The 115,343-nt window shown below is 65.2% G+C and carries 89 protein-coding genes, 2 pseudogenes and 1 riboswitch (1 of these 92 running past the window's edge); of the genes and pseudogenes, 43 read left to right on the forward strand and 48 right to left on the reverse strand.

What is annotated here, in order from left to right:
- Nucleotides 1-358: 358 nt before the first annotated feature.
- Nucleotides 359-910: a cytochrome b gene (locus BM118_RS34350; protein WP_092191640.1), complete on the reverse strand. Its 552-nt coding sequence runs from the start codon at nt 908-910 to the stop codon at nt 359-361.
- A 173-nt stretch (nt 911-1,083) separates the two neighbouring features.
- Here BM118_RS34350 and murI point away from each other — a divergent pair, with 173 nt between their 5' ends.
- The 8 genes and pseudogenes from murI (at nt 1,084) to BM118_RS34390 (ending at nt 6,694) form a co-directional block, all read left to right on the forward strand.
- A complete protein-coding gene (gene murI, locus BM118_RS34355) occupies nt 1,084-1,881 on the forward strand; it encodes a glutamate racemase (RefSeq protein ID WP_092191642.1) in 798 nt (265 codons plus the stop codon).
- A 61-nt stretch (nt 1,882-1,942) separates the two neighbouring features.
- Entirely contained in the window at nt 1,943-2,716 is a 774-nt protein-coding gene (locus BM118_RS34360; RefSeq protein WP_092191644.1) for an HpcH/HpaI aldolase family protein, read from the forward strand.
- A gap of 69 nt (nt 2,717-2,785) precedes the next feature.
- Nucleotides 2,786-3,170: pseudogene (locus BM118_RS34365) on the forward strand (cupin domain-containing protein).
- Between the two features lie 106 nt (nt 3,171-3,276).
- Nucleotides 3,277-4,044, forward strand: coding sequence for an acyltransferase (locus tag BM118_RS34370; RefSeq protein ID WP_092191646.1), 768 nt, complete (start codon nt 3,277-3,279; stop codon nt 4,042-4,044).
- A 303-nt stretch (nt 4,045-4,347) separates the two neighbouring features.
- Nucleotides 4,348-4,965 (forward strand): 30S ribosomal protein S4, encoded by a 618-nt coding sequence (gene rpsD, locus BM118_RS34375; protein WP_092191648.1) that lies wholly within the window; start codon nt 4,348-4,350, stop codon nt 4,963-4,965.
- Between the two features lie 115 nt (nt 4,966-5,080).
- Nucleotides 5,081-5,308, forward strand: coding sequence for a hypothetical protein (locus BM118_RS34380; protein ID WP_028147480.1), 228 nt, complete (start codon nt 5,081-5,083; stop codon nt 5,306-5,308).
- Nucleotides 5,305-5,589, forward strand: a complete 285-nt coding sequence (locus tag BM118_RS34385) for a type II toxin-antitoxin system RelE/ParE family toxin (protein WP_244550304.1) — start codon at nt 5,305-5,307, stop codon at nt 5,587-5,589. The genes BM118_RS34380 and BM118_RS34385 overlap by 4 nt, the downstream gene beginning before the upstream one ends.
- A gap of 37 nt (nt 5,590-5,626) precedes the next feature.
- The gene (locus BM118_RS34390) at nt 5,627-6,694 is read left to right on the forward strand and encodes a threonine aldolase family protein (protein WP_092191652.1); all 1,068 of its coding nucleotides are present in this window, start codon (nt 5,627-5,629) and stop codon (nt 6,692-6,694) included.
- 62 nt (nt 6,695-6,756) lie between these two features.
- On the opposite strand, the gene BM118_RS34395 is transcribed toward BM118_RS34390, so the two are convergent.
- Genes BM118_RS34395 through grxD form a run of 4 tightly spaced genes read right to left on the reverse strand, consistent with a single transcriptional unit; the run spans nt 6,757 to nt 10,217 of the window.
- Nucleotides 6,757-8,022 (reverse strand): serine hydrolase domain-containing protein, encoded by a 1,266-nt coding sequence (locus BM118_RS34395; protein ID WP_092191654.1) that lies wholly within the window; start codon nt 8,020-8,022, stop codon nt 6,757-6,759.
- Complete coding sequence (locus BM118_RS34400; RefSeq protein WP_177234952.1) at nt 8,003-9,289, reverse strand: serine hydrolase domain-containing protein; 1,287 nt, start codon at nt 9,287-9,289, stop codon at nt 8,003-8,005. Before BM118_RS34400 ends, BM118_RS34395 begins: the two co-directional genes overlap by 20 nt.
- Before the next feature lie 46 nt (nt 9,290-9,335).
- Nucleotides 9,336-9,887 carry an O-acetyl-ADP-ribose deacetylase gene (locus BM118_RS34405; RefSeq protein WP_092191656.1) on the reverse strand — a complete coding sequence of 184 codons (552 nt, stop codon included), beginning with the start codon at nt 9,885-9,887 and terminating at the stop codon, nt 9,336-9,338.
- A 3-nt stretch (nt 9,888-9,890) separates the two neighbouring features.
- Complete coding sequence (gene grxD, locus BM118_RS34410) at nt 9,891-10,217, reverse strand: Grx4 family monothiol glutaredoxin (protein WP_027548651.1); 327 nt, start codon at nt 10,215-10,217, stop codon at nt 9,891-9,893.
- Between the two features lie 240 nt (nt 10,218-10,457).
- Here grxD and egtB point away from each other — a divergent pair, with 240 nt between their 5' ends.
- Together egtB and egtD are read left to right on the forward strand one after the other, a co-directional pair.
- Complete coding sequence (egtB, locus tag BM118_RS34415; RefSeq protein ID WP_177234977.1) at nt 10,458-11,756, forward strand: ergothioneine biosynthesis protein EgtB; 1,299 nt, start codon at nt 10,458-10,460, stop codon at nt 11,754-11,756.
- 50 nt (nt 11,757-11,806) lie between these two features.
- On the forward strand, nt 11,807-12,778 hold the full coding sequence (gene egtD, locus BM118_RS34420) for an L-histidine N(alpha)-methyltransferase (RefSeq protein WP_177234953.1): 972 nt from the start codon (nt 11,807-11,809) through the stop codon (nt 12,776-12,778).
- Between the two features lie 11 nt (nt 12,779-12,789).
- On the opposite strand, the gene BM118_RS34425 is transcribed toward egtD, so the two are convergent.
- Nucleotides 12,790-13,983 (reverse strand): low temperature requirement protein A, encoded by a 1,194-nt coding sequence (locus BM118_RS34425; RefSeq protein WP_177234978.1) that lies wholly within the window; start codon nt 13,981-13,983, stop codon nt 12,790-12,792.
- Nucleotides 13,984-14,008: 25 nt separating this feature from the next.
- Nucleotides 14,009-14,245 (reverse strand): BolA family protein, encoded by a 237-nt coding sequence (locus BM118_RS34430; RefSeq protein WP_011088461.1) that lies wholly within the window; start codon nt 14,243-14,245, stop codon nt 14,009-14,011.
- 179 nt (nt 14,246-14,424) lie between these two features.
- On the opposite strand from BM118_RS34430, the gene BM118_RS34435 reads away from it, so the two are divergent.
- Nucleotides 14,425-14,784 (forward strand): DUF427 domain-containing protein, encoded by a 360-nt coding sequence (locus BM118_RS34435; protein WP_092191662.1) that lies wholly within the window; start codon nt 14,425-14,427, stop codon nt 14,782-14,784.
- A gap of 113 nt (nt 14,785-14,897) precedes the next feature.
- On the opposite strand, the gene BM118_RS34440 is transcribed toward BM118_RS34435, so the two are convergent.
- Nucleotides 14,898-15,071, reverse strand: coding sequence for a DUF1328 domain-containing protein (locus BM118_RS34440; protein ID WP_027534540.1), 174 nt, complete (start codon nt 15,069-15,071; stop codon nt 14,898-14,900).
- Nucleotides 15,072-15,250: 179 nt separating this feature from the next.
- Here BM118_RS34440 and BM118_RS34445 point away from each other — a divergent pair, with 179 nt between their 5' ends.
- Nucleotides 15,251-16,441: an acyltransferase family protein gene (locus BM118_RS34445; RefSeq protein WP_092191663.1), complete on the forward strand. Its 1,191-nt coding sequence runs from the start codon at nt 15,251-15,253 to the stop codon at nt 16,439-16,441.
- A 144-nt stretch (nt 16,442-16,585) separates the two neighbouring features.
- On the opposite strand, the gene purL is transcribed toward BM118_RS34445, so the two are convergent.
- A complete protein-coding gene (purL, locus tag BM118_RS34450) occupies nt 16,586-18,796 on the reverse strand; it encodes a phosphoribosylformylglycinamidine synthase subunit PurL (protein WP_092191665.1) in 2,211 nt (736 codons plus the stop codon).
- Between the two features lie 183 nt (nt 18,797-18,979).
- Here purL and BM118_RS34455 point away from each other — a divergent pair, with 183 nt between their 5' ends.
- Both BM118_RS34455 and BM118_RS34460 read left to right on the forward strand, forming a co-directional pair.
- A complete protein-coding gene (locus BM118_RS34455; RefSeq protein WP_177234954.1) occupies nt 18,980-19,459 on the forward strand; it encodes a PaaI family thioesterase in 480 nt (159 codons plus the stop codon).
- 75 nt (nt 19,460-19,534) lie between these two features.
- Nucleotides 19,535-20,500 (forward strand): DMT family transporter, encoded by a 966-nt coding sequence (locus tag BM118_RS34460; RefSeq protein ID WP_092191667.1) that lies wholly within the window; start codon nt 19,535-19,537, stop codon nt 20,498-20,500.
- Between the two features lie 9 nt (nt 20,501-20,509).
- Here BM118_RS34460 and BM118_RS34465 read toward each other — a convergent pair whose 3' ends face one another.
- Together BM118_RS34465 and purQ are read right to left on the reverse strand one after the other, a co-directional pair.
- Entirely contained in the window at nt 20,510-21,499 is a 990-nt protein-coding gene (locus BM118_RS34465) for a tripartite tricarboxylate transporter substrate binding protein BugD (protein ID WP_092191669.1), read from the reverse strand.
- Nucleotides 21,496-22,197 (reverse strand): phosphoribosylformylglycinamidine synthase subunit PurQ, encoded by a 702-nt coding sequence (purQ, locus tag BM118_RS34470; RefSeq protein WP_092191671.1) that lies wholly within the window; start codon nt 22,195-22,197, stop codon nt 21,496-21,498. Before purQ ends, BM118_RS34465 begins: the two co-directional genes overlap by 4 nt.
- A gap of 167 nt (nt 22,198-22,364) precedes the next feature.
- Between purQ and BM118_RS34475 the strand changes: the two genes are divergently transcribed.
- Complete coding sequence (locus BM118_RS34475; RefSeq protein ID WP_092191673.1) at nt 22,365-23,381, forward strand: magnesium and cobalt transport protein CorA; 1,017 nt, start codon at nt 22,365-22,367, stop codon at nt 23,379-23,381.
- Nucleotides 23,382-23,488: 107 nt separating this feature from the next.
- Here the strand turns inward: BM118_RS34475 and purS are convergent, their stop codons facing one another.
- Nucleotides 23,489-23,728 (reverse strand): phosphoribosylformylglycinamidine synthase subunit PurS, encoded by a 240-nt coding sequence (gene purS, locus BM118_RS34480; protein WP_014494125.1) that lies wholly within the window; start codon nt 23,726-23,728, stop codon nt 23,489-23,491.
- A gap of 13 nt (nt 23,729-23,741) precedes the next feature.
- Nucleotides 23,742-24,509: a phosphoribosylaminoimidazolesuccinocarboxamide synthase gene (purC, locus tag BM118_RS34485; RefSeq protein ID WP_008974302.1), complete on the reverse strand. Its 768-nt coding sequence runs from the start codon at nt 24,507-24,509 to the stop codon at nt 23,742-23,744.
- Between the two features lie 309 nt (nt 24,510-24,818).
- Between purC and BM118_RS34490 the strand changes: the two genes are divergently transcribed.
- A complete protein-coding gene (locus BM118_RS34490; protein ID WP_092191675.1) occupies nt 24,819-25,142 on the forward strand; it encodes a DUF1476 domain-containing protein in 324 nt (107 codons plus the stop codon).
- Nucleotides 25,143-25,256: 114 nt separating this feature from the next.
- On the opposite strand, the gene cynS is transcribed toward BM118_RS34490, so the two are convergent.
- The 4 genes from cynS to BM118_RS34510 form a co-directional block, all read right to left on the reverse strand.
- On the reverse strand, nt 25,257-25,745 hold the full coding sequence (gene cynS, locus BM118_RS34495; protein ID WP_008135039.1) for a cyanase: 489 nt from the start codon (nt 25,743-25,745) through the stop codon (nt 25,257-25,259).
- 16 nt (nt 25,746-25,761) lie between these two features.
- Nucleotides 25,762-26,685: an ABC transporter ATP-binding protein gene (locus tag BM118_RS34500; RefSeq protein WP_092191677.1), complete on the reverse strand. Its 924-nt coding sequence runs from the start codon at nt 26,683-26,685 to the stop codon at nt 25,762-25,764.
- A gap of 148 nt (nt 26,686-26,833) precedes the next feature.
- Nucleotides 26,834-27,673 carry a nitrate ABC transporter permease gene (ntrB, locus tag BM118_RS34505; RefSeq protein ID WP_092191679.1) on the reverse strand — a complete coding sequence of 280 codons (840 nt, stop codon included), beginning with the start codon at nt 27,671-27,673 and terminating at the stop codon, nt 26,834-26,836.
- Between the two features lie 157 nt (nt 27,674-27,830).
- Nucleotides 27,831-29,210 (reverse strand): CmpA/NrtA family ABC transporter substrate-binding protein, encoded by a 1,380-nt coding sequence (locus tag BM118_RS34510; RefSeq protein ID WP_092191681.1) that lies wholly within the window; start codon nt 29,208-29,210, stop codon nt 27,831-27,833.
- Nucleotides 29,211-29,369: 159 nt separating this feature from the next.
- Here BM118_RS34510 and BM118_RS34515 point away from each other — a divergent pair, with 159 nt between their 5' ends.
- On the forward strand, nt 29,370-31,298 hold the full coding sequence (locus tag BM118_RS34515; protein ID WP_092191683.1) for a sigma 54-interacting transcriptional regulator: 1,929 nt from the start codon (nt 29,370-29,372) through the stop codon (nt 31,296-31,298).
- 6 nt (nt 31,299-31,304) lie between these two features.
- On the opposite strand, the gene BM118_RS34520 is transcribed toward BM118_RS34515, so the two are convergent.
- The 3 genes from BM118_RS34520 to BM118_RS34530 are packed head-to-tail and all read right to left on the reverse strand — an operon-like array spanning nt 31,305 to nt 33,922.
- Nucleotides 31,305-32,183, reverse strand: coding sequence for a sulfurtransferase (locus tag BM118_RS34520; protein ID WP_092191685.1), 879 nt, complete (start codon nt 32,181-32,183; stop codon nt 31,305-31,307).
- 48 nt (nt 32,184-32,231) lie between these two features.
- Nucleotides 32,232-33,344: an acyl-CoA dehydrogenase family protein gene (locus BM118_RS34525; RefSeq protein WP_177234955.1), complete on the reverse strand. Its 1,113-nt coding sequence runs from the start codon at nt 33,342-33,344 to the stop codon at nt 32,232-32,234.
- 35 nt (nt 33,345-33,379) lie between these two features.
- Nucleotides 33,380-33,922 (reverse strand): OsmC family protein, encoded by a 543-nt coding sequence (locus BM118_RS34530; RefSeq protein ID WP_092191689.1) that lies wholly within the window; start codon nt 33,920-33,922, stop codon nt 33,380-33,382.
- Nucleotides 33,923-34,168: 246 nt separating this feature from the next.
- Here BM118_RS34530 and BM118_RS34535 point away from each other — a divergent pair, with 246 nt between their 5' ends.
- A complete protein-coding gene (locus BM118_RS34535; RefSeq protein ID WP_092191691.1) occupies nt 34,169-34,822 on the forward strand; it encodes a TetR/AcrR family transcriptional regulator in 654 nt (217 codons plus the stop codon).
- An 87-nt stretch (nt 34,823-34,909) separates the two neighbouring features.
- On the opposite strand, the gene BM118_RS34540 is transcribed toward BM118_RS34535, so the two are convergent.
- Nucleotides 34,910-36,469 carry a bifunctional AfsR/SARP family transcriptional regulator/alpha/beta hydrolase gene (locus BM118_RS34540; RefSeq protein WP_092191693.1) on the reverse strand — a complete coding sequence of 520 codons (1,560 nt, stop codon included), beginning with the start codon at nt 36,467-36,469 and terminating at the stop codon, nt 34,910-34,912.
- A gap of 138 nt (nt 36,470-36,607) precedes the next feature.
- Here BM118_RS34540 and mddA point away from each other — a divergent pair, with 138 nt between their 5' ends.
- Genes mddA through BM118_RS34555 form a run of 3 tightly spaced genes read left to right on the forward strand, consistent with a single transcriptional unit; the run spans nt 36,608 to nt 39,161 of the window.
- Nucleotides 36,608-37,399 carry a methanethiol S-methyltransferase gene (mddA, locus tag BM118_RS34545; protein WP_092191695.1) on the forward strand — a complete coding sequence of 264 codons (792 nt, stop codon included), beginning with the start codon at nt 36,608-36,610 and terminating at the stop codon, nt 37,397-37,399.
- On the forward strand, nt 37,396-38,373 hold the full coding sequence (locus BM118_RS34550) for an NADPH:quinone oxidoreductase family protein (RefSeq protein ID WP_092191697.1): 978 nt from the start codon (nt 37,396-37,398) through the stop codon (nt 38,371-38,373). The genes mddA and BM118_RS34550 overlap by 4 nt, the downstream gene beginning before the upstream one ends.
- A gap of 32 nt (nt 38,374-38,405) precedes the next feature.
- Nucleotides 38,406-39,161, forward strand: a complete 756-nt coding sequence (locus BM118_RS34555; RefSeq protein ID WP_092191699.1) for a PaaI family thioesterase — start codon at nt 38,406-38,408, stop codon at nt 39,159-39,161.
- 36 nt (nt 39,162-39,197) lie between these two features.
- Here the strand turns inward: BM118_RS34555 and BM118_RS34560 are convergent, their stop codons facing one another.
- Complete coding sequence (locus BM118_RS34560; RefSeq protein WP_092191701.1) at nt 39,198-40,397, reverse strand: TrmJ/YjtD family RNA methyltransferase; 1,200 nt, start codon at nt 40,395-40,397, stop codon at nt 39,198-39,200.
- Nucleotides 40,398-40,735: 338 nt separating this feature from the next.
- Between BM118_RS34560 and BM118_RS34565 the strand changes: the two genes are divergently transcribed.
- The gene (locus tag BM118_RS34565; protein ID WP_092191703.1) at nt 40,736-41,950 is read left to right on the forward strand and encodes an NADP-dependent isocitrate dehydrogenase; all 1,215 of its coding nucleotides are present in this window, start codon (nt 40,736-40,738) and stop codon (nt 41,948-41,950) included.
- Between the two features lie 96 nt (nt 41,951-42,046).
- Nucleotides 42,047-42,547 carry a DUF3455 domain-containing protein gene (locus BM118_RS34570; RefSeq protein WP_092191705.1) on the forward strand — a complete coding sequence of 167 codons (501 nt, stop codon included), beginning with the start codon at nt 42,047-42,049 and terminating at the stop codon, nt 42,545-42,547.
- A gap of 225 nt (nt 42,548-42,772) precedes the next feature.
- Here the strand turns inward: BM118_RS34570 and BM118_RS34575 are convergent, their stop codons facing one another.
- Nucleotides 42,773-43,999, reverse strand: a complete 1,227-nt coding sequence (locus BM118_RS34575) for a cyclic nucleotide-gated ion channel (protein WP_092191707.1) — start codon at nt 43,997-43,999, stop codon at nt 42,773-42,775.
- 5 nt (nt 44,000-44,004) lie between these two features.
- Nucleotides 44,005-46,683 carry an alanine--tRNA ligase gene (gene alaS / locus BM118_RS34580; RefSeq protein WP_177234956.1) on the reverse strand — a complete coding sequence of 893 codons (2,679 nt, stop codon included), beginning with the start codon at nt 46,681-46,683 and terminating at the stop codon, nt 44,005-44,007.
- A gap of 231 nt (nt 46,684-46,914) precedes the next feature.
- Nucleotides 46,915-47,003: riboswitch (glycine riboswitch) on the forward strand.
- Nucleotides 47,004-47,147: 144 nt separating this feature from the next.
- Here alaS and gcvT point away from each other — a divergent pair.
- From gcvT to gcvP, 3 genes are read left to right on the forward strand one after another with little or no spacing between them, the layout of a single operon-like run.
- Nucleotides 47,148-48,293: a glycine cleavage system aminomethyltransferase GcvT gene (gcvT, locus tag BM118_RS34585; protein WP_177234957.1), complete on the forward strand. Its 1,146-nt coding sequence runs from the start codon at nt 47,148-47,150 to the stop codon at nt 48,291-48,293.
- A 10-nt stretch (nt 48,294-48,303) separates the two neighbouring features.
- Nucleotides 48,304-48,672, forward strand: coding sequence for a glycine cleavage system protein GcvH (gene gcvH, locus BM118_RS34590; RefSeq protein ID WP_092191713.1), 369 nt, complete (start codon nt 48,304-48,306; stop codon nt 48,670-48,672).
- Nucleotides 48,673-48,729: 57 nt separating this feature from the next.
- Nucleotides 48,730-51,594 (forward strand): aminomethyl-transferring glycine dehydrogenase, encoded by a 2,865-nt coding sequence (gene gcvP, locus BM118_RS34595; protein ID WP_177234979.1) that lies wholly within the window; start codon nt 48,730-48,732, stop codon nt 51,592-51,594.
- 273 nt (nt 51,595-51,867) lie between these two features.
- Here gcvP and BM118_RS34600 read toward each other — a convergent pair whose 3' ends face one another.
- From BM118_RS34600 to BM118_RS41910, 3 genes are all read right to left on the reverse strand, one after another.
- Complete coding sequence (locus tag BM118_RS34600) at nt 51,868-52,863, reverse strand: hypothetical protein (protein ID WP_177234958.1); 996 nt, start codon at nt 52,861-52,863, stop codon at nt 51,868-51,870.
- A gap of 104 nt (nt 52,864-52,967) precedes the next feature.
- Nucleotides 52,968-54,056 carry a recombinase RecA gene (recA, locus tag BM118_RS34605; protein ID WP_092191719.1) on the reverse strand — a complete coding sequence of 363 codons (1,089 nt, stop codon included), beginning with the start codon at nt 54,054-54,056 and terminating at the stop codon, nt 52,968-52,970.
- A 433-nt stretch (nt 54,057-54,489) separates the two neighbouring features.
- Entirely contained in the window at nt 54,490-54,663 is a 174-nt protein-coding gene (locus tag BM118_RS41910) for a hypothetical protein (RefSeq protein WP_177234959.1), read from the reverse strand.
- Nucleotides 54,664-54,759: 96 nt separating this feature from the next.
- Here BM118_RS41910 and BM118_RS34610 point away from each other — a divergent pair, with 96 nt between their 5' ends.
- The 4 genes from BM118_RS34610 (at nt 54,760) to BM118_RS34635 (ending at nt 59,370) form a co-directional block, all read left to right on the forward strand.
- Nucleotides 54,760-54,990: a hypothetical protein gene (locus BM118_RS34610; RefSeq protein WP_092191721.1), complete on the forward strand. Its 231-nt coding sequence runs from the start codon at nt 54,760-54,762 to the stop codon at nt 54,988-54,990.
- A 1,460-nt stretch (nt 54,991-56,450) separates the two neighbouring features.
- Nucleotides 56,451-58,298, forward strand: a complete 1,848-nt coding sequence (locus BM118_RS34625) for a caspase family protein (protein ID WP_092191727.1) — start codon at nt 56,451-56,453, stop codon at nt 58,296-58,298.
- A gap of 264 nt (nt 58,299-58,562) precedes the next feature.
- Nucleotides 58,563-58,970: a nuclear transport factor 2 family protein gene (locus BM118_RS34630; protein WP_092191729.1), complete on the forward strand. Its 408-nt coding sequence runs from the start codon at nt 58,563-58,565 to the stop codon at nt 58,968-58,970.
- A gap of 148 nt (nt 58,971-59,118) precedes the next feature.
- Complete coding sequence (locus BM118_RS34635) at nt 59,119-59,370, forward strand: hypothetical protein (protein ID WP_177234951.1); 252 nt, start codon at nt 59,119-59,121, stop codon at nt 59,368-59,370.
- Nucleotides 59,371-60,211: 841 nt separating this feature from the next.
- Here the strand turns inward: BM118_RS34635 and BM118_RS34640 are convergent.
- Nucleotides 60,212-60,451 carry a DUF2798 domain-containing protein gene (locus tag BM118_RS34640; RefSeq protein ID WP_177234960.1) on the reverse strand — a complete coding sequence of 80 codons (240 nt, stop codon included), beginning with the start codon at nt 60,449-60,451 and terminating at the stop codon, nt 60,212-60,214.
- Between the two features lie 388 nt (nt 60,452-60,839).
- On the opposite strand from BM118_RS34640, the gene BM118_RS34645 reads away from it, so the two are divergent.
- Both BM118_RS34645 and BM118_RS34650 read left to right on the forward strand, forming a co-directional pair.
- A complete protein-coding gene (locus BM118_RS34645) occupies nt 60,840-61,028 on the forward strand; it encodes a hypothetical protein (protein ID WP_092191735.1) in 189 nt (62 codons plus the stop codon).
- Nucleotides 61,029-61,216: 188 nt separating this feature from the next.
- A complete protein-coding gene (locus BM118_RS34650; protein WP_092191737.1) occupies nt 61,217-61,450 on the forward strand; it encodes a DUF6894 family protein in 234 nt (77 codons plus the stop codon).
- A 9-nt stretch (nt 61,451-61,459) separates the two neighbouring features.
- Here BM118_RS34650 and BM118_RS34655 read toward each other — a convergent pair whose 3' ends face one another.
- Complete coding sequence (locus BM118_RS34655) at nt 61,460-61,714, reverse strand: hypothetical protein (RefSeq protein ID WP_167771459.1); 255 nt, start codon at nt 61,712-61,714, stop codon at nt 61,460-61,462.
- A 101-nt stretch (nt 61,715-61,815) separates the two neighbouring features.
- On the reverse strand, nt 61,816-62,112 hold the full coding sequence (locus BM118_RS34660; protein WP_092191982.1) for a hypothetical protein: 297 nt from the start codon (nt 62,110-62,112) through the stop codon (nt 61,816-61,818).
- Between the two features lie 386 nt (nt 62,113-62,498).
- On the opposite strand from BM118_RS34660, the gene BM118_RS34670 reads away from it, so the two are divergent.
- Complete coding sequence (locus tag BM118_RS34670) at nt 62,499-62,963, forward strand: PaaI family thioesterase (RefSeq protein WP_092191741.1); 465 nt, start codon at nt 62,499-62,501, stop codon at nt 62,961-62,963.
- A 120-nt stretch (nt 62,964-63,083) separates the two neighbouring features.
- On the opposite strand, the gene BM118_RS34675 is transcribed toward BM118_RS34670, so the two are convergent.
- Entirely contained in the window at nt 63,084-63,377 is a 294-nt protein-coding gene (locus tag BM118_RS34675; RefSeq protein ID WP_177234961.1) for an HdeA family protein, read from the reverse strand.
- A gap of 182 nt (nt 63,378-63,559) precedes the next feature.
- Between BM118_RS34675 and BM118_RS34680 the strand changes: the two genes are divergently transcribed.
- Nucleotides 63,560-63,802, forward strand: coding sequence for a PilZ domain-containing protein (locus BM118_RS34680; protein WP_177234962.1), 243 nt, complete (start codon nt 63,560-63,562; stop codon nt 63,800-63,802).
- Nucleotides 63,803-64,000: 198 nt separating this feature from the next.
- On the opposite strand, the gene BM118_RS34685 is transcribed toward BM118_RS34680, so the two are convergent.
- The gene (locus BM118_RS34685; protein WP_092191749.1) at nt 64,001-64,234 is read right to left on the reverse strand and encodes a hypothetical protein; all 234 of its coding nucleotides are present in this window, start codon (nt 64,232-64,234) and stop codon (nt 64,001-64,003) included.
- 154 nt (nt 64,235-64,388) lie between these two features.
- Between BM118_RS34685 and BM118_RS34690 the strand changes: the two genes are divergently transcribed.
- Together BM118_RS34690 and BM118_RS34695 are read left to right on the forward strand one after the other, a co-directional pair.
- Entirely contained in the window at nt 64,389-64,793 is a 405-nt protein-coding gene (locus tag BM118_RS34690) for a hypothetical protein (protein ID WP_177234963.1), read from the forward strand.
- Between the two features lie 261 nt (nt 64,794-65,054).
- Complete coding sequence (locus BM118_RS34695; RefSeq protein ID WP_177234964.1) at nt 65,055-65,384, forward strand: hypothetical protein; 330 nt, start codon at nt 65,055-65,057, stop codon at nt 65,382-65,384.
- 79 nt (nt 65,385-65,463) lie between these two features.
- Here the strand turns inward: BM118_RS34695 and BM118_RS34700 are convergent, their stop codons facing one another.
- The 3 genes from BM118_RS34700 to BM118_RS34710 are packed head-to-tail and all read right to left on the reverse strand — an operon-like array spanning nt 65,464 to nt 66,744.
- A complete protein-coding gene (locus BM118_RS34700) occupies nt 65,464-65,820 on the reverse strand; it encodes a carboxymuconolactone decarboxylase family protein (protein WP_027548597.1) in 357 nt (118 codons plus the stop codon).
- Between the two features lie 22 nt (nt 65,821-65,842).
- Entirely contained in the window at nt 65,843-66,310 is a 468-nt protein-coding gene (locus BM118_RS34705) for a DUF6691 family protein (RefSeq protein ID WP_092191986.1), read from the reverse strand.
- Between the two features lie 5 nt (nt 66,311-66,315).
- Nucleotides 66,316-66,744: a YeeE/YedE family protein gene (locus tag BM118_RS34710; protein ID WP_092191755.1), complete on the reverse strand. Its 429-nt coding sequence runs from the start codon at nt 66,742-66,744 to the stop codon at nt 66,316-66,318.
- Between the two features lie 91 nt (nt 66,745-66,835).
- On the opposite strand from BM118_RS34710, the gene BM118_RS34715 reads away from it, so the two are divergent.
- The 3 genes from BM118_RS34715 to BM118_RS34725 all read left to right on the forward strand — a co-directional run bounded on the left by BM118_RS34715 (nt 66,836) and on the right by BM118_RS34725 (nt 69,961).
- Nucleotides 66,836-67,156: an ArsR/SmtB family transcription factor gene (locus BM118_RS34715; RefSeq protein WP_027548594.1), complete on the forward strand. Its 321-nt coding sequence runs from the start codon at nt 66,836-66,838 to the stop codon at nt 67,154-67,156.
- 32 nt (nt 67,157-67,188) lie between these two features.
- On the forward strand, nt 67,189-68,628 hold the full coding sequence (gene ccoG / locus BM118_RS34720) for a cytochrome c oxidase accessory protein CcoG (protein ID WP_092191757.1): 1,440 nt from the start codon (nt 67,189-67,191) through the stop codon (nt 68,626-68,628).
- Nucleotides 68,629-68,791: 163 nt separating this feature from the next.
- The gene (locus BM118_RS34725) at nt 68,792-69,961 is read left to right on the forward strand and encodes a GNAT family N-acetyltransferase (RefSeq protein WP_092191759.1); all 1,170 of its coding nucleotides are present in this window, start codon (nt 68,792-68,794) and stop codon (nt 69,959-69,961) included.
- Between the two features lie 7 nt (nt 69,962-69,968).
- Here BM118_RS34725 and BM118_RS34730 read toward each other — a convergent pair whose 3' ends face one another.
- The 3 genes and pseudogenes from BM118_RS34730 to BM118_RS42795 all read right to left on the reverse strand — a co-directional run.
- Nucleotides 69,969-70,634, reverse strand: a complete 666-nt coding sequence (locus BM118_RS34730; protein WP_092191761.1) for a DsbA family oxidoreductase — start codon at nt 70,632-70,634, stop codon at nt 69,969-69,971.
- Nucleotides 70,635-70,705: 71 nt separating this feature from the next.
- Nucleotides 70,706-71,527, reverse strand: a complete 822-nt coding sequence (locus BM118_RS34735; protein ID WP_092191763.1) for a helix-turn-helix domain-containing protein — start codon at nt 71,525-71,527, stop codon at nt 70,706-70,708.
- A gap of 136 nt (nt 71,528-71,663) precedes the next feature.
- Nucleotides 71,664-71,831: pseudogene (locus BM118_RS42795) on the reverse strand (transposase); the annotation flags it as partial.
- A gap of 834 nt (nt 71,832-72,665) precedes the next feature.
- On the opposite strand from BM118_RS42795, the gene BM118_RS34750 reads away from it, so the two are divergent.
- Together BM118_RS34750 and BM118_RS34755 are read left to right on the forward strand one after the other, a co-directional pair.
- Complete coding sequence (locus BM118_RS34750) at nt 72,666-73,001, forward strand: hypothetical protein (protein ID WP_092191765.1); 336 nt, start codon at nt 72,666-72,668, stop codon at nt 72,999-73,001.
- A gap of 140 nt (nt 73,002-73,141) precedes the next feature.
- Nucleotides 73,142-73,963 carry a 4'-phosphopantetheinyl transferase family protein gene (locus tag BM118_RS34755; RefSeq protein WP_092191767.1) on the forward strand — a complete coding sequence of 274 codons (822 nt, stop codon included), beginning with the start codon at nt 73,142-73,144 and terminating at the stop codon, nt 73,961-73,963.
- On the opposite strand, the gene BM118_RS34760 is transcribed toward BM118_RS34755, so the two are convergent.
- The 3 genes from BM118_RS34760 to BM118_RS34770 form a co-directional block, all read right to left on the reverse strand.
- Nucleotides 73,953-75,251: a lysine N(6)-hydroxylase/L-ornithine N(5)-oxygenase family protein gene (locus tag BM118_RS34760; protein ID WP_092191769.1), complete on the reverse strand. Its 1,299-nt coding sequence runs from the start codon at nt 75,249-75,251 to the stop codon at nt 73,953-73,955. The two genes, BM118_RS34755 and BM118_RS34760, sit on opposite strands and share 11 nt — an antisense overlap.
- A gap of 22 nt (nt 75,252-75,273) precedes the next feature.
- Nucleotides 75,274-76,335 carry a GNAT family N-acetyltransferase gene (locus BM118_RS34765; RefSeq protein WP_092191771.1) on the reverse strand — a complete coding sequence of 354 codons (1,062 nt, stop codon included), beginning with the start codon at nt 76,333-76,335 and terminating at the stop codon, nt 75,274-75,276.
- Nucleotides 76,336-76,515: 180 nt separating this feature from the next.
- Nucleotides 76,516-78,492, reverse strand: a complete 1,977-nt coding sequence (locus BM118_RS34770; RefSeq protein WP_349529748.1) for a cyclic peptide export ABC transporter — start codon at nt 78,490-78,492, stop codon at nt 76,516-76,518.
- Between the two features lie 25 nt (nt 78,493-78,517).
- On the opposite strand from BM118_RS34770, the gene BM118_RS34775 reads away from it, so the two are divergent.
- Together BM118_RS34775 and BM118_RS34780 are read left to right on the forward strand one after the other, a co-directional pair.
- Nucleotides 78,518-79,579: a siderophore-interacting protein gene (locus tag BM118_RS34775; protein WP_177234965.1), complete on the forward strand. Its 1,062-nt coding sequence runs from the start codon at nt 78,518-78,520 to the stop codon at nt 79,577-79,579.
- Nucleotides 79,576-80,430, forward strand: a complete 855-nt coding sequence (locus BM118_RS34780) for an ATP-binding cassette domain-containing protein (RefSeq protein WP_092191777.1) — start codon at nt 79,576-79,578, stop codon at nt 80,428-80,430. The genes BM118_RS34775 and BM118_RS34780 overlap by 4 nt, the downstream gene beginning before the upstream one ends.
- 13 nt (nt 80,431-80,443) lie before the next feature.
- On the opposite strand, the gene fhuB is transcribed toward BM118_RS34780, so the two are convergent.
- The 7 genes from fhuB to BM118_RS34810 form a co-directional block, all read right to left on the reverse strand.
- Complete coding sequence (gene fhuB, locus BM118_RS34785; RefSeq protein ID WP_092191779.1) at nt 80,444-82,450, reverse strand: Fe(3+)-hydroxamate ABC transporter permease FhuB; 2,007 nt, start codon at nt 82,448-82,450, stop codon at nt 80,444-80,446.
- A complete protein-coding gene (locus BM118_RS34790) occupies nt 82,437-83,369 on the reverse strand; it encodes an ABC transporter substrate-binding protein (RefSeq protein ID WP_092191781.1) in 933 nt (310 codons plus the stop codon). The genes fhuB and BM118_RS34790 overlap by 14 nt, the downstream gene beginning before the upstream one ends.
- An 83-nt stretch (nt 83,370-83,452) precedes the next feature.
- Complete coding sequence (locus BM118_RS34795) at nt 83,453-84,433, reverse strand: alpha/beta hydrolase (RefSeq protein ID WP_092191783.1); 981 nt, start codon at nt 84,431-84,433, stop codon at nt 83,453-83,455.
- A 4-nt stretch (nt 84,434-84,437) separates the two neighbouring features.
- Nucleotides 84,438-89,021, reverse strand: coding sequence for an amino acid adenylation domain-containing protein (locus BM118_RS42705; protein WP_349529787.1), 4,584 nt, complete (start codon nt 89,019-89,021; stop codon nt 84,438-84,440).
- 173 nt (nt 89,022-89,194) lie between these two features.
- Nucleotides 89,195-100,879, reverse strand: a complete 11,685-nt coding sequence (locus BM118_RS34800) for an amino acid adenylation domain-containing protein (RefSeq protein WP_349529751.1) — start codon at nt 100,877-100,879, stop codon at nt 89,195-89,197.
- Nucleotides 100,872-107,441: a non-ribosomal peptide synthetase gene (locus BM118_RS34805; RefSeq protein ID WP_092191785.1), complete on the reverse strand. Its 6,570-nt coding sequence runs from the start codon at nt 107,439-107,441 to the stop codon at nt 100,872-100,874. The genes BM118_RS34800 and BM118_RS34805 overlap by 8 nt, the downstream gene beginning before the upstream one ends.
- A gap of 2 nt (nt 107,442-107,443) precedes the next feature.
- Nucleotides 107,444-115,343, reverse strand: partial view of a non-ribosomal peptide synthetase gene (locus tag BM118_RS34810; RefSeq protein ID WP_092191786.1) — the 3' portion only. It continues 1,841 nt past the right edge of the window; the window shows 7,900 of its 9,741 coding nt (coding positions 1,842-9,741); the start codon falls outside the window, past its right edge; it ends in the stop codon at nt 107,444-107,446.

Consider the following 115,343-nt stretch of genomic DNA (forward strand, 5'->3'; position numbering starts at 1 on the left):
CTGTTCGAGTACCTCCTCTACTACAACAACCACAGACCCCATCAGGCCTTGGCAGGACAAACTCCCAAGGCCTTCGCCGCTACCAAGACCACCGCGATCCAATCAGCGAATTATTGAACATCGACAATTGCGAGCCAACGGGGCCGCGCTGCGCGCGGACCCGTTGGCTCGCAATGACGATGTGGAGAGTGCATGCCCCGCACTTTCCTCTCGTGCCCCGGACGCAGCGCAGCGTCACTTCGACGGTGCGCTGCAGAGCCGGGGCCCATGCGGCCGAGAGCAAGCCACGCGATGTGGGTCCGGCTCTGCGCAGCAACGCTAAGAGGCGTTGCAGCGCGTCCGGGACATAAGACCGCCCCTACCCCGCCTCGTCCGTCACCATCCGTGCGACCACGCGATCGCGGCGGATGAAGTGGTGCCAGAGGGCGGCGACGACGTGAACCGCGATCAGGGCGAGCAGCACATAGGCAAAGAGGATGTGGCGGTCCTCATAGGCGCGCGCGGCTTCGCGATCGGGAGAGGTGAATTGCGGCACGTGAAACAGGCCGAAGAAGTCCGAATAATCAGGCGCGTGCGCGCCGGAATGCGCCCAGCCGAGCATGATGACGACAATGACGGCAAGATAAAGCGCGCCATGGCTGATGCGGGCGGCGAGCTTCTGCCAGGGCCGGCTGTCGGCCGGCAGCGCCGGCGTCGGGTTGATGACGCGCCAGACCAGGCGCAGCACGGTGAGCAGCAGGATCACGTAACCGATATCGGCATGGATCGAGCGGTAGAAGTAGCGGTCGGGACGCGCAGGGATGTGATTCATCCACCAGCCGAAGCCGATCATGCCGAGGATCGCCAGCGCCAAAATCCAGTGCAGCCACCGGGCAATGCTGCCCCAGCCGTTACCGGTATTTCTGATCATGTCGGCTCCCCGGAATTTTGCGGATATGACCCTGCCCGCAGCGCAGCATGGCTGCTGATAGCGGGAACGTGCGGCAATGGCGAAATTGAATCGTTCCAAATTGGCGCCAGGCGCCCCCGCCGCAAAACCGCCCCAAAAACCGAATGGTAACCATGACGCCTTAAGGTAACGACGTGACAGACTCTCGGACGATCCTGGTGTTCGATTCCGGCCTTGGAGGGCTCACGGTGCTCCGTGAGGTCGTGGCCGCGCGCCCGGACGCGCATTACGTCTATGTCGCCGACGACGCCTTCTTCCCCTACGGCCACCACAGCGAGGACGAGATCATCGCCCGCGTCGTGCCGCTGATGGGCGAACTGATCGGCACGCATGATCCTGACCTCGTCGTCATCGCCTGCAATACGGCGTCCACCCTGGTCCTATCTCACCTGCGCGCCGCTTATTCCCTGCCCTTCGTCGGCACGGTGCCGGCGATCAAGCCGGCCTGTGCGCAGTCGAGGACCCGGCGCGTCTCGGTGCTCGGCACCAAGGGCACGGTGAAGCGCGAATACACCAAGGCCCTCATCCGCGACTTCGCGCAGGGCTGCGAGGTCACGCTGGTCGGCTCGCCCGAGCTCGCCTCGCTCGCCGAAGCCGAACTCGGCGGCACCCCGATCAGCGATGGCGACATCCTCGCCGAGCTTGCCCCCTGCTTCGTCGGCGATGCCCAGGACACGACATCGCGCACCGATACGGTGGTGTTGGCCTGCACACATTATCCGCTGCTGCTCGACCGGATGAAAAAGCTGGCGCCCTGGCCGGTCGAGTGGATCGATCCTGCGCCCGCGATCGCCCGCCGCGTCTCTGACCTGCTCGGCGCGCGGATCGGCGGCATCGCGCAGTCCGGCGCCGAGATGATCTTCACCTCGAACCGCGTGCATGGCCTTTCGGCCACGCTGACGCCGTTCTTCGGCGGCCGCGCGCTGGCCTGACCTTGCGCCGCGACGGCGCGCTGCTAGGCTTCGCCGTCGCCATCTTCGCAGGTTCATCCCCATGCCGGTCCCCGCAACGCCGCTCAATCGCCTCCGCCAATTGTGGAGCGAGGGGCGCCCCGCCTTCGGTGCGATCGCGACGATACCCAGCGTGCAGACCGTGCAGATTATGGCGCGCTCGCTCGACTGGATCATCGTCGATCTCGAGCACGGGCCGATCGGGCTCACCGAAGCGCATGCGATGATCGCCGCCACGACCGGCACGCCATGCACGCCGCTGGTGCGGATCGCGGCGAACGAGCCGTGGCTTGCGAAAGCGCCGATGGACATCGGCGCCTTCGGCATCAATTTTCCGATGATCACGAACCGCGCGGAGGCGGAGAAAGCGGTGCGCAGCGTACGCTATCCGCCGCGCGGCGATCGTCTCTGGGGTCCCTTCCACGCGCCATTCCGCTGGGGCCAGTCGATGCCGGACTACATGGCCGGCGCCGACGACGAGATGATCTGCATGATCACCATCGAGCATGTCGACGCCGTCAACCGCATCGACGAGATCATGGCCACGCCAGGCATCGACGTCGCGGTGATCGGCCCCGGCGATCTCGCCACCTCCATCAACAAGCGCGGCCAGATGGACGATCCGGAGCTGCGCGAGCTGGTCGCCCGCGCCGAGGCCGGCATCCTCAGGAGCGGCGTGCCGATCGGCGGCGTCGCCCGCACCGCCGACCAGGCCAACGCCCTGGTCGACCGCGGCTACCGCGCCATCGCGCTCGGCTTCGACTGGTCGCTATTCCAGCGCGGCATCATGGCCGCGTTCGAGGGCATCAAGCGCTGAACGCGCCGATTGCCACCTTGCCGGGAACTGCCGCGCTGCTAGGGTCGGCCGTTCTAGGGAGGAAAAACCATGCTCAAAAAGACTTTGCTCGTTCTGGCCTTCACCGGCCTCGCCGTCGCTGCTTTCGCCCAGCAGACCGGCATCAAGCGCACTCCGCTCCAGAAGGTCGAATTTCCGGACGGCTACAACACCATCACCGCCATCGCGGAAGTGCCGGCGGGCGGCGCGGCCGGACGCCATACCCCATCCGGGCATCGAGACCGGCTATGTGCTCGAAGGCGAACTCAATCTCCTGATCGACGGGCAGCCGGAAAAAACCCTGAAAGCCGGCGATTCCTATCAGATCCCGGCAGGCGTCGTGCATGACGCCAAAGCCCACGGCGACAAGGCCATGAAAGTGCTTGGAGTTTACGTCGTCGACAAGACCAAGCCGCTGGCCTCGCCAGCCCCCTGATGCGGCGAACCGACCGGCCCCAAGCGGGTTGGTTCGTGCTAGAGCAGGCGGCGAGCGGGAACCCCGCTCGCTGCACATATTTTAATCCTCGGGAACCGAAAGACCCATGCGCGGGACGCCAAAGACCATTTCGCTGCCGCGCCGCCTGATTTGCGACCTCATGCGCGCCTCGATGGGCGTGCCCTTCGTCTCGCTGTCCCGTTCGCTCAATATCCGCCCCCTGCTGGAGGCTCGCTCTGGCGCGATGGCGCCCGCCGGCTGGGCGGCGATCTTCGTCAAGGCCTTCGCCCTGGTGGCCAGGGACGAGCCGGTTCTGCGCACCGTCTACGCCAAATGGCCCTGGCCGATGCTCTACGAGCTGCCGAAGAGCGTGGCGCTGGTGGCCATCGCGCGGGTCGAGGACGGCGAGGAATGCGTGCTGCCGCAGCGAATCGCAGCCCCCGAGGCCCTTCCCCTGGCCGCGGTCGACGCCGAGATCCGGCGCGGCAAGACGGCGCCGATCGACGACGTCCCCATGTTCCGCAAGATCATGCGGGCAACCCGCCTGCCGCTGCCGCTGCGGCGCCTGTCCTGGGCGATCGGGCTCAATTTCGGCCGGCAGCGCGGCAATTGGTTCGGCAGCTTCGCGGTGAGCTCGGTGGCCGCCTATGGCGGCGGCGAGCTGCATCCCGTCACGCCCGGCCCGTTCATCGTCAGCTATGGGGTTGTCGAGCCCGACCAGACCATCCACGTCGTCATCCGCTGGGACCACCGGGTCACCGACGCCGCCCCCATCGCCCGGGTCCTGACCCGGCTGGAACAGGTCCTGAACACTGAAATCGCTGCCGAATTGCGGGCGGCCGGCCCGAAGCCGATTCGGGCGGTGGGCACGTAGAATACCGTCGTTCCGGGGCGGCTCGCAGAGCCGAACCCGGAACCTCGATATTCTCAGGGTGCGCAAATGCGCACCATAGTTCGATGCCAGCGCATCGCCCCGGAATGACCGGTGTAAAGAATTGACAGAACGGCCCAAACTCCCCTAAAAGCCGCCTGCTCGCGGGCCGATTTCGGCCCGCGAAGCGTTTCGCGACCCGTGGTCCTGTCTCCTATGCTTTGGGGATCGGACCTGTCGGTGCCGGGATCATCCCGTCACACAGGAGGGCGCGTTTCCTCAAACCATGTACCTGAAGAGGACGCGATGACTAAGCGCAGTGAGGCGAAATACAAGATCGATCGCCGTATGGGCCAGAACATCTGGGGCCGCCCGAAGAGCCCCGTGAACCGCCGCGAATACGGCCCCGGCCAGCACGGCCAGCGCCGCAAGGGCAAGCTCTCCGACTTCGGCGTGCAGCTCCGCGCCAAGCAGAAGCTGAAGGGCTACTACGCCAACATTTCCGAGCGCCAGTTCCACGGCATCTATGTCGAGGCGAGCCGCCTCAAGGGTGACACCGGCGAGAACCTGATCGGCCTCCTGGAGCGTCGTCTCGACGCGGTCGTGTACCGCGCCAAGTTCGTCTCGACGATCTTCGCCGCGCGCCAGTTCATCAACCACGGCCACATCAAGGTGAACGGCCGCAAGGTCAACATCTCGAGCTACCAGCTCAAGGTCGGCGACGTGATCGAGGTCAAGGAAGCCTCCAAGCAGCTCGCCCACGTCCTCGAAGCCAGCCAGCTCCCCGAGCGCGACACCCCCGACTATCTCGACGTCGACCACGGCAAGATGACCGCCAAGTACATCCGCATCCCCGGCCTCTCCGACGTGCCGTTCCCGGTGCAGATGGAGCCGCATCTGGTCGTCGAATTCTATTCGCGCTGATAGTTTCGGCAGATCGACATTCAAAGGCCCCGGTTCACCGGGGCCTTTTTGTTTGAGCCGGCGATTCCCATGTCTCAAGCCATCTGTGCTATGATTGCACATCGCGGAGTTGAGCATGACTCGTCTTCTGGAAGAGGCCTTCAGCAAGGTTTCCGGCCTGCCCGATTCAGAGCAGGACGAACTGGCGCGGACCCTGCTTGAGCTTGCCGGGGTCGATCAGCCACCAATCCAGCTGACGGCGGCGGAAGAGGCAGATCTCGCCGAGGCCGAAGCCGAAATCGCCCGCGGCGAGCTGGCCAGCGCCGACGAAGTCCGCGCGATGTGGGCCAAGCACGGGCTGTGAAGGTCCGTTACACGAAGCGGGCGCTCGCCCAGATCGACCAAATTCTGACCTACATCGAGGCGCGCTCGCCCCAAGGCGCAGGCCACGTGCGCGACCGTATTGTCGCTCTGATGGCATTGCTCGAGAACCATCCCTACGCAGGGCGAACGACCACGCGTGCATACGTCCGTCGCTTGCCGGTCAACCCTTATCCCTATCTGATCGATTATCGTGTGACCGAGACAGAAATCGTTATTATGCGGTTTCGTCACGCCGCCCGGCGTCCACCCAGAGCTCGCTGACCGCGAGCGAGTGCCATTCCCCTCAGGGAGCAAGTTGATGCTCTACACCCCTCCCCCGATCGATCCCAAGGCGCCGCCGGTGCGCATCAATCTGCTGTCGGACACGCAGACCAGGCCGACGGCTGCGATGCGCGAGGCGATGGCGCGGGCCGAGGTCGGCGACGAGCAGGTCGGTGACGATCCGACCGTGAACGCGCTGTGCGAGCGCGTTGCGGATCTGCTCGGCAAGGAGGCCGCCGTCTACATGCCCTCGGGCACGATGTGCAACGTCACCGCGACGCTGGTGCATTGCCGTCCCGGCGACGAGATCCTCGCGCACGAGACCGCGCACATCATCGCCCGCGAGGGCGGCGCGCATGCCGCGATCGGCGGCTTCCAGGTCACGCAGCTCAAGGGCGCCGACGGCCAGTTCACGCCGGAGACGTTCCGCAAGGCGCTGCATCCGCGCACGCGCTACCAGCCGCCGCAGACCGTCGTCAGCGTCGAGCAGACCGCCAATATCGGCGGCGGCACGATCTGGAAGAAGGCCGCGCTCGATGAGATCGTCGCGATCGCCAGGCAACATGGTCTCGTCACCCACATGGACGGCGCGCGCCTGCTCAACGCCACGGTGGCGAGCGGCATCTCTCCACGCGACATGACCGCAGGCTGGGACTCGGCCTGGATCGACTTCTCCAAGGGCCTGGGTGCGCCGATCGGCGGCGTGCTCGCGGGCTCGCGGGCCTTCATCGACGCGGTCTGGCAGTGGAAGCAGCGCCTCGGCGGCTCGATGCGGCAAGCCGGAATCTGCGCCGCCGCCTGCATCTACGCGCTCGACCACCACGTCGACCGCCTCGCCGACGACCACGCCAATGCGCGTGCGCTCGCCCGCGGATTGTCGCAGATCGCAGGCATCGAGGTGCAGGAGCCCGAGACCAATCTCGTGTTCTTCAAGCCCGACGGCGCCGGCGTCCCTGGTGACAAGATGGTCGCCGCGCTCCGTCAGCGCGGCGTGACGCTTGCGATGATGGACGGCCGTATCCGCGCCTGCACCCATCTCGACGTCAATGCGAGCCAGATCGAGGAGACGATCGGCTACGTGCGCGAGATCGTGCGCGGGGCGTAAGTCCCGTAGCCCGGACGGAGCGAAGAGAAATCCGGGCTACGCAATCCGCGAAGCAATCACGCTCACCGCCCCATCGCCGCATAGACCAGCCGCTTCAGTTCGTCCTGGATCGGGCCGCGCCGCGAGGGCGACTGCATCATGCAGATCACGAACATGTCGTCGGCGGGATCGATGAAGAAGAAGGTGCCGCCTACACCGTCCCAACGATATTCGCCGGCCGGAAGCGGGCCGTTCGCCACGGTGCGCACGGCAAAGCCGAGACCAAAGCTGCTATCGCGACCCGGAAAGTAGAATTCCGGATCCTTCCTCACACCGGTCTCCGCGCCGATCTGGCTCGACGCCATCAGCGTCACCGTCTCACGCCTGAGATAGCGATGGCCGTCGAGCTCGCCGCCACTCAGCAGCATCTGCGCAAAGCGCGCATAGTCTCGAATCGTGCCGACCATACCCGCGCCGCCGGATTCCCAACGATGCGGCGCGGTCGCCTCCGTAATGCCGGCGACGGGACGATCGAACCAGTCGCCGGGCAAAGGCTCGGCGATCAGCGGCCGCTTGGCATCGTCGGCGACGTAGAACGCCGTATCCCGCATTCCCAGGGGATCGAGCAGCCGCTCCTTTTCGAATCGATAGAGCGATAGACCCGTGGCAACCTCGATGACACGCCCGAGCACGTCAGTGGAATGGCCATAGTCCCACAGCGTCGCCGGTTGTTCGGCCAGCGGCAGCCGTGCGAGCCGCGCGACGAATTGGGCATTGTCGGGATCGCCGTCGAACAGAGCGGCTTGCGCATAGAGCTTGCGCACAGGACTGTCGCCATAGAAGCCGTAGGTGATGCCCGAGGTATGGCGGAGCAGGTCGCGCACCGTGATCGGCCGCGCCAGCGGCTGGAGCGCCAGTTCGCCATCGGCCTGCGCAACGCCGACCTTCACATCGGCAAAGGCCGGAATGTATTTCGCGACAGCATCGTCGAGCGCGAGCTTGCCATCGTCCACCAGCATCATCGCCGCTACCGAGGTGATCGGTTTCGACATCGAATAGAGGCGGAAGATGGTGTCATCCGTCATCGGCTGCGCCGTCTTCGTATCGCGCAGACCGAACGTCTCGGAGAGCACGGGCTTGCCGTGCTGCTGGATCAGCAGGACCGCGCCGGGAATCCGGCCGGCGGCGACCTCGCCACGAAGAAAAGCGCTGATGCGCGCGAGCCCCGCAGTCGAGAAGCTGTGGGCAATCGAGGCATCAGCGCGGACCGGACCCGCCGCACCGACCAGCAGGACAAAAGCGATAGCGAGGACGGCGCGGGTGAGCGCCTCACTTCTCCATGGCTTCATAAACCAACTGCTTCAGTGTCCGCTGCACGCGCTGGCGCTCGGTCGGGGTCTGCTCCAGCAGCACGAAGAACATGTCCTGCTTAGGGTCGACCACGAAATAGCAGCCGGAGGCGCCGTCCCACTTCAATTCCCCGAGATCGCCGGGCGGCGGCGGCTTGGCATTGCCGGGGTCGGTGCGGACGGCAAGGCCGAGACCGAAGCCGAAACCGTCGCCGGGGAAGTAGAAATAGTCGCGGTCGACGCCGGAGCCCGGGCCGACCTGATCGGTCGTCATCAGCTTGAACGTCTCGGGCTTGAGAATGGTCTTGCCGTCGAGGCTGCCGCCATTGAGCAGCATCTGCGTAAAGCGCGCATAGTCCGCCATGGTCGTGACCATGCCGCCGCTGGCGAACTGGATTTTCTTGACGACCGTCGGATCGTTGATCCGGCCGACGCGAAAATCGGCATCATTCGGCACCGGCTGCGCCAGCAGCTTCTGCTTCTCGGGGTCGGTGACGAAGAATCCGGTGTCGACCATGCCGAGCGGATCGAGCAGCTTCTCCCGCTCGATCTCGAGAAGCGGCTTGCCGGTCGCGATCTCCATCACGCGCGCGAGGATGTCGGTGGAGTGGCCGTATTGCCATAGCGCGCCCGGCTGGTTGTGCAGCGGCAGCTTGGCGATGCGTTCGGCGAACTCGGCGAGGTCGAAATCGCCGGCATAGATGTTGGCGTCGCGATAGGCCTTGCGGACCAGGCTGTCGCCATAGAAGCCATAGGTGACGCCGGACGTGTGGCGCATCAGGTCGAGCACCGTCATCGGCCGCGTCGGCGGCACCAGCTCGAGCGACTTGGTGCCGTCCTCGGCTTTCTTCTCGACGCCGACCTTCACGTTGGCGAAGGACGGAATGTATTTCGAGACGGGATCGTCGAGCTTGATCTTGCCGTCCTCGATCAGCCGCACCGCGACGACGGACGTGATCGCCTTGCTCATCGAGAACAGGCGGAAAATCGTCTTGTCGGTGATCGGCGCCTTGCTGACCACGTCCTGCACGCCGAAGGCTTCGTGGTAGACCGGCTTGCCGTGCTGCTGGATCAGCACGGTTGCGCCGGCGATCTTGCCGGTTGCGACCTCGTTCTTGAAGAACTCGCTGATCCTCAAGAGCTTGTCCTCATTGAAATGCGCGCCGGCCGAAATCTCGTAGGTGCCCTCTGCCCGTGCGAACGACATCGCCCCGAGCGACACAAGCGCGCCGCAGGCGAGCGCACGCAGTCCAGATTGTGAAATCATATCCCCTCCCCGTAACATGGCCGGGCGGAGTGTACTGACCGCGTCATCAGGCACAAGGGCTGCCGTGTCGCGCAAGCGCGTCGGCATGGAGCCTGGCGCTCGGCCCGGCAAAGCAGCAGAACACCACGCGCACAACGGATGGCGCGACAGCGAGCCCTTCGATCGTGGTGCGCACCGCGATATCCGCCGCCCGGTCCGCGGGAAAGCGGAAAATGCCGGTCGAGATCGCGGGAAATGCCACCGAGGTCAGCTTGTGCTTCCCGCACAGCTCCATCGAACGGCGATAGCAGGCGGCGAGCAGATCGTCTTCGTCCAGCGTGCCGCCATTCCAGACCGGACCGACGGTATGGATCACGTGCGCGGCCTTGAGCCGATAGCCCTTGGTGATCTTGGCGTCGCCGGTCTTGCAGCCGTGGAGCATCCGGCATTCGGCGACCAGATCGGGCCCGGCGGCCCGATGGATCGCCCCATCGACGCCGCCCCCGCCCAGGAGCGACGTGTTGGCGGCGTTGACGATGGCGTCAACGCTCAGTGTCGTGATGTCGGCAACGATGACCTCGAGCTCCGCGCCGCCAATCCGGCGCGACAGCGCGGTCACGCCTCAGGCCGCGACTGCGACGCCCTTCTCGGAGAGGAGCTGCTGCAATTCGCCGGCCTGGAACATCTCGCGGACGATGTCGCAGCCGCCGACGAATTCGCCCTTCACATAGAGCTGCGGAATGGTCGGCCAGTTGGAGAAGGTCTTGATGCCGTTGCGCAGTTCTGCGGATTCGAGGACGTTGAGGCCCTTATAGCCAACGCCGAGGTGGTCGAGGATCTGCACGACCTGGCCGGAGAAACCGCACTGCGGAAATTGCGGCGTGCCCTTCATGAACAGAACCACGTCGTTCGACTTCACTTCGTTGGCGATGAATTCCTCGATGCTCATATCCATGTCCTTCTGGGGCGGAGCCCTCAACAATCACTCCGGGCCGGCTCAGCCGATTTAACCCGATACCTGCCTATATATGTAGCCCAAACCGTTGTGCATCCAAAGTAAAATGGCGGCGAACACCCCCTCGGCGGCCGGTCCAGATGGCACCGGCCCCATTGCATGATGACACGAATATCATCACCGGGGAGGACTTTCATACCGTAACGGAGCCCCTATCTAGGACGAACCTTGGTTTTGGAACCGGGCAACGCCAACAACGTTCTCTTGTCCTGTCTGGAGAAAAACGTGACGAAACAAGCCTCCGCTACGGCCACCGCCCCGCTTTCGTCACCGTCCTCCGCCCCAGGCAAGCTCGCCCTGTGGCTGGAAGACGCCTTTCTCGCCGTCCGCAACGAGACCGAGGGCCGGGCCGCGCCGCTGTCGCCGGAGGACCAGCAGATCCAGTCCATGCCGGATGCAAGCCCCGCGAAATGGCACCGGGCCCACACCACCTGGTTCTGGGAGCAATTTCTGCTCGGCGAGCACTGTCCGGGCTACCGGCCCTTCCACCCCGATTTCGCGTTCCTGTTCAATTCCTATTATGTCAGCGCCGGCCCGCGTCATGCCCGGAATCACCGCGGCGACATCACCCGTCCCAGCGCGAACGAGGTCGGCGCCTATCGCAGATATGTCGATGCGGCGGTCGTGAAATTCTTCCGCGAGGCCGGCGAGGACAAGCTCCGTGCCATCGCGCCACTGGTCGAGGTCGGGCTCAATCACGAGCAGCAGCATCAGGAATTGATGTTCACCGACATCCTGCACGCCTTTGCGCAGAACCCGGTCTATCCGGCCTACGACCCGGACTGGCGCTTTCCGTCCGCGACGCGCACCGGCGATGACTGGCTGCCCCTCAACGAAGGCATCCACACCGTCGGCCACGTCGACGACAGCTTCCATTTCGACAACGAGAAGCCGGCCCATCGCGCCCTCGTCGGCCCGGTCAAGGTCGCGCGCAATCTCGTCACCAATGGCGAATGGCTCGCCTTCATGCGCGACGGTGGCTACGCGAACGCAACGCTGTGGCTGATGGACGGCTTTGCCACTGTCAGCAAGGAAGACTGGCAGGCTCCGGGCCATTGGCGCGAGGTCGAGGGCGCCTGGCAGGTGATGACGCTCGCCGGCCTCAAGCCGGTCGATCCCGACGCCCCCGTCTGCCACGTCAGCTATTACGAGGCCGATGCGTTCGCGCGCTGGGCCGGAAAGCATCTGCCGACAGAGATGGAATGGGAGGTCGCGGCCCGCGCCGGCCAGCTCAACGATGCCTTCGGGATCGTCTGGCAGTGGACGCGATCTTCCTATTCGCCCTACCCGGGTTACCGCGCCATCGAAGGCGCGCTCGGCGAATACAACGGCAAGTTCATGGTCAACCAGCTGGTGCTGCGCGGCTCCTCGCTTGCAACCCCGGAGGGGCACAGCCGTATCACCTATCGTAACTTCTTCTATCCGCACCACCGCTGGCAATTCACGGGATTGCGGCTCGCCGATTACAACTAGTTCTCATCCGACGACAAATGCGCGCCGGACAGCGCGTTCAGGAGAGTATCATGAATGTGCACGCCAGCGCTTTGGCCGAAGCCCATCTTCCCGACGAGCAGACGACCGCCTTTGCCCGCGAGGCCATCGAGGATTTGTCGCAGCAGCCGAAAAAGCTGTCGCCAAAGTATTTCTACGATGCGACCGGATCGGAATTGTTCGAGGCGATCACGCGCCTGCCCGAATATTATCCGACGCGCACCGAGCTTGCGATCCTGAAGGAGCGCGGCAGCGAGATCGCAAAGATCATTCCCGAGCATGCGGCGCTGGTCGAGTTCGGCGCGGGCGCGACCACGAAGGTCCGCCTGCTGCTGAACCACTGCAAGTTCGCGGCCTATGTGCCCGTCGACATCTCCGGCGACTTCCTGAAGGCGCAGGCGAACGGCCTGAAGCGCGACTTCCCGACGCTCGGCATCTATCCGGTGGCGGCCGACTTCACCACGTCGTTCGAGCTGCCCAGGGCGGTCGCGTCAATGCCCAAGGTCGGTTTCTTTCCGGGCTCGACCATCGGCAATTTCGAGCCGCATGAAGCCCAGGCCTTCCTGAAGAGCGCGCGCGCGATTCTCGGCCGGGGCGCGCAGATGATCATCGGCGCCGACCTCGAGAAGGACGAGCGCGTGCTCCACGACGCCTACAACGATGCGGCCGGCGTCACCGCGCGCTTCAACCTCAATGTGCTGGTCCGGATCAACCGCGAGCTCGGCGGCAATTTCGACCTCTCCGCCTTCACCCATCGCGCCATCTACAATCGCGAGCGGCACCGCATCGAAATGCACCTGATCAGCAAGAAGAGCCAGACCGTGCGCCTGCTCGGCACCAGCTTCTCGTTCCGCCCCGGTGAGAGCATTCACACCGAGAACAGCTACAAATACAGCCTCGGGCGTTTTGCTGCGCTGGCGCAAGGCGCGGGCTGGCGCGTGCGCGAGAGCTGGACGGACGCGGCCAGGATGTTCTCGGTGCATGCGCTGGAGGCGGCGGAGTAGACGTCCGGGGATCAATGCTCCTCGGCTTCCTCCGGCGTTGACCCCAGCGACACCGACTCCCACACCGCGACCACGATCATGATCACGGTCGTTGCGACCGAGAGCCAGAGCGGCGAGAGATCGGCGGCGAACCACCACAGCCCCAGCAGCAGGATGATGCCGATGCCGTGCGAGAGCTGGAGGAAGCCGCGGATCGCGTGCTTGAACAGGATGGTGCCGACCAGGAATACCAGCGGCCCGCCGATGGTGCTCACGACGATCCTGACGTCGGAATGTCCGGTCGGATGCTTCAGCACCAGCTCATCCGAAACCGCGGTCAGGATGATGCCGGCGACGATCGGCATGTGCAGATAGGTGTAGGCGAGCCGCGCCAGCCGGCCGGATTCGGCGGACTTCGAGATGCGCTCGGAGCCGGCCTCGGCGCCCTTGTGGAAATAGATCCACCACATCGCGATGGCCCCGACCAGCGCCGAGACGAAGGCGAGGATGTTGTCGGCGGTCCAGTCCAGCTCGGCAAAGGTGGCGCCGTTGACGACGACGGCCTCGCCGAGCGCGATGATGATGAAGCCGGCGCAGCGCTCGGCCATGTGGCCGCCCTCGACGGCCCAGGCCTCGACCGACGAGAATCCCAGCTTGGGGACCCAGAAGCGCACCGCTGGCGAGATGTATTCGATCGTCAGCGCCACGATCCAGAACCACAGCCGCGCCTCGTCATGCGCGAGGCCGCCAAGGATCCAGAAGATCGCGGAGCCGCAGAGCCAGACCAGGATGCGGATCGCATTGTGCCGCACCGCCGTCCGGTGGCGCGGGGTTGCGAACATCCAGAAGGCGGTGCGTCCGACCTGCATGGTCGCATAGGCGATCGCGAACCACAGACCCCGCCCCTCGAAGGCGGTCGGGATCGTCGTCGACAGCACGAGGCCGCCCAGCATCATCGAGAAGAGCAGGATGCGGACCGGCGTCAGATCTGGATTGAGCCAGTTGGTGACCCAGGCGGTGTAGACCCACACCCACCACACCGCGAGAAACAGCACCGTGACGTGCACCGCGCCGAGCGGCGTGAAATGGTGCAGCAGCGTGTGCGAGACCTGCGTGACGGCAAAGACGAAGACGAGGTCGAAGAACAGCTCGGCATTGGTGACGCGGCTGTGCTGGTTCGGCACGATGACGCGAAACATCGCGCCGCGCGGATTGTCCGCAGCCATCATCGTTCCCCCGTCGCGGGTCAGATCAGGTGCCGGGTACCCCGGTTTGCAGCGCCAGCGCGTGCAGCACGCCGCCCATCTGGCCGCGCAGGGACTGATAGACGATCTGGTGCTGCTGGACGCGGGACTTACCGCGGAAGGATTCCGAGATCACGGTCGCGGCATAGTGGTCGCCATCGCCGGCGAGGTCACGGATCGTCACCTCGGCATCGGGGATCGCTGCCTTGATCATCGCCTCGATATCGTGGGCGTCCATGGGCATTCGGGTCTTGCTCCTGTCTCGGCTTCGAATCGCTTGCCGGGGTCCCCGGACCGGCAGGGCCAAACTTAGCGTGAACGGCCTTCTACGTCACGCCTTCCGGTACTATATCCCTGATCCCATCAGGATAAAGGCACGACAAAGTGCCGCGCGCGGCAGATTGATCGAAAAGGCGTGAAATCATGAAGCTTCCAGGGCCCGACCACCCCATCACCATCACCCCAAACCCCCGGCGCGTCCGCGTCACCGCGGGCGACATCGTGATCGCCGAGACCAGCAAGGCGCTGACGCTGAAGGAAGCCAAATATCCGGCGGTGCAATATGTGCCGCGACAGGATGCCAACATGGCACTGCTGGAGCGCACCGACCGCGTCACCCATTGCCCCTACAAGGGCGATGCGAGCTATTACAGCGTCAAGGCCGACGGCAAGACGCTCGACAACGCGATCTGGACCTATGAGGCGCCCTTCCCCGCGATGACGGAGATTTCCGGCCATCTCGCCTTCTATCCCGACAAGGTGAAGATCGAGGAAGTGGGGTAGGCTCTCCCGTCATGGCCGGGCTTGACCCGGCCATCCACGTTCTCTGACAGCCGCGGACATGGAAGGCGGGACAAGCCCGGGCATGACGACTGAGTACGCTGACGCGACCCCCGCTACGCCCTGAAGATCGTGAGCCCCAGTATCAGCAGCACCAGGAAGATCACGACGAAGATATAGAACAGGAAGCGGGCGATATCTGCGGAGGCAGCGGAGATGCCGGTAAAGCCGAGCACGCCGGCAACGATCGAGATCAAGAGAAAGATCAGCGCCCATTTCAGGATCGTCATCGCCAGCTCCGACTTGGGTGCCGCTATCCGCGGCCCTCAACGCATTCGGGGACGCTAACTTCGCTGCGCGGAGCTGGTTCCTGACGATACCGGACGGCAAGGCGGGCACAAACGGCGCTTGCTGAATCGGGTTGCCGGCGGCACAGTCTGGCCGGGACGGAAGCAAGACCGGGGCGGCCATGATGACGATGTCACATTCAGCGACGATCGGTGCAGAGGTGCACGCCGCGCCGAAGAGCAAGACGCGCAATCTGTCGCTCGATCGCGCCCGCACCTTCCTGACGCTGGTGGTGCTGCTGCATCACGCGGTGATCCCCTATACTTATTTCGGTCATACCGATCCGAAGTACTTCTTCGGCTTCGACATGATCGTGCTCGCCACCGACAGTTTCTTCATGGCGATGTTCTTCTTCCTGTCGGGACTGTTCGCCTGGTCTGGTATCGCCCGGAAGGGAGCGCGGAGCTATTTGGCAGATCGCCTGCTTCGGCTGGGCTTACCCTTCGCGATCTGCGCCCTTACAGTCATTCCGCTCGCCTATTACGCGATCTCCCTGCGGCAGCATCCCGAGATCGGCTTTTCGGAATTCTGGTGGAATATGGTCACGAAGGGCCCGTGGCCGAGCGGGCCGATCTGGTTCCTTTGGGTCTTGTTCGCCTTCGACCTGGTTGCCTGCCTGCTGCACCGGCTGTCGCCCAATCTGCTCGATCCGATCAATCGCCTCTCGCTACACGGTCGCCGTCGGCCCGCCGTGTTCTTCGCGGTCATGCTTGCCGTCACCGCGGCGTTCTACATTCCCGGGCGGGTTCACTTCGGAGCCGGCAGTTGGTTCGAGTTCGGGCCGTTCTCGGTCCAGCACGGGCGCGTGTTGCTCTACGCGACCTACTTCTTTTTCGGTGCCGGCATCGGCGTTGCGCAAATGGATCGCGGGCTGCTCGCTGCAGACGGCCGGATGGCGAAGGTCAGTTGGGACTGGATGGTGCTGGCGATCGTTCCGTATTGCCTCTTGTGGGTGCTGATCTTCATCAAGCGCGAAATCCTGGGCAACCCGTCGCCGCTCCCGGACTGGTATGAAGCGCTCTATGCCATCTGCTTCACGGTCTTCAGCGTGGCCATCATGTTTCTGATCCTGGCCTTTTTCCAGAGGTTCAAGCAATCAGGCTCAGCCAAGCTGCTCGATCCAATGCAGAGCGACGCGTACGGCATGTTCCTGGTGCACTATCCGATCGCACTGTGGCTGCAATATTGGCTGTTCGACTATGACCTGCCGGCGATCGTCAAGGCCACGCTCGGGTTTGTGCTGACAGTCGCGGCGAGTTGGGCGTTGACGCGAGCGTTGCGGCAGATCCCGGGCGCGACGAAGGTGCTTTGAGGAGGCGGCACCGGCCTCCTATCGTCATTGCGAGCGCAGGTCGTAGCCCGGATGGAGCGCGGCGCAATCCGGGGTGTTGCCACAAGCAACAGCACTCCCGGATTACGCTTCGCTCCATCCGGGCTACGAGATTAAGGCGGCGGCTCAGGCCGCCTTCCCGCCCATATACTCCGGCAGCCAGCGCTCGAACGAGGTCCGCAGTGTATCGATCGCAACCGGCGCCTCGCCGGCGATCGCGATCGCGTCGCCGCCGGTGGTGCCGATCCGCAGGCAGGGCACCTCGCAGCCGCGCATCTTGGCCAGCACGCGGCCGGCCTCCGTTTCCGGCACGGTGACGAGATAGCGCGCCTGGTCCTCGCCGAACCAATAGGCCTGCGACACGAGCGCGGCCGGCGCCGCCAGCAGCTTGGCGCCGATGCCGCTCGCCATCGCCATCTCGGCAAGCGCGATCAGCAGGCCGCCGTCGGAGAGGTCGTGCACGGCGGTCGCGGTGCCCGCATGGATCATGCCGCGCACGCAGTCGCCGTTGCGCTTCTCCGCCGCGAGATCGACCGGCGGCGGCGCGCCCTCCTCGCGACCGCAGATGTCGCGCAAGTAGACCGACTGGCCGAGCCAGCCATGGGTCTCGCCGATCAAGAGAATCGCCTCGCCTTCCGCCTTGAAGGCGAGCGAGGCGGACTTGGTGAAATCGTCGAGCAGGCCGACACCGCCGATCGAGGGCGTCGGCAGGATCGCGCGGCCGTTGGTCTCGTTGTAGAGCGAGACGTTGCCGGAGACGACCGGGAAGTCGAGCGTGCGGCAGGCTTCCGAGATGCCCTTCAGGCAGCCGACGAACTGGCCCATGATCTCGGGCCTTTCAGGATTGCCGAAGTTGAGATTGTCGGTGATCGCAAGCGGCTTGCCGCCGACCGCGGTGATGTTGCGCCAGGCCTCCGCCACCGCCTGCATGCCGCCCTGGTAGGGATCGGCCTCGCAATAGCGCGGCGTGACGTCGACGGTCAGCGCCAGGCCCTTCGGGCCGTCCTGCACGCGCACCACGGCGGCATCGCCGCCGGGGCGCTGCATGGTGTTGCCGAGGATGACGTGGTCGTACTGCTCCCAGACCCAGCGCTTGCTGCACATGTCGGGCGTGCCGATCAGCTTCTCCAGCGCGGCCCCGACGCTCATCGGTGCCGGCACCTCGCGCGCGTGCACGACCGGCAGCGCGGCGGAGGGGACATGCGGGCGGTCATAGAGCGGCGCCTCGTCGCCGAGCTCCTTGATCGGCAGGTCGGCCATGACGTCGCCGCCATGCTTGACCACGAAGCGCTTGCTCGGCGTGGTGTAGCCGACCACGGCGAAGTCGAGCCCCCACTTCTTGAAGATCGCCTCGGCTTCCTTCTCCTTCTCGGGCTTGAGCACCATCAGCATGCGCTCCTGGCTCTCCGAGAGCATCATCTCGTAGGCGCTCATGCCGGTCTCGCGGGTCGGCACCGCGTCGAGATCGAGGTCGACGCCGAGGTCGCCCTTGGCGCCCATCTCGACGGCCGAACAGGTGAGCCCCGCCGCGCCCATGTCCTGGATCGCGATGACGCAGCCCTTCTCCATGATCTCGAGGCAGGCTTCCAGCAGCAGCTTCTCGGCGAAGGGATCGCCGACCTGCACGGTGGGGCGCTTCTCCTCGGACTTGTCGTCGAACTCGGCCGAGGCCATCGAGGCGCCGTGGATGCCGTCACGGCCGGTCTTGGAGCCCAGATAGACGATCGGCATGTTCACGCCGGAGGCGGCCGCATAGAAGATCTTGTCGGCGTCAGCGAGGCCCACGGCCATCGCGTTGACGAGGATGTTGCCGTCATAGCGGGTGTGGAAGCGCACCTGGCCCCCCACCGTCGGCACGCCGAAGGAATTGCCGTAGCCGCCGACGCCGGCGACCACGCCGGAGACTAGATGCCGGGTCCTGGCATGCTCGGGGGCACCGAAGCTCAGCGCATTGAGGCAGGCGATCGGGCGCGCGCCCATGGTGAAGACGTCGCGCAAAATGCCGCCGACGCCGGTGGTCGCGCCCTGGTAGGGCTCGATGTAGCTCGGGTGGTTGTGGCTCTCCATCTTGAAGACCACGGCCTGGCCGTCGCCGATGTCGATCACGCCGGCATTCTCGCCCGGGCCCTGGATCACCCAGGGCGCCTTGGTCGGCAGGCCGCGCAGATGGATGCGCGAGGATTTGTACGAGCAGTGTTCGTTCCACATCGCCGAGAAGATGCCGAGCTCGGTGAAGGTCGGCTCCCGCCCGATCAGCTTCAGGATGCGCTCGTACTCGTCGGGCTTGAGCCCGTGGGCGGCAACCAGTTCGGGGGTGATCTTGGGTTCGTTCTTCATGGATTCGGGGCTTTCGGCGGCGGTTGGCCGTTCTTAGGAAGATCGGGGCCTCGCGAAAAGCCCTTTATGGCGCATTTTCCCACTGTCCCACGTTTTGCGGTCGGGGGGTGCGGGAACGGGAATTGCACGGCGCAGACAGATCGGATTTAAGGGCTGAAGACCCGCAATTGAAGGCCCATTTCCTTGCACGAATTGACCAAAACGGCCGCCTCGCCCCGCCCCGAGCTGCATGTCGCGACCGAGGGTGAGTTCAAGGGCTGGCAAACCTGGATCAGGGACAGCTTTGAGAACCATATCGGTCCCTTCTGGCACCGCCTGGAGGCGGATGGCAGCGTCCGCTGCGCCTTCCGGGTCGAAAAGAAGCATTTGAACGGCTCCGGCAACGTCCATGGCGGCTGCTTCATGGCCTTCGCCGATTACTGCCTGTTCGCGATCGGCCGGGCCGCGCTGAATGGCCGCGGCGTGACGGTCAATTTCGCCTGCGAGTTCCTGGATGCCGGGCATGAGGGCGAGCTGATCGAGTGCACCGGCGAGGTCACCCGCGCCGGCGGCTCGTTGATCTTCCTGCGCGGGCAGATGGCCTCCGGCGAGCGCCGGCTGTTCACCTTTTCCGGGACGATCAAGCGGGCCAAGCGGAAGTCGCTCCCTCAGCCGAACGCATAGCTCGGCGCCTTCCCTTTTGGCGTCCCCTCGCCCAGACTTGCGCGAAGCGCGGTCGCGCCGGGGAGCAGGAACAAGGTGCCGCAGAGCACGTCGCCGAGGGGTCGCGCAGCGGCCTCCGTATCATCGCCGCTACCGTCCGTGGCCGCGACCGGCGCCCGTAACTGGCGCGACTATGCGCTGCTGTTCGCGCTCGCCTGCTGCTGGAGCTCCACCTATCCGCTGGCCAAGCTGGCGCTGGACACGATCCCGCCCATCACCTTCATCTCGGCGCGTTCGCTGATCGCGGCCGCCTTCCTGTTCGCGATCCTGTGGATGCGCGGCGTCAGGATCCCGACCGATGCGAAGGCCTGGAAGCTGTTCGCGACCCAGCAGCTGATCAACTCGACCTTCCCGTTCCTGGTCATCACCTGGTCGCAGCAATATGTGCCGGCGTCCAACACGGTGGTGCTGGCCTCGACGACGCCGATCTTCGCCTTCCTGATCACCTCGCTGATCACGCGCCACGAGCCCGCCACGCTGTTGAAGCTCGCGGGCGCGATCCTCGGTCTCGCCGGCACCGTCGCCATCGTCGGCCTCGATGCGCTCGGCGGCCTCGGTCGTGAGATCATCGCGGAGATCGCGATCCTGCTCGCCACCATCTCCTTCGCCTGCGCGACGATCTTCGGCCTCAGGCTGTCCGACTACGACCCGATGGTGGTGGCCGCCGGCTCGCTGCTGTTCGGCGGCCTCATCCTGCTCCCGCCCTCGCTGATCATCGACCAGCCCTGGACGCTGCATCCGACGCCGACGGCGATCATCGCCACCATCGTCATGGGCATCGTCTCCAGCGCGTTGGGGCTGATGCTGTTCTACGTCTGCCTCGGCCGGCTCGGCACGCTGACCACGAATGCGCAAGGCTATTTGCGCATCCCGATCGGCGTCGGCCTGTCCGTGCTGCTGCTCGGCGAGAGCGTGCCGTCGAACCTGGCGCTGGGCCTGCTGCTGGTCATGGCCGGCGTTGCCGCGATGACGGTGCCGGCCGAGCGGCTGAAGCTGCGCTAGCGCGAGGCGCTATGGCTTGGCGTCGTCCGCCAGCATCTTCCGGTACTTCTCGACGTCGCGCGTCACGAGCTGCTGAAGCAGCTCCGGCGTATGCTCGTTGTCGTCGGGCGCGACGGTCGAGAGATCGGCAAAACGCTTCTTGACCGCGTCGGTTTCGACCGCGGTGCGCGCCGCCGCATTCAGCTTGGCGATGACGGCCGGCGGCGTGCCCTTGGGCGCGAACAGGCCGTTCCAACCCTGCGCCTCGAATTCGGGCAGGCCGCCTTCGGCAGACGTCGGCAGATCGGGCAGCGTCGCGAGCCGCACGGTCGAGCCGACCACCAGCCCCCGCACCAGCTTCTCGTTGATCGACTGCGACACCGAGGCGGCCGCGTCGCAGACGCCGTCGATCTGGCTGCCGACCGCATCGGTCAGCGCAGGCGCGGCGCCGCGATAGCCGACCAGCGTCGCGTCGATCCCGGCAGCGGTGACGAAGCTCTTGCAGATCAAATAGTTCGACGAGCCGACGCCGGCATGGCCGAGATTGATCTTGCCCGGATTGGCCTTGGCGTAGGCGATGAACTCCTTGAGATCCTTCGCTGGAAAATCCTTCCGGATCGCGACGATGCCGAACGTCTTCGCCACCATGGCGATCGGCACGAAGGATTCGGGCGTGAACGGCAGCTTTGGATAGATCGTGTAGGTCGCCGCATTGGTGCCGGCATTGCCGATCGCGATGGTGTAACCGTCAGGCTCGGCGCGGGAGGCGCGCGCCAGCGCGGTCGAACCGCCCGCGCCGGCGACGTTCTCGATCACGATGGTCTGGCCGAGCGCGATGCCCATCTGCTCGGCGACCGTGCGCGCGATCACGTCCGAGGTGCCGCCGGCCGCGAACGGCACGATCATGGTGATCGGACGCTTGGGGAAATCCTGGGCGAATGCGGCACTTCCAAACGAAAGTGTTGCGATCGACAGCGCAGCGAGCGCGGCCAGAGACCGCTTCAGCACGAACGAAATCACGCGGCCTTTTCCAGATGCTGGACGAGACCGGCGAACAGGCCGCGGCCGTCGGTGCAGCCCATGATGTCTTCGACGTGGTTTTCCGGATGCGGCATCATGCCGAGCACGTTGCCCCTGTCGTTGACGAGGCCGGCGATCGAATGCGCCGCGCCGTTGATGTTGTGGCGCTCGTCAACCGCGCCGTCGGCCGAGCAGTAGCGATAGAGCACCCGCCCCTCGCCCTCGATGCGCTTGATGGTCTCCTCATCCGCCTCGTAGTTGCCCTCGCCGTGTGCGACGGGGACGCGGATCACCTGCCCGGCATTGTAGCCGCGGGTGAACGGCGTGTCGGAGCGCTCGACGCGCAGATGCACGTCGCGGCAGATGAATTTCAGCTGCGCATTGCGCATCAGGACGCCCGGCAAGAGGCCGGACTCGCAGAGGATCTGAAAACCGTTGCAGACGCCGAGCACGAGGCCGCCCTTGGCCGCATAGTCGCGCACCGCATCCATCACCGGCGCACGCGCGGCGATTGCGCCACAGCGCAGGTAATCGCCATAGGAGAAGCCGCCGGGCACGACCACGAGATCGGTGCCTGCCGGGAGCGACGTCTCGGCGTGCCACACCATCGTGGGCTCGCTGCCCGAGATCAGCCTCAGCGCGCGCGCCATGTCGCGCTCGCGGTTGATTCCGGGAAAGACGAGGATGGCGGCTTTCATGGCAGGGGTTCCGACGGTGACGGGAATCGGGCTGGCCGAAGGGCCAAATCGTGAAGAGACATAGCCATTTGACGGGGATTTTACCAGTGCTAGCCTTGCCGGGCGGCCTTGTACACAGGCCATAGCCACGGCACTTTTGCCTGACGATTTTGCCCGGGATTGAAGCCATGAACGTCCCGTCGCTCCCCGCATCCCTCTCCGAACCGGTATCCGCCGAAGGCGTCGTCGCCGCGGGTGCCTATGTCGACGGCCGGCGCGTCGCCAACATCGCCATCAGCGAGGCCTCGAGCTGGCGGGCCAAGCCCGGCCACGTGGTCTGGATCGGGCTGCACGAGCCCGACATGGCCCTGCTCAGCGCGGTGCAGAAACAGTTCGACCTGCACGATCTCGCCATCGAGGACGCCAATCACGCCCATCAGCGGCCGAAAATCGAGCAATATGGCGAGGCCCTGTTCATCGTGGCGCGGACGGCGCAACTGGTCGAGGGCCGGATTGCCTTCGGCGAGACCCACATCTTCGTCGGCGAAGGCTATCTGGTCTCGGTGCGCCACGGCGCCTCGACCTCCTACACGCCGGTGCGCGAACGCTGCGAAAGCTGCCCGCGGGCGCTCGCGCGCGGCGAGGACTACATCCTCTATGCCATCCTCGATTTCATCGTCGACAACTACTCGCCGGTGCTCGAGAGCATCCATGACGAGGTCGAGGGCATCGAGGACGACGTGCTCTCCAAGCCGCTCAGCAAGGCGCAGATCGAGCGGCTCTACATGCTGCGCCGCGACCTGCTGCGGCTCAGGAATGCGATCGGCCCGCTGGTGGAGGTCTGCCGCCGGCTGGAGCATGACGAGCTGGCGATGGTGCGCGCGACCATGCAGCCGCTGTTCCGCGACGTCACCGACCACGTCAGGAACATCCAGGAGCGCATCGATTCCATGCGCGAGGTGCTGGCCTTCGCCTTCGAAGCGAGCCTGCTGGTGGGCCAGGCGCAGGAGACGGCGGTCTCCAAGAAGCTCGCCTCGTGGCTCGCGATCATCGCGATCCCGACCGCGCTCGCCGGCATCTACGGCATGAACTTCAAGCACATGCCGGAGCTGGAATGGGAATACGGCTATTACATGCTGCTCGGCGTGATGCTGATGGCATGCGGCGCGCTCTATTGGCGCTTCCGTCGCGTCGGATGGCTGTGAGCGCGAAAGCGCTCAGCCAGCAAGCCCGGATGCGGCGTCACAACCGGTCCAACTCCTCATCCCGAGGAGCGCGCCCTTCGCGCTCCTCACGTGAGGATATGACAGGGTCAGACGATCTCGACCCGGTAGTTCTCGATCACGGTGTTCGCCAGCAGCTTGTCGGCGGCCTCCTTCAGCGCGGCTTCCGCCTTGGCCTTGTCGGCGCCGGCGAGCTCGATGTCGAACACCTTGCCCTGGCGGACACTGGCAACGCCGTCGACGCCGAGCGACTTCAGCGCGCCTTCGATGGCCTTGCCCTGCGGATCGAGGATGCCCGTTTTCAAGGTAACGGTGACACGTGCCTTCACGTCGAAAACCCCTTTAGCTCTTCACCAGCACCGGGCCGGAGCCCGCCGGACGCTCGTTCTCCATGAGGATGCCGAGGCGTTTTGCAACTTCGGTATAGGCCTCCAGCAGCCCGCCGAGATCCCGGCGGAAACGATCCTTGTCGAGCTTCTCGTTCGACTTGATGTCCCACAGACGGCAGGAGTCCGGCGAGATCTCGTCAGCGACGATGATCCGCATCATCTCGTTCTCGAACAGCCGCCCGCACTCCATCTTGAAGTCGACGAGGCGGATGCCGATGCCGAGGAAGAGGCCGGTGAGGAAGTCGTTGACGCGGATGGCGAGCGCCATGATGTCGTCGATCTCCTGGGGCGTCGCCCAGCCGAAAGCGGTGATGTGCTCTTCCGAGACCATGGGGTCGTTGAGCTGGTCGTTCTTGTAGTAGAATTCGATGATCGAGCGCGGCAGCTGGGTGCCCTCCTCGATGCCGAGGCGCTGCGACAGAGAGCCGGCGGCGACGTTCCGCACCACCACTTCCAGCGGCACGATCTCGACCTCGCGAATCAACTGCTCGCGCATGTTGAGGCGGCGGATGAAGTGGGTCGGCACCCCGATGTCGTTGAGGTGCTGAAACAGGTACTCCGAGATCCGGTTGTTGAGGACACCCTTGCCCTCGATCACCTGATGCTTTTTCGCATTGAACGCGGTGGCGTCATCCTTGAAGTGCTGGATCAGGGTACCGGGCTCCGGGCCTTCGTAAAGAACCTTTGCCTTGCCTTCATAAATGCGACGCCGACGGCTCATGGGGATGTACCGTGTTTTGTTGAAATCCATGAATTTGGTGTGCTCCGGTTGACTAGGATTACGACCCACAGCGGAGCTGCCGTGAACGGCCGGGAACCCGTAGAAACAGAACGGGAACCAAGCCTTTAGGCAACCTATCCGATTGGCTGTCCGAGCACAATCGATCCGGCCGTCCGGCACCAACTTATACCGTTTTGCCTGCGGCTTAACGGCTCGTTGTTTTGCCGATTCGTGCCCCTTATCTAGGCATGCGCCGGGGCTGTCGCAACGAGGGCCGCCGGGTCCAGTCAGCAGGGAATTGGAAAAGGCATGAGCGAGATCAACAAGCGCGAGGAAGGCTTTGAGAAGAAGTTCGCCCTCGACGAGGAGCAGAAGTTCAAGGCGGAGGCCCGCCGCAACCGGCTGCTCGGGCTGTGGGCCGCGGAAAAGCTCGGCATATCAGGCGAAGCCGCCACGGCCTACGCCAAGGAGGTGGTCGCGGTCGATTTCGAGGAGGCCGGCGATGCCGATGTCCTGCGCAAGCTCATGGCCGATTTCGCCGCCAAGAGCGTCGTCGTCACCGAGCAGGCGATTCGCGCCAAGATGAGCGAGTTGCTCGGTGTCGCCGCGGCCGAGGTGAAGGCGGGGACGTAAGGCGAAGCGTCCCCACGACAGGCTGTCATTCCGGGGCGGTCCGCAGGACCGAACCCGGAATCTCGAGATTCCGGATCGGCGCTGTCGCGCCGTCCGGAATGACAGAGCGGGAAATCAGCCCTCCTTGAAGCCATACTCCGGCACGTTGCCGCTGGCGCCGTAATATTTGTACGGCAGGAACTTGCCGCTCATGGTGATCTTGACGCGGTCGCCCTTCGGGTTGGCGACGCGCTCGATTCCCATGTCGAAGTCGATCGCCGACATGATGCCGTCGCCGAACTCCTCCTCGATCAACGCCTTCCAGGCCGGGCCGTTCACCATCACCATCTCGTAGAAGCGGTAGATCAGCGGATCGGTCGGCGGCATCGGCGTGCCGGTGCCGCGCATCGGCACCTCGTTGAGCATCGCCGTCTCGGCCTTCGACAGGCCGAACAGCTCGCCGGCATTGGCCGCCTGCGGCTTCGTCAATTTCATCTGGCCGAGGATCGCGCCGACGATCAGCACCTCCGCGTAACCGCCGACCTGCTCGCAGATGTATTTCCAGGTCCAGCCCTTCTCGCGCTTGATGTCGAGCAGCTTTTCGGTGAGGTCTTCTCGTTTCATATCAGGGTCTCCCTTTTTAAGCAGTCAGCCCGGGACTGGTCCCGGATGTCCAGGTCTGTCGTTGCTCTTCGCCATTTGACGCGACCGTCAGCCCGGGCTTGCCGATATGCACCACGGGCACGTTGCGTGGATCGTGATCGGGCTTCTCGGCCGCGAATGTCTTGCTGCGCGTCACCAGGAAATCGATGATGTGGTTGCGCAGCGCGTAGTACAGCGGATGGCGGTGCAGGTCGGTGCGGCCGCGATCCTTCGGCAGCGGATTTTCGACCACCTCCGCCAGCACCGCGCCGGGGCCGTTGGTCATCAGAAAGATCTTGTCGGCGAGGTAGATCGCCTCGTCGACGTCGTGGGTGATCATGAACGCGGTCTGCCCGGTCTCGAGGCAAATGCGCCGCACCTCGTCCTGAAGCGTGCCGCGCGTCAGCGCGTCCAGCGCCGAGAACGGCTCATCCATCAGCATCATTTTCGGCGTGATCGAGAGCGCGCGGGCGATGCCGACGCGCTGCTTCATGCCACCCGAGAGCTCCGAGGGGCGCTTGTGCTCCGAACCCGTCAGGCCGACGAGATCGATGAAGGTTTGCGCGTGCGCCTTGACCTTCGCCCGATCCCAGCTCCGCCATTTCGAGCTCACGGCATAGGCGACGTTGCCGAGCACGGTGCGCCAGGGCAGCAGCGCGTGGCTCTGGAAGATCACGGCGCGGTCGAGGCTGGTGCCCGAGATCGCCTGCCCGTCCACGATCACCGCGCCCTCGCTCGGCGCGTCGAGGCCGGCGAGGATGTTGAGCACCGTGGTCTTGCCGCAGCCGGAATGGCCGATCACGCAACAAAACTCGCCGCGCGGCATCGACAGCCAGAGATTCTCGAACACGGCGGTCGTGGCACCGCCCGCACCCGGATAGCGCTTTGCGATGCCTTCGATGGAGACGAATTTGTCGGTCACGTCAGGTCTCGTGTCCCGCACGCGGTGCAGCGCGCAGCGGTGCGCCGCAGATGCGGGACCCATGTCGCCGCAATGGGTCCCGGTTCAGCACTGCAGCGCTGCGCGCCGCAATGCGCCCGGGACACGAGAGGGTTGGGCGTTGCCATACTCACTCCGGAAATGTGACCATGCGCGTGAAGCGCGCGAGGATCTGGTCGAGCAGCATGCCGACGATCCCGATCAGGAGGATCGCGATGATGACGTTGGTGATCGAGAGGTTGTTCCACTCGTTCCAGACGAAGTAGCCGATGCCGGTGCCGCCGACGAGCATCTCGGCGGCGACGATCACGAGCCAGGCAATGCCGATCGAGATGCGCATGCCGGTCAGGATCGTCGGCGCCGCCGCCGGCAGGATCACGGTGAAGGCGCGCCTGATGGTGCCGACCTCGAGCGTGCGCGCGACGTTGATCCATTCCTTGCGCACGCTGGCAACGCCAAAGACGGTGTTGAGCAGCATCGGCCAGATCGAGCAGATGAAGATGACGAAGATCGCGGAGATCGAGGAATCCTTGATGGTGTAGAGCGCAAGCGGCATCCAGGCGAGCGGCGAGATCGGCTTCAAGACCTGGATGAAGGGATCGAGCGCCTTGCTCAGCAGCGGCGACATGCCGATCAGGAAGCCGAGCGGAATGGCGACGAGCACGGCGAGCAGATAGCCGGTACCGACGCGCGCGATGGAATAGGCGAGCTGGATGCCGAGCCCCTTGTCGTTCGGCCCGTTGTCGTAGAATGGCCGCTTCAGATGCTCCCACAGCTTTGCGCCGACATCGAGCGGCCCCGGCATGGCGGATTTGCCCTGCGTCGCGGTGAGGCCCATCAGCTTGGCGTATTCCGGGCTCATCGTCGCGACCGGCGCAGTCGAACGCGTGGCGAGATGCCAGATGCCGAGGAACGCGGCCAGCAGCACGATCGAGACGAGGCCGGCGCGGAGACGGAGGGAAGTACTCATCTCCCTCTCCCCGCTTGCGGGGAGAGGGTTGGAGTGAGGGGGGCTCTCCGCGAGGGAGGTGAGAGACGGACTCGCGGAGAGTCCCCCTCACCCGATCGCTTCGCGATCGACCTCTCCCCGCAAGCGGGGCGAGGTGAAGAGAGAGCGCGGCCCATCCTCACGACGCCTTCCTGATCTTGAAGCTCGCGACGTAATCCTCGGGCTTTGCCGGATCGAAGGTCTTGCCCATCACCGCGAAGGATTTGTAGCTGCTCGCCGGCGGCGACAGGCCCATCTCGGTCATCAGCTTCTTGGTATCGGTCGCCAGATACACCTGCTCGGCCACCGCCTTGTAGTCGACGTCGCCCTTGATCTGGCCCCAGCGCTTCATCTGCGTCAGCATCCACACCGCAAAGGACTGCCAGGGGAACGGATCGAAATCGACGCGCTTGGCGTCGGTCTTCACTCCGCCGAGGCCGTCGGCATAGGTGCCGGTCAGGACCTGCTCCAGCACCGTAACAGGCGCATTGATGTAGTTCGCGGGCGCGATGGCTTCGGCGATCTGCTTGCGGTTCTCCGCCTTCGACGCGTAGGCGGTGGCATCGACGATCGCGCGCGTCAGCGCGGCAAAGCTGTTCGGCGCCGTGGTGATGAATTCGCGGCTGGCGGCAAAGCTGCAGCAGGGATGGCCGTCCCAGATCTCCTTCGAGAGCAGGTGCATGAAGCCGACGCCGTCATAGATCGCGCGCTGACAGATGTTGTCGGGCGCGAGGAAGCCGTCGATGTTGTCTGCGCGCAGGTTGGCGACCATCTCCGGCGGCGGCACCGAGCGCAACTGAACGTCGGTATCGGGGTCGAGCCCGTGCTCGGCGAGATAATAGCGCAGCAGATAATTGTGCATGGAGTAATCGAAGGGGATCGCGAATTTCAGGCCCTTCCAGTCCTTCGGGTCGCGCTTGTCCTTGTGCTTGGTCGCCAGCACGATGCCCTGCCCGTTGATGTTCTCGATCGCGGGGACGGCAAACGGAATGGCGTTGGCGCCAAGCCCCAGCGAGATCGCGATCGGCATCGGCGCCAGCATGTGCGCAGCGTCGTATTCCTTGTTGATGGTCTTGTCGCGGATCACGGCCCAGCCGGCGGTCTTGACCACTTCGACGTTGAGGCCATGCTTGGAATAGAAGCCCATCGGGGCCGCCATGATGATCGGCGTCGCGCAAGTGATCGGGATGAAGCCGACCTTGAGGTCCTTCTTCTCGGGCGCTCCGGCCTGCGCAAAGACTTCGGTCGCCGTCTGAATCGGAAAGAACTGCGACAGCGCGGCCAGCGCCGTGGACGCACCGACCGATTTCAGGAAGGCGCGCCGCGCCACGTCCTGCGGAAACATCGCGCGCATCACGGCGGAGGCGACGACGCCCTCGTAGCGCTTCTCCTCGCTCTCGACCGGATCACAGCGCAACGCCGTGGCCTGCTCGTGCTCTGCCGCGGATTGGTGCCGGCCGCAGACACAGCCGGCTCGAAGGTTGCGATCGGGATCAAACGGATTGTCGAACGTGGACATCGGACCTCCTGCGCATCATTGCGGGAGGAATTACGCAAGGAGCATGCCACCGCCTTTCGGCCGGCCAGTGCCTTGATGACGCAGCACTTTTAGTCGCACTTGGCCGTTACGAAAACTCGTGATACACGAGAATTCGTAGTCCAATCACGAGATTTCGTAATGATCCCGACGCCCATGCTGAGCCAGGACGAGACCGTCGAGGCGATCGATCCGCGCGTCGCGGCATTCGAGTCCTCGGTCGAGGCCACGCTGCTGGTCGATCCCTATGCCGACCAGATCATCGATGCCAATCCGGCCGCCTGCACCCTGCTCGGCTACGACCGCGCGCTGCTGCGGCAGACCAGGGCCAGCACCCTGCACGCCGGCGAGCTTCCGGCGCTGACCGTGTTCACCCAGGCCGTGCTGCACAAGGGCGCCTACTGGACCACGGCGCTCACCCCCCGCCATGCCACCGGGCAAAATCTGCGGCTCGAATATGCCGGCTGCCTCCTGCCCCATGACGGCCGCACCCTGGTGCTGCTCACCCTCACCGATCTCGACGCGCGCCGCCGCCGCAATGTCGATGCCGCCGCCGAAGACCACATGCGCAGCGGCATCTCGACCTGGCAGCGGGTCGAGCGGGTGTTCCAGGACATCGAGCGCGAGAACCAGCTGATCCTCCGCGCCGCCGGCGAAGGCATCTATGGCGTCAACGCGGAAGGAAAGACCACTTTCGTCAACCCTGCCGCCGAACGCATGCTGGGCTGGACCGCCGAGGAGCTGGTCGGCAAGGAGATCCACCCGATCGTGCACCACACCCATCACGACGGCCGACACTATCACAACCATGATTGCCCGATCTATGCGGCGTTCCGCGACGGCGCGGTGCACCAGGTCGATGGCGAGGTGTTCTGGCGCAAGGACGGCTCGCCGGCCTGGGTCGAATACACCTCGACCCCGATCCGCGACCGCGGCGTGGTCGTCGGCGCCGTCGTGGTGTTTCGCGACGTCAGCCAGCGCCGCGAGGCCGACGAGAAGCTGCACGCCGCGCTCACTGAAGTCGACCGCCTGCGCGAGCGGCTCGAACTCGAGAACGCCTATCTCCAGGAGGAAATCCGCATCGAGACCAATCCGCGTGGCATCATCGGCCAGAGCGAGGCGATCCAGAAGACGCTGCGGCAGGTCAAGCTGGTGGCGCCGACCGCCGCTGCGGTGATGATCACCGGCGAGTCCGGCACCGGCAAGGAGCTGATCGCGCGCGCCATCCACGAGGATTCCACCCGCAGCGACCGGCCGCTGATCCGCGTCAACTGCGCCGCGATCCCGCGCGAATTGTTCGAGAGCGAGTTCTTCGGCCATGTCCGCGGCGCCTTCACCGGCGCGACGCGCGACCGCATCGGCCGGTTCGAGCTCGCCGACGGCGGCACGCTGTTCCTCGACGAGGTCGGCGAGATCCCGCTCGAACTGCAAGGCAAGCTGCTGCGCGTGTTGCAGGAAGGCAATTTCGAGCGCGTCGGACAGGAGCGCACCCGCGCGGTCGACGTCCGCGTCATTGCCGCGACCAACCGCGATCTCAAGCAGGAGGTGCAGCGCGGCCGCTTTCGCGAGGACCTCTATTTCCGCCTCAACGTGTTCCCGATCGAGACCGTGCCCCTGCGCGAGCGGCGCGAGGACATTCCGCTGCTCGCCCAGCATTTCCTGACGCGCGAGAGCAAGGCGTTGAAGTCGAACCTGCGGCTGTCGGAAGGCGATGCGCGGCGACTGACGCGCTACGACTGGCCCGGCAATGTCCGCGAATTGCAGAACGTGATCGAGCGCGCCGCGATCCTGTCGCAGAACGGCCGCCTGCGCATCGACCTGCCAGATCCCTCCGGCGCGCTGGCTCCGACCGGCGCCGCGCGCCAGAAGGCCGACGCGCGTCCGGCGGTCATGACGTCGTCGGAGATGCGCGATCACGAGCGCGCCAACATCCTCGCCGCGCTCGAGGCCTGCGCGGGGAAAGTGTTCGGCCCCGGCGGCGCGGCGGAGATGCTGGATATCAAGCCGACCACGCTGGCCTCGCGGATCAAGGCGCTTGGGATAGCGCCCCGTCCGCGGGCCTTCGGTTAGCGACGATCACGCCGCCTTGGTCGTCACATCAGATGCGATCGGCAGTCCCTGCTCGATCGGCAGCGACGGATCGCGCGACCACTCGTTCCAGGAGCCGAAATACATCCGCACGTCCTTCACGCCGGCGTTCTTCAGCGCCAGGAACGTGTTCGAGGCACGCGCGCCCTTGAAGCAGTAGAGATAGACCGGCGTGGTCGTCGAGATGCCGACGGTGGCGCATTCGGCCAGAATCTCGTCCTTGGACTTGAAGCGCGGGCCTTCGGCGGTCGGCTTCATCATGCGGTACCATTCCAGCCAGACCGCGCCGGGGATGCGGCCCTTGCGCGGGCAGAAGTCCTTGCCGTAAGGAGACGAGCTGTCGCCGATCCACTCGTCGACGTCGCGCACGTCGAGGATGGCGATGCCGGGCTTGCCGACGGCGCCAAGCATCGTCTTCGCATCGATCAGGATCTCGCCCGCTTCAGGCACGATCGCAAACGAGGCCTTTGCGGGCGCGGGCACGTCCTTCGTCACCGGGAAGCCTGCCGCCGACCAGGCATCGAAGCCGCCATGCAGCACCTTCACCTTGGGATAGCCGAGCATGGTGAGTAGGTAATAGCCGCGGCAGGACTGGCCGAAGCCTGAGTTCATCGACTGTTCGTAAATCACAGCCGTCTCCTTGCCGGAGAGACCGGCGCCACCGAAGGCGTCGGCGAACTTTGTCTTCAGTTCGGCCATCCCCTCCGGCGTCGAGGTCGCGAGGAACGTGAAAATCTCGTGCACGTTGACGGCGCCCGGCAGGTGGCCGGCGGCGTAGGCATCGGGGTTGCGGGTGTCGATGACGACACACGGCTCTAGCTTCAAGAGATCGGCGAGTTCGACGGCAGTGATCAGAACGTCAGTCATGGCAGCCTCTCCGTTGAGGTTGGGGGTCTTCGGGTGGACTCGCAAAGATCAGGAATCGGCGAGCATCTTGCGCAACTGCTTGGTGGCAGGCGTGACGATCGCGACGAAATAGGCCTCGCGCAGGCGCCGCTGCGCGCGGTGGCCCTTGAGGTAACCGCGCGCACCACAATGCAGCATCGCCGCATGCGCCGCCGCGACGCTGGCCTCGCCGGCGCGCAAGCGGAGCGCGATCACCTTGCGCCAGTAGGTTTCCTCCTCATTGTAGGGATCGCGCGCCAGCGCCATGGTCTCCGCCTCCAGCTCGGCGGCGAGATCGCGGAAATGCACCGGCTGCTGCGGCAAATAGCGGTTGATATGGCCGAGGGGATTGTCGACCTCGTCCATGATGTTGATGCAGTCGCGGATCACGCCAAGCGCCATGCCGGCCTGGAGCAGGATGAAGCCGGCGCGGATCTTCTTGACGAAGGGACCGGCGGGATCGGCGAGGATCAGCTCATCCGGCACGAACACGTCGCGGAACTGCACGCCATAGGTGCCGGTGCCATCCATGGCGAGGAACGGCTTGCACGGCGTGAGCGTGATCGCGGGATCGGAGCAGTCGGCCAGGAACATCACGAGCCCCGGCTCGTCCTCGCGCTCGAAGATGGTGCCGAAGTAATGATCGGGGCCGAGATTGGAGACCCAGGGCAGCGCGCCGCGGACGATGTAGCCGCCCTCGACCTTCCGCCCTTTCAGCTTGAGCTTCTCGATGCCGAAAAAGCTCTTCATCGGGTTGGAAAGACCCGTGCCGCCGAGCACGCGGCCGGTCGAGAACGCATCGCCGAAGCGCTTTGCCAGCTTCATATTGGTGGAGTTGGCGGCGTACCAGACCAGCGTGTTCTGGCACCAGGCCATGAACGCCGTGGCGCCGCAGACCTCGCCGATCGCTGCCATCGCCTGGATGGCGCAGCGCAAATCGGCGGGACCTTCCTGCGGCATGTGACTGCCCCAGGCGCCGACCTCGCCGAACTTGCGCAGCACGTCGGCCGGATAGACCGTGCCGTCGTCGATGCCGGCGGCGAGCGGCGCAAGCTGCTCGCGCGCGATCCGCGCCACCTCGCCTGCAATGGACGGTGCGGGCTGATCCAAAATTTCGGCCCGTGATAAAGCCAGTGAACCCATGATCGTCTCCCGCACCTTGTCCTGTTGCCGTCAGCCTAGATGCCGACCTCGAGATTGACCGGGCGGGTGAAAGTGTTGGCGACCGGCGACCATTTCTTCACATGGGCGACCAGCGCGTTGATCTCGTCCTGCGAGATGCCTTCGCACTCCATGTCGACCTTGACGCGCACGTCGGTGAAGCCGACCGGCTTGTCGGAGACATCGCCGGTGCCCCACACGGCCGTGATGTTGAGGTCGCCTTCAAGCTCGAGCTCGAGCTTGTTGACGATCCAGCCGCGATGCACGGCGTTGGCGTGCAGGCCGACCGCAAGGCAGGAGCCGAGCGCGGCGAGCGAGGCTTCCGACGGATTGGGCGCGGTATCGTCGCCCAGAAGGCCCGGCGGCTCGTCGACGATGTAGGGCGGCAGGTTGCGGATGTAGTTGGCGTGGCGGAACTTGCCTTCCGCGACCGTCTTGCACTTCAAGGTCTTGACGACCTTCGGATTGGCCTTGCCGCTCGCGATCAGTTGCTCGAGCCCATTCTTGTCGATGGGCGCGAGGCAACCCGTCAGCACTGTCTTTTGAACGACGGCAGTCATCAGTTTTCTCCCTGGCAGCCGAGGAAATCGCAGGATACCGAACGGTCTGTTTCCTTGCATGGAGCGTGCCAGAGGAGGCCGAAAGCAAATTGCGAAGCATTGGAGCCGCTTAGCGATCGCTGCCTCCGGATTGATCAGCGGCCTCTTGCTTAAAGGCGATGCAGATGAGCTTTGCCCTGCGAATCTTTTCAGCGCGGAACAGATGCGGCTTGCTGATGCGGCGCGGCTGCGGGTAAGTTTGGACTCATGGCAAAGACGTCATCGAAGAAGCATTCCAATTCGCCCCACGCCGCCGCAGGCGAGGACGAGTCCGCGCGCGGACGGCTGCTGAGCGCCGCGACGCATCTGTTCTGCAAGAACGGCATCAACGCCACCGGCATCGATGCGATCATCGAGGAAGCCGGCACGGCGAAGACCACGCTTTATAAGTTGTTCGGCTCCAAGACCAACCTCGTCAACGCGGTGCTGGAGAGCGAAGGCAAGCAGTGGCGCGAATGGTTCATCGGCGCCATGGAGCAAGGCGGCGGCGACGCGCAGGCGAAGCTGACGCGCATCTTCCCGGCGCTGAAGAGCTGGTTCGCGGAGGAACGCTTCTACGGCTGCCCCTTCATCAACGCGGTCGGCGAGCACGACAAGGACGCCAAGCAGTTCCGCAACATCGCGCTGAAGCACAAGAAGATCGTGCTCGGCCACATCGAGAAGCTCGCCGGCGAGCTCGGCTCGAGCGAGCCAGCAGTGCTCGCGCACCAGCTCGGCCTGTTGATCGACGGTGCGATCGTCGCGGCGATGATCTCGCGCGATCCGGGCGTGGCGGATACGGCGGCGCTGACCGCAGGTCCCCTGCTCGGCCAGTCCAAGGCGAAGAAGAAGCGCGCGGCGGATCAGCTCGAGGCGGTGTGAACGCGCCAATGATAGGCGTAGCCCGCATGAGCGCAGCGACATGCGGGACCTTTCCCGGATATCGCTTCGCTCATCCGGGCTACGACCCTACGTCCTCGACTTCCCCTCGCCCAACGCCCCCATAAATCCCCTGATCGCCTCGAGCACCGGCCCCTGATCACCGGCAAAGAACCAGTGATCGTTGCCGTCGAGCTCGACGAATTGCGCACCGGCGATCCGGCCCGCCATGTCGCGGCCGGCCGCGATCCGCACCGCCTGGTCGCCGCGCCGGTGCAGCACCAATGTCGGCATGGCGATCTGCGCCAGAAGGTGTCGCACGTCGGCATCGCGAAACGCCTCAAGCACCGCGGAGATGCCGCCCGGGCTGGAGGCCGCGCGCAATAGCCCAGCCCACCAGGCGCGCGCCTGCGGATCACCGGCAAGGCTCGGCGCGAAGGTCTCGATCCCGACCGGGCCGCCCCATTGCGCGACGAGATGCTGGCGCCAGGCGTCATACTGACCGGCGCGCAGCGCGTGCGGATAGTCCTGTGACCAGCAGCCCTTGGCCAGCGCGCCGAACAGGATGAGCCCGGCCACCAGACGCGGTTCATCGACCGCGAATTTGATGCAGGCCGGCCCGCATTCGGATGCGCCAAACAGCACGACGCGGCGCGCATTCGCCGCGCGCAGGACAGTGCCGATATCCTCCGCGGTGACGTCGATACCGGGGGCCGATCCGACCCGGTCGGACAGCCCGATGCCGCGGCGATCGAACACGATCAGCCGCCCGAACTTCATCAACGACGCCAGAAACCTCCGGCTCGCGGGATGCTCCCAGGCGCGCTCCACATGCGACACGAAGCCGGGCATGACCAGGATATCGAGCGGACCGCTGCCATAGGTCTGATATGCGAGGTGTACGCCCGCACCCTTGACGTAGCGCGTCGCCGGAACGTCATGCGCCGCCGCCGCAGGGCTCATCAGCGCCTCGGTCTCGGCTTCCGGCGTGACCCCGAGCTCGTCGCGCAGCCGCTGCGTCAGCGCGGCGTGGTGCCGCTCCGCCGCGCTTCGGTCGCCGGCCAGCAGCAGGCTGCGGATCAGATGCCGGCCATAGACTTCGCTCAGCGGATCCAGCTCGACCAGACGTCCCGCATGCGCGGTCGCTGCAAAATGCTCGCCGGCGGCATTCTTGTCCTGCACCAGACGCTCCAGCGCGTGCATGAGCCGTCCCCGCAGCGCCTCCTTGCGGAAGAACGCCCATTCGTCGAACTCGGAGCAGTCGTCCAGCGCGAAGCCGGCCAGGAAGTCACTCCGGTAAATCTGGCAGGCCTGCTCAAAGTCGCCGCGGTCGCAGGCGCCCTCGAACAGATGCGCATCGACCTTCAGCGCGACCGCCGGAGACCATCGCACGCTGCTGCGGTCAGTCTCGAAAACCGCCTGGCCGAGCGTCTGCTCGATGCGGTGGAGCAGCCGCCGCAATCGCGCACGGCCGGTTTCGCCGGGGCTCTCGGGCCACAGCAACGTCGCCACGACGTCCCGCGCCACAGCACCCTTGGCTTCCGCGAGATAGACCAGCAGCGCAAGCCCCTTGCGTAAGGCCAGCTTGATCGGGCGGTCGTCGGCATGGACCTCGGGGAACCCGAATGTTCCCAGCGAGAAGGCCGTCATGGAAATCCTCCCTCCCCGGCCGGGGACGCACAGGGGACGGTCCAGCGATAACAGTCGGGTCAGATCGAGCCGGCTCGCCAGCGAGCGATTGAGGCTCCTGCATGCGGCACTACCGCCACCAGCACAATAGGACAAAACATGTTCGCGCGTCTCCTGATCCTGCTCTACGCCATCGTGAGCTATGCCGTGTTCACGGTCTCATTTCTCTACGCGCTCGGTTTCGTCGGCAATTATGTCGTGCCCAAGTCAATCGACAAGTCGATCGACGTCGGCGGCCCCACTGACGTGAGCGAGGCCATCCTCGTCAACCTGCTGCTGATGAGCCTGTTTGCCATCCAGCACAGCGTCATGGCGCGGCCGGCCTTCAAGCGATGGTGGGGCAAATTCCTCCCCGTTGCCTGCCAGCGCAGCACCTACGTGTTGCTCTCCAGCCTGCTCCTTCTGCTGCTGTTCTGGCAGTGGCGTCCGATCCCGATGCCGATCTGGCAAACGAGTGGAATTGCGGCCTGGCTGCCGATCGGCGTGCATTGGCTCGGCTGGCTGATCGCGTTTGCCTCGACCCACATGATCGATCATTTCGACCTGTTCGGTCTGCGTCAGGCTTTCGTCGCGTTCCGCGGGACCGAGATATCAGGTCAATCCTTCAGGACGCCGCTGCTCTACAAGATCGTGCGGCATCCGCTCATGCTGGGCTTCCTGCTCGCGTTCTGGGCGACGCCCACGATGACCGCCGGCCATTTGCTGTTCGCGATCGCGAACACAGCCTACATCCTGGTCGCGTTGCAGTTCGAGGAGCGGGATCTGATCGCCGAGTTCGGCGCGACCTACCAGGACTATCGACGCCGCGTTCCCATGCTGGTGCCGCGCCTTTTCGGCCGCCGCCGGACGGACGATCGGCCGTCGCCTCGATCCGTCGGAGCGCCCCGATGAAAGCGGTCCTGTGCAGCTCGTTCACCGGCCCTGCGGACCTGCGCCTCAGTGAGATCGACGAGCCGAGGCCTGCCGCCGACGAGATCCTCATCGACGTCCACGCGGCGTCCGTGAGCTTCATGGACCAGTTAATGGTCTCGGGCCTCTACCAGATGCGTCCGCCGACGCCCTTCGTACCCGGCACGGAAGCATCCGGCATCGTCGTCGCGGTCGGCGACGCGGTCACGACATTCGCCCCCGGCGATCGCGTGGCGTGCAGCAGCTGGACCGGCGGCTACGCCGAACGGATGACCGCCAAGGAATCGAAGAGCGTGCGTCTGCCTGATGGCGTCGCGTTCGAAGCCGCGGCGACGGTCCTGCACAATTACGGCACGGCCTATTATGCGCTGGTCGAGCGCGCACGGGCGCGGCGCGGCGAAACCATGTTCGTCACCGGCGCGGCCGGCGGGGTTGGACTCGCCGCCGTCGACCTCGGCCGCCATCTCGGCCTGCGCGTCGTCGCCGGGATCGGTTCCGACGACAAGGCCGCCCTGGTGCGCGGTTACGGGGCCAGCGACATCGTCAACTATCGCAGCGAAGACCTGCGCGACCGGATCAAGTCGATCACGTCAGGAGACGGCATCGATGTCGGCTTCGACAATGTCGGTGGCGCGGTCTTCGAGCAGATGGCGCGGCTGATGACGTGGGGCGGACGGCTGATGCCGATCGGCTTCACCAGCGGCGAGATTCCACAGCTCCCGATGAACCTGCCGCTCCTGAAGAACTATTCCATCATCGGGGTCTTCGCCGGTGCCTGGGCGGAGAGGTTTTCCGCGGAGGCCGCGCGCATGAACGACACGCTGATGCAATTGCTGGCCGACGGAAAAATCTGCCCGCATATCGACCGCGTCCTCCCGTTGGAGGAGGCCGGCGACGCCATGCGCGCCGTGGCCAACCGGACGGTTCAGGGACGAATTGTCCTCAAGATCAGGTAGAGTGCGCCGACGAGGAAGCGAGAACAAAACCGATGACCCAGATCATCATCGACCAGCGCTATTGCGGTCCCCCGAACTCCGGCAACGGCGGGTATGTCTGCGGCCGGCTCGCCCGCCACATTCCCGGGGCTGCGGAGGTGACGCTGCGCGCACCGCCGCCGCTGGACACGCCGCTCGATGCGGTCGCAACGGATGACGGCACGTGGGAGCTTCGCGACGGCGCCAAGGTCGTCGCGACCGGGCGAGCGGCAAGCGTCGAGCTTGCGCGTATCGAGACAGCCAGCTTCGAGGAGGCAAGCGCCGCCGAATTGCGGACGCCGGTCAAGCCGCACGAGCACCCGTTGCCGACATGTTTCGTGTGCGGCCCCGCACGGACGAAAGGCGACGGCCTGCGCATTTTCGCCGGACCGCTCGGGCGTCACGCGCGGAACGCCGTTCTCGCGGCGAGCTGGACGCCCGATCCGAATCTGGCCGCCGAGGACGGCCTTGTCGCGAGCGAATTTCTCTGGTCGGCGCTCGATTGTCCCACCGGCTATGCCTGCAACTACAATCAGAAGAGCGACAGCTTCGACCAGGCCCCGCTCCTGCTCGGACGGATGTCAGCACGGATCGAGGCACGGCCGCGCCCTGGCGACCGCTGCGTCATCACAGCATGGCCCACCGGCCGCGACGGCCGCAAGCGCGCCGCCGAGGCCGCGGTGCATGATGAAGCCGGAAGGTTGCTGGCCGTCGCGCGGGCGACGTGGATTGAGGTCGGCCGCGAGGTGCAGCTCGGGCGCACTTCGTAGGGTGGATTGGCCCGCGGCTGCGCCAGCCTACGAAGCCTACACGCCCTGCTCGATCATCCCCTGCAGCCGCATCAGCTCCGCCTCGAGATCGCGCTCCACATCCGCGGCCCGGATCTCCAGCACCCGATAGTCCCGCGCTTCCAGCCACGTCCGTCGGCCCGCGCGGTCCGCCGCGATCGTCTCGCCCTCGCCGGGGTTGACCAGCTCGATCGCTATCCGGTGCGGGAACGAGACGAAGTCCGGGATGTGGCGGCCGACCGGGGTCTGGCGCTTGAACTGGCCGGCGAAACGGCGGTCGCGGGTCAGCGCCTGCCAGCACAGGCGCTCGGCGTCGGTCGGGTTGCGGCGGAGCAGGCGCGCGAGGCCGCGCACGGTACTGCCGCTGTCGGGGACACCGCCGCCCTGCCCGTGCTCGGCGAGAAGCGCGCGCAGGCGGGTCGCCTGCTCGCCGTCGAGCACGCCGCCCTTGGCCGGGCCTTTGCGCCCCTCCGCGATCGCCATCACCACCCCGTGCAGGGTGTGCATGTCCTGCTTGGTCGGCTCCATCCGGCTGAAGATGTTGCGCAGGTTGACCAGCATGGTGTCGCGCTTCTCGGCGGGCCGCAGGAATTCGACTCGGTCGAGCTCGCGCACGAGGTTGTCGAAGAAGGCCTGCATCTGGTGCTGCGAGGCGCGCTCGGAGCGCTCCGGCATGCCGTGCGGCAGCTCGCCCGACGTCACCAGCTTGAACCATTCGTAGCCGACCAGCAGCACGGCCTGGGCGAGGTTCAGCGAGGCAAAGCCCGGATTGACCGGGAAGGTGATGATGCGGTTGGAGAGCCCGACCTCCTCATTGGTCAGCCCCCAGCGCTCCCGGCCGAACAGGATGCCGGCCTTGCCCCCTGTGGCGGCGTGCCCCGAGATCTCGGCGGCGGCAGCTTCCGGCCCCACCACCGGCTTGGCCTGGTCATGGGGGCGCGCGGTGGAGGCGAACAGCAGGTCGAGATCGGCAACCGCCTGCTCCACCGTGTCGAACAATTCGACCCTTTCCAGAATGTAGTCGGCGCCGGCCGCGGCGCGCTGGGCGGCGATGTTGGGCCAGCCGTCGCGGGGGTTGACGATGCGCAACCGGCTCAGGGCGAAGTTGCCCATGGCGCGCGCGGCCATGCCGATGTTTTCGCCAAGCTGCGGCTCGACCAGGATCACGATGGGACCGTCGAGGGAAAGACCCGCCTTGCTCTTGTCAGTCCCCGACATCTCGTTTCGCTTTCACTCTTCGTCTCAAGGCCTTGGCAAGGCGCTCTCAGGAATTGATTCAAGGCCGCCGCCAGCCGGCGCCGCCTTGTCCGCCTGTCGTTTGCCTGTCCTGACGAAATTCTCAAGGGAAATAACGGCTTGGATTCAACTTTTGAATCTCTTCTGAAGCCTCAGGCCGGCCCCCGCCGGCGGGCCGCTCCCCGCCCCCCATCTGGGGAAGCTGGATGGGCTAAAAGTGCATAATCCCTTGGCTTTCGCCCGCCGCGCGGCGGTGCTAAGAGGCGGCGGATATTCCCGTGGCGCACCAATAGCGCCGTTCCCAAGAGGCTTCCCCGATCATGGCAAAAATCAAGGTGACCAACCCCGTCGTCGAACTCGATGGCGACGAGATGACCCGGATCATCTGGCAGTACATCAAGGACAAGCTGATCACCCCGTTCCTGGATGTCGAGCTGATGTATTTCGACCTGGGGATGGAGCACCGCGACCACACCAACGATCAGGTCACCATCGACGCCGCCGAAGCCATCAAGAAGGTCGGCGTCGGCGTCAAGTGCGCCACCATCACCCCGGACGAGGCCCGGGTGAAGGAGTTCAACCTCAAGCAGATGTGGAAGTCGCCCAACGGCACCATCCGCAACATCCTCGGCGGCGTGATCTTCCGCGAGCCGATCATCTGCAAGAACGTGCCGCGCCTCGTTCCCGGCTGGACCAAGCCGATCATCATCGGCCGCCACGCCTATGGCGACCAGTACCGCGCCACCGATTTCAAGTTCCCGGGCAAGGGCACCCTGTCGATGAAGTTCGTCGGCGAGGACGGCACCGTGATCGAGAAGGAAGTGTTCAAGGCGCCCGGCGCCGGCGTCGCCATGGAGATGTACAATCTCGACGACTCCATCATCGACTTCGCCCGCGCCTCGCTGAACTACGGCCTGCTGCGCAACTACCCGGTCTATCTCTCGACCAAGAACACGATTCTGAAGGTCTATGACGGCCGCTTCAAGGACATCTTCCAGGACATCTACGACCGCGAGTTCAAGAAGGAATTCGAAGCCAAGGGCCTGACCTACGAGCACCGCCTGATCGACGACATGGTGGCCTCGGCGCTGAAATGGTCCGGCGGCTATGTCTGGGCCTGCAAAAACTACGACGGCGACGTGCAGTCCGACACGGTCGCGCAGGGCTACGGCTCGCTCGGCCTGATGACCTCGGTCCTCCTCACCCCGGACGGCAAGACCGTCGAAGCCGAAGCCGCCCACGGCACCGTGACCCGCCACTATCGCGAGCACCAGAAGGGCAAGGAGACCTCGACCAACTCGATCGCGTCGATCTTCGCCTGGACCCGTGGCCTCGCCCACCGCGCCAAGCTCGACAACAATGCCGAGCTCGCGAAGTTCGCGAACACGCTGGAGAAGGTCTGCGTCGACACCGTCGAGGCCGGCTACATGACCAAGGACCTCGCGCTGCTGGTCGGCGCCGACCAGCGCTGGCTCTCGACCACCGGCTTCCTCGACAAGGTCGCGGAAAACCTCATCAAGGAGCTGGCGGCCTAAGCCGTCCGCAATTTCGCCCGACTGGGCCAGACATCATCACGGGCCGCGTCGCAAGCGCGGCCCGTTGTTTTTTGGGACCCTTGCGCGGAGACTTCCATGTTCATCAAATTTGCTGCCCCCACCCTGCTGCTCGCGGCTCTGATCGGACCGGCCGGGGCTGCGGAGCCGCTCCCCGAGGCCATCGCGGCGCCGGGCGAGACCGTCGTGCTCAGCGTCCACGCCGAGGGTGCGCAGGTCTACGAGTGCAAGGCCGGCGCTGAGGGCAAGCTCGCCTGGGCCTTCCGCGAACCGGTCGCCACCCTGCTCTCCGAGGGCAAGACGATCGGGCGGCATTATGCCGGCCCGAGCTGGGAGCACGCCGACGGCAGCGCCGTGGTCGGCAAGGCCATCGGCAACGCGCCGGGTACGACCGCCGCCGATATCCCCTGGCTGAAGCTGGAAGTCGCCTCGCGCCGCGGCAGCGGCGTCCTGACACCGGTCACCACGGTCCAGCGCATCAACACTCACGGCGGCAAGCTCGACGGTGCATGCGAGAAGGCCGGCGAGTTCAAGAGTGCGCCCTACTCGGCCGATTACGTTTTCCTGAAGAAGGGCTGACCGCCCTAAAGCGGGATGAATTTTGGTTGAATCGATGTGGGCTCAGGGCTCGATTCACCTCTCCCGTAGGGAGAGGTCGGAGCGCATCGAAGATGCGATCCGGGTGAGGGGATCTGGTCTCGCTGAGTGCTGCAGCCCCTCACCCGGATTGCTGCGCAATCCGACCTCTCCCCGTCGGGGAGAGGTAAATCACCAACAGACCGCCGGACCTAATTTCATCATGCTTTAGCGGTCGGTGCCCTCGCGCTCGGCCTGGGCCAGCTCCGCCGCGGCGAGATCGCCGGTGTCGGCGAGCCGTGCCTTGGCGGTGGTGTGGACATGCTCGGCCAGCGTCGGCATGCGCTCGATCAGGGCGTGAAAATCCTGGGCGTCGAGCACCAGCAGGCGGGTCTTGCGCGTCGCCGTCACCGTGCCGCTGCGCTTGGTCTTGTGCAGCAGCGCGATCTCGCCGAAGAAGGTGCCGTCGGCGAGCCGCACCTGCTGGCTCGGCAGCGCGATCTCGACCTCGCCGGCGGTGATGAAATACATCGACGAGGCGGCATCGCCCCGCCGCACCAGGATCTCGCCCTGCTCGATGGTGCGCGCGCGCAACAGGCGCATGATGTCGGCGATCTCGGCCGCGGACAGATGCGAGAACAGCGGCACCCGCGCCAGCATGCCCCAAGTGACGACGAAATCGCGCCGCTTCACCTCTTCGGCGAACGCCGAGGAGATGATCGCGACCGGCAGCGCGATCATCGCGAAGCCGCTGATGATGGCGAAGGTGGAGATGAACTTGCCGAGCGGCGTCACCGGCACGACGTCGCCATAGCCGACGGTGCCCAGCGTCACGATCGCCCACCACATCGCCTGCGGAATGGTGCCGAGCTTGTCCGGCTGCACGTCGCGCTCGACGACATAGAGCAGCGAGGCAAAGGTCAGCACCGCGCCGATCAGGATGACGATGCAGCCGATCAGCGCGCGCCGCTCGGCATGGACGGCGGCGAGCAGCGAACGCATCGCCGGCGAATAGCGGATCAGCTTGAAGAACGGCAGCACGCCGAGCCCGGCCAGCGTCGCGTGCCGGCCGGTGGCGAGCACCACCGCGGCCGGCAGGAACGCCATGAGGTCGATGATGCCGAGCGCCGAGAAGACATAGCCCAGCCGGTCGGACAGCGCCGAGCCCCTGCGCTGGGTGTGCCCCGCCACCGTCCACAGCCGCGCCAGATATTCGAGCGCGAACACGATGACGGCGAGGATGGCGATCGCGCTGAACAGCGTGTCGAACCGCGCGTCGAGCTCCGGCACCGAGGCGAGGATCATCGCGGCCACATTGAGCACAATGACGCCGATGACCAGCTGGATGAAGCGCGACCCGACCGAATAGGCCAAGGGATCGTGCTCCAGCAGTTCATAGAGGCGATCCCTCAAATCGGGATCGCGAGGCCCACGTCCTCGCGGAACGGCGGGCATGGTGTTTACGCGCCTGCCATCGCTTTTTCGATCGCCGCCAGCGCCTCGGGCGCCTTGGCGCCGTCGGGGCCGCCGGCCTGGGCCATGTCGGGCCGGCCGCCGCCACCCTTGCCGCCGAGCGCTTCGGAGGCGACGCGCACCAGGTTCACGGCGTTGAAGCGCGCGGTGAGGTCCGCGGTGACTCCGACCACGATTCCGGCCTTGCCGTCTTCGGTGACGCCGACGATGGCGACGACGCCCGAGCCGATCTGCTTCTTGCCGTCGTCGGCAAGGCTCTTGAGATCCTTCATCTCGATGCCCTCCACCGCGCGCGCCATCAGCTTGACGTCGCCGACCTCGCGCACGCCCGCGGCTGCGCCGTTGGCGGCGGACGCACCGCCGCCCATCGCGAGCTTCTTGCGGGCGTCGGAAAGCTCGCGCTCGAGCTTCTTGCGCTCCTCCATCAGGGCCGTGATGCGCGCCGGCACGTCGTCGATCGAGGTGCGCAGCTCGTTGGCCGCGGTCTTCGCCAGCGCCATGGTGTCGTTGGCGTGCTTGCGCGCATAGTTGCCGGTGAGCGCCTCGATGCGGCGCACGCCCGAGGCGACCGCGCTCTCGCCGGTCAGCGTGATCAGGCCGATGTCGCCGGTGCGCTTCACATGGGTGCCGCCGCAGAGCTCGACCGACCAGCCGAGCGCATTGGCGCCGCGCTCGCGCGCGGTCTTGCCCATCGAGACGACGCGGACCTCGTCGCCGTATTTCTCGCCGAACAGGGCGCGCGCCCCCGCTTCGCGGGCTTCATCGACGCCCATGACGCGGGTCGTGACCTCGTCGTTCTCCAGCACCACGTCGTTGGCGATGTCCTCGACGCGGGCAAGCTCCTCCGCCGTGATCGGCTTGGGATGCACGAAGTCGAAGCGCAGCCGGTCGGGTGCGACCATCGAGCCGCGCTGGGCGATGTGGTCGCCGAGCACCTGGCGCAACGCCTCGTGGATGAGGTGGGTCGCCGAGTGATGGGCGCGGATCGAGGAACGCCGCCCGTGATCCACCTCGAGCTGGAGCGCGGTGCCGAGCTTGATTTCGCCGCTCTCCACCGTGCCGATATGCACGAAGAGATCGCCGAGCTTCTTCTGGGTGTCGGTGACGCGGAACTTGATGCCGCCCTCGCCGGTCAAAACGCCGGTGTCGCCGACCTGGCCGCCGGACTCCGCGTAGAACGGCGTCTGGTTCAGCAGCAGCGCGCCGGTCTCGCTGGCCTTGAGGCTATCGGTCTCCTTGCCGTCCTTCACCAGCGCCGAGACCACGCCTTCGGCGGTCTCGGTCTCGTAGCCGAGGAATTCGGTGGCGCCGAGCTTCTCGCGCAGCGGGAACCAGATCGCTTCGGAAGCGGCCTCGCCCGAGCCGGCCCAGGACGCACGCGCTTTCTCGCGCTGGCGCTCCATCGCATCGGTGAAGGCGGACTGGTCGACGCTGATGCCGCGCGACTTCAGCGCGTCCTGCGTCAGGTCCAGCGGGAAGCCGTAGGTGTCGTAGAGCGTGAAGGCGACGTCGCCGTCGAACATGTCGCCCTTCTTCAACGAAGAGCTCTTCTCGTCGAGGATGGCAAGGCCGCGCGTCAGCGTCTTGCGGAAGCGGGTCTCTTCCAGCCGCAGCGTTTCCTCGATCAGCTTCTCCGCGCGCATCAGCTCGGGATAGGCCTGGCCCATCTCGCGCACCAGCGCCCAGACCAGGCGATGCATCAGCGGCTCTTTGGCGCCGAGCAGCTGCGCATGGCGCATCGCGCGGCGCATGATCCGGCGCAGCACATAGCCGCGGCCTTCATTGGAGGGCAGCACGCCGTCGGAGACGAGGAAGGCGGAGGAGCGCAGATGGTCGGCGATGACGCGGAACGAGGCCACGGTCTGCTCGTTCGGCCCGCTGCCGAGCGCCGACGCCGTCGCGTCGATCAGATGACGGAACAGGTCGGTCTCGAACACGCTGTCGACGCCCTGCATGATGCAGGCCATGCGCTCCAGCCCCATGCCGGTGTCGATCGAGGGACGCGGCAGATCCACGCGCTCCTCCTTCGTCACCTGCTCGTACTGCATGAACACGAGATTCCAGAATTCGAGGAAGCGGTCGCCGTCCTCTTCCGGCGAGCCCGGAGGTCCGCCCCAGATGTGCTCGCCGCGATCGATGAAGATCTCCGAGCACGGGCCGCACGGCCCGGTGTCGCCCATCGCCCAGAAATTGTCCGAGGTCGGGATGCGGATGATGCGGTCGTCGGAGAAGCCGGCGATCTTCTTCCACAGCCCCGCCGCCTCGTCGTCGGTATGGTAGACGGTGACGAGCAGCTTGTCCTTCTTCAGCCCGAACTCGCGGGTGATCAGCGTCCAGGCCAGCTCGATCGCGCGCTCCTTGAAATAGTCGCCGAACGAGAAATTGCCGAGCATCTCGAAGAAGGTGAGATGGCGCGCGGTGTAGCCGACATTGTCGAGGTCGTTGTGCTTGCCGCCGGCGCGCACGCATTTCTGCGAGGTGGTGGCGCGCTGATAGGGCCGCTTCTCGACGCCGGTGAAGACGTTCTTGAACTGCACCATGCCGGCATTGGTGAACATCAACGTCGGATCGTTGCGCGGCACCAATGGCGAGGACGGCACGATCTCGTGGCCGTTCTCGGCAAAGAAGTTCAGAAAGGTCGACCTGATCTCGTTGACGCCGCTCATGTTCATCCAATCGGGTGTGTTCGGACCCGCGACCGCCGTCCAAACCGGAAGTTAAGGCTGATATCTGCGGGCCAAAGCGCTTTTAGACAAGGCCAGCTTCGCTGTCCAGAAACTGTGCAGAGAGATCAGAGGGTTGCCGCAGGCGCTCAATCCCGCTGCAATCCCGTTGAAAGGCGCAAACCCCGCGTTGACAGGCTTGGCTGCCCTGTGGTCTGTACCCATCTGTATCGTACGGCCACGTCGGGAGAGACCGGCTTTGGTGCCGGCGCCGAAGGAGCAACCGCCCCGGAAACTCTCAGGCAAAAGGACCGCGTGGCTTTGACAGCATCTGGAAAGAGGCGCCGACGGGCTTAGGCCCGGACTGCGTCCGCCGACGGGATAATACTCTCAGGCACAGCGACAGATGGGGCTTCGACTGGTTGGCTCGGGGAATCGTCCCCGGGGAACCGCCGAGGGCCCCTGTGATGCTTGCACCCGACCAAGACTCCCTGAAACGTACGCCCCTCTACGACCTTCATGTGTCCCTCGGCGGCAAGATGGTGCCGTTCGCGGGCTATGACATGCCCGTGCAGTACCCCGCGGGCGTGCTGAAGGAACATCTCCATACCCGCAACCAAGCCGGCCTGTTCGACGTCTCCCATATGGGCCAGATCGCGCTCCGTCCGAAGTCCGGCAAGGTCGAGGACGCCGCCCGCGCGCTGGAACGGCTGGTGCCGCAGGACATCGTGGCGATCGCGCCGGGACGGCAGCGCTACGCCCAGTTCACCAATGCCGATGGCGGCATTCTCGACGACCTGATGGTCGCAAATTTCGGCGATCACCTGTTCCTGGTCGTCAACGCCGCCTGCAAGGCCGAGGACGAGGCGCATCTGCGCGCGCACCTGTCCGACGACTGCGTCATCGATTCGCTGGCCGACCGCGCGCTGATCGCGCTCCAGGGCCCGAAGGCGGAAGCGGCGCTGGCGAAATTCTGTGCAGAGGCGCCGTCCATGAAGTTCATGGACGCCGGCCCGCATAAGGTCGCCGGTCTCGACTGCTTCGTCTCGCGCTCCGGCTACACCGGCGAGGACGGGTTCGAGATTTCGGTTCCGGCCGCGGACGCCGAGCGTCTGGCAAAGACGCTGCTGGAAAACCCTGACGTGATGCCGATCGGCCTCGGCGCCCGCGACAGCCTGCGGCTCGAGGCCGGGCTCTGCCTCTACGGCCACGACATCGACACCGCCACCACGCCGGTCGAGGCCGCGCTGGAATGGTCGGTGCAGAAAAGCCGCCGCAGCGGCGGCGCGCGCGCGGGCGGTTTCCCCGGCGCCGAGAAGATCCTCGCTCATTTCGACAAGGGTGCCGGCCGCCGCCGCGTCGGCCTGCGCGCGGAAGGCCGCGCGCCGGTGCGCGAGGGCGCGCTGCTGTTTGCGGACGCGACATCCGCCGTGCCGATCGGACAAGTCACATCGGGCGGCTTCGGCCCGAGCCTGAACGCGCCGGTCGCGATGGGCTACCTGCCGACCGCACTGGGCGGGCTCGGCACAAGCCTGTTCGCCGAGGTGCGCGGCCAGCGACTGCCGCTCACGGTCGCCGCCATGCCCTTCGTGAAAAACACCTACAAACGCTGAGGACTTCAGAATGACCACGACGCTGTACACCTCCGACCATGAATGGCTGGCCATCGAGGGCGATGTCGCCACCGTCGGCATCACCGACTACGCGCAGCAGCAGCTCGGCGACGTCGTGTTCGTCGAGCTGCCCAAGCTCGGCCGCGTGCTGAAGAAGGCGGAAGCCGCCGCCGTGGTGGAATCGGTGAAGGCCGCCTCCGACGTCTACGCGCCCGTTACGGGCGAAGTGCTCGAGACCAACGCCGCACTCGCCGCCGAGCCGGCGCTGGTGAACACGGATGCGCAAGGCACCGCCTGGTTCTTCAAGATCAAGATTGCCGACAAGAGCGAACTCGGCGGCCTCATGGATGAAGCCGCCTACAAGGCCCACACGGCGTGAGATGAAGCGAACAGCCGCCCCATACGGCGACAGCGAAATCTAAAGCGAGGACCCATGATGACCGCGCACCGCAAATCCAACGGCGACACCGCCAATTTCGCTCGCCGCCACATCGGCCCGTCGGCGCGCGACGTCGCCGCGATGCTGGAGGCCGTCAACGCCAAGAGCGTCGACGCGCTGATGGCGGAAACGCTGCCGGCCTCGATCCGGCAGGCCGCCCTGCTCGATCTCGGCAAGCCGCTCAGCGAGACCGAGGCGATCGCGCATATGGGCGAGCTCGCTGCCCAAAACCAGGTCTTCACCTCGCTGATCGGCCAAGGCTATTCAGGCACGATCCTGCCCGCGGTGATCCAGCGCAACATCCTGGAGAACCCGGCCTGGTACACCGCCTACACGCCCTACCAGCCCGAGATCAGCCAGGGCCGGCTGGAGGCGCTGTTCAACTTCCAGACCATGATCTGCGACCTCACCGGGCTCGACGTCGCCAACGCCTCGCTACTCGACGAGGCGACCGCGGCGGCCGAGGCGATGGCGCTGGCGGAGCGGCACTCGCGGGTCGAAGCGAAGGCCTTCTTCGTCGACAAGGACGTGCATCCGCAGACGCTTGCGGTGATGCGCACCCGCGCCGAGCCGCTCGGCTGGAACCTGATCGTCGGCGATCCTCTCACCGAACTCGACAGCGCCGACGTGCTCGGCGCGCTGCTGCAATATCCCGGCAGTTCGGGCGCTGTGCGCGACCTCAGGCCCGCAATCGCGACGCTGAAGGCCAAGGGCGCCCTCGCGATCGTTGCCGCCGACCTGCTGGCGCTGACGCTGCTCGCCTCGCCCGGCGAGCTCGGGGCCGACATCGCGATCGGCTCGGCGCAGCGCTTCGGCGTGCCGATGGGCTATGGCGGGCCGCACGCGGCCTACATGGCCGTGCGCGATGCGCTGAAGCGCTCGCTGCCCGGCCGCATCGTCGGCCTCTCCGTGGATTCGCGCGGGATGCCGGCCTACCGCCTCGCGCTCCAGACCCGCGAGCAGCACATCCGCCGCGAGAAGGCGACCTCCAACATCTGCACCGCACAGGTGCTGCTCGCCGTGATCGCCGCGATGTATGCGGTCTATCACGGCCCCGAAGGGCTTTCGCAGATCGCGCGCCAGGTGCATCGCCGCGCTGCGGTGCTCGCTAGCGGCCTGCGCAAGCTCGGCTTTGCGCCGAACTGCGAAAACTTCTTCGACACGCTCAGCGTCGATGCCGGTGCCAAGCGCGCCGAGATCATCGCGCGCGCGGCTGCCGAGAAGATCAATCTCGGCGTCGGTGATGGCGACTTGCGCATCGCGCTCGATGAGACCACCACGCCCGCGACCATCGAGGCCGTCTGGCGCGCCTTCGGCGGCACGCTTGCCTACGCCGAAATCGACGCGACCACGCGCGAGGCGCTGCCGGAGGCGCTGAAGCGCGCGACCGCGTTCCTCACCCATCCGGTGTTCCACGCGCATCGCTCGGAAACCGAGATGCTGCGCTACATGCGCAAGCTCTCAGACCGCGACCTCGCGCTCGACCGCGCCATGATCCCGCTCGGCTCCTGCACCATGAAGCTGAACGCGACCACCGAGATGATGCCGCTGACCTGGCCGGAATTCGGCTCCCTGCACCCGTTCGCCCCGCGCGAGCAGGCCAAGGGCTATCACGCGCTGTTCGCGCGGCTTTCAAGGTGGCTGTGCGACATCACCGGCTATGACGCGATCTCGCTGCAGCCGAATTCCGGCGCGCAGGGCGAATACGCCGGCCTGCTCGCGATCCGCGGCTATCATACCGCGCGCGGACAGTCGCATCGCAAGATCTGCCTGATCCCCTCCTCCGCCCACGGCACCAACCCGGCCTCGGCCGCGATGGTCGGCATGGACGTGGTGGTGGTCGCCTGCGAGAAGAACGGCGACGTCGACGTCAACGATCTTCGCGCCAAGGCCGACAAGCATGCGAACGATCTCGCCGCGGTGATGATCACCTATCCCTCGACCCACGGCGTGTTCGAGGAGCACATAAGCGAGATCTGCGACATCGTCCACGGCCATGGCGGCCAGGTGTATCTCGACGGCGCCAACCTGAACGCGCAGGTCGGTCTGTCACGGCCCGGCGATTACGGCGCCGACGTCAGCCACCTCAACCTGCACAAGACCTTCTGCATTCCGCATGGCGGCGGCGGCCCGGGCATGGGCCCGATCGGCGTCAAGGCGCATCTTGCGCCGTTCCTGCCCGGTCATCCTGCAACGCAGACGGATGCGCCGGTCGGCCCGGTCTCGGCGGCGCCGTTCGGCTCGGCCTCGATCCTGACCATCTCCTACATCTACATCCTGATGATGGGCGGCGAAGGCCTGAAGCGCGCCACCGAAATCGCGATCCTCAACGCCAACTACATTGCCGCAAGGCTCGATGCGCATTTCCCGGTGCTCTACAAGAACGAGAAGGGCCGCGTCGCGCATGAGTGCATCGTCGACCCGCGCGCGCTCAAGACGACCAGCGGCGTCACCGTCGACGACATTGCCAAGCGCCTGATCGATTACGGCTTCCACGCTCCGACCATGAGCTTCCCGGTGCCGGGCACGCTGATGATCGAGCCGACCGAATCGGAATCGAAGGCGGAGCTGGATCGCTTCTGCGAGGCGATGATCGCGATCCGGAAGGAGATCGCCGAGGTCGAGGCCGGCCGCTTCAAGATCGAGGCGTCGCCTTTGCGCCAAGCCCCGCACACCGTGCACGACATCGCGGATGATGCGTGGAATCGCGCCTACACGCGTGCCGAGGGCTGCTTCCCCGACGGCGTCTCGCGCACCGACAAATACTGGAGCCCTGTGGGGCGCGTCGACAACGTCTATGGCGACCGCAATCTGGTGTGCTCGTGTCCGCCGGTGAGCGACTACGCGGAAGCGGCGGAGTAAGGGATTCGTAGGGTGGATTAGCCGAACGCGTGACCCACCCTACAATCCAGGGCAATCGCATTTGAGGCCGCTGCTCTGCGGCCCATCCTTCGAGACGCCCGCCTTTGGCGGGCCCTCAGGACGAGGACAGAGGGCGCAGCAGCAATTTTCGACCGGCAAAGATGCCGCTTAGCCTCATCCTGAGGAGACCGCGGAGCGGTCGTCTCGAAGGACGAGGCGCGCGCTCAGGCCCTGCCAAAAGTCATATGCGATTACACGACCCTACAACCTAGCTTAAGGCGCGACCAGCGAGCGGCTTTGCGCGTCCCAACGCCAAAGTCGTTCGTTGGTCAGAAGCGTGCCGCCCCACCAGCGCCGGATCGGATTGTGGCTGTGGAAGTCTTCCCGGCCCGCAAGCACGGCTTTGCCGAAGTCCGTCAGCAACAGCCGGCTCCGGCGATAGGCGGCGTTGCGGCCTCGCGCATCGTGCGGAGCGAGCGTTGCGAGCTTCGGATCGAGACCGGCGACCGCCGGCATCGGACCGGACGCGAGCCCTTCGAGCAAAGGGCCGAGCTCCCACTGGTCGAACACGCGTGTTTCGAGCAGGCCGCCCGGCTGAAACAGCTCCTTGGTACGGTTGTGTCCCCTCGCAATCAGTTCGAGAAGCCGCGCTTCCGTCGCGCCCAATCCATTTGTCGGCGACGGCAGTTCGGCCAACAATTGCTCCAGGGCCGGTTTCAGGAACGGCAGCCTTGGCAAATCCCTGCTCAGGAGCCCGAAACAGAGCTCCGGCGTTGGCGCGCGGTAGGCCTCCCAGGCCATGCGAGCAACCTCGAAGTCGCGCTCCGTCACATCGAGCGCCCGCACGGTACGCTCGCGAAGCCCGGCGACGTCTGCGCCGAGCAAATCGAAATCGACGAGTCGCAATTTCAGGCGCTCGGCCATGTAGGGTTCGGCGCGGAGATAATCGAGGATCCAGATCAGCTGCAATTGATTGTTCGGGGCGGGATCAAACCACAGTTCGATGAGCTCGACGCCGCAGGTCTCGCAGAACCAGACCAGCGGGAGTTCCTTGTGCGCGAGACCGGTCTCAGGAGACCGGGCAACAAGATCGGACCAACGCACCTCCGGATCGCCTCTGAAAGAGCCCCCTTTGAGGTATTTATCGAGGCGGTACGACGTGGGCAGCGGTCCTGACACGAACCGAAAGATGAGCGGGACAACCATGTCGGCGCGATCGGCGTAGGTGAGACCGACGCCGGACGAACTGGTCAGGATCATACGCTTCATCGCGAACGCACCCACCCCCACGCAAAACGAAACGGGCCCCGAAGACGTCGGCAACTCAACGTCCTCAGCGCCCGCTCCTCGCGAAAAACTCTTCGCGTTAAAACTTACTCCTCGGTCGGCTCCTCGCCGTCGGCGTCACGCTCCGGGGTGCCGGCCAGGATCTGCTCGGCGATCAGGCCGGAGTTCTGGCGGATCGCGGTCTCGATCTTGGCGGTGATGTCGGGGTTGGCCTTCAGGAACGCTTTCGAGTTCTCGCGGCCCTGGCCGAGGCGCTGGCTGTCATAGGAAAACCAGGCGCCGGACTTCTCGACGATTCCGGCCTTGACGCCGAGATCGAGGATCTCGCCCATCTTGGAAACGCCCTCGCCGTACATGATGTCGAATTCGACCTGCTTGAAGGGCGGCGCCAGCTTGTTTTTCACCACCTTGACGCGCGTGGTGTTGCCGACCACTTCGTCGCGCTCCTTGATCGCGCCGATGCGGCGGATGTCGAGACGGATGGAGGCGTAGAACTTCAGCGCGTTGCCGCCGGTCGTCGTTTCCGGCGAGCCGTACATCACACCGATCTTCATGCGGATCTGGTTGATGAAGATCACCATGGTGTTGGACTTGTTGATGGAGGCCGTCAGCTTGCGCAGCGCCTGGCTCATCAACCGCGCTTGAAGTCCCGGCAGCGCATCGCCCATCTCGCCCTCGAGCTCGGCCTTCGGCACCAAGGCCGCGACCGAATCGATCACCAGCACGTCCACCGCCCCCGAACGCACCAGCGTGTCGCAGATTTCCAGCGCCTGCTCGCCGGTGTCGGGCTGCGAGATCAGCAGCTCGTCGATGTTGACCCCGAGCTTCCTCGCATAGACTGGGTCGAGCGCGTGCTCGGCGTCGATGAAGGCGCAGATGCCGCCCTTCTTCTGCGCTTCGGCCACCGTGTGCAGCGCCAGCGTGGTTTTGCCCGAGGATTCCGGCCCGTAGATCTCGACGATGCGCCCTTTGGGCAGGCCGCCGATGCCGAGCGCGATATCGAGCCCCAGCGAGCCGGACGATACCGCCTCGACGTCCATCGACCGGTCGTTCTTGCCCAGCTTCATCACCGAACCCTTGCCGAACTGACGCTCGATCTGGGAGAGCGCGGCGGCCAGGGCTTTACTCTTGTCCATGGAAGATCCTTCGACGATACGCAGGGCAGTTGCGGACATTGGGTCGTGCTCCTTATGGCGAGGATTCGCTAGGGGGACAAACGATTGGCGAGGCGGGCCGACGATAAAAGCAATGTACCCTATTTGTTCCTAGTTCGCAATATGTTCTTTTGCGGATTTGGGCGCTGGCCTGTTTTAACCCCTAGTGGCCTAAGCTGAATTTCGAAGTGGCCTATTTTGTTCGCGAATCGCCACAACCTGTTCATGCGTGTTTAGGATTAACTCGTTCTGGGTGTGGCGAATAAAGGCCAGGGCGTTCCGCTAAGAGAACACCTTTTTGGGGAACAATCGGCTCGGCTGCGCGTTTGCTCGCGCCCCCAGCCGAAAGGTGCCCCCCCGACTGCTGGAGGAAAACCCGCCAGACGGGTTGGCGGCCCCCTATTGGGGCCGTTTAAAATTCAACAGCAAGGGCCGCCTCAGTTGGCGGCCTCTTTCATTTGGGCTTCCCTAGCCTAGGAAGATCGTCGAACGGCAGAAGCAGATTGGCGTCGTTCCACTTCGGATAGGCGATATCCATCTTCTCCCAAAAATCGTGCTTGTCCTTGGACAGGCGCATAATCGCCTTCACGCCTAATTCAGGTCCGGGCCAATCCTTGGGATAGATCAAGGTATTTGATCCCAAAGAACATGTAGCGAACCTTGCAAGGAATGGAACAAGAGCATTTAATGGGTTCCATTCATCGCGGCTGCTGAGGGCCGTCAGATGCGTGAGTACCAAGCCTATGTGATTGGCGAGGATGGGCACATCAAACAGCGCCTCGACCTGATCTGCGCGGATGATGCTGCGGCCAAGGAACGGGCCAAGTCCCTGGTGGAAAACGACGCGATAGAGCTATGGCAATCCGACCATAAGATCGCGACGTTCGACCCTGACCCCCTGAAAGCTGAACAAGTGCAGGGCTGGCTCAAGAGCGAGCTACATCCGCCGAAGTAAGGCCGCCTCAATTGGCGGCCTCTTTGAACGAAAAAGGCCCCAGCTCGCACGGGTGGGGCGGGGGCATGAGCTGGGGCCAATCGGAGTCGCCCTTGGGGAAGGGCACCAGGAAAACCTGGCAATCCAGCAATCGTTCCTGAGAGGGTCCCCGCCCCCAGATTTCCCAGTGTCCTGATCTGCCTCTGCGGGTGTCCTGATTAGGACAGCACCCCGGATTGGGATGCTGTCCGTATTTGAGCCTGAGTGTCCCAAGCTGAACGACGTTCGGATCCCACTGGAGCTCCACCGGCATCAAAGTGTCGCGCTCCAGCACAATGAACCTTGGCATGGGGTGTGCAGACGAAGGATTACCGGGGTTTTGCATCATCCCCCCTGGGGCTGGAAAGCCGCCGCCCGCGCCATATTTGAGCGGGCGGCGTTTTTGCTTGCAGACAGCAAAAGGCCCCAACTCAAGGGAACGGCGAGCTGGGGCCAAGGTACCGGGCCAGCCAAGGCTACCGCCGGCCCATGCACATCAACATGCACCAGGGCGCCATCCCCGTGCGATGGGGCAATCGGCTTAATCAGGATTTGCAAACGGGAGCCCCACGCGCAGCGGCCCCGCCTCGCTGGGTGCGCGGTAGGGCCGCCCGCTCTCCGGACTAGGGGCTGGGGGGCTGGATCCGTCCGGTGGGCTAATTCAGCTTATGCCCGTTAGCGGGAAACCGTGACTGCCCAAAAGGGGCATCCGCTGGATGTCCCAATTTGGTTCTGCGGGTGTCCAATTAGGACAGCCAAACCCGTTCCTGCGCAGTTTGGATTAACCCGTTTGGGGTGTAAGGCCGGGCCGTTCCGCCAGAAGAACACCATGAAATGTCCACTTTGGAACAGAACGCGGCGCGTCTGCATATTAAGGTCGCCAGAACTCAAACCCAACGGTTAGGACCCGTAAGCCACGAGGCGAGTCATGCAGCATCGTCGCAGGATCAAGCAAACCCTGTCTCTCGAAGAACGCCTGGCCCGAGAAGCCGAACGATTAAGAGAGCAAGCCAAGGAGCTCCCGCACGGCCCTGAGCGCGAAACCCTTCTCCGCAAAGCCAGACAAGCCGAGACCGGCTCGCACATGAGCGAGTGGCTCACATCGCCGGGGCTTCAACCGCCAAAGCCAGCGTAGAAGCAAAGCATGCCTCAGCTATCGAGTTGCCCGGCATAGATCCGGATCCGTCCCGGCGTGGTCATTCGCAGCCATCCCTGAAGAAAAGACCATGTCCGCTTCGCTCCGATATTGGCTGCCTTGTGCAACCGCAGCAAATGTCGCGATGGGCGACCAGCGGAAGTTAGATCATTCGATTACCTCATCCCCTAAACGCCCGCATAGCAGACGGGAACTGACTGACCCGACTAGTGATGTAGCGCACATACCATCCGCTTGCCTTTCGGCAGGCTGTGAATACGCTGCTCGCGATTGATTTGGGGCTGTAATGGGCGCGCTTCGGTTTTTCTTGATCTTTTTTGCCGTGTGGCTCGGATGCGGACCGGCCATGGCCGAACGGCGCGTCGCGCTTGTGATCGGCAATTCCGCCTACAAGAGCGTCCCCCGGCTCAGCAACCCGGTCAACGATGCCACCCTGGTCGGCGGCATGTTCAAGAAGGCCGGCTTCGACAATGTCGATGTCAGGCTCGACCTCAACGCCGCCGACATGCGCAGGTCGTTGCGTGAGTTCGCCGGCCGGACCCGCGAAGCCGAAGTTGCCGTCATCTACTATGCCGGACACGGCATCGAGCTCGACGGGACGAACTATCTGATCCCCACGGATGCTGCGCTGGAAACGGACGGCGACGTGCTCGACGAGACCGTCGCGCTCGACCGGGCGCTCTTTGCCGTGGAGCCTGCCAAGCAGCTTCGCCTGGTCATCCTGGACGCCTGCAGGGACAATCCGTTCGCCAAGACGATGAAGCGCACGGTCGCTTCCCGCGCCATTGGCCGGGGTCTCGCCAAGGTCGAGGCGACCAGCCCGAACACCATGATCGCCTTCGCGGCGAAGGCGGGCTCGACGGCTTCGGATGGCGACTCCAAAAACAGTCCGTTCGCCGCAGCCCTGGTCGAGCGGCTGCCGACGCCGGGACTCGATCTGCGCAAGGCCTTTGGCTTCGTTCGTGACGATGTCTTGAAGAACACCGGCCACAAGCAGGAGCCCTATGTCTACGGTTCGCTGGGCGGCGACGACGTGCCGCTGGTCGCAGCGAAGCCGGTTGCGGCCGGGCCGCAGGCAAATCCCCAGGATGCAGTTCGCCGCGACTATGAGCTGGCGCTGCAGGCGGGCGACCGCGACGCATGGGAAGCGTTTCTCCAGACCTATCCCGAGGGCTTCTACGCAAACCTTGCGCGCGTGCAGTTGAAGAAGATCGGCGCCGAAGATGCGCGCGCGGCCGCAGCAGAGAAGGCGCGGCAGGCCGAAGACGAGAAGGCGCGGCTCGTCGCGGAGCGAGCCAAGAAGGCCGAGCAGGACAAGGCAGCAGTCGCCGCCAAGGCCGCCGAAGATGCCCGCGTCGCCGCCGAGAAGGCCAAGCAGGTCGAGGAAGCCAAGGCGGCCGCAGCCGAGCAGCGCAGGAAAGATGCCGAGGCCGCCGTGGCCAAGGCGCTGGCCGACAAGCAGGCCGCCGAGAAGGCGCTTGCCGACAAGATCGCGAACGACAAGGCGGCTTCCGAGCTTGCCGCAAAACAGGCGACTGAGAAGGCTCAGCGTGACGGCGAGCAGAAGGTCGCGGCAGTTGCCCCAACGCAATCGCCGCCCAGCCTCTCGCCGCAGGAGACGACCAAACTGGTGCAGTCAGAACTCCGTCGCGTCGGGTGTCTGACGGGTGCAGCTGACGGAGAGTGGAATGCGACCTCGCAACGCTCGCTGACGCTGTTCAACAAGCATGCCGGGACGAAGTTCGACACCAGGCTGGCGAGCTTCGACGCTCTCGATGCGATCAAGGGCAAGCAGGGACGCGTCTGCCCGCTGGTCTGCGACCGCGGCTCCAGGGCTGATGGCGACGCCTGCGTGAAGATCACCTGTCGCGCGGGCTATCGGGTCAACGACGACAACGAGTGCGAGAAGGTCCAGGACAAGAAGCCCGTCGCGACCCGCGACGAGACGAAGGCGCGTGACGACGGGCGCAAACAGATCGAATCATCTCCGCCCAAACCGCAAGCCACGTCCTCGGGCCAAATGTTCTGCTCGGCCGCTGGGTGTCGGCCAGTTCGCCCGGGCTGCAGACTTGAGCGCGGCGCGCCGGGATTTACTGGCCCTGGCGGGACCACGCAGGCTGAAGTTTGTAACTGAGCCGCGACTGAGAGACCCGATCTTGCCGACCGGATACCGTCGCCTGACCTTGAGAGGCGCGCCTCGGGGACCGACTTGGCACCCTGCCGCGCTTCGCGCGCGCAGGCTGGCGCGCATTTCGGTGACAGTGACACTAAATCGATACGCGAAAAGTCCGGCACCCGGATTTTGACGCTGGCCTGTTTCCGGGCTCAGGACCCCGGTTTGATTTTCACGGTGGCCCATTTTCAATTACGGTGCATCGCAACGCGATGGAGCCGGCCAGTGTCAAACGAGGTGCGCGATCTATTCGACCGATGGGAACGAGTCTGGCACGACGGCCAATATGACCTGGTCCCGAGCTGCGTCGGGCCGACCTACATCAGGCATGACGAGAACGGCGATCGGACCGTGACGCGGGAGGCTTACGCAGCCGAGTTGCAAGGCGTCCACAAGGACCGACCGGGCATCCGCGTCGTGGTCTACGACCATTCATTTACGACGGACCGCGCCTGGTTCCGGTTCTCGTTCCAATGGCGCGATTCCAGGACCGGCGAGAGGCAGAGCCGGGCCGGGATGCAGAGCTACCGGATCGAGGACGGAAAGCTGGTCGAGACCTGGATCACGATGCGCCCGCTCGGCACGTCATGGACTGACACGCCGCAGGAACGCTGGACGACGCCGAAGACGTAAGGCCGCCTCGGCTGGCGCAGTGAGCCGTCTCAGTTGGCGGCCTCTCGGCTCTCCGAACTTGCGCAGCAACGCCTCTGACTCCAATCTCGCAGCGTCCTTCTTCGACCGAAGCTGACGCGCATCAAAGACGCATGAGCAGGACGCCGTCATGCTTCCGCAATCTTTTGGCATCGAACCTTTTCGCGGTCTGCGGCTTCTGTGGGTTGGACCGCAACAGTGGGAATTCTCGGTCATGACGGAAAACACGCACCAGAATGCAACCAGGCGCAATCGCCTGCTTGAGGCGGCGCATGAGGAGATGGTCAAGTTCGAGCGGAAGGAAAACCAGTTCCGCAAGAAGGACCGCCAGGAGCGTGCCGCCGAGCTCCACCTGCCCCTGGACGTGATCAAGGTTCATTAGGGCGATAGGACGGGCTGCGGAGCCGACCGAGGCACGCCGGCGACGCGGCAGGCAACCCGCCCGTCCCTGCCCGCCAGGCACGCGCCACGGAAAGCGGCGGCCAGCACGGGCCGCCTGTCATGGCGAGGGCCCGGCATCACGCGTCGGCGTTACGCCCGCTTCAGGGTGATTGCGGGCTCCAAAGGTATCTAAATACTACCTCTAAATCATTGACCCAGCAGGGAAAACCCCAACCCGCCTACTGTGCATGGGGTTGTTTTCCGATTTTTTTGAAAGACAGGGCCAGTTGCCGCCGGCGCATGCCGGCCAAATCTACATGAGCGCCAGCAGCCCGATGCCGATCACCAGCACGACAAAGCCAACCGCCGTCGCGGCGGCAAACGACCGCTCTACGTTATCCATGATGCTACCCCGTTGCCGGCAAGCCACGTTTCCCCCATGGCTGCACCGGACCTTTCGGAATCTCGCCTGTGGCTGTGGCTCGAGTGTTGCGATCGGGTGACCAAATTGGGACCGGCGCGGGGCCAGTCTGCGGCCTCTCCCGCGCGGGTTTCGATGCCGTCGTCAGGGACCCGTAAGCCTGGTCGCCTAATGTCGTCTTGCCCGGTGGACCAACACCGGGCCTCCATACCCAACCGACGACCCCGCTCTCCCACGAGCGGGGTTTTCTGTTGGCGGGCATGGGTGAGCGCCGATCTGGATTCGATTCGCGGGCTTGTCAGGCTGTCGTAAGCTCAGCCGGCTAGGGTCATCAGGCTTATGGTGTTGCAGCCCAGCACCTCAGCCTCCAATAACTTTCGACCCCGCCTGGCTCTCCCCAGGCGGGTTTTTTCATGCCGGTTCACCGGCCCCTCTCCTCCCGCGTCAGCCGCAGCGAGAAGGTGCGGATCGCGGGCGCCGCCAGCAGCACCACGGGCAGCATCGCGGCCCATGCGATCAGCCATGACAGCATCCAGTGCCGAGCGAACAGCATCGCGCCGTCAGCCGGCAAGCTGGCGATCCCCGCGGCGATCAGCGAGGTCAGTCCGGACTGGAGGACACCGAAGACGAAATGACTGTAGCGGCGGGGAATGCCGAGCATGACGCGCCCATGTTGCTTGCCGTCACGAGGCCAAGCAAGCCACATGCCGTCGCGCGCATCGAGGCGGCCTCGGCTCTTCGCGTTCGATCGGGATCGCCGGCGTCACAACCGATCGTTAACCCATGACCCTCGAACGACCCCGTGGTTCTCCGACCATGAACAGAGTTCCTGAGCCGCGCTCAGCTGCATCTGCGTTTCGGGCGATGGTCTTGCATCGCGCTTTGCGAGCCGGCCTCTTTCGGAATTCGATTTCGTTTGCTTCGGGGCGCGCGCGCTTTCGCGATTTCCGTGAACCGTCCACGGCTTGCCAGCGGATTTTGCTTGTCCAGGGAATATCATGACGGCCAAACTGCTACATTGATCGAAGGTGAATCGTGGGGAGGTAACCATGAATCACAGGGGCGTCGAGTTCACCGTTGCCAAGACGGCCATTCCCGGAATCTGGCAATGGCAGTTCCGCATCGGCGAGCAGGTCAAGACCGGCAAGACCGAGACCAAGATCGACCTGCTGGCGATCCGGCGGGTGCAGCTGCGCATCGATCGGGAGCTGAAGGCCATCAGGCGCAAGACGGCCTGAACAAGACCGCCTGACCAAAACGGCCTGAACCGGACGCGCCGGATCGGCGGCGTCACGGCCCCTTCTGTGCGGCGGAGCACGCTGGGGCCTGCATCCCGTAGCCGCCCGGAATTGATCTGCCTGTGGTTTGGGATTGCACTGCGCGCCGTGGCCTTGGGGGCGGGGCCGTCACGCGATCGGTGCCAGCCATGCCGCTCTATTTCTTTCGAATCCGGAACGGGCGCTATTCCGGCTGTGCGGACCAGGCGTCGGAATTTGCCGACCGCGATCTGGCCTGGAAGGAGATGACCAGCGTCTGCGCCGACATGGCCGCGGGCATCGCCCGCAAGCTCCCGGAAAACTCCGAATGGCACATGGAGCTCCTGGACGAGGCCAAGGAGCCCATATTCCGCATCCGCATCGTCGCCGAGACGCTCGACTAGAGGCCGACCTCAATCGGCGCTGGGCAGTCGCCGCATGGTGAATTCGATGTCGCCGCCGGGCAGCTCGCGCCAAGTCTCGACCGCGCTCATATAGCCGGCCTTGGGGTAGCGGGCGAAGAAGGCCTGCGCCCTCGCCCGCGCCGCCGCGCGCGGCAGCGTGAAGGTCTCGCGCAGATAGCCGTCGCCGGCGTGCTCGCCCGGCTTGCCGCCAATCTTGCGCCGGCGCGCCATCCGCTCGGCGAGATCCCGCGGACGATCGGCCATCACCTGTCCTCCTCTACGCAACACCTTCCGGCAATGTAGGGAGCGGACCGGCCGAGGAGGAGTCCCGGCCGAAAGGCGCATGCCGCCTCCGGCCGAAAGGCTCAGTTGGCGGCCGTGCCGGCCTTGGTCTTCTTCGGCGCGCTGGTGGTCGCGGCCGACGCCTTCGGCGCAGCCTGCTTCGGCGGATCGGCGCGCATGCCGCCCCAGGGATCGCTGGACGACTTGGCGTCCGGAATCTTCTTCAGCGTTTCCTTGTAGGCCTTTTCACGCTCGGCATCCGCGGCCTTTTCTTCCGGGCTCTTGCTCGGCGCGTCCTGCATCAAATTGATATTGGGCATTTGCGCGTAGGCCGGTCCCGCCAGCACGGCCAGCACCGCCGCCATACGGAAAAGCTTCATCATCTACTCCTTGATCATCCTTGGATCATCCTTGGCGGCGCGGATCAGCCGCGCCTGTCATCCCTATCACAGCTCGTCCGTGACCGCAGGGGGCGCTCAGGGCCGAATGGCCCGCTAGAGCCGGTCCGATCTGCACGATTTCGGCGCGTGCAGCCAGTCGTCCCAGATCGGGCCGCATCTGGTGCACCCGTCCAGCACAAGGCCGAGCGCCACCAGCCAAAACACGAGGACACACCGACGCAACATCATCCACCCGAGCGCGGCATCATATCGGGCGAAGTCAGGCATTTTCAAGCCGACGGGACCGGCATCAGACCGGGTGACTTTGCCGTGCCGATCCGCGCAGAATGGCAGAAACATCCGGCAACAATGGAGGACACGCCGCAATGCCATCGCAGCCAGAAGCCGAGTTCGGCATCACTGAGGCCAGACGCATCCTCGGCGAGGTCTTTGCGCCCTGGGTCCAGGATCTCAACCTCTCGGTCGAGCGCATCGAGCACACGCAGCCCGCCGATGCGCCGGACTGGCAGCCGGGTGCGCTGCTCCGGATGGCGTTTTCGGAGCGGCTGTGCCGGAACGGCGGTGTCGTCTGCGGCCAGGCGCTGATGGCCCTCGCCGACACCGCGATGGTCATCGCGATCCTCGCCGCCAATCGCGGCTACCGTCCGATGACCACGGTCGACCAGACCACGCATTTCATGCGCGCGGCCTCCTCGTCGGACGTGCTCGCGGACGCCCGCGTGGTCCGGCTCGGACGCACCATGAGCTTTGGCCGCGTCACGCTGCTCTCCGCCACCGACAACAAGCCGGTGGCAATGGTGTCGAGCGCGTTCGCGATGTTGCCGGGGTGAGCATCATCCGAAACGAAGAGAGCCGCGTGAGCGCTCAAGCGCACCGCGGCTCTCGATGACGATCGCATCGAAGCAGAAGGCCGAAGCGCGATTTCAATCGCGCCCCAGACGTTGCACAGCTTACTTGCCGAGCACTTCGTCGGCCGCGGTGACGATGCTGGCGGTCGGATTCTTTCCGCAATAGGCCCCGAACTTCTTGGCGTTCTCGATGAACACGTCGGTGTCGATGATCGCGTTGTCCTCGTCGCCCTTGTACCAGCCGTCCATCCAAGTCAGCACGACCTGGATGTTGTCTTCGCCGCTCTCGAGGAACTGCTTGCAGCTCATGGTCGAGAGGTCCCACTTGACGGCGTGGGCGGGCACCGATGACAGCGAGAGCGCTGCGGCGAACAAAATCGAAAGCGTGGTCTTCATCAGTATCTCCATCGGCGCGTAACGCCGCAAAAAAGGCTTGTGGGGAAAGTCGGCGGAGAGGGAGACTCCGCTTCAATGTCGTAAACGAAGTCTGAAGCGCTGTGCAAGTAGCGCCAGTATTGAGTTTAGTTCAACGTAATTTCTATGCACTACTTCACAATCATCATTGTGGATCAACGCGGATGATCGAGAAACGTGCAGCGCAGCGTCACCGTGTTTTCAAGGGTGGAAAGATCACCTTTGAAAACAGCGGCGTCGCGTGCACCGTGCGAAACATATCCGCAGACGGCGCTGCAATCGACCTCGAGACTCCCGTCACATTGCCGCAATCATTCACACTCTCGATCGCGCGCGACAATTTCGTGCGGAGTTGCCGCCCTGTGTGGCGCAGCGACAGGCGCGTCGGTCTCGCTTTCGTGCAATAGCGCGCATGATGTGAACGACTGTTCGTATCGCATCCACAACTTGGTTATGAGTGCCTGCTACGATGGCAGCGACGCAAGGCGCAGGTCGCCAGCACGCGTGCGATCGCCGACGACGCCGCCAACTCTTCCACTGGGCTGATCGAGATCCTCGGTGGCAGCGATCAGATGGCACTGGCCTGTCGCCAGCGCCCATCGGGTTTATTTGGGTTTCCTGGCAGGTTCGGGCGGACGCGCCCCGCCCCACGGATCATACTTATCCTTGGGCTCCGGAATGCGCTCGAGCGCCGCCTTGTAGGCCCCCTCGTCGACCTTGGGCTTGTTGTCGGCCTTCTGGCCGCCCTCGTTAGGCTGGCGTCTGCCGCCACTCATCTGCGCCTCAGCCGAGCTGCCCACCAATGCCAGCACCGCAGCCGCTATGACCAAAATCTTCATTGACGCAATCCCCTTCGTCTGGGGTACAAACTAGCCTGCAATCCCCTAATAGCAAATGCCGTGGGTTCCAGGCCTTCAGCAAATCTTGATCGGCCAGGACTTCGCCAGATCGCATTCGTGCCTATCTGTTCGCCCGCGGGGGGACCCTTCACGGATGTTGCGGATCATTGCTCATGCGGCGCTGCTGGCCGGCGCGCTCGCGCTCGGTGCCTGCGGTATTGCCGACAGCCGCGCGCCGGTGCCCGAGTTCATGCGCATGAAGGAAGCCGAGCAGCCAGCGCCCGAGCCGCCACCCGACGTCAAGCGCGTGGTGCGCGAGCAGATCGATGTCGTCTTCCTCAACACGTCCTATCCGCGCGAGGTGCACGTCGCCACGCCGCATCGTGAGGTGCGAGGGCCCGGCTGGACCGCCTGCGTCCGCGCGCAGCTCACCTCCGCAACCGGCACCGCGCTTGGCGCCCAGACCTACATCGTGACCATCACCGGCGGAAAGGTTGTCGATCGCCGTCGCGCGGAAGCCGACGACATCTGCGGGTCCGAGGTTTATGAGCCGATCTGACAGGCCTCGTCGTCTGCCCTGTGTAAGGCGGAACATATCGGGCGCATCCGAGACCAGATCCACAGTGCTGCTTCAACCTACCCCAGAGTGGAAATCGGCAGACGGCTCGAAGCAATCATGATGCTTCGCCGGATTGGCGGGTGTCGCCTCGGGGAACATTTCCGGCACGCCAAATCCAGTTCCGGGAAAATCCTGCATTTAGACCGGAACGATCGCCGCCTCCCCTTCTTGTACCCGCAGAGGGCAGTTTCGGAGGAGGATATGATGCGGACATTTGCGATTGCACTGCTGGCCGGCGTCGGGGCCCTCGCTGCGGCGAGCGGCGCGAAGGCAGCCGACATCTACACGACCAGCGAATACACCAACCCCGATCTCATCCAGGAAGTCCGGCTCGTCTGCGATGACGCCGGCAATTGCTATCGCACCCGTGGCGGGGCGCGCGTGATCGTGCGCGACTCCTACAACGCCATGCCGCGCGAGCGCTATTATGAACGCCGCGTCTATCGCGACTGGGACGATCGTCCGCGCGCCGGCGTCGGCATTCGCGCGCCTGGTGTCAGCGTGGGTGTCGGTGTCGACGACCGCTGGTAATCAGTAGATCCAAGACGGACGGGACCGGACGAGACAACTCGCCCGGTCCCTTCCATATGGCTGCATCCGATCACCGGCGTCAGGCGGCAACCGATTGCTGCTGAAATTGTTCGTAGGCTGCGATCGCATCGGCGGCGTACATCAGCGACGGCCCGCCGCCCATATAGACGGCCATGCCGAGCGTCTCCTCGACCTCCTCGCGCGTCGCGCCGAGCTTGACGAGGGCCTCGGTGTGAAAGCCGATGCAGCCGTCGCAATGCGCGGCGACGCCGAGCGCCAGCGCGATCAGTTCCTTGGTCTTCTTGTCCAGCGCGCCGTCACGCGTCGCGGCCTGGGCCAGCGCGGCAAATCCCTTCATGGTGTCAGGAATGTCGCTTCGCAGCTTGCGCATGTTGGCGGAGATTTGCCGGGTGATCTCTGGATAGTTCTTGTCCATGACTTACTCTTTCGCGGTGACTTCAGGTTTCGAGCGGATCGGCCGGCGTGACGAAGCGCGTCAATGACGGCCGGTGATCGACGAAGCGGGCGAGCACCATGCCGGCACACATCGCCGCAACGAAGATGAAGGCGGAGGCCGAGCCGAACCCGAGCGCCGTCAGCGCCGGACCCGGACAGAAACCCGCCAGTCCCCAGCCGACACCGAAGATCGCGGGACCTGCGACGATCCTGGGATCGATGTCGCTTCGCGTCGGAAGATAAAATCGTTCGGCGAAGAACGGCCGCGCGAGCTTCAGGACGCGGCTGAAGCCGATGAAGGTCACGGCCACCGCGCCCGCCATCACGAAGGCAAGGCTGGCGTCCCACGTGCCTGCCGGGATGCCGCCGATGTCGAGGAAGTTCAGAACCTTCGCCGGGTTCGACATGCCGGAGACGATAAGGCCGAGACCGAAGATCAGGCCGATCGCGAATTGGACCAGGATTGCCATCGTCATCAGCTCCAGTGCCGCATCAGGAAGACGGTCGCCATGCCGGCCGCCATGAAAGTGACGGTCGCGACCAGCGAGCGCACCGAGAGCCGCGACAAGCCGCAGACGCCGTGGCCGGAGGTGCAGCCACTGCCCCACACCGAACCGAAACCCGTGAGCAATCCGCCGACAATCAGAACGGTCGTCCCCGCCTCGATCGTCTGCGCCGGCAGGCTTCCGGTGATAAGCCGCACCAGCACGGGCGCGGCGACGAGACCGGCGACGAAGGCGAAACGCCCGGCGAATTCGCCGTCCTCATAGGGTGGGAACAGCCGCGCCGCGATGCCGCTGACCCCGGCAATCCGTCCCGTCGCCCACATCAGCAGAACGGCGGCGACGCCGATCAGGACGCCGCCAGCGAGGGAGGCGATCGGTGTAAATGATGTCGAGACCATGAGCCCTCCGGATCGGGGGCGCCCCTCGGGCACCGAATACCGTCATTTCAGTTGCTTCGTATTTTCGAATATACTAATATATTGGACAGTCATGAAGCGCAAGCCCCGGAATCAGGAACTGCTCGCTCTGGAGGAGAAGGCCGAAGAGGCCTCCCGCCTCCTCTCCGCCATGGGCAATCCCAAGCGGCTGCTGGTTCTCTGCAACATGCTGGACGGCGAAAAGTCCGTCGGCGAACTCGCCGACATCGCAGGCCTGTCGTCGGCCGCACTATCCCAGCATCTCGGAAAGATGCGCGCATTGAGCCTGGTCAAACCCAGGCGGGACGGCCAGACGATATACTACAGCATCGCGAGCCAGGAGGTCCGCTCGGTGCTGGAGACCTTGTACCGTCTCTTCTGTGCACCGGAATAGGGCTTCGCTGACGCAAACGCGGGAAGCGCAGCATGAGCGACGACACTTTCATCGAGGGACCTCTCTACGAGAAGCGGAGGAAGGTCTATCCGCAATCCGTCCACGGCCCTTTCCGCCGCATCAAATGGGCGATCCTCTGCGTCACGCTCGGGACCTATTATCTCCTCCCCTTCGTGCGCTGGAATCGCGGACCCGGCCTGCCCGACCAGGCCGTGCTGATCGATTTCCCGCATCGGCGCTTCTACTTCTTCTTCATCGAGCTGTGGCCGCAGGAGGTCTACTATTTCACCGGCCTGCTGATCATCGCGGCGATGACGCTGTTCCTGATGAACGCGGTCGCCGGCCGGCTGTGGTGCGGCTACATGTGTCCGCAGACGGTGTGGACCGACCTGTTCTACGCGGTCGAGCGCTGGGTCGAGGGCGACCGGCGCGAGCGCATGCAGGGCGACAAGCGCTACTGGACGTTCGATCACATCCGGAAGGTCGTGCTGAAGCACTTTCTCTGGATCATGATCGCCTGGTGGACGGGCGGCGCCTGGGTGCTCTATTTTTCCGACGCGCCGACGCTGGTGAAGGAGCTTGCCACCTTCCAGGCCCCGTTCATCGCCTATCTCTGGATCGGCATCCTCACCGCCACCACCTATGTCTTTGCCGGTCACGCCCGCGAGCAGATGTGCATCTACATGTGTCCGTGGCCGCGCATCCAGGCGGCGCTGACCGACGAATGGGCGCTCAACGTCACCTATCGCCGCGACCGTGGCGAGCCGCGTATGTCGGTGAAGAAGGCGGACGCCGCCCGCGCGCATGGTGATCTCGCCGGCGACTGCGTCGATTGCCACCAGTGCATCAATGTCTGCCCGACCGGCGTCGACATCCGCAACGGAATCCAGCTCGGCTGCATCCAGTGCGGCCTGTGCATCGACGCCTGTGACAACGTGATGCGCGAGATCGGCCGGCCCGCCGGCCTGATCGGCTACGACACGGACATCAACATGCAGCGCCGGCGCGAGGGCAAGGCGCCGCTCTACCGCATCATCCGTCCGCGCACGCTGATCTATGCCGCGGCCATCGCCATCGTCGGCGGCATCATGCTCTATGCCCTCGCGACCCGTACGACGATGGACGTCAACGTGCTGCATGAGCGCAATCCCCTCTTCGTCCAGCTCTCGGATGGCGGGGTGCGCAACGACTACACCGTCCGCATCCTCAACAAGGGCGCGCAGCGATCGTTTGCGCTCGCGGTCACCGGTCTGCCCGGCGCAACCATTCGCGTCGCCGGCATCGACGCCAGCCGCGACGGCAAGCCCGTCATCGAGGTCGGGCAGGACCAGACCCGCGAGGTCAGGCTGTCGGTGCAGGTCGGCCCCAACGACCTGCCGAAGACCTCGCGTGACATCGATATCGCCATCACCGACACGGCCGGCGGCGGGCGCGCAAGCGCCCGCGATCATTTCGTGCCGGGCGAGCAGTAGCTCCCGCATTCCATGGCGCATCCGGCGGCCGCCGCCGGATGCTGAATGAGACGTTAACATTACCGCTCGAATTGAAGCGGCGCTCCAACGGTATTTTCCAATCTTTGCGCTAAGGATGACGGCGTAACCCGGGCTCAGCCCGCGTGAACGGGGACGACGGGACGTGGTCGACATCGCGCACCAGGCAGCGATCAATCCGGCATCGGCAAAGCATGCCGCGGCGGCGCGTGTGCTCGTCCCGCTTGGTGCGATCGAGGCTGGTCAATGGCGCGCGCTCGCGCAGCGCGCGGTCGAGCCGAACGGATATTACCTGCCCGCCTGGGAGCTCGCCGTCAGTGCAACCGCGCGCGGTCGCACGGATGCCTCGGCGCTGCCCGCATTCGACGGATCTTCGACGCGGCTGATCGGGCTGATGCCGGTGATCTCGCTGTGGCAGGCATGGAAGATTCCCCTGCCCGCGCTGGTGAGCGCGCATCCCTATGGCACGCTGTGCAGCCCGCTGATCGACCGCGACGCTCCGACCGAGGCGGCGAGGCATCTGTTGCAGCGGGCGCGCGAGGCCGGAGCCCATGCGCTCGTGCTGAACGACGTCGCGCTCGACGGCGCGGCGATGGCGTCACTCAATCAGGTCCTGCATCGCGACGGCTTGAAGCCGCGTGTTCTCAGCTCCTACATCCGCGCCAGCCTCGACGCGACGCAGGATGGCGAGACGCTGCTGCGCGAGGCGCTGGGCACCAAGAAGCTCAAGGAGCTGCGCCGTCTGCGCCATCGGCTCGAAGAGCACGGGCCCGTCGTGTTCGAGGTCGCGCGCCGGCCTGACGACATCAGGCCCGCACTCGAAACATTCTTGCAACTCGAAGCCAGCGGCTGGAAGGGCCAGCGCGGCACCGCGCTGATCCAGCATGCGGGCGATGCGGCCTTCATCCGCCGCGCGGTGGCGGCGCTGGCAGAGACCGCGCAGTGCGAGATCGTCAGCTTGCGCGCCGGCACGATTCCGGTGGCTGCCGGCATCGTGCTGCGCCATCAGGACCGCGCCTTCTTCTTCAAGCTCGGCATCGACGAAGGCTTTGCAAGATATTCGCCGGGCGTGCAGCTCACGCTCGACCTCACCCGCCACCTCTGCGCCGACCCTGCCATCGCCAGTGCGGATTCCACGGCGAGCGCCGACCACCCCATGATCAACCCGATCTGGCGGGGACGCTTCGCAATCGGTGACGTGCTGATCCCGCTGCGGCGGAACGATCCGGTCGTGGCGCTCATTCACGCAGCACTGGTCGGCCTCAACGCCGCGCACGAGGCCGCGCGACGGGTGGTCCGCCGCCTCCGCAAATAAGCGAAACCTACTCCGCCGCCTGCGCGTTGATTTCCGCCGAGACCTCGCGGATAGCGCGGGCTAGCAGGTTCGGATCCTGCGCGCCGGAGACGGCGTATTTCTGCGCGAACACATAGGTCGGCACGCCGGAGATGCCCTTCTCGGCGGCTTCCTGCGCGTCGGCCGAGACGCGCGCGACGTCCTCGTCGGTGGCAAGGCGCCGGCGCACGTCGTCGGCATCGAGACCGACATCGGCGGCCGCCTGCACCAGCACGTTCACATCGGTGAGGTCGCCGCCATCGCGGAAGTAGAGCTCCATCAGGCGCTGCTTCATCTCGGGCGCCTTGCCGATCGCTTCGGCCCACAGGATCAGGCGGTGGCAGTCGGTCGTGTTGGGCTGACGCGCCACCAACTCCGGCTTGTAGACGAGGCCCTCCTCGCTCGCGGCCGCGACGACGCGCCCCGCAATGCCCTTATAGGCCTCGACCGAGCCGAATTTCTTGGTGAGGTAGTCCTCGCGGCTGATGCCCTCGCGCGGCACCCAGGGATTGAGGAAGAAGGGACGGAAATTCAGCTTGACCGGAACGTCGGGCACGAGCGCCAGCGCGCTCTCGATGCGGTGCTTGCCGATATAGCACCAGGGGCACACCACGTCGGAGACGACGTCGATCTGGAGCGGTTTCAGCGTGCTCATGTCAGGCGCCTCCTTCGGGCACTTCAAGGGTTCGCCCAAAGATAGGCAGAACCCGGCCCGAGGCAAGGGCGCTAGCTCATAGCTGCTGCCATCTGCTTCAGCCGCTCCGCGGTACGCTCGTCGGCCGGAAAGAACGTCTCCAGCGCAAGCTCCGACAGGGTGATGTCCACGGGCGTGCCGAACACCATGGTGGTGGAGAAGAAACTGAGTATCTCCCCCTCGTGGCGCAGCTTGAAGGGGATGGCGACATTGTCGCTCGACAGCGGCGCCGATCGCGCCGGGATCGGGTAGCTCTTCAGGTCGTTGTAGAGCTTGATCAGCTCCGGATCGGCCGTCGCTTCGCATTGGCGGTGCAGCCGCTCCAGAAGATGCCCGCACCACTCCGCGAGATTGACCGTGCGCGGCGCCAGCGCCTCGGGATGGAAAGCGAGCCGCAGCACGTTGAAGGGCTGGCCGAGCAGCCGCTGCGGAATGCCGTCGAGCAGCGGCGCCACCATGCGGTTGGCGGAGACCAGGTTCCAGTGCCGGTCCACCGCGAGCGCGGGATTGGGCTCGTGTGCCCTGAGGACGAGGTCGATCGCCTGGCGGGCTGATTTCAAGGCAGGATCCTCCAGCGGGCGCTGCGGAAACGCCGGCGCAAAGCCGGCGGCGACCAGCAGCACGTTGCGTTCGCGCAAGGGCACGTCGAGACGCTCGGCGAGTCTCAGCACCATGTCGCGCGAGGGCGCGGCACGGCCGGTCTCGACGAAGCTCAGATGCCGCGCCGAGATCTCGGCCTCGCCCGCCAGATCGAGCTGGCTCATGCGGCGGCGCTGCCGCCATTCGCGCAAATGATCACCGATATGGATTGGCTGGCTGCGCTCGGTATGCGCCGTGGATGCATGTGCGTTCATGGTCGAAAACCTAGCATGCGGGGTTCACCCCTTCCATTACCCGCGAGGTAATGGATATTGGCATGCAATAATATGATTTTACTTCCTTATTTCCTCATCGAATCCGCTCGATACCAACACTTCGCGGTCAAGCCCGGCGTTGAAAGAAGTTTGTTGGCGAGCCGATAGTCACCGGCAGCGAAGCATGGCGACTGGCCTGCAGCCATGGCGCCCCGGATCGTAAAACCCAGAAGATGCCGTTGAGTCCACGGCGGTCATTCACCCGCGGTACGCCGCGCGGCTTGTTCGGCAACATTGGCTTGATGGCAGCCCACGACCTTCGTCATCGGCTTTTAACCCGATCGGATCTTAGCAAGCCTCTCGCCCGGCTTGTCCTTTCGCAGCCGCTGCGCCAACAAACTGGAAATCAAAGCTAGCTTCAATTCGCTTGGGTTGGCTCCACATGAAGAGATTTTTCACTTCGGACAGGGCTGTCCAGCCGCACCCCACATCGCCATGTCCTTGACGTGATCCTCGAAGGTGCCGGGCGGCGTCGAGCGGCCTGTTCCAGGAGCCCAGCCCCGTGGAATGAAGCCGTTCAAGGATGCATCGTGCCGCAGATGCTCCACGAGGCCGGCGGCATCGCGACCACCATTGGCATTGGATGGCGCTTGGCCGCAGGCGTAAGGCCCTCCAATTGCTTGCGCCGATCTATGAAGAATTCACCGAGGGGTTCGAATCGCAAGACCTCGTTCGTGCCTCCCGATTATTGCATCCAGCGACTACCAAGGGTCGTGATGGAAAGCAGCTTTATCAATCAAGGCTCCGAAGAGGCAAACGCACCTCTCTGCTCCTCGAGCATACAATTTCTTCGGCTTTTCCTCGATAACCATGCAATCAAGAGTTCTTCTTGTGGCCCCATCTGCGACCGAGCCACAAGAGCGCATGAGCGTTTGGCGCATTCGGCATCCAATCGGGCATTCGGCCACGAAACGGACTCGGAGCCGCGCGAGGCCAGTCTGGCCTTATGGCTACTGACAATGATGACGTAGCAGGGCGAACCAAAATTTTAAGAAGCTGTTTCTCGCAAGCGCTCTTCTGAGACCGAGGCGATTGCCGACAAGGAAGGGCAATCGCGACTGCCTTTCCGGACGGAACGATGCCGGAAGGCAAAGTGACAGATGACGCTATCGAGACTTTCGCCGACATCGCGAAGGCGATGTCCATGAGAGGACATCCACTTCTCGATCCGGCGCACTCCCGAACGTCCCAGGCCGGGCTGCGCCAGGAGTTCGGCCCTGGTATGAAGCGACGCGATCTCGAGGAGATAGTTCATGCGCGTCAACGGCTCCCTGCCGATCAGCGCCGCAAGTGGGCTGTGAACCAATATGACTGCAATCCGCTCCGGCAAATGACTGTGGCTTTGCTTGAGAACGAAGGCTTTCCTCACGGTCAGTTCCACCCGAACCTGCAAACATTCCAAAGATCGTTCTAAGAACATCTCTAGCAGAGCCGTTCGGCGTTGTCCCGGGTATACACGCCACGGTTGATCGCGATTAGACAAGTTCTAGGTCGAGGAAACTCCAAATCGATCTCGGAACACGCCAAATTGCATCTATCGGACATCGCGAATGAATGGAGACGAGGCAGCTGGAGACGGAATGCGGACCATTTGCAACTGCGTTATCGGCTCGGCTTGCAAGCGAGACCTTCGCTTGGTCGATCGCCGTCAAATCTGTGGTTCCGCTCAGTCAATTGCGCCTGCAATTTCTGCCGGATCCGTGCATTCGCGGGCCAGCCGAGTTGCAGAATCCGCGGGAGATCCTCTTGTGGTTGGGCGCGACGCATCACTTGCGAAGCGCGACGCTCGGCAGCGACGCAGCGCTCCGTGTCGACGAAGCCGAGATGTTGCTCGACGCTGAAGAATCCAGGCGTCTGGCACGATTTCTCCACGCGGAAGATCGAATGAGCTATCTTGCCGCACACGCCGGCGCGCGTCTCCTGTTGGGGGCCCTGACAGGGCAGGCAGCCGACCGGATGCGATTTGAGACATCCCCGCTGGGCAAACCCCAGCTCGTTGACGCTCCCACGGGGCTCGACTTCAGCCTGAGCCATGCCAGAGGCGCGGTCGCCGTTGCAGCGGCATACATGCCCATCGGGGTGGATATCGAGCCGCTTCGGCAGATATCCGATCTCGACGAGTTGATCGAAGTCGCGCTGTCGCCAGAGGAACGCAGGACGTTCGCAAGAACGCCCGAAGCGCTGCGGTCCCGTCTCTTCCTGCGCTACTGGACGTTGAAGGAAGCAATCCTCAAGGCCGCCGGCGTCGGTTTTTCGGTGTCACCGCACACATTGGTCGTCGATGCGGGATCCTCTCCGGCCGTGCTTGCCGTGCCGGATGCACTTGGTCCGGCAGAGCAATGGCACATCATCGCCGCGGGTCAGGTTAGGCGATGAGCTCCCGGCGCGAAATGGTCGAGAGCAGTGACTCCGCAATCTCCTGGGAGCGTACGGCAAGAACCGAAATCAGCGTATCGCTCAAGCCGTGGGAGGATTCCGAATAGCCCTGGAGGTGGATCTGCGGCCGGAACGCCGGGCTGGTCACGAGCCTGTAATTGCGGTCCAGCGCCGCATCGCGAATGTAGCGACGGACCGGTTCGAGAAACCCGTGCGGCGTTTCCCTGTCATATCCCGTCGCCAGCACGACGACGTCATAGGTCGAACGACGGCTTTCGCCGCGGAACTTGTCGATCAGGCCGATTTCGATATCGTCCGGTCCCACATTCACATTTGTAATCTCGCTGCGGGGACGCAATGCGATCCTTGCGTCGCCACCGACGCGTTGCTGGTAGAGCAGCCGGTACAACTGGTCCAGCAGATCGGAATCGACCACCGCATAGTTCGTATTTCGGAAATTGCGGACGATCGCGTCCCGCCGCTCGGCGGGCTGCGCGTAGACAAAATCGGTATAGTCCGGGTTGAAGATCTCGTTGACGAAGGGGCTGCTGTCGGACGGCTTGAGAGCATGGCCGCGGAAGATCAGATCGATGTGCGCCTCGGGACATCTGCCATGGAGGTCGACCGTCACCTCGGTCGCGCTCTGTCCGCCGCCGACGACGGCCACGCGCGCGGCCCGACCGCGCGGGACGACACGCTCGATCAGGTCGAGATAGCGGCTGGAATGCAGCAGTCTGCGATCGTCAGCGGCCTTGGCGAACACCTGCGGGACATACGGCTGGCCTCCCACCGCGACCACGAGATTTCGTGCGAGGCGCACAGTCTCTCCGCCGGCGAGCGACCGTGAATGGACGCGCAACGACGTCACGGTCTGCCCGGCCGTCACCGGCTCGATGGCGACGATGGTCTCGCCGTAAGCGGCCTGCGACTTGAAATGGTCCGCCACCCACTGGAGGTAATCATTGAACTCGACGCGGCTCGGATGGAACGTCCGGCAGTTGATGAACTCCAGCAAGCGACCGCGCTTGTGCAGATAATTCACGAAGGTGAAGGGACTGGTCGGATCGCGCAAGGAGACCAGATCCTTGAGAAACGATATCTGCATGTCGCTGCCTGGAAGCAGCATGCCGCCATGCCAGGTGAAGTGCGGCTGCTTCTCCACGAACAGCGGCGCGCATTTCAGCCGCGATCGCTTCGCGCATTCGTCCAATGCGATGGCAAGCGCGAGGTTGGAAGGCCCGAATCCGACGCCGATGACGTCGTGCTCGATCGCAAGTTGATGAGACATGAAGCCGCGCTCCGCTTGCGCTTTAGGACGAGACCGCCGGACCGGCGGCTGCCGGAAGCCAGAGTCGATCGGCGAAGAAGCGCTCGCGCAACAGCATCACCAGGGTCGCCCGCTTGTGGGGAAAGTCGAAATTCTTGATCTTCGCAAACCCCGAGAGCTCGAGATTGCGAAGCTGCTGGGAATGCGCCGCCGCCGGCTCCCCGACGATCCGCTGCGTACGGCAATCGTCGAGAAACATGTAGTGCATCAGCGAGGGCAGCCACGCGCTGATGTAACGGCGACCGCGAAAGGCATCCTCGCCCACGACCACGTGCCAACCCCGGTCATAGTCGCCGGCATCATAGAACGGCGCGATGCGATTTTCCTTGGCCCAATAGAGCTCGAAATAGCCAAACGGCTCATCACCGAAGCAGCCTATCAGCGGCAGCATATGAGGATCAGCCAGGATGCCGGCCAGATATCGTCGATGCTTGTCGAGATCGCCCGCCTCGTTCCAGAACGCATCGACGCGAGGGTCATTCATCCAGCGATGCAACAAATGGAGATCGTTCTCGAGGTCGGCCACGCGAAACGAGATGACCTCCGACAGCCAGGGGATGAACCGGCCATACACTTTTCCCGTCGGCTTTGCGGCCCGTCGCGGATGTCGCCGTCCGTCCGTCATGACGTGGAGTTGCGGCAATGGCGGTTGTCCGGGATTCACCAGCCAATTGTCCCGTCGCTGCATGACCAGTTCGGGAAGCAGCACCAGTTGCCCCTCGGACATGATGGCCAGGCCGCTATCGATCAGCTCCCGAGCAAGCGACGCTCCACCGCCGAAATCCAGAACGAGCCGATCCGCACCCGGCCGCCAGGCAAACAGCGCCTCGGCAGACGCCGACACGGCTCGTGCCGCAAGCTCACGGTCGTCCGACGCATTCAGGACCTCGAGATGATCGACCCGCTCCCGCAGACGCAACTCCAACGCCGTCACCTCGTCGGCGACGACGCGAAGGCGATCGCCCTCCTGGAAAACGGTCAGAGCGGAATATGGGCCGACCGGGAACGCACGAGGCCCGGTCCCGGAATCCGAAGCCTTGTTCATCCGGCCCTCGCATCTCGATCATCGCTGACGCGAGGTGTAGATCACTCGCCTACAGGCTGACAAGGAATGCGCGCACACGCAGATTAGATTCTCTACAAATCCGACGGTCCGTCGCAAAACAGGATCGCATGTTGACGTTCGCGTGCGACAAAAAAGCACCCGCACTTCGCCACAATAGATCTAAAGCGGCGCGTCGGTCGGAACTGCGGAAGCTGCCGCGAGGTTATCCGCCTTCGCCTCGCTTGCGACGATCTTGCCTTCGCGCAGCCGCACGAGTTGATCGGCAATCCCGAAATAGCGATCATCGTGTGAAATCACGATGATGGTCTTTCCGAGACGCTTCAGATCGGGCAGCAGCTCCGTGTAGAAGATGTGCCGGAACGCCGGGTCCTGATCCGCGGCCCACTCGTCGAACACCAGGACGGGTCTTTCCTCGAGCCATGCATTCATCAGGGCCAATCGCTTGCGCTGTCCGGTCGACAGGTCCGTCGTCGTAAACACGCCGTTCTCGACAGAGACCTTGTGCGCGACCTCCAGCCGCTGGAGATATCGCTCCGCGACATCCGGAACCACGCCTTCTCCACGTATGAGATCCTCGAACAGATAGTAGTCGGAAAAAATGGTCGTGAAGAGCTGGCGGTAGTCGTCCCGCGTCTCCGTCAGGACGGGCAAGCCGTCGCGAAGCAGCGTGCCGCCGTGCGGAGCATATAGGCCCAGCAACAGCTTGATGAGGGTCGTCTTTCCGCTTCCATTCTGTCCCACGATGAAGACGATGTCGCCCCGCCGAACAAGCAGATCAACCGGCCCAAGGACAAAGGGGACACTGCCCGGCACGGCGCGAAAGGCATAGGTTACGCCGCGCAGCTCGATGGATTCGACCATGGTCTTGCCCGGCGCAGTGGGAGCAGTGGCCAGCAGATCGTGCTCGGGGGTCGAGAACTGCTCCGAGAGCTCCGCAATGCGGCGCATCGCGACCTGGGCGCGGCCAAGCGCCGGCAGGATACCGATGACCTGATCAATGGGTCCGCGCATATAGAGCAGCACCAGCACGAAGCCGCTGGACACTGCGGCGGGACTGTCGGGCCACAGGAACGGCCGCAAAGTCAGCGCCACGCCGATCACGACAAAAAACAGCATCGTGCCGAACGCCCGCGCCGTCACGAACAGATTGATCGACCTGATCTGCACCGAGCTGATCCGGTCGACGGTCTGCTGGAGTTGCTCGACATAGACGCGCCGACGGCGGACGCGATTGAGACGCAGCTCCTTGGCGCCCTCGGCGATCGCGCGATACTGCTTGTGCAGCTGATCCTCCGAATCGCGCGCGGCACTGAAGCCGTGAACGCCTCGGGTCCTTGCATATCCATGCGCCAGCGACCCCAAGACGATGACGGCTCCCGTGATCAGGAAAAGCGGCCACGACAGCACCGCCAGGTAAACCATGCAGCCAAGCGCGATCACGAGCGATACGAAGAAGGACGAAAAGAAGAACGCGAAATCACTGATCGTGTCGACGTCCTGCGTGAGGACAGGGATCAGACGATGCGTCCGGTAGATTTCGAGCTGATCGATCGGCGCGGCCAGGATTCCGGCGGCCAGCGACTTGCGAAGCTCGGCGATGATCCGCTGTCCGACGTAATTGGCGCTGATATCGGCACCGATGGAACCGATCAAAATCAGGAGGCACAGGCCGGCGAATGCGAGAAGCAGCGTTACGACGTCGGCCTGCGTGGCATAGAGCCCGTGATTGACGACCGCGAGCAACGCCGCGACGCTGGCGCCACCAACCAGCCCCAGAACGATGCCGCCGAGCACGAGCGGCCAGTAAGGCCGCAGGAGGTGCAGGATCTGCGCCGTCAGGCCGCTTCGTGAGTTCATGATGAGAGCCGCGCTGGAGGAGACCTGAAGCGAACCTATACGGCCCGTCACGATCGGAACAAGCCGTGCCGATGTGATGCGAATACATGATGGCAGCACCGCAATTCCAGCGCTCATTTTCTCCGCTGTTTCGATGGATTCTAATTTGGGATCGGCAATGCCTTTAATATGATGCGGGTAGTATCGCCTTTGCATCGCAGCCGGCGAGCGAGCAGGATTTTGATCCAGCGCCGTGCCAGGCCGCGACATCCGGACATCGAAGCGCTTGCAGGCCAGCATCGGACAGGCCCGGTGGAGAATGACTTTGGACTTGCTTATCTCCGAGACCCGCATCGCGCTTCCCGATGCCGCCGGCCTCGCTGCGCGGATGATCGATCATCTGGCCGAGCATGACATCGCCTTCGAGGACCGGGACGGCCTCATGGTGGCGAAACTGCCGTTCGGCACCAGTTCCCTCGCCGTCGAGGCCGAAGCGCTCAAGATCCGCGTCGAGGCCAACGACAAGGGCAATCTGGAAATGCTGCGCTCGGTCGTCGCCTCGCATGTGATCGAGTTCGCGGGAGACATTGCTCCGACCATCGTTTGGTCCGGTCATGAATCCAACGGCGGCATGCTGGCCAACTTCCGCGAGGTGCGGCTGAAAGCCGCGATCACCCTGACGCCGCACATGCGGCGGCTGACCTTCACCGGCGACGACATCGCCCGTTTCGTGAACGACGACGACCTGCACGTGCGGCTGTACTTCCCGCCCGAAGGCCTCGCCAAGCCCGAATGGCCGTGGCCCGCTCCCGACGGACGTATCCTGTGGCCTGAGCCCGACCGCAGGCCCATCACGCGTTATTACACGATCCGCCGCATCGACTTGCAGAGTCGCGAGATCGATATCGACTTCGTGGTCCATGATCACGCCGGACCGGGCTCGGCGTTTGCCGTCGATGCGAAGGCCGGCGCCATCTGCGGCATGGCCGGCCCGCTCGGCCGCGGCATTCGTCCGGCGCGCTGGTTGCTGCTGGCGGGCGACGAAACCGCCCTGCCCGCCATCGCGCGAATTCTCGAGACGCTGCCGGCGACGGCGACGGGTGAGGTCTTCATCGAGGTCGCCGATCGGCGCGAAGAAGTTCCGCTGGTCGCGCCGAGCGGCGTAGCGGTCCGCTGGCTGCATCGCGAGGGCCGTCCGGCCGGGACGACGCAGCTCCTGGTCGACGCCGTCAAGACAGTGCGATGGCCCGACCATCGGGAGGTCTTCGCCTGGGTCGCGTGTGAGGCGCAGGCGCTGAAGGCCCTGCGAAACCATTTGCGCGACGAGCGCAAGCTCTCCCGCGATCAGCATCTGGCCGTCGCCTATTGGAGCCTGCGCCAACCATGACGTTCCAGCACGCGCAGACGGGCGAAACGACGCTCGCCTTGCCGACCGACATCAGGCAGGCCTCGCCAAAAGCGCCCGCCTCCTTGTTCGAGCTCGACCAGGTCGGCTTCGCGGTAGCCGGGCGCGCGCTGCTCGAACCGCTCACCTTGTCCCTTCCGGCCCGCAGCGTCGTCGGGCTGATCGGGCACAACGGCTCCGGCAAATCGACCTTGCTGAAATTGTTGGCGCGCCAACAGCCAAGCTCGTCGGGAACGATTCGTTTCGAGGGCCGCGCGCTACGCGCGTGGAGCGATCGGGACTATGCCCGCAAGGTCGCCTACCTGCCGCAGCAGACGCCGTCCGCCGCCGGCATGCTGGTCAAGGAGCTGGTCGCACTCGGTCGCTATCCCTGGCACGGCGCCCTCGGACGGTTCGGCGACATCGACCGCGAGAAGGTCGCAAACGCCATGGCGCTGACCCATATCGAGCCGTTCGCGGACCGGCTGGTCGATACGCTGTCGGGCGGCGAGCGCCAGCGGGTCTGGATCGCCATGCTGGTTGCGCAGGATGCCGAATGCCTGCTGCTCGACGAGCCGACCTCGGCGCTGGACATCGCTCATCAGATCGAGGTGCTGTCGCTGGTCAAGCAGCTCGCCCGCGAACGCAATCTCGGCGTGGTCGTCGTGCTCCACGACGTCAACATGGCCGCCCGCTTCTGCGACGAGATCATCGCGCTCCATTCCGGGAAGCTGATTGCCCGCGGCACGCCCGACAAGATCATGACGCCGGCCGAGCTCGAAACCATCTACGGCATCCCGATGGGCGTGATGCCGTCGCCGGATCACGGCCATCTCATCAGCTTCGCGCGATGAGCAAGCATCGCCGTCAGCCGCGCTGCGGCCGCAGCAGCCAGATAAGATAGGGCCCGGCAAGCATCATCGCGAAAATGCCGGCGGGCATCTGGAACGGAAAGATCACCATGCGTCCGGCCCAATCCGCCGTGACCATCAGGATCGCCCCGATCAAAGCGGCCAGCGCCGCCTGATGCAGCGCGCGCTGCGCGCCCATCATCCGTGCCATGTGCGGCGCGATGAATCCAACCAGGCTCAGAAGACCCACCATCAGCGTTGCTGTTGCCGTCAGCAATGCCGTCAGCAGCATGATGATGATGCGGCTCCGCGCCAGCGAAACGCCGACCGAACGCGAGGTCGCCGGTCCAAGCGGCAGGATGTCGAGCCAGCGCGACAGCATCGGCACCATGATCAGCAGAATGAGCGCCGCGGCGGCGAGGATTGCGGCCTCGGCCGGACCGATCTGGTAGAGCGACCCGGTGAGCAGCGACAGCAGCGTGTCGATGCGCGGATCACCGGTCGCCAGCGCCATGGCGATGATCGCGCCGAATGCCGCGCTCATGGCGACGCCGGCCAGCAGCACGCGCTCCGGACTGAACTCGGACCGCCGGCTGAACAGCAGCACCAGCGCCAGCACGATGAAGGCGCCGATCCCCGCTGCGGCAATCTGCGCCAGTCGCGTGTGAGCGGGAAAGAGATAGAGCAGAACGATCACGCCCATCGCGGCGCCATAGCTGATGCCCATGACCTCCGGCGCGGCCATTGGGTTTCCGGTCATTCGTTGCAGCAGCGTGCCGGCGACCGCCAGCGTCGCGCCCGCGGCCAGCGCCGACACCACGCGCGGCCAGCGCCACGGCCAGAATTCCTGCAAGCCGGACAGACCACTCCAGCGCCAGCCGTCGGAGCCGACGCCGAGGGCAAGTGCGATCCAGACGGCGAGCAGCAGCAAGACGAGGGCGAACAGGATCACGCGCCAGGGGTGATCCAGACGTGGCGGAGCGGATGGCGTGAGGTTTCCCATCGGCATGGCGGCCCGCAGCCGTGGCAGCAACACGAGCAGCATCGGCGCGCCGATCAGGGCTGTCACCGCACCGGCCGGCATTTCGCGATAGCCGGGCGGGATCAACAGCACGAGCTGGTCCGTCAGCAACAGCAGCAGGGCGCCGCAAAGAGGCGCCCAGATCAGCCGATCGCGAAAGCGGCGCGCGCCCGACAGCATGACGATGGCGGGTGCGGACAGGCCGACAAATCCCATGACGCCGACCACGCTGACGACCGACGCGCTGAGCGCGATCGCGATGACGAGTGCGAAGACCCGGGCTCTCGTCAATCCGAGGCCCAGATTGCGCGCGGTCTCGTCGTCGAAGCCGAGCAGGGTCAGCGGACGAACCATCGCCGCGATCAGCACGATCGAAATCACGAGCCGCGGCGCCAGGAACGTGACGCTGCTCCAGTCCTGCTGGTTGAGGAAGCCGGCGCCCCAGATGAACAGCCCGATCAGATATTCGTGGTTGAGCAACACCAGCGCCTGGGTGGTCACGGCGCAGTAGTAACTGACGATCAATCCGGCGAGCACGAGCACAACAGGCGACAGCGCACGTTTCCAGGTCAGCCCGAACACGCACAGGAACGCAGAGAACCCGCCGAACAGTGCGATCCACTCCCGGCCGAAGGCCAGCAGCGACGGGGCCCGCAGGGTCGTCACGGCCAGCGCAAGATAGGCGCCGTTCAGGACACCGATGGTGCTCGGTTCGGCGAGCGGATTACGCAACACCTGCTGAGAGACAGTGCCGGCCAGGCCAAGGGCTGCCCCGGCCAGCAGCGCCACCGCGATGCGTGGAAATACGGTGTAGTGAACGAGCATCTGCTGCGGATCGGTGATCTCGGGCCGCCACAACACCGGCAACCACGCGCCGGCGGGCAGATATCCGGACAGATTCCGCCAAGTGAGCGCGGCGACGACCGCCACCAACAACCCGATCAGCATCGCCGGATGCATGTCGAAGCCGGACCGGGCCGGCAGCGCATCAACCTTGCTCATGATTTTCCCGCGGCAGACGTTCGGCGAGGAGACGGGCGAAACGTTCGGCCGCCGGCACGCCGCCATAGAAGAACTGATTGTCCAGGACCGTCAGCCGGTGCGACCGAAGAGACGGCAGGGTCCGGAGCACCGGGCTTGCCTTCAGCAAGGCTTCGACGTCGGCGACCCGCGAGGTCATCAGGACCAGGCGCGCGTCGGGAACCGCGGCGAGCACTTCCAGCCCCACGCTGGTATATCCCCATGGGCCGCTCTGTCCGGTCCAGGCATTCTTCAATCCGAACTGATCGAGCACCTCCTGATAGAGGCTGTTCGGACCGAACACGAGCGCGCGGTTGCGCGCGATCTCGCTGACGAGATAAAGCGGCTTGCCGCCGCGGTCGCGGAGCCGCTCACGGTAGCCGGCCATGGCGACATCGAAGCGGACGAAATAGGCCTCGCACGCTCCCTGCACCCCGAGACGCTTCGCAAGCTCCATCGTCGAACGGCGCGCCGTGTCGAGGGGATGCCCGCCGGGTCTGAAGATCGTGAACATTTCGACCGGCGCGATCAGCTTGAGCCGGGGTACCGCGGCGGCGATGCTGGGATCGATGACGATGATGTCGGGCGCGAAGCTCTGTAGCAGCTCGAGATTTGGCTCCGAGCGCAGACCGATCTCCTGAACGCCGGACGGAACGGGCGGCTCGACGACGAGCCGGCCATAGCGCTCGATCTCCGGTATCACCAGCGGCACGACGCCGAGCGCCAGTATCGTCTGGGCACAGGCCCAGCCGAGCGCGGCAATTCGGGGCCCGGATTGCGATCCGGCGGCTTGGGCAAATGCCATCGGCCATGCACCGGCAAGTGCCGTGCCTCCGATCGCCGCACCCGCGCCGAGAAGCGTGCGGCGGGACAGCCTGTGGTCTGGGACAAAGGTGCTCATGGGATTCGGTTCAGGAGCCCCTTGCAGAGAGGCCACGAGAAATGACGATCATGACATACCCTCGCTCACGCCGCATTTCCATATCAAGCCACCTTTTCGCTCGCGGCAAGAAAGGCCTTGGCCAGCGCCTGCCCGATTGCCGCCCTTGCCTGCAAGGCATCGGCCACGACATTCCCCATGCGCAGGAATTCATGGATCATGCCGGGATAGACGTGCAGATCGACGGGAACGCCGGCTGCGCGGAGCCGTGCCGCATAGTCGCTCCCCTCATCCACCAGGGGATCGAACTCGGCGAGCACGATGAACGCGGGAGCCAACCCAGATAGATCGTTTGCTGCAAGCGGCGCGAAGCGCCAATCGTCGCGGTCCGAAACGTTGCGGAGATATTGCTGGAAGAACCAATCGACGGTGCTGTGCTCCAGGAGATAGCCAGTACCATATCGCTCGTACGACGCGGAGGTCTGCCGGGAGCTGAGGCCGGGATAGGCGAGAACCTGAAGCACCGGTTGCGGAAGGCCCCTGTTTGTCCTCGCCTCGATCGCGAGCGCGGCGGCAAGCGTCCCGCCGGCGCTGTCGCCGCCGACGGCAACGCGGCGCGCATCGAGCCCGATCGCGCGGCCCTCGCGGCCGATCCAGGCCAGCGCATCGACCGCATCCTCGAAGGCGGTGGGAAATTTGTGCTCCGGCGCAAGCCTGTAGCCGACCGACAGCACGGCCGCGCCGCTGTCCTCGGCGAGACCGCGGCACAATGGCTGATGCGAATCGAGGCTTCCGACCACGAAGCCGCCGCCATGCATGTAGAGAAGGACCGGAACTGGACTGCGATCGCTCGGCGCCGCGCTCGCATAGAGCCGCGCCTCGATCATCGCGCCATCCCGCGCCGGCAGCGAGAGACGGCGCTCGTAGCCAAGCGCCGGCGGATCGACGTCGAGCAACGGCGAGGACGCATCGAAATCGGCCCGCGCCTGCGCGGCGGTCAATTGCGGAAACGGAATACGCGCACCGCTTTCGGTACCTGCCTGCACCATCTCGAGCAATGCGGCGATATCTGGATCAAGGCTCAAAGGCTCACTCCGCCGGTTCCGGAACCGTGTCCTGCACGATCGTCGATGCCGTCGCCGGCACGAGCACGCCGCAGACCTCATCGAGCAGGCCGGCGTCCTTCAGGATCGTGAAATGATTGTCGCCCACGACGCCACGATCGACCGCCGTCGGCAGCTGCAATTCCAGCCGATCGCGCTGCGCCAGACGGGCCGACGTCCACCAGCAGAGCGGCGTGGCTTCGAGGCCGCGCGGCAGCGTGGTGTTCTGGGCCAGCCTGTTAAGATGCCGTCCGACCGCGAACGCGGCGGACAGATCGTCCGCGCCGAGCGACGTGTCGTCTGCCGGCGCTCTCCTGCCCGGCTCCACAAAGGCCGCGACCAGATCGCGAATGTTTTGCGGCGTCTCGGGCAGATCAGCACGTTTCGCTGCTTCGACCTGCGCCTCGATGCGAGCAGCCGTAGCGTTCGGAAGAACGGCCGACAGCAATCCGGCGAGATCATCGGCCCAGTAGGCGATCGCCTCCTGCCGGCTCGATCCGTCCGGCTGCCGCGGCACGAAGCTGTCGACCATGGCGAGACGATCGACGCGCTCGCCGCCGCGTTCGAGGTCGGCCGCCACGAGACTGGCGAGAAGGCCTCCCAGCGACCAGCCGACCAGGCTGTAGGGACCGCGCGGCTGCATCAGCCTGATCTCGGCCGCATAGTCCATGGCCATGGCTTCGAGCGAGGCGTCGGTCCACGACGGATCGATCAACATTCTGGATTGCAGGCCGATCACCTGCCGACGTCCTTCGAGGCGGCGCGCCAGCGGACCATAGTCGAAGACCGTACCGAAGCCGCCATGCACGCAGAACACCGGGTTCACGCCGCGAACCGCAGCATTCAGCGGCAACAGCGCCGATGGCGCGGGCGTGACGGCGGACGCCGCGGTAGCGTTGCCGGCGAGCAGCGCACGGATCGTCGGCTTCTGAAGCAGATCGCGCAGCTTGATCTCGATCCCGAACGCCTTGTCCTGACGGAGCCGCGCCACGACCTTGAGGCACAGAATCGAATTGCCACCGAGCTCGAAGAAATTGTCGGTGACCCCGACCTGCGGCACTTTCAGAATTTCGGACCACAGGCGGGCCATCGCGGTCTCTGCCGGGCCTTGCGGCGCGACGAAGCTCCGCATCGACGCGTCGGGAGCCGGCAACGCACGCCGGTCGATCTTGCCGCTCGACAATGTCGGCAGCCGCTCCAGCACCATGATCCGCGCCGGCACCATATAGGCCGGCAGGATCTGCTTCAGGAAACCGGTCAAGCTCTCGACCAGCGCCTCGGCCGCAGCCGGCGAGGCGTCGCCTGCCTCCTTCGGCGCGACATAGGCGATGAGCTGATTTCCAGCTGTGCCCGGCACTGCCACCACCGCCGCCTGCGCGATCGCCTCGTGACGGAGCAGCGAGGTCTGGATCTCTCCGAGCTCGATGCGGAAGCCGTTGACCTTGACCTGGTCGTCGCTGCGGCCGAGATATTCGACGGTCCCGTCGTCGCGCCATCGCGCCAGATCGCCGGTGCGGTACAGCCGGGCGCCCGGCACCGCCGAGAATGGATCAGGCACGAACCGCTCCGCGGTCATGCCGGCTTTGCCGTGATAGCCGCGCGCCAACCCGAAACCACCGAGATAGAGCTCGCCAGCGACACCGGCGGGAATGATGTCGAGCGCGCCATCGAGAATGTAGGCGCGGCGGTCGCCGACCGGCACGCCGATCGGCGCATAGGGCGTGTCGCATTCGGACGCGCCATCGACCTTCCAGACCAGCGGCGTGACGACGGTTTCGGTCGGGCCATAGCCATTGATCAGGATGCGCGGCTTGAGAACGCGCCTGACTTTGTCGAAGCCCGCCTTTGGCATCGCCTCGCCGCCGAACGAGTAGAGCTCGACCGGCGGCGGGTTGCCGTTCTGCTCGACGCACTCCGCGACCTGCTGGAGGTAGGCCGGCGGCAATCCGATATGGCTGACGCGATGGGCGTGCAGGTTCTCGACCGTCTGCTCCGGCGTCCACAATTCGGCGTCACGCATCAACAACCGTGCGCCATACGACAGAACCGTCAGCCAGCGCTCATGGGCGCCATCGAAGGCCAGCGACAGGAAATGCAGCTCGCAAGAGCTTTCGTCGATCTCGTAGAGGCTCCCCGTGACGTGACAGTGCATCGCCAGCGGGCCGTGGGCGACGGCGACGCCCTTCGGCGTCCCGGTCGAGCCCGAGGTGTAGATCAGATAGGCAAGGCTTTCAGGATGCAATTCAAGTTGCGGCGGACGGTCGGGTCCCGCGTCGAAGTCGAACGTGGACAGCGAAATTCTTTCGACACCATCCGGACTGCCCTCGATCTCGAGCCGTCCCGTCAACAGAACCGCGATTGCGGCATCGCGCATGACGAACGCACGCCGCTCGGATGGCAGCTCGGGATCGAGCGGAACGTAAGCCCCGCCCGCCTTGAGGACGGCCAGCAGCGCGATCATCGTGATTTCTGTTCGCTCGACCACGACGCCGACGCGCTGCTCGGGTCTGAGCCCGCGGGCAATCAGGTGATGGGCGAGACGATTGGCCCTGCTCTCGAGGACTCCGAACGAGAGCACCGTGCTGCCGATGGTCAGCGCCGTCCGCTCCGGATGACGCTGCGCGTGACTGCTGATCGCCGCGTGCACCAGCGGCAGCGGCGGGCTTGAGCTGGCGTTACGATTGCAACGATCTGCAAGCGCAGCATCGAGCTCCGTGACAGGAGAGATGCCGCCAAGCAGAGCCGAGGCGTCCCGCGTCAGCGCCGCCAGCAAATGCTCGAACTGCGCCCTGATCTGCTCCGCCTGCACTGCGGTGAAATGGCTCGGCATATAAGTGTACTCGACCTGAAGCGTGTCTTCGACGAGCACCGACAGGTCCATCGGATAGTTCGTCACGTCGACATTCTTCAGGCCGCTGAACTGCAACGCGCCGGCGCCGCGGTGCATGCTGCGTTCGATCGGATAGTTCTCGAACACGATGATGCTGTCGAACATGGTCTGACCGGCGCGCCCGGCCCAGCCCTGGATGTCATAGAGCGGCGTGTGCTCGTAATCCCGGATCGCCGAATTTCGGTCCTGTAGCGCGCGCAGCCAGTCTCCGATGGAGCTGGCGGGCGGAAGCGTTTCGATCACGGGCAGCGTGTTGATGAAGAGCCCGAGCATCTGCTGGGATCCGTCGAGATTAGCCGGACGACCTGCCACCGTCACGCCGAACGTCACCGTGTTCTGGCCCGTATAGCGCTGCAACAGCAGCGCCCACACACCTTGAACGATGGTGTTCAACGTGATCCGCGCGCGGCGCGCGAACGCCTTGAGTTCCGCGGTCGCCGTCTCTCCGAGACGCGTGTAACAGCGTTCGTGGCCGGATGCCTGATGGCGGCGCGCACCGAAGGCATCGGCGAGCTGGGTTGGCTGGTCGAAGCTCTTAAGCTGCTCGCGCCAGAAGGCTTCGGCAGCCCTGGCATCCTGCGCCAGCAGCCAGGCGATGTAGTCGCGGTAGCGCGTCGCGTTCGCAGCAGGCGTGCCGCCGTAATAGCACTCCAGGACCTCTCCGACGAACCTCGCCGAGCTCCAGCCGTCCATCAGGATATGATGATAGGTCCAGATCAGCCGATACAGGTCGTCCTGGAGCCGCAGCAGCCGCACCCGCTGTAGCGGCGGCGCCTGGAGATCGAACTCGGCGGCGCGCTCATCGGCAAGGACAGCCGCAATCCGCTCGTCACCGATCGCCTGCCCGCGCCAATCCTCTTGCTCGAACGGCGCGATGGCGTCGCGATAGACAGCTTGCAGCGGAGAGCCGGAGAGCTCACGCCACAGGAAACCGGTCCGAAGCATCTGATGACGCGCGCTCACCTCGCACCAGGCCTTGCCAAGGCGTTCCGGATCGAGGCCGCGGATCTCGACACTGACCTGGTTGACATAGACGCCGCTGCCGGCATCGCGCAGGCTGTGAAACAGCATGCCCTGCTGCATCGGTGACAGCGGGTAGACGTCCTCGATGCGGCTCCAGTCCAGGCCAAGCCGTTCAAGCTGCTCGGCAGACAGCTCCGCGAGCGAGCTGCGCTCCGATGCCGGGGCGTCCTTGTCGGAGCCGACATCGCGGGACGACGCAATCAGTGCCTCGATGGTCTGATGCCGGAACACGTCACGCGGCTCGATGAGCACGCCTTCGCGCCGCGCGCGGCTCACCATTTGCAGCGAGATGATGGAATCGCCACCGAGCTCGAAGAAATTGTCGGTGACGCCGATCTTGGGCTGGCGCAGCAGATCGGCCCAGATCGCGGCCAGCGCCGCTTCCGCCGGCGTGCGCGGCGCGACATGCTGGGCGGAGGCCGCAAGCTGATCCGGCGCCGGCAGCGCCTTGCGGTCGATCTTGCCGTTCGGCGTCAGCGGCAGGCGGTCGAGCACCACGATCCGCGCCGGCACCATGTAATCCGGCAGCACCATGGACAAGGCGGCCTTGAGCGCAACCCCATCCAGCGCTTCGCCGCTGACATAGCCGACCAGCTGGCGGCCGGCGCCGGCCTCGCGCGCGACCACCACGGCCGCGCGGACACCATCCTGCGCCATTAGCCGCGCCTCGATCTCGCCGAGCTCGATACGGAAGCCGCGGATCTTCACCTGGTGGTCGGCGCGGCCGACATAGTCGAGCACGCCGTCGGACCGCCACCGCGCCAGGTCGCCGGTGCGATACAGCCGCGCGCCCGGTGGACCGAACGGATCGGGAATGAAGCGCTCCGCCGTCAGTGCGCCGCGCCGCCAATAGCCGCGGGCCAGCCCTGCGCCACCGATATACAGCTCGCCGACAACGCCGACCGGCGCCAGATTGAGATCGCCATCGAGAATGTGCAGCGTGGTGTTGCCGATCGGACCGCCCAGCAGCGGACGATCGTCCGCCAAAAAAAAAACCGATGGCGCGCCGACCACACCGTGGTCTCGGTCGGGCCGTACAGGTTCCAGACCTCGCCGGCCTGCCCCACCAGCCGCCGCGCCAGATCCGGCGGCAGCGCCTCGCCGCCGCACAGCACCCGGCAGCTTGCCGGCAGCGAGTTGCCTTCATGATCGAGCAGCATCCGCCAGGTCGATGGCGTCGCCTGGATCAAGGACACGCCGTGCCGCTGCACGATCGCCTTCAGCCGCGCGGGATCATGCGCGGCCGCCCGATCCGCCAGCACCACGCAGGCGCCGATGGTCAGCGGCAGCCACAGTTCCAGGACCGCGATGTCGAAGGACAGCGAGGTCAACCCGAGCACGCGGTCGCCGGCCGTCATGCCGGGCCGCTCCGCCATCGTCGCCAGGAAATTGGTCACGGCGTCATGGCGGACCATCACCCCCTTTGGCAGGCCGGTCGAGCCCGAGGTGTAGATCACATAGGCGAGGCTCTCAGGGTGAACGGCGACATCGAGATTGCCGGCATCCCCGCCCTCGCCGTCCTGGCCGTCGAGCAGCCAGGCTTCGGCGCCGGTCTCCTCCAGCACGGCAGCGAACTGATCGTGCAATTGCTTCTGCGTCAGCACCAGTGCCGCGCCGCTGTCGCGCAGCATGTGCGCCAGCCGCTCGGGCGGGTAATCCGGATCGAGGGGCAGATAGGCCCCGCCGGCCTTCAGCACGGCCAGCAGCGCGACCAGCATCTCGACGCCCCGGTCGAGCGCCAGCCCGACCACGATATCGGTCCCGACGCCGCGGTCCCGCAATCGCCGCGCCAGCCGGTTGGCACGCGCGTTCAGCGCGGCGTAACTCAGCTCCGCCTCGCCGAATACCAGCGCAATCGCTTCGGGGGACGTCCGGACCTGTGCCTCGAATTGTGCGACGATTCCCTTGCGCGGTTCAGATCGTCGCGTGTCGTTCGCCCGTGCAAGCAGCACATCATCCGCGGGATCACGGGCCGCAATCATGCCGACCGGTCGATCGGCATCGATGCTCAGCTTTTCGATCAGCCGCACAAAGGCTCGCTGTAGTCGCGCGATCTGCGCCTCGCCGAAATGCTTGCGCTGATAGTTGAAGACGAGACGCAGGCGCTCATCGACGCCGACGCTTGCGAACAACGGATAATTGCTGGTCTCGACGATCCGCGTTTCGCCGACCTGGATCTGCCGGTTCGTCCCGATCAACGCGTGGTCAACCGGGTAATTCTCGAACACCAGGATGCTGTCGAACAGCGGCCGTCCGGGACGCCCTGCCAGGCGCTGGATCTCATAGAGCGGCGTCGAGCCGAAGTCGCGCAAGGCCAGATTGCGATCCTGCAACTCGCGCAGCCATGCTCCGACCTTCTGCTGTGGACTGACGCCGTCGATGACCGGCAACGTGTTGATGAACAGCCCGACCATCTCCTCAGCGCCGGCGAGCTCGGGCGGCCTGCCCGACACGGTGACACCGAAGCAAACCGTTCCCTGCCCGGTATGCTGTCGCAGCAACTGGGCCCATGCCGCCTGCACCAGCGTGTTCATCGTGATCCGCTCACGCGCCGCAAATCCTTGCAACCGTCCGGTCAAGGCACGATCCAGCTCCAGCGCAAGCATGCCGTGGCCGGACGATTGCGCGCCCGTCCGTTCGGCCACGCCTTCCGCCAGGAAACTCGGCTCGTCCAGCCCGGCCGTCGCATCGCGCCAGAACGCCGCCGACGCGTCGCTATCGCGGTTCTTCAGCCACGCGATGTAGTCGCGGTAACGGTGCTGCAATGCCGGCAAACGTCCCTCGCCGTCATGCTGCATCACCTCGGCGATCAACCGCGCCGAGCTCCACCCGTCGAGCAGGATGTGATGGTGTGTCCAGATCAGCCAATGCCGGTCTTCGCCGAGCCGGATCAGCCGGACCCGCTGCAACGGCGGCCGTGACAGGTCGAATCCTGCGGCCTGCTCCTGCCGCGAGACGTCGGCCAGCGCCGCGTCCAACTGCGCTTTGTCCCACCCGACAATCCGCGCCCGCCAATCGTCCTCGACAAAGGGCACTTCAGCCCGTCGATAGACGACCTGTTGTGGCACGCCGGACAGGTCACGCCAGACGAATCCGGTCCGCAGCACCGCGTGGCGATCGCTGGCCGCCTGCCAGGCGCGGCGCAGTTTTCCGGCATCGAGGCCACGGATCTCCGCCGCGACCTGATTGACGTAGAGCCCGCTCTCGCCGTCGTGCATCGCATGGAACAACATGCCCTGCTGCATCGGCGACAATGGATAGATGTCATCGATCTCACGCCAATCGAGCGCGAGCCTGTCGAGTTCGGCCTGACCGAGGCCCGACAATGCCACATCGGATGGCGTCAGGCCGCAGGCGCCGCCGGTGCAGTGATCGACCAGCTCGCGCAATGCAGCCTCGTACAACGCGGCCAGTCGCTCGACCGTCTCGCGCCGATATCGCTTGCGGCCGAAGCCGAACGACAGCCGCAACCGGCCATCGCGCACCGTGCCGTTCACGCTCAGCCAGCGTCGTAGCGGGCTCGATGCATCGCGAGACGGGCCGGCGCTTTCCGTGGCCATCTTGAATAGCGCCGCCTCGTCGTCACCGTTGTCGATCTGGCCGAGATAGTTGAAGGCAATCTTCGGCTCAGCGACAAGCGACAGCGCCAAGCGCTGCTCCTCGGAGCCAAGATGGCGCAATACGCCGTAACCCAGCCCGCGGCCGGGAATGCCGCGAAGCTCCTCCTTCACGGTCTTGATCAAGAGCGAGCAATCTTGCGAACCGCCGGCCAGCCGCACGGGAAAGGCCGTCGTGAACCAGCCGACCGTGCGCGAGAGGTCGAGATCGCCGGACAGATGCTCGCGGCCATGACCTTCCAGCTCGACCAGGACATCGTCTTGTCCGCTCCATTGCCAGACGGCGCGTGCAAGGCCGGCAAGAAGAAGATCGTTGATTTGCGTGCGATAGGCGGACGGTGCATCCGTCAGCAGCCGCTGCGTCCATTCGCTCTCGAACGACAGCAGGATCTCATCAGCATCCGCAATGCGATCGATGCCGCCATGATCGTCGTCGCAAGGAATATCCGCATTCGCGCCGCGGCCGGTCCAGTAGGACAGTTCCGTCGCCAGTTCAGGCGATGTTGCGTAGGCCCGCAGGCGCTGTCCCCACAGCGCATAGGCGTGGCTCTTCGGGGGAAGAGCGACCGTGGCGTCGCCCTGCGCAAGCTGCATGTACGCAGAAGTGATGTCCTCCAGCAGAATGCGCCATGACACGCCGTCGACCACCAGATGGTGGATCACGATCAGAAAGCGCTGACTACCATCGGCGACATCGATTCCGACCGCCCGCAACGGCAATCCGCCGGAGATCGACAGGCTTGCCTGCGCCGACGATGCCAGCGCCGTCACGGCATCACGGTCCGCCGCGCGCCGGACCCAGAGCAGCGCGTCCACGGCTGGAGCTGCGCCGTGCTCGGCACGCCAGCCCCCCTGGCTCTCAAAGCGCAGACGCAGCGCGTCATGATGATCAACCACGGCGGCGAGTGCGCGCCGCATCACGTCCCAGTCGAGGCGATCTCTCGGCTGCAACAGCACCGCCTGGTTCCAGTGATCACGATTCTCCATGTCCTCCGCAAAGAAGCGGGCCTGGATCGGCAAGAGCGGATGCGGGCCGGTGACCTGCCCCTGGTCGGCGAGAGCCACATTGCGCTGCTCGGCTCGTGCCGTGAGCGCCAGCGCTTCCAGCGTCTGATGCTGAAACACGTCGCGGGGCTCGATCAGATATCCGGCGCGCCGGGCGCGGCTCACCATCTGGAGCGAGATGATGGAATCGCCGCCGAGCTCGAAGAACTTGTCGGTGAGGCTCACGGCCGGCCGGCCGAGCAACTCGGCCCAGATCGCTGCAAAAGTCATCTCGGCCGGCGTGCGTGGCGCCTGATGCTCCATATTCCCATGAGCCATGTCGGGCGCCGGCAGCGCATGGCGGTCCACCTTGCCGCTCGGCATCAAAGGCAGCCGCTCCAGCACCGCGATTCTCGGCGGCACCATGTAATCGGGCAAGACGCTCGATAGCGCCGTCCGTAGCACGGCCTCCGCCAATTCGTCCGTGCCGCTGACGTAACCAACGAGCTGGCGGCCGGCTCCGACCTCCCGCGCCACCACGACCGCGGAGCGAACGCCGGGCTGCTCGAGCAGCCGCGCCTCGATTTCGCCGAGCTCGACGCGGAAGCCGCGAATCTTGATCTGGTGATCCGCGCGCCCGACATAGTCGATCGCACCATCGGCGCGCCAGCGCGCCAGATCTCCCGACCGATAGAGCCGCTCGCCGGCCCCGCCGAACGGATCGGGAATGAAGCGCTCGGCCGTCAGCTTTTCGCGCCGCCAATAGCCCCGCGCCAAGCCTGCCCCGCCTATGAAAAGCTCGCCGGTCACGCCCGCCGGAACCATGTTGAGATCGGCGTCGAGGATGCGGATCGTCACGCCGGAAATGGGTCGGCCGATCGGCACGCGCGTCGTACCCTCGTCACGACAAGTCCAGTATGTGGCGTTGATCAGGGCTTCGGTCGGACCGTAGCGATTGTCGAACCGCACATCGGGAAACGCCGCGAGCACGCGCGTCATCAGTTCGAGCGACAATGCCTCGCCGCCGGCAAACAGGCGTTTGAGCGAGGTGCAGCGTGTTGCGCCGGGCTCGGTCACGAAATGCTCGAGCATCTGCGGCACGAAATGCAGCGTCGTCACGTCATGGGCGATGACGGCGTCCACCAGAAGCCGCGGCTCGCGATGTGCCCCCGGAGCCGCGATCGCAAGCCGCGCGCCGGTCGCAAGCGGCCACAATATCTCCCAGACCGAGACGTCGAAGCTGAACGGCGTCTTATGCAGCAAGGTCTCGCCGGCATCGAGGCGGTATTCCGCCTGCATCCAGCCGAGCCGCGCCGCGAGCGCACGATGCGCGCAGGCCACGCCCTTTGGCACGCCGGTCGACCCCGACGTGTACATCACATAGGCCAGGCTGTCCGGATGAAGCTCCGCATCGGGATTGCCGGCGGGCTCCTCGATGCGAGCTTCGTCCTCTCCGTCGATGGTCCAGGCCTCGGCACCCGCACCCGCGATCACCGGCGCCAGATGCGACAGCAGCCGTTCCTGGGTCAGCAACAGCGCTGTTCCGCTATCGCGCAGCATGTGAAGGAGGCGATCGGCCGGATAGTCGGGATCGAGCGGCAAATAGGCGCCGCCGGCCTTCAGCACGGCAAGGACACCGACGATCAGCTCGACGCTGCGTTCGAGCGCTACGCCGACCAGCCGGTCGCGACCAATTCCATGGTCTCGCAACCGCCACGCCAAGCGATTGGCGCGCGCGTTCAGCTCGCTATAGCTGATTTGTTGGTCGCCGAAGACCAACGCGATCGAAGATGGCGAGGCCTCCGCACGTGCTTCGATCTGCGCGACGATGCTGTCGCCATACTCTGGGGCGCTCTCGGCGTTTCCACTCCAGCCGAGCACCTTCTTCGCCGCGTCGACATCGAGGCCGTCGAGCGCGCCAAGCGGCAGAGACGCGTCCTCCGCGATCTTGGCCAGCAGCCGCGACAGCGAGGCCTGCAGATATCTTATCTGGTCGTCATCGAACCGGCCGCGATCGTAGCGGAAGCCCAGATTGATGCCGTCGGATTTGGCGAACACCGCCACGGTCAGCGCATAATTGGTGATCGAGACCTGCTCGACCCGGCCGAACCGGCGTCCGCTTTCGCTCTCGCCTCGCAGCGCCTGATCGATCGGGTAGTTCTCGAAGACGAGGATATTGTCGAACAGCGCGCGCCCGGAGCGGCCGGCAAGACGCTGAATCTCATTCAGCGGCATCCAGCCGTGATCGCGCAAATCCGTGTTGCGCGCCTGAAGGTCGCGCAGCCACGCCCCCACTTCGGATTGCGGGCTTGCCTGATCGACGACGGGCAGCGTGTTGATGAACAGGCCCACCATGTCCTCGGACCCGCTGATCTCGGCCGGCCGGCCGGAGACCGTCGCGCCGAAACAGACCGCGCGCTGGCCGGTGTGACGACGCAGCAGCTGCGCCCACGCGCCTTGCACCAGCGTGTTCAGCGTGACGCGCTCGCGCCTGGCAAACGCCTGCAAGCTTGCCATCAAGTCGGCCGTGAGAAGCAGGTCCAGCGAGCCATGGCCGGATGCACCGCTGATTGCCGGCCCTGCCAGCGCGTCTGCGAGAAAACTGGGCTCCTCCAGCTCTGCCAGGGCGGAGCGCCAGAACGTCGCCGCCGCATCGCGGTCCTGCTCTTGCAGCCACTCGATGTAGTCGCGATAGCGGCCCCGTACGGCGGGCAGGCGCTCGCCGCGTTCATGCTGCAAGATCTCGGCCACGAGATGCGCCGCGCTCCAGCCATCGAGCAGGATATGGTGGTGCGTCCAGATCAGCCAGTAGCGTGCGTCGTCGAGCCGTATCAGTCGTACCCGCTGTAATGGCGCTTGCGACAAGTCGAATGCTTTGGCGCGCTCAGCTTGTGAGACGCGCGCCAGCGCTGACCGGAGCTCTTCGTCGTTCATGGCGGCGGCCTGCGCGCGCCAGTCTTCTTCCGCAAATGGCAAATGCGCGGAGCGATAGGCCACCTGCTGCGCCGCCCCCGACAGCTCGCGCCACGTAAATCCGGTTCGCAACACGGCGTGCCGCGCGCTGACCTCGTGCCAGGCTGCGCGCAGCCTGCCGGCATCGAGACCCCGGACCTCCAGGCCGATCTGGTTGACGTAATTGCCGCTTTCACCATCACGCAGAGCATGGAACAGCATGCCCTGCTGCATCGGCGACAGCGGATAGATGTCCTCGATCTCACGACAGTCGATCGTTGCGACCACCGCGTCGAGATCAGCCTGGTTCAAACCCGACAACGCGAAGTCGGACGGCGTCACGCCGCGGGCGCCAGCCGTGCAATGCTCGACGAGTTCGCGCAAGGCCGCAGCATAATGCTCCGCAAGACGTTCGATCGTTGCCCGGCGGTAACGCCTGCGGCCATAGCTGAACGACAGGCGCAATTGTCCGTCGCCGACCTGACCGTTGATGCTCACCCAACGCCCAAGCGGCGCGCTGTCGCTGCGCATTGGCCCGGAGCTCTCGGGCGCGAGCCGGAACGGCGTATTCTCACCCATGCTGGAATCGAACTGGCCGAGATAGTTGAAGACGATGCGCGGCTCAGGGAGTGTCTCCAACGCGCCGCGCTGCGCCTCGGTGCCGAGATGGCGCAGGACACCGTAACCCAGCCCGCGATTGGGAACGGCCCGAAGCGCCTCCTTGACGGATTTGACCAGGGCAGCGTCGTCACCGGAGCCGCCCGGCAGGCGCACTGGAAAAGCCGTGGTGAACCAGCCAATGGTGCGGGACACGTCGACGCCCGCGAAGACGTCCTCACGGCCATGCCCTTCGAGCTCGACGACGACATCCTCCATTCCGCTCCAGCGCGAGACCGCTCGCGCAAGCGCTGCCAGCAGGAGATCATTGACCTGGGTACGGTAGGCGGATGGCGCCTCCTTCAAAAGCCGCGTGGTCAGGCTCGCGTCAAATGCCAGCAGGATCTCCTCGCCGTCGGCGACCCGGTCGACGTCGCCATGATCATCGTCGCAGGGAAACTCGGCATGCGATCCTCGTTCGAGCCAATAGCCGAACTCGGCCGCCAGCTCATCGGTACCGGCATAGGCCTGCAACCGCCGGCCCCAGGATGCATAGGGCTCGCTCCTCGCCAGCGTGACCGAGGCCGCGCCCTGCCGGAGCTGATCGTACGCCGTTGCAAAATCTTCGAACAGGACGCGCCATGACACGCCGTCGATGACGAGATGATGCACCACCACCAGAAGCCGCTGGCTGCCGTCCGCAAGATCCATACCGACCACACGCAGCAGCGGTCCGGCCAGCGACAGGCTGGCCTGGGCTGACGAGGCGACTTCCGTAACCTCGGCGCTATCGCGCACGCCGCCGCGAATCCACAGCAGCTCCGAGACGGCCGGCGGCGAGCCATAGGTCGCACGCCAGACGCCATCAATCTCTTCGAAGCGCAGGCGCAAGGCCGCGTGATGGGCCACGAGGGCATCGACCGTGCGCTCGACGGTTCGCCAGTCGAGCTTCGACTTCGGCATCAACAGAACAGCCTGGTTCCAGTGATGGCGGTCCCCCACATCCTCGCCGAAGAACCGCAGCTGGATCGGCAGCAGCGGATGCTCGCGGCCCTCGATATCGCCGTCGGGGGCGACATCTTCCGCTCTGCCTTCACTCCGCGCCACCCGCGCCAGATCCTGCAAGGTCTGATGTCGAAAGACGTCACGCGGTTCGATCAACAGGCCCGCCTGGCGGGCGCGACCGACCACTTGCAGCGAGATGATGGAATCGCCGCCAAGCTCGAAGAAATTGTCCTCGACACCGATGGCGGGGTGGCCGAGCAGCTCGGCCCAGATCGCAGCGAGCACCGTCTCTGCCGCGGAGCGCGGCGCGACATGGGCGGCGGTTGCTATGGGCGTCTCGGGCGCCGGCAAGGCGTCGCGATCCACCTTGCCGTGCGCGGTGAGCGGCAGCCGCTCGAGCCGCACGATGCGGGACGGAACCATGTAGTCCGGCAGTTCCTCCGAGAGCGCCGCGCGCATCGCCGCTTCGTCGAACGGACTATTACCGGCGACATAGCCGACCAGTTGGCGGCTGACGCCGGCTTCGCGGGCAATGACCACGGCCGACTGCACGCCGGCCTGCCGCATCAGCCATGCCTCGATCTCGCCGAGCTCGATCCGGAAGCCGCGGATCTTCACCTGATGGTCGGAGCGGCCGACATATTCGATCACGCCATCGACGCGCCAGCGTGCCAGATCGCCGGTGCGATAGAGACGCGCGCCCGGTGCGCCAAATGGATCGGGGACGAAGCGTGCGGCCGTCAATTCGGCGCGCCGCCAATAACCGCGCGCCAGCCCCTCGCCGCCGATGAACAGCTCGCCGGTCACGCCGACCGGGACGATGTTGAGATCACCGTCCAGAATGTAGGCCGAGCGGCGGCCGACCGGACGACCGATCGGGGCGTAGTTGCCATCGATCTCCTCGCTGGCATCGACCTTCCAGACCAGCGGCGTCACGACGGTCTCGGTCGGCCCGTAACCGTTGATCAAGGTCTGCGGCTTGAGCGCGCGCTTGACCTTGTCAAAGCCTGCCTTGGGCATCGCCTCGCCGCCGAACGAATACAGCTCCACCGGCGGCGGATCGCCACGCCACATCGCGAAGTCGGCGAGCTGTTGCAGATAGGCGGGCGGGAATCCGGCGTTGGTGACGCGCTGGCGGCGCAGAACCTCGATGGTCTGCTCGGCCGACCACAGATCGGCATCGCGCATTACGAGCGCAGCGCCGCAGGTCAGCGCGGTCCAGAGCCGCTCATGCGCACCATCGAAGGTGAAGGACAGGAAGTGCAGCTCGCGCGAGTGCCGGTCCATATCGTAGAGCCCGGCAGTCACCTCGCAATGCATCGCGAACGGACCGTGCTCGACCGCGACACCCTTGGGGATGCCGGTCGAGCCGGAGGTGTAGATCACATAGGCAAGGCTGGTCGTGGCCAATGCGATCTGCGGATCGCTTTCGCTCTCCCGCGCGAGGTCGATCGCATCGAGCGAAACGATCTCGATGCCGGACGGCGGCGGCGTCAACGCCGAACCATCCGCATCAACCAGCACGACACGCGCGCCGGCATCGCGCATGGTGCCGACCTGCCGCCTGGCCGGATACTCGGGATCGAGCGGCAGATAGGCCGCGCCCGTCTTCAAGATGGCGAGCAGGGCCACAACGAGATGCGGCGAGCGTCTTGCCGAGACGCCGACGAGGTCGGAGTGCCCGACGCCCAGGCGCATCAGGTGGTGCGCGAGGCGATTGGCGCGGCGGTTGAGCTCGGAATAGGTGATTTCATCGTCACCGAAGATCAGCGCGGGCGCGTCGGGCGTTTCGGCAGCCAGTCGTGCAACCGTCCGGTGCACCGGCGTGAACGGTGTGCCTGTCGTTCCACCATTCGCGCCGTTCCATTGGCGCAGCCTCTCCAGCTCCTGTTCGGAGAGCAATGCCACATCGGCGATCGATTGCGTGTCGTCAGCGACCATCGCCTTCAGGATCGTGGTCCAATGCGCGGCAAGGCGCTCGATCGTCGCCGCCTCGAACAACACTGTCGCGTAAGTGAGGATGGCGCGGATTTCGCCCGACGGCCCCTCGTCGGTGTCGAGCGCGAGATCGAATTTGACGGTATCGACCTCAGTGTCGATCTTCTCGATCTGGAGGCCGGTCTGATCGGGCGGATTGCCCGACGCCCGACGGCGCTGGTGATTGTAGAGGACCTGGAAAAGCGGATTCTGGCTCAGGCTGCGCGTGGGCTGGAGGATCTCCAGCAGTCGCTCGAACGGAAGGTCCTGGTTCTCCTGTGCCTCGATCGTGGCCGAGTGGACCGCCGCGATGAAATCCGCGATCCGCGCGCGGCCGTCGATCTGCGTACGAAGCACGTGGGTGTTGACGAACAAGCCGATCACGCCGCGCGTTTCGTCACGGTGCCGATTGGCGACGGGCACGCCGATGTTGATGTCGGACTGGCCCGTGTAGCGATAGAGCAGCAGCTTGAAGCTCGCCAGCATGACGACGAACAGCGTCGTCTGGTGTCGCCGCGCCAGACCGCGCAATCCATCGGCCATCGCCGGATCGAGCGGGATGCGGCGTGCCGACCCGGCAAGGTCCGGGACCGCCGGCCGCGCCCGGTCGATCGGCAGCTGGAGCACGGCCGGATCGGCGAGACGCCTGGCCCAGTAGTCGACCTGCCGCTCGCCATCGACCGCGCTGATCCAGAGCCGCTGCCATTCGGCGTAGTCGGCATAATCGATCTCCGGCTCCGGCACGGCCGGTGTTTCACCGCATGCAAATGCTGCGTACAGCTTCCAGAATTCGTCGACCAGCACGCCCATCGACCAACCGTCGGTCACGATATGGTGCAGGCTGACGACGAGGAAGTGGTCGCCTTCGTTCAGCGTCAGCAACGCCGCGCGCATGAGCGGGCCGGCCTCGAGATCGAACGGCAGCGAGGCTTCCTGCCGCGCCAGCGAACGCGCCTGCCCTTCCCGGTCATCGCCATCGAGGGTCACGTGCCGCAATGCGACCGGTTGCGGATCGTGGACGAATTGTTCGGCTTGCTCCCCTTCCTGTCGAAACACCGTGCGAAGCGCGCTGTGGCGGGCGACCAGCGCATCGAACGCCTGTTGCAAGGCGCGTGGTTGCAGCTTGCCGCGCACACGCACCGTCGCCGAGATGTTGTAGGCGGCACTGCCCGGATCCATCCGCCACAGGAACCAGAGGCGCGACTGCGCAAAGGACAGCGGCGCCCGCTTGCGCCCCTGGCGCACGATCGGCAGCATGGCCAGATTGACGCCTTTTGCCGCGAGCTGCGACAGGAACGCGTGCTGCTTGCTGGCGTCGAGGCGCATCAGGCGCCGCGAGATGTCGTGCAGCTGCTGCTTTTGCGTGGTTACCGTGTCACTCATCGGACAGTTCGACTTCCTTCAGCATGTCGAGCATCGCGGCAATGTCGCCGCTCCGCGTGTCGGTCTCGCTCTCCAGGCCCAGCGCGGCCGCCATGGTTTCAACGGTCGTCATTTCAAACAGACGGTTGAGCGGCAGGTCGTGGCCGAGATCGCGCTTGATGCGGCTGACGAGCTGGACGGCGATCAGGGAATCGCCACCGAGTTCGAAGAAATTGTCGGTGACGCCGATCTTGGGCTGGCGCAGCAGATCGGCCCAGATCGCGGCCAGCGCCGCTTCCGCTGGCGTGCGCGGCGCGACATGCTGGGCGGAGGCCGCAAGCTGATCCGGCGCCGGCAGCGCCTTGCGGTCGATCTTGCCGTTCGGCGTCAGCGGCAGGCGGTCGAGCACCACGATCCGCGCCGGCACCATGTAATCCGGCAGCACCAGGGACAAGGCGGCCTTGAGCGCAACCCCATCCAGCGCTTCGCCGCTGACATAGCCGACCAGCTGGCGGCCGGCGCCGGCCTCGCGCGCGACCACCACGGCCGCGCGCACACCCTCCTGCGCCATTAGCCGCGCCTCGATCTCGCCGAGCTCGATACGGAAGCCGCGGATCTTCACCTGATGGTCGGCGCGGCCGACATAGTCGAGCACGCCGTCGGACCGCCACCGCGCCAGGTCGCCGGTGCGATACAGCCGCGCGCCCGGCGGACCGAACGGATCCGGGATGAAGCGCTCCGCCGTCAGTGCGCCGCGCCGCCAATAGCCGCGGGCCAGCCCTGCGCCACCGATATACAGCTCGCCGGCAACGCCGACCGGCGCCAGATTGAGATCGCCATCGAGAATGTGCAGCGTGGTGTTGCCGATCGGGCCACCCAGCAGCGGACGATCGTCCGCTGCATCGAGCCGATGGCGCGCCGACCACACCGTGGTCTCGGTCGGGCCGTACAGGTTCCAGACCTCGCCGGCCTGCCCCGCCAGCCGCCGTGCCAGATCCGGCGGCAGCGCCTCGCCGCCGCACAGCACCCGGCAGCTTGCCGGCAGCGAGCTGCCTTCATGATCGAGCAGCATCCGCCAGGTCGATGGCGTGGCCTGGATCAGGGACACGCCGTGCCGCTGCACGATCGCCTTCAGCCGCGCGGGATCATGCGCGGCCGCACGATCCGCCAGCACCACGCAGGCGCCGATGGTCAGCGGCAGCCACAGCTCCAGGACCGCGATGTCGAAGGACAGCGAGGTCAGCCCGAGCACGCGGTCGCCGGCCGTCATGCCGGGCCGTTCCGCCATCGTCGCCAGGAAATTGGTCACGGCGTCATGGCGGACCATCACCCCCTTCGGCAGGCCGGTCGAGCCCGAGGTGTAGATCACATAGGCGAGGCTCTCAGGGTGAACGGCGACATCGAGATTGCCGGCATCCCCGCTCTCGCCGTCCTCGCCGTCGAGCAGCCAGGCTTCGGCGCCGGTCTCCTCCAGCACGGCAGCGAACTGATCGTGCAATTGCTTCTGCGTCAGCACCAGCGCCGCGCCGCTGTCGCGCAGCATGTGCGCCAGCCGCTCCGGCGGGTAATCCGGATCGAGCGGCAGATAGGCCCCGCCGGCCTTCAGCACGGCCAGCAGCGCGACCTGCATCTCGACGCCCCGGTCGAGCGCCAGCCCGACCACGATATCGGTCCCGACGCCGCGGTCCCGCAATCGCCGCGCCAGCCGGTTGGCACGCGCGTTCAGCGCGGCGTAACTCAGCTCCGCCTCGCCGACCACCAGCGCGATCGCTTCGGGGGACTTCCGGACCTGTGCCTCGAATTGTGCGACGAACGACCGCTCTCCCGAATATCGCGCCTGCGTCCGATTCCACGTCTCCAGCAAAAGCCGGCGCTCCTCGGCAGGCAGAATGTCGAGCCGCCGGACCGGCGCGCGCGGCGCGTGCTCCAGCATCTTGGCCAATTGATCGAGCGCCTGCTGCATCAAGGCGCAGATGTGGTCGGCCGAAAACGGACGGACGATCTGAGCAGTCAAGCCAAGCGCCTGACCATAATCCTCGACGGCCAGCATCAGGGGATAATTGGTGCGCTCCTCGCCACCGAGCCATTCGATGCCGGAGCCGTCCCTGTCGGCGGCCAAATCGGCCGGCATTGCATTGTGTCGATAGTTCAGGATCGAGCTGAACAGAGGCGCCGGCGCCGCGACGCCGCTGCATCGTTGCGCAAGCGCCAGCGAGGCGTGCTCGTGCGCCATCAGCGCGGTGAGCCGCCCATGCGCATCACGAACACTGTCTTCGACCGCCGTGTCATCGAGATCGAGCCGCAGCGGCAAGGTGTTGATGAACAAGCCCATGGTGCGATCGCCGCCGGCGCCAGCCTGCATCCGACCGAACAGGACGGTCCCGAACACGACGCGCTCGCGCCCGCTGGTTCGCGCCAACACTTGCCCCCAGGCAAGATGGCAGAGGCTGGCGAGGCTCACCCCCAGCCGCCGCGCCTGAGCACGAAGCCTTACACTCAGCTGTTCGGGCAGGACCCGCCGGGCTTCCCCAATGCCGCCGCCGTCGCCGTGCACCCGGTCCAGCCCAAACGGCGTGGTCGGCTCGTCGACGTCGGCGAGCATGCCTCGGAAGAAGCGCTCATGCTCCGCGGTCGCCGCCGATCCACGCGACTGCGCCACCAGATTCCGGAACGGATATGGCGGCGGCAACCCGTGACTCCGCCCGGACAGGATCTTCCCGACCTCGTCGTGCATCACCTCCAGCGTGGAGTGGTCGCCGATCAGGTGATGCAGCAGGACCAGCAGCAGCCAGCGCCCTCGCTTGGGATCGGCGGCGACTGCAAATCGCAGTAGCGGTGGCTGGCCGAGATCGATTCGATGGAAACGCGGATCGAATCGTCGCGCGAGCTGCTCATCCACGGAGCCTTCGCCCTCCAGCACGACCTCGCTGACGACCAGGGGCGCCTGCCGCCAAACCACTTGTGCCGGCGTGGACAAGCCGTTCCACAAGATGGATGTTCGCAGAATGTCGTGGCGGTCGATCACCTGCCGAACCGCGTCGAGATAGCGATCGAGCAGGTCGCGGCCGGCAAAAGCCATCCGGCCGACCAGCAGATATGGATCGCCCTCCTTCGACAGCAGGTGGTGAAAGAGGATACCATCCTGGAGTGGCGACAGGCCGTAGATGTCCTGGATGTTGGCGACGCCGCCGGGGACTCCGGCCACGATGGCGTCGATGTCGGATTGGGTCAACGCGATCAGCGGCAACAATTCGGGCGTGATCGCCGTCGTCTGCCGGGTGATCCGGTTGACCGGAACGTCGGCTTCTCCGCCGCCATCGAGGCTCGCCGCAAAGTCTGCCAGCACCGGCTTTGCGAACAGTGCGCGCGCGTCCGCCCTCAGAGCATGCCGCTGCAACCGCTCCAGCATGCGGACTGCGAGCAGCGAATGGCCGCCGAGCTCGAAGAAGTGGTCGCTGCGTCCAACCCGATCGACGCCTAAAAGCTCGGCCCAAACATTCGCGACGATCTGCTCGACATCGCCTCGCAGCGGCTCGAAACGGCGTCGCGCAAACGCATCGTCCTCCGGCGCCGGCAGCGCCTTGCGGTCGACCTTACCGTTCGGCGTGAGCGGCAGTGCATCGAGGCGCACGAAAGCTGAAGGCATCATGTAGTCCGGCAAGCATGCACGCAGGTGATCGCGCATCGCGCCGGCAAATTCACCGGCATCGAGCCCCGAGCCGTCGCCGCGACGCGCGGCTACATAGGCGATCAGCCGCGTGTCGCCGCCATGATCCCGGTGCACCAGAACGACTGAATCGACCACGTCGGCGTGCTCGTTGAGCCGAAACTCGATCTCACCGAGCTCGATGCGGAAGCCGCGGATCTTGACCTGTTGGTCATTGCGGCCGAGAAACGCGATATTGCCATCCGGCAAATAGCGCCCGAGATCGCCGGTGCGATACATGCGCGCGGCGGCATCGCCGTGGAAGGAATCGCGCACGAAGCGCTCCGCCGTCAAATCGGCGCGATTGAGATAGCCCCGCGCAACCCCGACTCCGCCAATGTAGATTTCGCCCACCGCGCCGAGCGGAACGGGCGCACCGAATCGGTCCAGAAGATAGATCCGCGCATTCGGCAGCGGACGCCCGATCGGGGCCGCGTCGCCATCAAAGCCCGGCGGCCGCAGCCAGCTCGTGGCGCAGACCGTTGCTTCCGTCGGCCCGTAACCGTTGAAGACGGCAACACCGGCAGGCAATCCCTTGATCAGCTCGGCCTTGGGCAATTCACCGGCAAGAACGAGAACCCGCAGCGAGGCCAGGCGGTCGAGGTCGGTACGCCCGTGCAGCATCGCCGGCGGCAAGGTCGCATGCGTGATCGCGTTGTCCGCGAGGTAGCCGAGCAATGCCGAGGTGTCCTGATGCTCTCGCGGGCCAGCCAGAAACAGCGCGGCGCCCGAGCACAGCGCCATGACGATTTCCCAGATGCTGGCATCGAAGCTGAACGAGGCAAACTGAATGACGCGGCTGTTCGAATTGACGTCGAACAGCGCCCGTTGCGCCAACGCCAGATTCACCAGGCCACGGTGCTCGACCATCACCCCCTTCGGCCGGCCGGTCGAGCCGGATGTGTAGATGATGTAAGCGAGGCTTCGCGAGGTCAGTTCTTTGACGATATCACTCAGATCCGATGTCGCCTGCCCCGCGACGGCGGATGCGTTCGCTTCCGGATCGACGATCTCGCAGGTCCCATCCGGGAATATCGCGCGTCCCGCGTCGTCGGCGATCAGCACGCGCGGCCTGGCATCGTCGACAATCTGACGCAGCCGCTCCGCCGGATAGGCGGGATCGAGCGGCAGATAGGCACCGCCCGCCTTCAGCACGGCCAGCAGGCTCACCACCATGGCGATACCGCGGGGCAGGCAAATTGCGACGGGCTGGTCCGGCACCACACCCAGGGCGGTCAAGCGCCGCGCAAGCCGGCGCGCCCTTGCATCGAGGTCGCCATAGCTCAGCCGAACATGCTCGTACACCAGCGCGACGGCGTCCGGCGTCTTTCTTGCCTGCTCCGCAAACAAGTCGTGAATGCAGCGCTCGGAGGGAAACGGTGCCGCCGTCTCGTTCCACGTATCGAGAACGCGCCCGTGCTCCTCGGGACCAACAATGTCGATCCGATCGACCACTTGGTCCGCATCGGCAACCATGGCCCGCAGCAAGGACAACAGGTAGTCCCGATGGCGCGTGATCGTCGCCTCGTCGAACAGCTCCATCGCATAGTTCAGGGAGCCGACGATACGTCCGTTCATCTCGCCCAGACCAAGCTCGAGATCGAACTTGACCTGTTGGAGCGGGATATCGGCGATCTCGGCCTTGAGGCCGCGCAGCTCGAGCGCCTCCGTCTCATTGCTCTGCCAGGCGAAGACGACTCGAAAGACCGGCGTATGCCCCAGCCGTCGCGGCGCATGAGTGATCTCGACGACCTGCTCGAACGGCAGATCCTGGTGATCCTGCGCGGCAAGCGCCGCCGCGCGCACGCGGCGGAGCAGTTCGGCGACGCTGGGCTCGGCCGAGAGATCGAGGCGGACAGCCAGCATGTTGACGAAGAATCCGATCAGCCCCTCGATCTCGGGCCTGCTCCGGTTGGCCGTCGGCGTCCCGATCACGATATCCGTCTGCCCGGAGAGCCTCGACAACACCGCTGCCCAGGCCGCCAGCACCGTCATGAAAGCGCTGGCGCGATGCGCTTGGCTCAGTCGCCGGATGCCGGATGCGAGCTCCGCATCGATCTCGATCGGCAAGGATGCGCCGGCGAGCGACCTGACCGGCGGACACGGCCGGTCCGTCGGCAATTCGAGCACGGCGGGGGCATCCGCGAGCGCCTGTCGCCAATAGTCGACCTGCCGCTGCAATCGCTCGCCCGACAGCCATTGTCGCTGCCAGGCGGCATAGTCCGGATACTGGATTGCCAACGACGGCAACGGATCGTCCTTGCCGGCGGCGAAAGCTTGGTAGAGAGCACCCAGCTCACGCACGAGCACGCCGATCGACCAGCCGTCGGAGACGATGTGATGCTGCGTGAGCAGGAAGAGATATTCCCGCTCCGCCGTCCGGATCAGACGGCCGCGGATCAACGGTCCCGCGGCGAGATCGAACGGCGTGGCGGCCTCCTCGCGGCAGAGGCGCGCGAGCTCCTGCTCGCGATCGTCCCGGCCGCGCAGATCATGTTCGAGCACCGGCACGCGTTCATGAGCGGGCAGCAGCACCACACGCGGCTGCTCATCGACCACGCGAAAGACGCTGCGCAGCGCTTCGTGGCGCGCGAACAAACGGTCGATGCCCCGGCGCAACGCGCCGACATCGAGTTCGCCCGAAAGCCGCAATGCTCCACGAATGTGATAGCTGGAATTGGCACCATCGAGTTGCGCTAGCAACCAAAGCCGTTGCTGCGCGAAGGACATCTCCAGAGATCCGTCGCGCGCCACCACAGGAATCGTCGCAGCGCCGCTCCTGTCGGCATTCCGCACGCGGTCCCTGGCCAGCGAGATGAGCTTTCTCATCTGCGCGGGATCAAGATCTCGCAAACTCGGCTTTGCCGCGTCGGCCATGCTCACTGCTCCGCCCCGACCAATTCCTCGAGCTCCTCGGCGTCGAACTCCTGTTCGATCAGCCTGATCGACACGGCGCGTGCAAATGACGCGAGATCGGGATGAGCAAACAGATCCGAGATCGCGATCGACACGCCGATCTCCTGCGACACCCGGCTGAGCACCCGCACGGCAAGCAGGGAATGTCCGCCGAGCTCGAAGAAGTGATCGTTGCGTCCGACCTGGTCGACATCGAGCAGCTCCGCCCAGATCCCGGCCAGCGCAAGTTCGATCTCATCCTCGGGTGCCTCGTAGGAGCGGCGCGTCAGCGCATCCTCGCCCGGCGCCGGCAGTGCCCGCCGATCGATCTTCCCGTTCGGGGTGAGCGGCAGCTGCTCAAGCACCGTCACCGTCGACGGCACCATGTAATCAGGCAGAACGGCGGACAGTGCGTCGCGCAAGGCCGGGCCGTCGAGCGTTGGCTCACCGCTGGCATAGCCGAACAATTGGCGCCCGGTTCTGCCCTCGCCGGCCACCACAGCCGCCGCACGCACGCCGCGCTGCTCGAGCAGGCGGGCCTCGATCTCGCCGAGCTCGATGCGGAAGCCGCGGATCTTCACCTGCCGGTCTGCACGGCCGACATATTCGATCACGCCGTCGTCGCGCCAGCGCGCGAGATCGCCGGTGCGATAGAGGCGCGTGCCGCTGCCGCTGAACGGATCGGGGACGAAGCGCTCCGCGGTCAGTGCACCCCGGTTCAGATAGCCGCGGGCCTGGCCAACACCACCGATGAACAGCTCGCCAGTGACGCCGACGGGAACGACATTGAGGTCGGAATCGAGGATGTGCACGGACCTCGCACCGACGGGCCGTCCGATTGGTGCGGGCTGGTGAGGTGTCAGCACGGCGTCATCGACGATCCACGCCGTTGGTGCGATCACTGTCTCAGTCGGGCCGTAAGCGTTGACCAGAAGATCGACATCGGCAGCCCCGCGAAACGCCTTGATTCCGGTATCCGACCAGGCCTCGCCGCCGACGATACAAGCCCTGATCGCGAGCCTGCGCCCGGCCTGCCGCAACGCCGCGCTCAATTGATCCGCATAGGATGGCGGAAGGAAAATCGAGGTCACCGAATTGCGCGTGATTTCGCTGACGAGATCGTCGACCAAGAGGCCCGGCTTTGAAGGCAGGACGAGCGAGCCGCCCGTCATCAGCGGCACCAGCCATCGCTCGTGGGCGATATCGAAATTGATCGACGCCGTCTGGAACTCGCGGTCGCGGGAGGTCATGCGGTACAGCCGGCTGATCGCTTCGCAATGCATGGCAAGCGGCCCTCGCGCAACAGCCACGCCCTTCGGCATTCCGGTCGATCCCGAGGTGTAGATGACATAGGCCAGGCTGTCCGGATGGATCTCGACATCCAGGTTCCCGCTGTCGTCGCCGGCGGGCGATGGCGCGTCGATGCAGAGGGCCTCGACTCCGGCCTGGCGCAACACCGGCGCGAGCGGCTCGAGCAGCACGCCTTGCGTCAGGACCAACGCCGCGCCACTGTCACGCAGCATGTAGGCAAGCCGCTCGGCCGGATAATCCGGATCGAGCGGCAGATAGGCGCCGCCGGCCTTCAGAACCGCGAGCAACGCAATGATCAAGTCGGGGCTTCGCGTCAGGGCAATGCCGACAAGCCGATCCGGGCCGAGATTCCAGGGGCGAAGGCGCCGTGCAAGCGCGTTGCCCCGCGCGTTCAACTCGCCATAGCAGATGCGCTGGTCGCCCCATACGATGGCAACGGCGGACGGCGCCCGCGCGGCCTGCGCTTCGATATGCGTCACGACGTCGGCACAGGAAGATGCCGACGACAGCTGCACTGCGCCGCTCCATTCGAGAATTCGCCGCGCGTCTTGATCGGCTGCCGATGGGAGATCACCAAGCACACGCTCCGCATCCGCTGCGATCCGTTCCAGCAGACCGTGCAGAATGTCGCGAAGACGCAAGATGGCCGCCTCGTCGAACCGGCACCGGTCATAATTGAACTCGATGTTCATCCGGTCGCTTGCGGCGAACACCGCAACCGCCAGCGCGTAGTTCGTCGGCGTCACATGCGCCACCCGCCCAAGCCGCGGGTCGCCTTCCCCGCCCCGCAGCAATCCCTCGTCGATCGGGTAATTCTCGAACACCAGGATGCTGTCGAACAGCGGCTGCCCGGCATGGCCGGCGAGGCGCTGAATTTCGTAGAGCGGCGTCCAGCCGTGCTCGCGTAGAGCCAGGTTCTGTTCCTGCAACTGGCGCAGCCAATCGCCGACGATTGCCTGCGGGTTCGGCGCATCGATGATGGGAAGCGTGTTGATGAAGAGGCCCACCATCTCCTCCGAGCCGGGCAATTCGGCCGGACGGCCCGATATCGTCACGCCGAAGCAGACTGCGGACTGCCCTGAATGTCGGCGCAGCAATTGTGCCCACGCCCCCTGTATGAGCGTATTGAGCGTCACCCGTTCGCGCTTTGCGAACGACTTCAGTCGCTCGGTCAGCGCTGCGTCTACCGTCATCCCGACACTGGCGTGGCCTTCGGCGCCGGAAGTCTTGCTGGTCGCCACCGCGTTCGCGAGCAGCGTCGGCGTTTCGAGCCCCGCCAACGCCTCGCGCCAGAACCTCTCGGCGCTTTCCCGATCGCGACCCTTCAGCCATGCGATGTAGTCACGATAGCTGCCCTGCACGGCCGGCAGCGGATCCCCGCTCACATGCTGCAACACCTCCGCAACCAGCCGGGCGGAACTCCAGCCGTCGACAAAGATGTGATGATGGGTCCAGATCAGCCAGTGACGGTCGTCGTCGAGACGTATCAGGCGAATGCGCTGAAGCGGCGGCTGCGAAATGTCGAAGCCCGTTTCGCGGTCACGCCGGGATATCTCGGCCAGCGCCGCTTCCAAATCCCTGCGCGATCCGTCGCGCCAGTCCTCTTCGACGAACGGCACCGTCACATGGCGATGCACCACCTGCTGCGCTGCGCCCGACAGGTTCTGCCAGACAAACCCGGTCCGCAAGGCCGCATGCCGGTCGCTGACCACCTGCCACGCGGTTCGCAGCTTGCCGGCATCGACGCCGAACAGCTCGAGCCCGACCTGATTCACATAGGCGTCGTTGGCACCGTCACGCAGTGCATGGAACAGCATGCCTTGCTGCATCGGCGAGAGCGGATAGATGTCCTCAATGCCGCGAAGATCCGAGGTCGTCGCGAGCCGATCGAGCTCGGCTTGACCGAGCTCGGACAATGCGACATCGGACGGCGTGAGGCCGGACGCTCCATTGCAGCAATGCGCGACCAGTTCGCGCAGCGCATCCTCATAATGCGCCGCCAGTCGCGCGACCGTCGCCTGCCGGTAGCGCTTGCGTCCATATCCGAAGGACAATTCCAGCCGGCCCTCACGCACGAGGCCAGTGACGTTCAGCAATCCGCGCATGGGCGCCGAGGCGCTGCGCGAAGGACCTGCGCTCTCAGGTGCGAAGCTGAAGCGCTGGGTGACGCCGACGCTCGCGTCGAAGCGGCCGAGATAATTGAAGACGATCTGCGGCTCCGCCAATTGCGCGAGGGCATGGCGCTGCTGCTCGGAGCCGAGATAGCGCAGCACGCCATAGCCGAGTCCGCGATTCGGAATCGCGCGAAGCTTCTCCTTGACGGCCTTGATCAGTGAAGCTTCGCCGGCGCCTGCATCCTTCAGCCGGACCGGGAACGCCGTCGTGAACCAGCCGACGGTACGGGATACATCCGCGTCCGGGAAAATATCCTCGCGGCCGTGGCCTTCCAGCTCCAAGGTGACCTCGTCGTGCTGGCTCCAGCGCGACACCGCGCGCACGAGACCGGCCAGCAACAAGTCGTTGACCTGGGTCCGATAAGCAGAGGGCGCCTGTTCGAGCAGCCGCGAGGTCAGGTCGGCGTCGAACACCAATGACACCTCGCCGCCGTCATCGACGCGATCGACGCCGCCATGGTCATCGTCACATGGCAGGCGCGCGCCGGCACCGCAATCGCGCCAGCGGGGCAGTTCGGCCGCAATCTCCGCGGTCGCCGCATAGGCATGCAGCCGCTCGCTCCACGAGCCATAGGAGTCGCTCTTCGGCGGCAGCGTGACGGGACTGCCACGCTGCAGCTGGTCATAGGCCGAAGCCAGGTCTTCCAGCAGGATACGCCAGGACACGCCGTCGACGACGAGATGATGGATCACAAGCAGCAGCCGTTGGCTCCCGTCCGCCAGGTCCATGCCCACCGCGCGCAGCAGCGGCCCCGACGACAGCCGAAGGCTCTCCTGCGCAGCGCGGGCGAGCCCGGCGATATCAGTCACGCCACCGACGTCCGCATGCATCCACAACAATTCCGATGGCACCAGCGCCGGCCCCTGCTCCGCCCGCCAGGCGCCATCCACTTGCTTGAACCGCAGGCGCAACGCGTCGTGATGCTCCACAATGGCAGTGAGCGCGCGCCGCAGCGTCTCCCAGTCGACCTGCATCTGGGGCAGCAGCAAGACCGCCTGGTTCCAGTGATCCCGGTTGCCGATATCCTCGGCGAAGAAGCGCGCCTGGATCGGCATCAGAAGTCGCATGCTGGATCCAGCGTCGCCGCCGGCCGACGTCTTCGCCTCCGGTTTCTCTTTCCTGGTCGTCCCCGTCGATATAACGGCGACCGCCGCCAGTCCGGCAACCGTCTGCTGGCTGAAGATCTGCTTCGGCGTCAGCCGGATGCCGCGCTTGCGCAGGCGGGCGATGATCTGGAGGCTGAGGATGGAATCGCCGCCGAGCTCGAAGAAGTTGTCGTGGCGACCGACGCGTTCGCGACCGAGCACCTCGCACCAGACCGCCGCGATCGCAACTTCAATGTCCCCCGCAGGCGCGGCATAGCCGGCAGGCGACCCCTCGTCGGCCGGCTCGGGCAACGCGCGATGATCGACCTTTCCATTGGACGTCAGGGGCAATCGCGCCAACATGACGATGTGCGATGGCACCATATAGTCCGGCACGATCGCAGCCAGTTGTTGCTTGACCGCATCGGCCTGCGGAGCAGCGCCGCTCTCAGGTACGCAATAGGCGACCAGCTCCTGGCGTTCGGCATTCGCCCCGATCGCGCGCGGGACCACCACCGCATCGCCGATCCCCCGCAGCGCCTTGATGACGCGTCCGACCTCGCCGAGCTCGATGCGATAGCCCCGCAACTTGATCTGATCATCGGTGCGGCCCAGGAATATCAACCGGCCCGCTCCGTCGCAGCGGACACGATCCCCGGTTCGGTAGAGGCGCTCGCCGGCTGCCCCGAACGGATCCGGCACGAAGCGTTCCGCGGTCAGGCCCGCCGCGCCGCGGTAGCCTCGCGCCAGCCCGGCACCGCCGATATAGAGCTCGCCGGCGACGCCGATCGGCACTTCGTTCAGCGCGTCATCCAGGACATGGGCGCGCAGATTGGCAAGAGGCAGTCCGATCGGAGCCGGGCCGTCCTCACCTTCAGCCGCGCATTCATGCGTCACCGCGCCGACGGTCGTTTCAGTGGGCCCGTAATGATTCAGAATGCGGCATTCCGGCCGCAAGCGCCGGACTTCGTCCAGCAGTAAGCCGTCGGAAGCCTCTCCTCCCAGGACGAGCGCGTCGCGGGGGAGAAGGTCGGCCGAGCGCGAGGCCTGAAGCAGCCCTCGCAGATGGCTCGGCACGATCTTGAGAATGTCGACCTCGCCCTCGCGCATGGCTTGCGCGAACGCGTCCGCGTCGAACACGGCCTCCGGAGGCAGCAGATGCAGCGTCGCGCCGGACGCGAGCGCACCGAACAGGACGGTGTGTCCGAGATCGGCCGCCACCGTCGAAACCATCGCCATGTTTGCTGACGGACGCGGCTCCAGCCGTTGCAGCAGAGCCTGCACGTAATTGGCCAAGGCGCCGTGCGAGACGTTCACGCCCTTCGGCGCGCCGGTCGATCCCGACGTGTAGATGACGTAAGCGGTCTGCTCCGGGTGAATCGCCGTGCCGACCGGTCGGCTCGATGCCTCCTTGCGCACGGCTTCCGCCTCCGCATCGAGCACCAGGCAACCGAGCCCGCGCGCATCCGCCAATTTCTCATCCGCCGCCAGCACGATGTCGATGCCGCCGTCCGCCAGGATACGGCGAATGCGCTCCAGAGGCCATTTCGGATCGAGCGGGACGTAAGCGCCGCCGGCCTTCAGCACACCCAGCAAGGCGACGACAAAGGCCGGCGAACGCTCGATCCACAGCGCGACCGGTGTCTCGCGCGCCACGCCCTTGGCGATGAGAACATGCGCGATACGGTTGGATCGCTGCTCGAGATCAGCAAAGGTCATTTGCTCCCGGCCGCATCGGATGGCGATGGCGGCCTGTCGATCTGCGGTCGCGGCACGGTGAAGGCTGACCACATCGGAGAAGCCGAACGCCGCGGCCTGCTTCGGCACGGTCTGCCGGCGCCCATCGTCGATGACGAAGTCCGATATCCGCCGCTCGGCATTGTCGGCAATCTGGCGCAGCATCGAACCGAATTGCGCCGCCAGCCGTGCAATGGTCGGGCGATCGAACAGATCGGTGTCATAATTGAATGTCACCTTCATGCCGGCGGCGCCATCGATGACGTCGAGGGCGAGATCGAAATGCGAACCAGCGAGATCGATGATGTCGATTTCGGCGGTGAGCCCCTCGACGCCGGCAAATCCACCCGGCGCCGTCATGTAGTTGAACTTCGCCTGGAACAGCGGATTGTGGCCACCGCTGCGCTCGGGCTTGAGGCCGTCGACCAGCATTTCGAAAGGAAGATCCTGGTGTGACAGCGCTTCGACCACCGAATCCTTGACCTGATGCAGCAGGCTCGGGAAGCTCGATTCGCCCGCAATCTCGGCCCGTAGCACCGGCGTATTGACGAAACATCCGATCAGCCGCTCGAGCTGCGTATGCCGACGCCCTGCGATCGGCACGCCGACGCGCAGATCGTCTTGGCCGGTGTAGCGATGGAGCAGCACCTGATATGCGCCGAGCAGCAGCATGAAGACGCTGACGCGCTGCTTTGCAGCGATTTCCCGGAGCCGGGACGCAAGCGCGCCATCGATCGCAAGTCCGATCGTGTCGCCGGCATGGCTCTGGAGCACCGGGCGCGGCCGATCATGCGGCAATGCCAGGACCGGATGAACATCGCCGAGCTTGGCGCGCCAATAAGCGAGCTGCCGATCGCCCTCGCCTCCTGAGAGCCAGTTTCGCTGCCAGGCCGCGAAATCCGCATATTGAATCGCCGGAATCGGCGGCGCGCCTGCGCCCTGGCCGATGCCGCCACGATAGAGAGCGGACAGCTCTTCGAGCAACACGTCGAGCGACCAGCCATCGACGATGATGTGATGGGCTAGCAGCAGAAATTCGTAGGCATCGTCCGCGAGCTGAAGCAGCACCGCGCGCAACAGCGGCCCCTTTACGAGATCGAACGGCTTGCCGAGCTCGGATCGCTTGAGCCTCTCCGCGCGCTCGGCGCGTTCGCGCGCAGGATAGGAGCGGAGATCCTCGTGCCGGATACCGATGCTCATGACATCGTGGATGAGCTGCGTTCCGCGGCCGTCCCTGGCGGTGAACGTGGTGCGCAAGATCTCGTGACGACGGACGATCTCGCCGAGAGCGCGCGACAGCACGGCATGATCGAGCCGCCCCCTCAGGCGGATTGTGCTTGCAACGATATAGGCTGTCCCGGCCGGATCCATGTTCCAGAGGAACCACAGCCGCTCCTGCGCGTGCGACAGCATCCCACGATCGGTCGAGGCGGCCCACGGGATCGGCGGCAGCGTCCGCCCAGCACCGGCGCCCGCCATGGCATCGATCCGGCCAGCGAAGGCTGCGAGCGTCGGCGCGTCGAAGAAGGTGCGCAGCTCCACTTCCACGTTCAGGCGGTCACGGATCGCCGCGGCG

The sequence above is a fragment of the Bradyrhizobium sp. cf659 genome, assembly GCF_900113725.1.
GTDB lineage: Bacteria > Pseudomonadota > Alphaproteobacteria > Rhizobiales > Xanthobacteraceae > Bradyrhizobium.

Excerpts from the sequence above, each read along its gene's own strand:
- BM118_RS34350 (WP_092191640.1), bottom strand. The coding sequence starts at position 910 with ATGATCAGAAATACCGGTAACGGCTGGGGCAGCATTGCCCGGTGGCTG.
- BM118_RS34360 (WP_092191644.1), top strand. The coding sequence starts at position 1,943 with ATGCCGGTCCCCGCAACGCCGCTCAATCGCCTCCGCCAATTGTGGAGC.
- BM118_RS34370 (WP_092191646.1), top strand. The coding sequence starts at position 3,277 with ATGCGCGGGACGCCAAAGACCATTTCGCTGCCGCGCCGCCTGATTTGC.
- rpsD (WP_092191648.1), top strand. The coding sequence starts at position 4,348 with ATGACTAAGCGCAGTGAGGCGAAATACAAGATCGATCGCCGTATGGGC.
- BM118_RS34380 (WP_028147480.1), top strand. The coding sequence starts at position 5,081 with ATGACTCGTCTTCTGGAAGAGGCCTTCAGCAAGGTTTCCGGCCTGCCC.
- BM118_RS34390 (WP_092191652.1), top strand. The coding sequence starts at position 5,627 with ATGCTCTACACCCCTCCCCCGATCGATCCCAAGGCGCCGCCGGTGCGC.
- BM118_RS34395 (WP_092191654.1), bottom strand. The coding sequence starts at position 8,022 with ATGAAGCCATGGAGAAGTGAGGCGCTCACCCGCGCCGTCCTCGCTATC.
- BM118_RS34400 (WP_177234952.1), bottom strand. The coding sequence starts at position 9,289 with ATGATTTCACAATCTGGACTGCGTGCGCTCGCCTGCGGCGCGCTTGTG.
- grxD (WP_027548651.1), bottom strand. The coding sequence starts at position 10,217 with ATGAGCATCGAGGAATTCATCGCCAACGAAGTGAAGTCGAACGACGTG.
- egtD (WP_177234953.1), top strand. The coding sequence starts at position 11,807 with ATGAATGTGCACGCCAGCGCTTTGGCCGAAGCCCATCTTCCCGACGAG.
- BM118_RS34425 (WP_177234978.1), bottom strand. The coding sequence starts at position 13,983 with ATGGCTGCGGACAATCCGCGCGGCGCGATGTTTCGCGTCATCGTGCCG.
- BM118_RS34430 (WP_011088461.1), bottom strand. The coding sequence starts at position 14,245 with ATGCCCATGGACGCCCACGATATCGAGGCGATGATCAAGGCAGCGATC.
- BM118_RS34435 (WP_092191662.1), top strand. The coding sequence starts at position 14,425 with ATGAAGCTTCCAGGGCCCGACCACCCCATCACCATCACCCCAAACCCC.
- BM118_RS34440 (WP_027534540.1), bottom strand. The coding sequence starts at position 15,071 with ATGACGATCCTGAAATGGGCGCTGATCTTTCTCTTGATCTCGATCGTT.
- BM118_RS34445 (WP_092191663.1), top strand. The coding sequence starts at position 15,251 with ATGATGACGATGTCACATTCAGCGACGATCGGTGCAGAGGTGCACGCC.
- purL (WP_092191665.1), bottom strand. The coding sequence starts at position 18,796 with ATGAAGAACGAACCCAAGATCACCCCCGAACTGGTTGCCGCCCACGGG.
- purQ (WP_092191671.1), bottom strand. The coding sequence starts at position 22,197 with ATGAAAGCCGCCATCCTCGTCTTTCCCGGAATCAACCGCGAGCGCGAC.
- BM118_RS34475 (WP_092191673.1), top strand. The coding sequence starts at position 22,365 with ATGAACGTCCCGTCGCTCCCCGCATCCCTCTCCGAACCGGTATCCGCC.
- purC (WP_008974302.1), bottom strand. The coding sequence starts at position 24,509 with ATGAGCCGTCGGCGTCGCATTTATGAAGGCAAGGCAAAGGTTCTTTAC.
- BM118_RS34490 (WP_092191675.1), top strand. The coding sequence starts at position 24,819 with ATGAGCGAGATCAACAAGCGCGAGGAAGGCTTTGAGAAGAAGTTCGCC.
- cynS (WP_008135039.1), bottom strand. The coding sequence starts at position 25,745 with ATGAAACGAGAAGACCTCACCGAAAAGCTGCTCGACATCAAGCGCGAG.
- ntrB (WP_092191679.1), bottom strand. The coding sequence starts at position 27,673 with ATGAGTACTTCCCTCCGTCTCCGCGCCGGCCTCGTCTCGATCGTGCTG.
- BM118_RS34510 (WP_092191681.1), bottom strand. The coding sequence starts at position 29,210 with ATGTCCACGTTCGACAATCCGTTTGATCCCGATCGCAACCTTCGAGCC.
- BM118_RS34515 (WP_092191683.1), top strand. The coding sequence starts at position 29,370 with ATGATCCCGACGCCCATGCTGAGCCAGGACGAGACCGTCGAGGCGATC.
- BM118_RS34520 (WP_092191685.1), bottom strand. The coding sequence starts at position 32,183 with ATGACTGACGTTCTGATCACTGCCGTCGAACTCGCCGATCTCTTGAAG.
- BM118_RS34525 (WP_177234955.1), bottom strand. The coding sequence starts at position 33,344 with ATGGGTTCACTGGCTTTATCACGGGCCGAAATTTTGGATCAGCCCGCA.
- BM118_RS34530 (WP_092191689.1), bottom strand. The coding sequence starts at position 33,922 with ATGACTGCCGTCGTTCAAAAGACAGTGCTGACGGGTTGCCTCGCGCCC.
- BM118_RS34535 (WP_092191691.1), top strand. The coding sequence starts at position 34,169 with ATGGCAAAGACGTCATCGAAGAAGCATTCCAATTCGCCCCACGCCGCC.
- BM118_RS34540 (WP_092191693.1), bottom strand. The coding sequence starts at position 36,469 with ATGACGGCCTTCTCGCTGGGAACATTCGGGTTCCCCGAGGTCCATGCC.
- mddA (WP_092191695.1), top strand. The coding sequence starts at position 36,608 with ATGTTCGCGCGTCTCCTGATCCTGCTCTACGCCATCGTGAGCTATGCC.
- BM118_RS34550 (WP_092191697.1), top strand. The coding sequence starts at position 37,396 with ATGAAAGCGGTCCTGTGCAGCTCGTTCACCGGCCCTGCGGACCTGCGC.
- BM118_RS34555 (WP_092191699.1), top strand. The coding sequence starts at position 38,406 with ATGACCCAGATCATCATCGACCAGCGCTATTGCGGTCCCCCGAACTCC.
- BM118_RS34560 (WP_092191701.1), bottom strand. The coding sequence starts at position 40,397 with ATGTCGGGGACTGACAAGAGCAAGGCGGGTCTTTCCCTCGACGGTCCC.
- BM118_RS34565 (WP_092191703.1), top strand. The coding sequence starts at position 40,736 with ATGGCAAAAATCAAGGTGACCAACCCCGTCGTCGAACTCGATGGCGAC.
- BM118_RS34570 (WP_092191705.1), top strand. The coding sequence starts at position 42,047 with ATGTTCATCAAATTTGCTGCCCCCACCCTGCTGCTCGCGGCTCTGATC.
- BM118_RS34575 (WP_092191707.1), bottom strand. The coding sequence starts at position 43,999 with ATGCCCGCCGTTCCGCGAGGACGTGGGCCTCGCGATCCCGATTTGAGG.
- alaS (WP_177234956.1), bottom strand. The coding sequence starts at position 46,683 with ATGAGCGGCGTCAACGAGATCAGGTCGACCTTTCTGAACTTCTTTGCC.
- gcvT (WP_177234957.1), top strand. The coding sequence starts at position 47,148 with ATGCTTGCACCCGACCAAGACTCCCTGAAACGTACGCCCCTCTACGAC.
- gcvH (WP_092191713.1), top strand. The coding sequence starts at position 48,304 with ATGACCACGACGCTGTACACCTCCGACCATGAATGGCTGGCCATCGAG.
- gcvP (WP_177234979.1), top strand. The coding sequence starts at position 48,730 with ATGACCGCGCACCGCAAATCCAACGGCGACACCGCCAATTTCGCTCGC.
- BM118_RS34600 (WP_177234958.1), bottom strand. The coding sequence starts at position 52,863 with ATGAAGCGTATGATCCTGACCAGTTCGTCCGGCGTCGGTCTCACCTAC.
- recA (WP_092191719.1), bottom strand. The coding sequence starts at position 54,056 with ATGTCCGCAACTGCCCTGCGTATCGTCGAAGGATCTTCCATGGACAAG.
- BM118_RS34610 (WP_092191721.1), top strand. The coding sequence starts at position 54,760 with ATGCGTGAGTACCAAGCCTATGTGATTGGCGAGGATGGGCACATCAAA.
- BM118_RS34625 (WP_092191727.1), top strand. The coding sequence starts at position 56,451 with ATGGGCGCGCTTCGGTTTTTCTTGATCTTTTTTGCCGTGTGGCTCGGA.
- BM118_RS34635 (WP_177234951.1), top strand. The coding sequence starts at position 59,119 with ATGCTTCCGCAATCTTTTGGCATCGAACCTTTTCGCGGTCTGCGGCTT.
- BM118_RS34640 (WP_177234960.1), bottom strand. The coding sequence starts at position 60,451 with ATGCTCGGCATTCCCCGCCGCTACAGTCATTTCGTCTTCGGTGTCCTC.
- BM118_RS34645 (WP_092191735.1), top strand. The coding sequence starts at position 60,840 with ATGAATCACAGGGGCGTCGAGTTCACCGTTGCCAAGACGGCCATTCCC.
- BM118_RS34650 (WP_092191737.1), top strand. The coding sequence starts at position 61,217 with ATGCCGCTCTATTTCTTTCGAATCCGGAACGGGCGCTATTCCGGCTGT.
- BM118_RS34655 (WP_167771459.1), bottom strand. The coding sequence starts at position 61,714 with ATGGCCGATCGTCCGCGGGATCTCGCCGAGCGGATGGCGCGCCGGCGC.
- BM118_RS34660 (WP_092191982.1), bottom strand. The coding sequence starts at position 62,112 with ATGAAGCTTTTCCGTATGGCGGCGGTGCTGGCCGTGCTGGCGGGACCG.
- BM118_RS34670 (WP_092191741.1), top strand. The coding sequence starts at position 62,499 with ATGCCATCGCAGCCAGAAGCCGAGTTCGGCATCACTGAGGCCAGACGC.
- BM118_RS34675 (WP_177234961.1), bottom strand. The coding sequence starts at position 63,377 with ATGAAGACCACGCTTTCGATTTTGTTCGCCGCAGCGCTCTCGCTGTCA.
- BM118_RS34680 (WP_177234962.1), top strand. The coding sequence starts at position 63,560 with ATGATCGAGAAACGTGCAGCGCAGCGTCACCGTGTTTTCAAGGGTGGA.
- BM118_RS34685 (WP_092191749.1), bottom strand. The coding sequence starts at position 64,234 with ATGAAGATTTTGGTCATAGCGGCTGCGGTGCTGGCATTGGTGGGCAGC.
- BM118_RS34690 (WP_177234963.1), top strand. The coding sequence starts at position 64,389 with ATGTTGCGGATCATTGCTCATGCGGCGCTGCTGGCCGGCGCGCTCGCG.
- BM118_RS34695 (WP_177234964.1), top strand. The coding sequence starts at position 65,055 with ATGATGCGGACATTTGCGATTGCACTGCTGGCCGGCGTCGGGGCCCTC.
- BM118_RS34700 (WP_027548597.1), bottom strand. The coding sequence starts at position 65,820 with ATGGACAAGAACTATCCAGAGATCACCCGGCAAATCTCCGCCAACATG.
- BM118_RS34705 (WP_092191986.1), bottom strand. The coding sequence starts at position 66,310 with ATGGCAATCCTGGTCCAATTCGCGATCGGCCTGATCTTCGGTCTCGGC.
- BM118_RS34710 (WP_092191755.1), bottom strand. The coding sequence starts at position 66,744 with ATGGTCTCGACATCATTTACACCGATCGCCTCCCTCGCTGGCGGCGTC.
- BM118_RS34715 (WP_027548594.1), top strand. The coding sequence starts at position 66,836 with ATGAAGCGCAAGCCCCGGAATCAGGAACTGCTCGCTCTGGAGGAGAAG.
- ccoG (WP_092191757.1), top strand. The coding sequence starts at position 67,189 with ATGAGCGACGACACTTTCATCGAGGGACCTCTCTACGAGAAGCGGAGG.
- BM118_RS34730 (WP_092191761.1), bottom strand. The coding sequence starts at position 70,634 with ATGAGCACGCTGAAACCGCTCCAGATCGACGTCGTCTCCGACGTGGTG.
- BM118_RS34735 (WP_092191763.1), bottom strand. The coding sequence starts at position 71,527 with ATGAACGCACATGCATCCACGGCGCATACCGAGCGCAGCCAGCCAATC.
- BM118_RS34750 (WP_092191765.1), top strand. The coding sequence starts at position 72,666 with ATGCCGGAAGGCAAAGTGACAGATGACGCTATCGAGACTTTCGCCGAC.
- BM118_RS34755 (WP_092191767.1), top strand. The coding sequence starts at position 73,142 with ATGGAGACGAGGCAGCTGGAGACGGAATGCGGACCATTTGCAACTGCG.
- BM118_RS34760 (WP_092191769.1), bottom strand. The coding sequence starts at position 75,251 with ATGTCTCATCAACTTGCGATCGAGCACGACGTCATCGGCGTCGGATTC.
- BM118_RS34765 (WP_092191771.1), bottom strand. The coding sequence starts at position 76,335 with ATGAACAAGGCTTCGGATTCCGGGACCGGGCCTCGTGCGTTCCCGGTC.
- BM118_RS34770 (WP_349529748.1), bottom strand. The coding sequence starts at position 78,492 with ATGCTGGCCTGCAAGCGCTTCGATGTCCGGATGTCGCGGCCTGGCACG.
- BM118_RS34780 (WP_092191777.1), top strand. The coding sequence starts at position 79,576 with ATGACGTTCCAGCACGCGCAGACGGGCGAAACGACGCTCGCCTTGCCG.
- fhuB (WP_092191779.1), bottom strand. The coding sequence starts at position 82,450 with ATGAGCAAGGTTGATGCGCTGCCGGCCCGGTCCGGCTTCGACATGCAT.
- BM118_RS34790 (WP_092191781.1), bottom strand. The coding sequence starts at position 83,369 with ATGAGCACCTTTGTCCCAGACCACAGGCTGTCCCGCCGCACGCTTCTC.
- BM118_RS42705 (WP_349529787.1), bottom strand. The coding sequence starts at position 89,021 with ATGGCGCAGGATGGTGTCCGCGCGGCCGTGGTGGTCGCGCGCGAGGCC.
- BM118_RS34800 (WP_349529751.1), bottom strand. The coding sequence starts at position 100,879 with ATGAGTGACACGGTAACCACGCAAAAGCAGCAGCTGCACGACATCTCG.
- BM118_RS34805 (WP_092191785.1), bottom strand. The coding sequence starts at position 107,441 with ATGGCCGACGCGGCAAAGCCGAGTTTGCGAGATCTTGATCCCGCGCAG.